The following is a 114,454-nucleotide window of genomic DNA, read 5'->3' on the forward strand; positions in this document are numbered from 1 at the left end:
GGGGAGTGCGTGCCAGACCCCGCGACCCCCGGCAAGATCCGAAAGAGAGGCCCTAGTGCCGATGGCGGGACGTGCTCTTGCGCGGCGGCAGGGTCAGGGTGATTTGTCGGACAAGTTGCTGGAAGCATGCCAGGGACGCGATGGCCGGCAGGGCGGCTCCGGCGATACCGGCGAAGGTTCTCTCGGCCTGGGTTACGCACAGCATCATCGCAACAGAGGAAAAGATGAGAACGACGAACCACGAGTGCAGGGCTCGACGCTGATGCAAGGCAGTGCGCAGGATGGAGAGAGAAGCCACGATCCAGGGGCCATATACGAGAAGCGGCCACCAGGCAATACTTCCGCCCTTCGCGTCGGACGTGATGCGTTGCAGAGGTTCGTAGGCCGCCACGGCACCGAAGACGCTGACCATCGCCACGATGACGGCAAGGAATACGACGATCACAAAGCTGCCGGTCTGCAACCACTTGAATCGAAGTTTGCGGACTTGAGTCTTCCGATGCCCCGCGGAAGAACGTCGGATGGGCGGCAACTGCGCCGTGATCTGTGCCAGATTCTCCAACGGGTCGGTGAAGTCCACGCCGGACGGCGGCTCGCTGCGCGGCGGCGGCACGGTCGTCGCCCGCTCCCCTGCCACGGCATCCTGTAAGAGATAGGCCATCTCCTCGACCGGGTCCCACCCCGTATCAGGGGGTTCCAGAAGGGCCCCCGAGTGCTGGGCGTCGAAGGGACTGCCGTACCAGTCGGCACCCGACCCGAAAGGGTACGTCTCGGGATGCCATTCGCGCTGCGGAAACGAGAGATCCGCGTATTCCTGATTCACAGTGATTCACTCACGTCACATGCGGTCCGTGTGGCAGCCAGAGTCTTCCTGACCGATCCACCGCTGATCGAGTTCCTTCTGGACCGTGTCCAACAGTCTGAGGAACTCGACGAGCAGCGCTTCGGTGACCCGGGTTTCGCCCCGCGCGTCGCCCACGTGCAGCGTGCCGCGGACCTCCAGTGTCGAGTACACCGTACCGGGCATGTAAGCGCATTTCCCCACTGTCGCTTCGCTGGAGGCGGACAGATTGCCCGTCCTCGTTCCGCGGCGAGGCAAGTCGAGGGGAATTGGTTTCGTCATGTCCCGCTAACGGCCCGCCGACTCCTCCAGTTGCGCGGCAAATGAGTGACCGTTGCAGGGTGAACATTGATGAGAGCGTTTTTTAATTTGTGTAATACGCGTCCCGCGCAGCACGTTATGGTTCGAGCCGGTTGTCTTCTAAAAGATCAGTTAGCGGCAACCGGCGCTGGAGCGAGCGGCCTCCCGATGCTCGGCGGCTGTCCGCTCGTCGGGGTCGCCGTGCCGACCATCGCCGTCGTCCGGCGGTTGAGCGGTTCCTCTCGGTTCCGCCGACGACAAGTGCCGGAGCGGTGAGGGCTGTTACCGAGAGGGACGAGCAGCGGGGAAGGGAGCCGGGGAGAAGGCAACCGTCCCGGAATGCCGGCCGCACGTACGAGCAGGCATGCGGCCGGCGGTGGGGCGTCCGGCGCTACCCGCAGTGGTTGTTCGACGGGGCGTTCACCGTGGTGGTGTCGATGTCGTTCGGGCCGGGGCCGGCGGCGCCGAGCAGGATGCGTTCGGGCGTGGCGACGATCGCCACGCCCGAAAGGGTCGCGGGCACGTCGACGAGGTTGAACGTCGACTGGTTCTGGCAGGAGATGAAAGGACCCGCGCGCCATACCTGCGCCATGTCTCTCGTCACTTGAAGGAAGGAGACATTGCGCCAGGTGCCCGTATCCGGGTGAGTGTCATACCGGCGCGCCGATATGACTCCGCGCGCACGAGCCGGCCAGGTCGGACATGGGTCGGCCGGCTTGTGTCGTCCGTGTCACAGTCTTCCGGTCCACGGTGTGAGACCGGCGCAACCGAACTTCTCTCGCGGTCTAACCGGTCGGAAACCGCCCGGCTCGACGGTCGGTCTAGCGTCGTGACGTATGAGGGTGTGGGAGCCGTTACGGCCACTGCTCGGCAGGCTCGGCGCCATCCGCAAGGGTGGTCCGGGCGAAGGCAGTTCGATGCACCGCCGCCGCCGTGGGCGAACGGGCACCGGCCGTCGGCCGGTGCCCGGCTGGGGCAGCATCAGGGGACGGGTGGCGGTGGTCATCACGGTCCCGATCTGCCTGCTCCTGGCGGTGGCCGGTCTCGCCGTCGACAGTCGCGCCGAGGCCCTCGGCGACGCCCGGACGACCCGTGCCGAGGTCGGCCTCAGTCTTCGGGTCCAGGCCCTGGTGCACCAGCTTCAACGTGAACGCGGCCTGACCAACGGCCTGTTGGGCGGCGAGGAGGAGTTCCGCTCGCCCCTGGCCGCCACCCGGGGGCGGGTCGACGCCGCGCTGCGCGGGATGCGCCGTGACAGTGCCGTCGAGAGCGTGATCCGGCGGCACTTGGAGCGTCTCGCCGACATCCGCGCCGCGGCCGACGGGGGCACCGCCGACAGATCGGCGACGCTCACCTTCTATACGACCGCCGTGGACGCCCTCAACGCCGTCGATCCGGTGGCGGAGACCGCGATCCGCGCCGACCGTCGACTGAGCGATGGGCTGGCGGCGTTGAGGGAGCTGGCCGCGGCCAAGGAATCCGTCGCTCTGGAACGCGGACTCCTCAACGGGGTCTTCGCCGAGGGCGCCTTCCACGGCCGCGAGTACCTCGACTTCACCGAGGTACGGGCCACGCGGGTCGCCGCCCTGGCCCGCTTCCGGCAGGTCGCCACCGCACCTCAGCGCGCGGCTCTGGAGCACGCCTTCGGAACCGAGGACGCCGAACGCGCCACCCTCTACGAGGGCCGGGCCGAGGGCGCCGCCGACGGCTCCGTGCTGCGCGCGGACGCGGGCACCTGGTGGGACGCGATGACCGTGCTCGTCGACGATCTGTACGCCGTCCAGCGGTCGGTCGGTGCGGATGTGCGGGACCGGGCCGACCGGCTCAGCCACGACGCCGAGACGGGCCTCGCCGTCTGTCTGGGCGCGGGAACGCTCGTGGCCGCCCTCGTCGCGGGCCTCGCCGCCTTCGCCTCCCGTTCCGTCACCCGCCCCCTCCGCGCGCTCGCCGAGGCCGCCCACGACGTGGCGCGCAACCGGCTGCCCGCGACCGTCGCCCGTATCCAGCAGTCCCCGCCGTCCCCGCCACCCCCACCGGCCCAACCGTCGCTGTCATCCCCACCAGCCCAGCCGTCCCCGCACTCTGCGGCATCTCCGGACCACCCCCTGGAGCTCCTCCCAACGGCGGATGCCCCGGATGCCCCGGACGCCCCCGATGCGCAGCTGCTGGGCGGCGCGGTGGAGATCGCCGAGGTCGCGGCCTCCCTGCACCACGTGGAACGCACCGCCCTGCACCTGGCCGCCCAGCAGGCCGGCCTGCGCCGCAACACCACCGAGTCGCTCGCCAATCTGGGCCGCCGCAACCAGAGCCTCGTGCGGCGTCAGCTCGGCCTCATCACCCGTCTGGAACAGCAGGAACTCGACCCGGACGCCCTCGCCGAGCTGTTCGAGCTCGACCATCTCGCCACCCGTATGCGGCGCAACGCCGAGAGCCTGCTGGTCCTGGCCGGGCAGAATCCGCCGCGGCCCACGGCGGCACCGGCCGACGGCCTGGAGGTCGTCCAGTCCGCGGTCGCCGAGGTGGAGCAGTACCGGCGGGTCCTGATCGCGGCCGTGGAGCCGGTGCGGGTGCGCGGGCACGCCGTCGCCGACGTCGCCCATCTCCTCGCCGAGATCATCGAGAACGGGCTGACGTTCTCGCCGCCGACCGAACCGGTCGAGGTGCACGGCTGGTACGACTCCGAGGACGACGCCTACTGCTTCGCCGTCGTCGACCACGGCGTCGGCATGTCCGAAGCCGACAAGGAACGTGCCCACGCCCGCTTCTCCGGCTCCGGGGAGGAGGCCCTGCTCGCCACGCCGACCCGGTTCCTGGGCCACCTCGTCGTCGGCCGGCTCGCCCACCGGCTCGGCGACGGCACCCGGGTCCACCTCTTCGACACCCCCGGCGGCGGCCTGTCCGCGCTCGTCGTCCTCCCCGCGCGCCTGCTCACCCCCGTGCCGGACCCCTCCGCCGCGCCGCCCCCGCCCGCCCGGCCTGCCGTCTCCTCTCTCCTCAACGGTTTCAGAGCAGGTGTCGCTCGCGCCGAAGCCCGAACCACTCAAGGAGCGTCATCGTGACCACCGCCGTCCAGAGCTTCGGCTGGCTCATCTCGGAGTTCGTACGCACCGCGGACGGCGTCACCGACGCCGTCGCCGTCTCCTCCGACGGCCTGCTCATGGCCGCCTCGGACAGCCTCGACCGGGATCGCGCCGACCATCTCGCCGCCGTCGTCTCCGGCATCACCAGCCTCGCCCAGAACGCGGCGACGGCACACGGCTTCCACGGCATGAAACTCGTCATGATCGAAATGTTCGGGGGCTTCCTCATGGTCGGCCGGGTCCGCGACGGAAGCTGTCTCGGCGTCCTGGCCGCCGAGGGGTGCGACGTCGGCCTGGTCGGCTACGAGATGGCCGTCCTCGCCGACCGCGCGGGCGAACTGCTCACCCCGCAGCTGGTTCACGAACTCCACTCCGCGCCCATAGCGGCGGCGCGATAGCCGACGATCCGACGCCGGCTGCCACGGCCGGGGCCGCTTCCGGGGCGGCCGGGCGCCGGCCGCGCCGCGGCGGGTGGATCCGCGGCTGATCCTGCCCGGGTGCGAGGCCCGCCCGCCTGACACCGGCCGGCCGAGCTGCTCACCCCACGCCTGCCCGACCCCTTCCGCACCCGTCCGGCAGGCATCCACGGGGGATCGCGCGCGGGATCGTGCGCGAGATCGTGCGCTGAATGATCCGGAAGGCCTTCGAAACATTCGTAACCCGCCTCCCTTCCCGATCTCCCATTTGAGAGCGCTCTCACTACTGACCACGGACCTCGCCGCCCCACACGACGCCTCAACTGCGTAAATAGCACCTCCTCAACACCTCGAGCCGACCGAACGTTTCGAAATAGATACCGAAACCGTTGACAGTTGACAGGGGCAGACCAACACTCGCCCCCATCGGCCGCACGAGGACGAGCACGGGGACGAGGAGGAAGCACGCCCATGAACGACGCACCCGCACAGAAGACGCGCCGCAGGCGCGGCCACTTCGGGATACTCAGCCGCTTCAGGCTGCTCATCAGCAGTGTCTGCACGCTGCTGCTGGTCGCCGTGGCGGCGATGGCTCTGCCCGGTACCGCCCACGCCGACACGGTCGTCACCACGAACCAGACCGGTACCGACAACGGCTACTACTACTCGTTCTGGACCGACGCCCCGGGCACGGTCTCCATGAACCTGAGCTCCGGCGGCGGCTACAGCACCACGTGGAGCAACACCGGAAACTTCGTCGCCGGCAAGGGGTGGAGCAACGGCGGGCGCAGGAGCGTGACCTACTCGGGCACCTTCAACCCGTCCGGCAACGCCTACCTGGCCCTCTACGGGTGGACCTCGAATCCCCTGGTGGAGTACTACATCGTCGACAACTGGGGGACCTACCGGCCCACGGGAACGTACAAGGGCACGGTGACCAGCGACGGCGGTACGTACGACATCTACAGGACGACGCGCTACAACGCCCCGTCCGTCGAGGGCACCAAGACCTTCGACCAGTACTGGAGCGTCCGGCAGTCGAAGCGGACGGGTGGCACCATCACCACCGGCAACCACTTCGACGCCTGGGCCAACGCCGGGATGCCCCTCGGCAGCTTCAGCTACTACATGATCATGGCGACCGAGGGCTACCAGAGCAGCGGCAACTCCAACATCACGGTGGGCAGCGCCGGTTCGGGTGGCGGGAGCGGCGGCTGTGCCGCGACCCTGTCCGCCGGTCAGCAGTGGAGCGACCGCTACAACCTCGACGTCGCCGTCACCGGATCCAGCAACTGGACCGTCACCATGAACATCCCCTCCCCCGCCAAGATCCTCTCCACCTGGAACATCAACGCCACCTACCCCAACGCCCAGACACTCACCGCCAAACCCAACGGCAACGGCAACACCTTCGGCGTCACCATCCAGCACAACGGCAACCACACCTGGCCCACCGTCACCTGCACCACCACCTGACCCCGACCGCACCCGCACGCGCGCGTGGCGCGGTGGCCGTGGCCGCCGCGCCACAGCGCTGCGGGCACGCGCACAGCACACGGCGGGCGACCGCGCCTGAGTACGCGTACCCGGGTCGGCTGTGTCTCTCCGCACTGTCGTGGGCGGGGCCCGTTTCCCAGGATGGGGCGGCCACGTCGCGTCGAGAGAGGTGCTTATGGTCCGTGATCTGCAACTGCGCGTCGCCACTGCGGAGGATCTCGAGTAGATCCACGAACTGCGTCACCGGGTGTACGCGCGGGAGTTGGGCCAGCACGCGCCGGATCCGGCCGGACGGCTTCGTGACGGACTGGACGGCGACAACGTCTACCTGGTCGCGGCGCGCGGCACGGCCCGGATCGGCTTCGTCAGCCTGACCCCGCCCTGGGTGGGACGGTACGCGCTGGACAAGTACCTGACCCGTGACGAACTGCCGCTCCTGGACGAAGGCGACGCCTTCGAGGTGCGCATCCTCACCGTCGAGCCGCGTTGGCGCTCCACCGCGGCGGCACCGCTGCTGATGTACGCGGCGCTGCGCTGGATCGCTTCCCGGGGCGGTCGCCGGGTGGTGGCGATGGGGCGCACGGAGCTGCTCGGCATGTACCGGGCCGTCGGCCTGCGCCCGGTCGGCCGTACCGTTCACAGCGGTGCGTTGACGTTCGAGGTGCTGACCGGCGATGTGCCCGAGCTGACGAGGGTCACGACGGACCGTCACGGCGTCGCGCTGGAGCGGCTGAGGTCCGCGGTGGACTGGCGGCTGGACGTGCCGTTCGCTCCCCGGCCGGACGGCTGCGAACACGGCGGTGCCTCGTTCACCGCGATCGGCACGGGCTTCCGGAGCCTGGAGCGGCGCCGGCAGGTGGTCGCGGCCGATGTGCTGGACGCCTGGTTCGCGCCGGCCCCCGGGGTGCGGGCGGCGCTCACGGAGGATCCGGGCTGGGTCGCGCGGACCTCGCCGCCGACCGACGCCGACGGCCTGCTGGCCGAGATCGCCACGGCCCGGGCGCTGCCGGCGGAGACGCTCGCGGTCGGCGCCGGCTCCTCCGACCTGATCTTCAGGGCGTTCGGCCGGTGGCTGACCCCGCAGAGCCGGGTGCTGCTGATGGACCCGGGCTATGGCGAGTACGCCCATGTCACGGAGCGGGTGATCGGCTGCCGGGTGGACCGGTTCCCGTTGCGCCGCGAAGACGGCTGGCGGATCGATCCGGCCCGGCTGTCCGCCGCCGTCGCGTCCGGCCGCTACGACCTGGTGGTGGTCGTCAACCCGAACAACCCGACCGGACGGCACGCGCCGGCCGCCGAACTGCGCTCGGTGATCGCGGCCGCGCCGGACCGGACCCGCTGGTGGATCGACGAGGCGTACCTGGGCTATGTCGACCTGGCCGAGTCGCTCGCCGGTCTCGCCGCGAGCGACCCGCGGGTGGTGGTGTGCACCTCGTTGTCCAAGATGTACGCGCTGTCCGGCATGCGGGCGGCGTATCTGGTGGCCGAGCCGGCCACCGCGGCGCGGCTGCGCCGGTGGACGCCGCCCTGGCCGGTCAGCCTCCCGGCGCAGCTGGCCGCCGTGGCGGCGCTGCGCGACCCCGCGTACTACCGCGACCACTGGCTCCGCACCCACGCGCTGCGCCGGCGGCTGGCCGCCGGCCTCGCGGGGCTGGACGAGACCGTGGTGGTCGACGAGACCGTGGCGAACTTCCTCACCCTGACCCTGCCGGCGGGCGGGCCGAGTGCCGCGCAGGTCGTCGCCGAGTGCCGCCGCCACGACGTGTACCTGCGCGATCTGTCGCCGTTGTCGCCGCGGTACGAGGGGTGCACCGTGCGCATCGCGGTCAAGGACACCGCGGAGAACGCGCGCATCGTGGCCGCGTGCCGGGCCGCCCTGTACCTGCCGCGGCCGGCCGCGGCCGTGCCCGGTCCGACCTCCGCGGACGTGCTCGCCGCCGGATCCGTTCGGTGATCACGGTGGCCTCGCTGGCGCCCTTCCTCGGCGGGGCGCTGGTGCTGGGCGGTGTCGCGGTGGCGGTGTCGCGGCGCCGCGAGCTGATGGTCCGGTGGTGTGCCTGGGCGGTCGGGGTGCCCCTGGTCACCGGTGCGTTCTGGTGGGGCCGCCCGGGCGCCGCGGCCCTCGCCGTCGTGGTCGGGGTGATCGCGGTGCTGGAGTTCGGCGGGCTGATGCGGCTGGGCCGGGCGGACCGGGTGGTGCTGGCCGCGGCCGTCGTGGGCGTGGTGCTGGCCACCTGGCTGACGCCGGGACAGGTGCTCCGGGCGGTCGCGCTCGGGGCCCTCGCGGTGGCCGCCGTGCCGCTCCTGGCCGGTGACGCCGAGCACGGCCTGCGCCGGCTCGGCGCCGGGCTGCTGGGGCTGGCCTGGCTGAGTGCGCTGGCCGCGCTGGTGCCGCTCGGGGCGAGCGCGCTCGCGCTGTTCGTGGCGGTCTCGGTCGCCGACATCGCGGCGTACTTCGCCGGCCGGCGGCTGGGCGGGCCGCGGCTGTCGCCGCTGTCACCGGCCAAGCGGTGGAGCGGGACCCTGGCCGGGGCCGCGGCCGGTCTCGGTGTGCTCGCCGTGCTGTCCGTGCTGAGCTGGCCGACGGCGGTCGCCGTGGCGGTCGGCGGTCCGGCCGGTGACCTGCTCGAATCCATGGTCAAGAGAGGGGCTCAGGTGAAGGACGCGGGACACTGGCTGCCCGGCTCCGGTGGTCTGCTGGACCGGATCGACTCACTGCTCGTCGCGCTGGCGGTCCTGCTGGTCCTGAGCTGAGCCGAGCCGACCCGACCCGCGTCGGCCCCGGGCGCCCGCGGAGCACCGGCACGCCCGTGCCCCGGCGCACCCGGCGAAATTCCGCTGCTGCGGCATCCGCTCGTGTCCTAGCGTTCCCCTCATGAACGCGATCGGCCCCGAGAACCCGCTGACCCCCGACGACGCGCGGGCGTTGCTCGCCCTGCTCCCCGGGCGGGTCGAGATCGAGCCGGGCATGACCGAGCGGGAGCTCGACGGTGTCGAGGAGCGCTGGGGGTTCCGGTTCGCTCCGGAGCACCGGACGCTGCTGGCCGCGGGGCTCCCGACGGGCGACGGCTGGCCCGACTGGCGCGGCCGTGCGCCAAAGGACCTGGCGAAGCAGCTGGCCTGGCCGGTGGACGGCGTGCTGTTCGACGTCGAGCACAACGGCTTCTGGCATCCGGACTGGGATCCGCGGCCGGCGGGCGTCGGGGACGCCCTGGAGGCGGCTCGCGTCCACCTGGCCACGGTCCCGGTGATGGTGCCGGTCCACTTGCACCGGTGTCTGCTCGCCGATCCGGGCCGCACGGGCACTCCGGTGTTGTCGATGTACCAGACGGACATCATTTGTTACGGCACCGATCTCGTCGACTACTTCCACCGCGAGTTCGGGCGACCGGTGCCGGCCGTGCCGGACCACCCGCACGCCGTGATCCCGTTCTGGTCGTACTTCCTGGGGTGAGCCGCCGAAGCCGTCGGCCGGCGCGGGCCACCGAGGCCGCGCGCCGCCGGCAGCCGCCGTCAGCCGCCGCAAGCCGTACGGATCTTGTAGAAGGTGCTCAGGTATCGCGCGTGGTAGGACGCGTTGGCGATGCGGACGATCGTCTCGTCGGCCGAGCGCAGGGACGAGCCGGTCAGGTTGGCGCTGCCGGTGTAGACGCGGGGGGTGAGGTCGCCGTTGTAGTCGCCGTCGATCAGGATCTCCTTGTTGTGCGGGCGGACGTCGATCCCGGGGCCGTTGGGGATACGGCATCGGCGGTGCTGGATGCCGGCGGCGGTCAGCCGGGTGGTGATCGCGGAGTCGGTCTCGGCGTACAGGACGTCGATCCAGCAGCCGTTGGCGCGCAGTTGGGCCAGCTTCTGGGCGACCTGGACGCGTGACCCGAAGAAGCTGTGCATCACGATGCGGATGTCCGTCTGGTGGCGCAGCCCGTCGGCGCCCGTGTACGCGCAGCGGAGCTCGTTCAGCGCGCTGACGATGTTGTCGGTGGCCGGGTTGTAGTACGAGGTGTCACCGCGCGGGAAGAAGAAGGCGCGCTGGGGTGAGCCGGTCGGGGTGGAGGCGTAGGCGAAGTTGTTGCCGCGTACGAGGGTGCGGCCGATGCGGAGCCGCGAGTGGTAGGCGGCGTAACCGTCGTAGACCGCGTTGTCCGTGAAGGTGACGGCGTCGTTGAAGGACTCGACCTTGTACCAGGGAGAGAGGTTCGAGGAGGTCTGGAAGACGACCTTCGAGTAGCTGGTGCCGTCGTCGAAGGGGCCGACCCTGGAGAAGACGAAGAACTTGTTGTGGTTGTACGCCGGTTGGGGCGGGGCGACGGCCAGGCAGCCGCGCTGGACGTCGTCCACGCCGTCGGCGTCCTCGAACCTGTCGTCGCAGACGACGATCCAGGAGCGGGCGCTGTCGTTGGTTCCCAGGCCGGCCTTGAGTGACTGGTAGGGCGCGTTGGGGTACTCGACGCCGTCACCGTTCACATAGGTCGAGTCGTCGACGATGATCCGGACGTCGACGCCACGGCGGTGGGCGGCGAGCAGCGCGTCGGCGACCTCCTGATCGTTGAACTCGAGCATCGCCCCGCGGATCTGTGCCCCCGCGGGGGTCGCGTCGATCAGCTGGACGAGCTGGGTGAAGATCGCCTTCTGCTGTGCCGGTGTGCCCAGCGGGTCGTTGAACACGGGTCCGTTGATGACCGGCTTGGTCAGCGCGGCGGCCTGGCTCGCACCGGCGACGACGAGTGCCGCCACCAGCGTCAGGACGGCGGCGACGGCCGTGATCGGCGCCGTGGGGAGGTACCGGGCGGGATGCGGGCGCACAGTCGAGGGCGTCATCTTCGCTTTCCTGGAAGGGGGCACTTCACGGAGACAGCGGAGATCACTTGCCCGGAAAAGTAGGACAATCATCGGAAACTAGGCGTTTCGGGGGTACGCACTGACCTCAACGAGTGAGGGCACCGGCGAGCCGGACAGGCTGTCAGAACCGCCCCGCGGCACGGGCTTTACGACCCCGCTCCGCCGTCAGGGAAACGGCGGCCAGTCGTCCGGGGCGGACGGTGTCGGCGCGGGGCCCGCCGTCGTCACGCGGCGGTAGGCCGCGCGGGCGTGGAGGAGCCGGGCCAGACCGGTGCCGAGGAGGGTCGCGGCGCACAGACAGGCGAGCCAGAAGGCGTCGCGGTGGACGGCCCACGTGAGGGTGCCGGCGGGCGGGATGGCGAAGCCGTTGAGGAAGAGCCAGCACAGGACGGCCGTGCCGGGCGCCGCGCTGAAGCGGGCGCACAGGCCGAGCAGCGCGGCCAGCAGGGACAGCGCGGCCAGGGCGAGGCCGGGGCGGTCCGTGCCCACGAGGATGTTGTGCGCGGCGACCAGGGTCAGCGCACCGCCGCAGGCGGTGGCCCAGACCAGCGGGGTGGCCACGGGGCGGGGAACGGGACGCGCTCCGCTTCTGAACGCCACCCACTCGATCATGCTCCACGCCTCCTTCCGGTCCTCCCCATGAGCTCGGGGTACCGGCCGCCACGCCGTCGTGGACCCAGGGCATTGTCCCACTCGGGGGTCGGGCCCCACTCCCGTTGCCCGATTCCCGGCGCTGGCTAGGGTGTCAGGGACAGCTGTTCGACGTAATGTCCGATCCGGACATCCGCCGTCCGGCAGCACCGATCCGGCAGAAACCGGAAGCCGGAAGGCAGAAGGCAGAAGCCGGCAGACGACAAACGACAGCAGACGACAGACAGGGGGCAGTCGTGGGCGGTCCGCGCCTGAGCAGTACGCCGTTGCCGGGGATCGGGGTCCGTTACGACCTGACCACGCGGGAGCAGCGCCGGCTGTCGGTCGTCGCGCACCGCGACGGCGCACGGACGCTGAACGCGTACCAGGAGGACGATCCGGACGCCTGCGCCCTGTCGGTGCGGCTGACCTCGGGCGAGGCGGCGGCGCTCATCGACGCGATGATGCCGACGCACCACAGCCCGAACCTCCTGTCCACCACCGAGCTGGGGCTGGTGGCCGAACGCATCGAACTGTCGTCGGTCTCGCACTGGAACGGCCGGCTCCTCGGCGACACCCGCCTGCGCACCGAGACCGGGGTGTCGATCGTGGCGGTGCTGCGCCGCGCCGAGGCCGTCCCCTCGCCGAAGCCGGACTTCCGGCTGGTCGGCGGGGACGTCCTCATCGTGATCGGCACCCGGGAGGGCGTCGACGCGGCCGCCGCGATCCTCGAACGGGACTGACCGGCCGGGGAACACCGGCACCGCACCGGCCTCACACCTGGCGCAGCGGTCTCGCCGGCCAGTCCAGCAGCCGCGCTCCGATCACCGCCGTCTGAAGGGCGTAGCGCTGGGTCGGGTCGGTCGGATCCGTGCCGGTCAGGACGTGGACGCGGTCCAGCCGGTACGTGAGGGCCCGCACGCTGAGGGACAGGCGCCGGGCCGCCGCCGCGGACACACAGCCGCTGTCGAAGTACGCGCCGAGGGTCTCCAGCCAGGGCCGCGCCCCGCCGCGTGCCCCTTCCAGCGGCCCCAGGGTGTTGTGGACGAGGTCCATCAGCGCCTGCCGGTCCCGGGCCAGCACGGGGAAGACCAGCAGGTCGGCGGCGCGCAGCAGTGGCTCGTCGAAGCCCATGCGCTGCGCCACGTCCAGGGCGTTGAGGGCTTCCTCGTAGCTGTGGCCGATTCCGACCGGGCCCGGTCGGGGGCGGCCGATGGCGGCCTGGGCGCGGCCGGCGGCGGCGTAGGCGTGCTTGGCGAAGTGGGTGAGGACGTCGTCCTGGTCCGCGGGGGCGACGCACACCATGCGGCCGTCCTTGGTGGTGAACAGGATGCGGCGGTTCTCGAACCGGGCGAACAGCTCGCTCGCCACCTGCCGGGGCACGGCGTCGGCCTCGTCGTACCGTTCGGGCCCCTCGGCCACGGCGACCGCGTGCGCGCGGGACAGCCGGAGTCCGAACCGTTCGGAGCGGGCGGCGAGCCCGCCCGGGTCGCCGCGGCCGGACAGCAGGTCGTCGATGAACTCCCGGCGGGCGGCCTCCTCTTTGCGGATGACGAGTCGCTGCGCGCGCTCGTAGCCGTCGGCGAAGGCGTCCACGGCCTGTTCCAGGACGGTGAGGACGCTCTCCGGGTCGGCCGTGCGGGGCCGGCCCGCGCGGCCGGCCACGAGATGGGCGCGGACGAGGTCGCGCCAGGCGTGCCCGGCCTCGGCGGCCCGCGCGCCGAGTGCCCGGCGGGACTGGAGCTCGTCGCGGGTCAGCCGGCGGCCGGTGACCGCGGCGTCCGCGAGGATCGTCTGGAAGCCGTCGAGGAACGGAGCGTACGGAGCGTCTCCGGCGGCCGCGCGCGGCCCGGGTGACGCCGCGTCCGTACGCACCGGTCCGCCGTCGTGCTCAGTGGCCGGCATGCACAGCTCCCGTGGTATCGGTGGCGCCGGTGGCTCCCGTGCCTCCGGTCGTCGTCGTACCAGCTGTATCAGCCGTCGCCCCGGCCGTTCCGGTCGCCCTGCCCGCCGCCGCGCCCGCCGCCGCACGCGTGGCGCCGCGCGTCGTGAGCCGTCGGGCCGCCGGTTCCGTCCACCGGGCCGCCGGCGGCCCCACGACGACCAGGATCAGTACGTACGCCGTCGCCAGCGGACCGATGCGCGGTTCGACGCCGACGGCGAGACCGGCGATGACGATGGAGAACTCGCCGCGCGCGACCAGGGTGCCGCCCGCCCGCCAGCGCCCCTTGACGGAGATGCCGGCCCGCCGCGCGGCCCAGTAGCCGGTGGCGATCTTCGTCAGGGTGGTGACGGAGGCCAGCGCGAGCGCCGGGAGCAGGACGGGCGGGATGGCCGCGGGGTCGGTGTGCAGGCCGAAGAAGACGAAGAAGACGGCGGCGAAGAGGTCCCGCAGCGGGGTGAGGAGGCTGCTGGCCCCCTCGGCGACCTCGCCGGACAGGGCGATGCCGACCAGGAACGCGCCCACGGCCGCCGAGACCTGGAGGTGCTGGGCGATCCCGGCGACGAGGAGGGTCAGGCCGAGGACGACGAGCAGCAGCATCTCGGCGTTGTCCGAGGAGACCGCGCGGCTGATCAGCCGGCCGTGGCGCAGGGCGACGTACAGGACGCCGCCGACCGTGCCCAGGGAGATCAGCAGGGTGACCGTGCCGCCCGCCAGGCTCACCCCGGCGAGCAGGGCGGTGAGGATCGGCAGGTAGACGGCCATGGCGAGGTCTTCGAGGACCAGGATGCCGAGGACGACCGGGGTCTCCCGGTTGCCGAGCCTGCGCAGGTCGCCGAGGACCTTGGCTATCACTCCGGAGGAGGAGATCCAGGTGACGCCCGCGAGGGCGACGGCGGCGACCGGGCCCCAGCCGAGCAGCAGGGCCGTCGCGGCGCCGGGGGCGGCGTTGAGCAGGAAGTCGACGGCGCCGGAGGGGTACTGGGTCTTGAGGTTGGTGACGAGTTCGGAGGCGCTGTACTCCAGTCCGAGCAGGAGCAGCAGCAGGATGACACCTATCTCGGCGCCGGTGGCCACGAACTCCTCGCTGGCGCTCAGCGGCAGGATGCCGCCCTGGCCGAAGGCGAGGCCGGCCAGCAGGTACAGGGGTATGGGGGAGAAGCCCACCCGGCCGGCGAGTCGTCCCAGCAGGCCCAGGACGAGAATGATCGCCCCGAGTTCGATGAGCATGGCTGTGGTGTCGTGCACGGGCGTCTGTCCTCCGTGTCGAATCGGTGGCGGCGTCTGTGCCGTTGCGGGTGCCGGCGGTGCGCGGTGCGGCGCGGGTGGTCCTGGTCGGGCCGTCGACGGTCGCGTGCGTGGACGGCGGCGAGTGCCTACCGGCGGTCGCGAACGCGGACGGCGGCGGGCCGTCCGTGTCGTGCGCACGCGGATGCCGTTCGTGCGCCGGTGAGATGCGTACGTCGATGCCGTGCGCGGCACGGGAGTTGCTGACGCACGGGGCGCGCTGGACCGTCGGGCTCGGCCTGTCACCCCGTCAGGAGAGCGGGGGCGAGGGCGAGTTCGTGCGGCGGGCGAACGGTGAAAGGCGAGGAGGGCCGGGGCAGGTCAGCGCGTCGCGCGGTGACTCAGGCCGCGGCGCCGGTATCAGGAACGCCGTCGCGAGCGGCGTTGTCGACGCGTACGCGGATGACTCGACCCATGTCACGCCCCCTCGGCTCACGTCGGTCTCGACTCGGCGACCGGACACCAGGGCCGGGCGCGTGAACGCCCGGCGAAGTGTAAGTGTTTGGTAAAGAGTCTAGCGCATACCGGAGGCCGAAGATCGCCGAAGCCTGCCCCGCGGCGGTCCGCGCAGGTCAGCGGCGAGGCGGCCGCCGCCCGCGCGTCCGGTGCGGGTCGAACAGCTGCGCCGCCATCCCTGCGAGCACCAACCCCGTGGCGATCAGCAGCCCGTCGGCCAGGACCACCCCCGTGATCAGTACGGCGAGGGCGACCGCCAGCGCCCACCAGGCGCCCCTGCGCCGGTACTCACGCGGCGGGGAGGGACGTCCGGCGCGCATGGCCTGGGCGAACCGGGGATCGTCGCGCTCGAACCGTGCCGCGAGAGCGGTCAGTCTCTCGTCGTCGGGCTGGGCCATGACGCTCCTCCCCGGAACACCACACATCACAACGCGCCGCCGCCGTAAGGCCGGTGGGACGGCGAAGGGGTGGTCGGGACGGGGCGGGTCTCCGAAGGCGGCCCTGGAGGCGGTCCTCGAGGCGGTGCTCAAGGCAGTCCTCGAAGGCCCCGGCGCGGGAGACGTGGCGCGGCTGTCTCGACCGGACTTCAGCCTTTCGCCCCTCGGCGTCCTGCGCCATCAGGCTCACCCTGCATTCTTCCTGGTGGCAGGACCCCACAAACACCCGCGCGGCACCCCCACACCGGGCCCACACACAGGGCCGCATGGGTGCTGCCACGGATGGCGGCCGCCCGCGTCACCCACCAGGCTGAACCCTGGAGGCCCGTCACGGTGAGCCCCCGGCCCCGACGGCGGCACGAAGGACGACGATGCCCGACCAGACCCCACCCCAGCCCCAGCCACCGGCCCGACCCCAGCCCCCCACCCGCATCCTCCTCGCCGACGACCACGCCCTCGTACGGCGCGGGGTGCGTCTGATCCTCGACGGGGAACCCGATCTCACGGTCGTCGCGGAGGCCGACGACGGTGCCGAAGCCGTCGCCCAGGCCCGCGCCCTGCGGCCCGACCTGGCGATCCTCGACATCGCGATGCCCCGGCTCACCGGGCTCCAGGCCGCCCGCGAACTCTCCCGCGTCCTGCCGGACCTGCGCATCCTCATCCTGACGATGTACGACAACGAGCAGTACTTCTTCGAGGCGCTCAGCGCCGGTGCCTCCGGCTACGTCCTCAAGTCCGTCGCCGACCGCGACCTGGTCGAGGCCTGCCGGGCCACGATGCGCGGGGAGCCGTTCCTCTACCCCGGCGCGGTCGACGCCCTGATCCGCAACTACCTCGACCGCGTCCGGGACGGCCACGCGCCGCCCGCGCGGACCATCACCGAACGCGAGGAGGAGATCCTCAAACTGGTCGCCGAGGGTCACACCTCGCAGGAGATCGCGGACCTGCTCGTGATCAGCCCCAAGACGGTGGAACGCCACCGCGCCAACCTGTTGCAGAAGCTGGGCATGAAGGACCGTCTGGAACTCACCCGGTACGCGATCCGGGTGGGCCTCATCGAGCCCTGAGCGGGTCGGCGCCCGACGTCGGAACCGGCACCGCCTCGTTCTCGGCGAGCTCCACCGCGCCCGCCCTCGACGCTCCCGCCCGCGCCCGCGCCCCCAGCGCCGTGAGCATCCGCTCCAGCAGATACGCCCGTCCCGCGACCACCGGACCGAGCACGGCGAGCACCAGGACGTAACCGGCGATGAACGGGGCGAGCCGTGGGTCGAGGCCCGCGCTGGTGGCCATCGCGGCCAGGATCAGCGCGAACTCCCCGCGGGCGACCAGGGTGGTGGCGATGTCGGCGGCACGGTCCGGGCCGTAGCCGTACAGCCGGGCGACGAGCAGGCCCGCGACGACGTTCATGACGACGGTGAGGGCGGCCGCCGCGGCGACCGGCCCGGCGACCGCGGCGACGACACCGGGGTCGATGGCGAGCCCGAAGGCGAAGAAGAAGATCGCGGCGAAGGCGTCCCGCAGCGGATGGACGAGTTCGCGGATCCGGGGTCCCGACGGGGTGCCCGCGAGGATCAGCCCGACCATGAAGGCGCCGATGGCGTCGGCCACCCCGAGCATCTCGGAGACTCCGGCGACGAGGACGGCCGCCCCGAGGAAGCTGATCACGAGCAGTTCGTCGTCGCGGACCTGGATCAGACGTCCGACCAGCCGGGTGCCGTAACGGGCGGCGGCGGCCAGCACCAGCAGGAACCCGAAGGCCTTGCCGGCCTGGAGCACGGTGTCGGTCACGCCCGTGGCACCGCCGATGACCGGCTGGAGCGCGGCCAGGTACAGGGCGAGGAAGATGTCCTCCACCACGATGACGCCGAGGATCAGCCGGGTCTCGGGGCGGCCGATCCGGCCCAGGTCGATCAGGATCTTGGTGACGATCGCGGACGACGAGATCCCGAGGACACCGGCCAGCACCAGCGCCTCCCGGGCGCCCCAGCCCAGGGCGAGGCCGAAGCCCAGGCCCGCGCCGACGTTCAGCAGGAGGTAGATGCCGCCCGCGGCCAGCAGCCGGCGGCCGCCGCTGCGGAGGTCGTCGAGGTGGAACTCCAGGCCCAGATAGAAGAGCAGCAGCACCAGTCCGAGCGCGGAGAGCATCTCGAAGTCGTGCGCGTCCTCGACGAGGACGATCCCCGGGGTGTGCGGGCCGAGCAGGATCCCGGCGAGCATGAACAGCGGGATGGTCGGAAGCCCGATCCTGCCCCCCAGCCGGGCGAGGAAGGCGGCGGCGAGAAACGCGCCGCCCATGGCGAGCAGCGTGTCAGCGTGCCCCATGGATCACCGCCCTCGGCTGCGCGTACGGTCGCGGTCGCTTCACATGACGGGCGTGGATACGGGTTCTCCTTCGTCCGTGGGGTGCGTGGGCGTCACCCCACGCTCGCACGGCCGCCGGAGCCGCGGCCATCGGTGCCGGCCCCCATATCCGCAGGTGGCCGACACCCATGGCGCGGTGCGCGGCAAGGGTCAGCCGGTGACCTCGACCTTGCCGTTGTGTGCCGCCGCGCCCGTGGGCCCCTCCCCCGCCCCGCTGTCGCGCCGGGTGACGCCCTTGAGGAGTTCGGCGAGGTCGATGCCGGTGGTGGCGCCGAGGAGTTCCAGGCCCTGGCTGACGTTGTCGGCGACCGCGCGCGGGATCCGGCCCGCCCCGTCGGTGGAGATCACCGTCATCCGCTCGATCGCGCTCAGCGGCTCGGACGCCTTGGCGACCACCTGCGGCAGCACCTCGACGAGCATCTGGAGGACGGCCGCGTCGCCGTACTGGTCGAACGCGTCCGCCTTCTTGCGCATCGCCTCGGCCTCGGCCGCGCCCTTCGCGCCGATCGCCGCCGCCTCGGCCTCGCCCTCCAGCCGGACCGCCTCGGCGATCGCGGCGCGCCGGGACCGCTCGGCCTCACCCTGCCTGAGCCCCTCGACGGCCTCCGCCTCGGCGAGCGCGCTGCGCCGCTGCTTCTCGCCCTCACCCGTGAGCCGGGCCCGCTCGGCCTCCGCCTGGGCGGCCGCGATCTCGGCGAGCCGTTCGGCCTCGGCCTGCTTGACCCGGGCCACCCGGCGGGCCTCGGCCTCCTGTTCGGCCGCGTAGCGCTGGGCGTCGGCGGGCTTGCGGACCTCGGTGTCGAGCTGACGGTCCTTCAGTGCGGCCTGCCGCTCGGCGACCTTCTCCTGCTGGGCGAGGATGTCCTGCTGCCGGGCGGCCTCGGCGAGCGGGCCCGCCGCGTTGGCCTGGGCGGCCGCGGCGTCGGTCTCCGCCTTGATCTCGGACTGGCGGAGGTAGAAGGTGCGCTGGGCGACGGCTATCTCCTCCTCGGCCTTCAGCCGGGCCTGTTCGGCGGCCCGCCGGGCCACGGCCTCGGCGATGTCGGCCTCCTGCTTGGCGCGGGCGGCCTCCGGGCGGCCGAGGTCCTCCAGATAGGAGCCCTCGGTGGTGATGTCCTGGATCTGGAAGGCGTCGAGCACGAGTCCCTGCCCGGACAGGCTGGCCTCGGCCTCCTCGGCGACCTGACCGGCGAACGCGGCCCGGTCGCGGATGACGTCCTCCACCGACATCCGGCCGACGATGGCGCGCAGCGCGCCGGAGAGCACCTCCTGGGTGAAGCCGACGATGCCGTCCTGCTGCATCAGGAACCGCTGGGCGGCGGCGCGGATCGAGTCCTCGGTGCCGCCGACCTTGACGATCGCCACCCCTTCGAGGTGGGCCTTGATCCCGCGCAGGGTGACCGCGCCCCGCACGGCGACCGGGATGTGCCGGGAGGACAGGTCGAGGGTGAACCTCTGCTGCACGAACGGCACGACGAACACCCCGCCGCCGACCACGACCTTCTGGCCGCTGTTGTCGGTGAACACCCGCCCGGTCTCCGGGTCGGTGGCCTTCTTGCCACGCCGCCCGGTGACGATGAACGCCTCGCTCGGCCCGGCCACCTTGTACCGGGTCACGACGACGAGCGCGAGCAGCACGAGGAGGACGAAGGCCCCCGCCACCGCGAGAACGACTGAACTCATGACAGAGCCCCCACATCACGTACGAGAAAGGAAAGGAGAAGGAGGGAGAAGGAGGGAGAAGGCGGGAGGCGCAGCGGCCGGGACTCAGCGGTCCACGGGCCGCACCACGACGGAGGTCGCGGTCGGCGCCGCCTCCACCCAGACCTCGGCCCCCCGGGCGATCGCCACCGCACTGCGCGCCGCGTACTTGACCGGCTGACCGCCGAGCCGGAGCAGCACCTCGCCGAAACCGTCCACCGGGACGTCGGTCACCACGGTGCCCGCGGTGCCCACGAGATCGTCCCCGCGCGGTGTGACGGCGGTCTGGTCACGCATCAGGACACGCGTGAAGCGGTACGTCGCCCAGGCCGTGCCCGCGCCCAGGACGGCACCGGCCCCCGTGGCGGCCGCGGCACCCGCCCCGGCCGCCGCGGTGGCGACGGCCCCGCCGAAGCCGGTCATCGCCACGAACCCGGCGACGACCGGCAGCGACAGCCACCCGTCGAGGGCACCCCCCGGCACACCGTCGGGCGTGCCGCCGAGCACCCCGTCGAGCACCCCGTCGAAGACCAGCGACAGGGCGAGCAGTGCGACCCCCGCGATGCCGATTCCGAGAAACCAGGCCATGCGCACCGTCCCCCCTCGCCCGTCGCCGGTCTTCGCCGGGACGATCCTCGTATGCCAGGGGCATGCGCTTCATTGCCGCGATCCGGCAGTCTTCGCCCGTCCTTCGATGCCGTGTCCGCGCAGGGGTCGGTACAGTGCGCGCACGCACGGGAGGGGGCGCCCATGAAGGTGCTGGAGAACGTTCGGCGGGGTGTACGGCTGGGGACGATCGTGGGGGCGTGGCCCGCCGGGGTCCTCGGGGGGCTGTGCCTGCTGGGGGCGCTGGTCTTTCTGGTCGGGGGGCACGAGGGGACCGCCCGGAAGCTGGGCGCGGCCGGCGTCGTCGCCGCGCTGGGCTCGATGGCGCTCGGTGTGGCGCTGGGCGCCGCCACCGGAGCCGTGCTGGCGGCCGCTCCCCGCGCGGTGCTGAAGCGTCCCCCGCTGCGGGGGCTGCTCGCGGCGCTCACCACCGGGGTGCCTCTCACGGTCCTCGGGGTCGCCGCCCTGACGGAGGGCGAGTACACGCTCGCGAGCTACCCGCCTTCGAGTCACGCCGTCATGTGGTCCGTGCCCCTGGTGGTCGCGCTGGTGATGGCCGCGCACAGCGGGGACATCGCGGGCGTCGCCCCCGGGACGCCTCGGGAGACCGCGCCGCCGACGCCGTAGCCCTGACGGCCGTCGTGTCCTCGCCCCGACCGTCGTCGTGTCCTCGCCCCGTCCGTGCGTCCTTCCGGTCTCGTCACCGTCCGGTCACAGAGGGTCGTCAGGGAGAACCTGCGGGTTCGTCCGCCATGTCTGCCACGACGGGGCGACGAGGGCCGACGCCCCGCGTGATCTGTCCCGGGGGACGCGATGCGATACGGCAACCGACACGGCAACGGATACGGCAACGGTGTGCGCAGGGCCGTGGTGGCGATGACGGCGGCGGTCGCGGTCGCCGCGGGTACGGCCGGGTGCCAACCCGGTACGGAGGAAACGGGCACGGGCACGTCGCCCGGTTCGGGATCGTCGGGTTCGGGGTCGTCGGGTGCCGAATCGGCGGATGCCGGATCCCCGGGCGCCGGATCGCCGGACGCCGGATCGCCGGACGCCGGATCGCCGGACGCCGGATCGTCCGGTGCCGCCGTCACGGACTGTGCGGCCGACGGGCTGGAGGTGTCCGCGCGGCAGGCCGCCGAGCGGCCGCGGGGGACGGGGACCGGGGCGGCCGTCGTCGCGTTCACGAACGTCTCGGGACGGCCCTGCGTCCTCACCGGCCATCCTTCGGTCGCGGGGGCCGGCAACGGTTCTCCGCAGCACAACACCCCCCTGACCGTGACCCGCACCGGATCGGCGGCGCCGGTGACCGTGGCCGCGGGCGGGAAGGCGTGGGTGAAGCTGACGTTCGTCCAGGTGCAGGGTGAGGCGGACGGGTACTGCGAGTCCGGCGCGGATCCGACGGTGTACCCCACGCTGGTGGTCGGCCTGCCGGGGTCGGGTGCGCACCAGGTCGCCCTGGACGACGGCGTGTTCGCCGAGTGCGACGACACCGTGACCGTCACCCCGGTGTCGTCGGCCGAGCCCTCCTGACGCCCGCTCACCCCACCAACGCCCGCGCCTCGCGCCCGGCCACCGCGAGCGTCGCGGTCACCCCGATCGAGGCCAGCGCCATCACCGCCATCGCCACGGCCGGGGAGGTGAGTTGGGCGATCGTGCCCGCCAGCGCCGCGCCCACGCCCTGCATCGTCAGCATGCCGGCCGAGTGCAACCCCAGCGCGTGGCCGCTGAGTTCGGGCGGGGTCAGGGCCATCAGGCGTTCCTGCTGGACCAGGCTCGCGCCGAAACCGACGGAGGCGACGGCCGCGCAGACGGCGGCGACCGGGAGGGCGGGACGCAGGGCGAACACGACGTAGGGCGTGGCCAGGAGGAGCAGGAGAGGGGTGGCCAGACGGCCGCGCAGGACCGGCGGGAGCAGCCGGCCCACGGTCACGTCACCGGCCAGCATGCCCAGCGCCGCGCACGCGAACAGCGTGCCAGCCGCGCCGGGGTCGTAGGACACGAAGAGGGCTTCGCAGCCGACGACCAGCCCGTTGGGCAGCCAGAGGCCCAGGTAGGTGAGGCGGCGGGGGCGGGAGGACCACAGGACGGCGTTCGTGCGCCGGGTCATGGCGGCCGTGGGGCGGCCGGAGGCGCGCGGCGGGCGGACGGTCAGACCCAGCCGGACGACGACGGCGGCGGCCGCGTACAGGAGGGCGGCGAGGAGGAGGACGGAACGTGGGGAGAGGACGGCCACGAGGGCGCCGCCGGCCGCGTAGCCCGTGATCTGGGTGAGGCCGCTCATGATGTTGAACACCGAACGCCCGGTCAGATAGCCGTTCTTGGGCAGGATCTCGTTGAGCAGCCCCCAGCGGACGCCCCCGCCGAGGGATGCGATCAGCCCCTGGAGGAGGACGACCGCGAAGACCGCCGCCACCGGCAGTCCGGGCAGCGCCAGGACTGCCGTGGCGGCGGCGAAGGCGAGCGAGAGGCCCGTCAGTGCGGCTCTCGGGGGCAGCCGGTCGGAGCCCGAGAGGAACACGGTCGCGCCCAGCACCTGGGCGAGCGACGGGCCGAACATGCTCACCGCCGACAGCAGCGGCGAGCCCGTCGCCCGGTGGACGAGGGTGCCGAGGGCGAGGGCGCCGACCGTCTGGGCGGCGGTGTGGGCGGCGGAGGAGAGGAAAAGCGGGGTGAACTCCGGGGTGCGGAAGAGCTGCCGGTAGGTGTGGCTGGTCATGGGCGGAGTCTCGGGCGGGCCCGGCGGCCGTCGATATTGTTTCGCGGGAGCGCGAAACGACGGGCGAGGGGGCGACTGTGGGCTGGTGGCAGGTGAACGCGGACACCCTGGCCGGCAGCCGGTTCGTGCTCTCGCCGCTCGCCGAGACCTTCGCGAGCCTGAAACTGCTGCACGCGGGCGCGGGCACGCACCCCGGTGAGCAGGACTGGCTGCGGACCCACCTGCCCGGCTATCGCGCCCTGCTCGCCGCCGACCCGGTGACCGCGCGGCTGGTGCGGGCCGGGCTCGGCCGGGACTGGATCGCCGACTTCCTCACGCCCACGCCGAGGGACGGGGAGACCTTCGCCGACGGCGTGGCCCGGATCCGGGCGACCCGGCCGGCGGACGCCCGCGCCCATCTGCGGACCTCCCTCGCCGGCCCGCTCCCGGCCGCCCTGGACCGCGACGACCTGCCCGAGCGGGCGGCCGCGCTGCTGGAGTGGGTGTGGGAGACGACCGTACGGCCGTACTGGGAGCGGCGGCGGCGTGTTCTGGAGGCCGATGTCGTGGCGCGGACCGCGCGGGTGAGCCGGGGCGGCTGGGCCGCCGTGCTGGACTCGCTGCGGCCCGGGACGCGCTGGCTCGGCGAGAACCGTTTCCAGGTCAATGCGCACGAATACCCGCCGCGCGAGATATCCGGCGCGGAGCTGGTCTTCGTGCCGGTCACGCCGAGGGCGGGGTGGGTGGCGTGGGAGGAGGGGCAGCGGTACGCCGTCGTGTACCCGTGCGCGGGGGCGCTCGCGGGGGACGACCGGGAGCGGGTGGTGCCGGCCGCCCTGGGCGCGCTGCTGGGGCCGGCGCGGGCCGCCGTGCTCGTGCTGCTGGCCACGCCCCTGAGCACCTCCCAGCTGGTCGCCCTCACCGGGCAGGGGCTCGGCTCGGTGGGCCGGCATCTGCGGGTGCTGCTGGACGCGGGCCTGGTGGAGCGGAGCCGGGCCGGGCGGTCGGTGCTGTACTCCCGGACGGGGGCCGGTGAGGTGCTGGTGGGGGCACAGGAGCCCCGGGGACCGGTGGGGCCAGAGGGGCGGCAGGGGTCCGGGGAGGCAGGGGAGGCAGGCGAAGCGGCGGAATCCGGCCAACCGGAGGAAGCCCCCGGAAGCCGTGGTGTCACCCGGCGGAGCTAGCATCCGGGGCATGACTACTGATTCCGGTACCTCCCCCCTCGACGTCGAGATCGGTGCCCTCAAGGGCGGCTCCGCGGACCTCCCGCAGTACGCGGGTCAGGCCGTCCTGATCGTGAACGTGGCCTCCAAGTGCGGCCTGACCCCGCAGTACACGGGCCTGGAGAAGCTCCAGGAGCAGTACGCCGCCCAGGGCTTCACCGTGCTCGGCGTGCCCTGCAACCAGTTCCTCGGGCAGGAGCCCGGCACCGCCGAGGAGATCGCCGAGTTCTGCTCGGCCACCTACGGCGTGTCCTTCCCGCTGACCGAGAAGGCCGAGGTGAACGGCGACGCCCGGCACCCGCTGTACGAGCGCCTCGTCGGGTTCGCGGACCCGGAGGGCCACACCGGCGACATCCGCTGGAACTTCGAGAAGTTCCTGATCGGCCGCGACGGCACGGTCGTCGCCCGCTTCTCCCCGCAGACCGAGCCGGAGTCCGCCGAGATCGTCGCCGCGATCGAGGCCCAGCTCGCCGGTTGAGTTGACCTTGCCCCTGGGGCAAGGCGGAGCCTCCTCGTCGCCGGGCGGAGCAGACCGCCCGGTGACGGAGGATGGCGTGGTGGACGTACGGGACGACGACGAACTGCTCACGATCGGCGCGTTCGCGGCGCGGGCCCGCCTGTCGGCCAAGGCGCTGCGGCTCTACGACCGGCTGGGCCTGCTGGCGCCGGCCCGCGTCGACGAGGTGAGCGGCTACCGCTACTACCGGGCCGGCCAGGTGGAGCGGGCCCGGCTCGTCGCGCTGCTGCGCCGGCTCGACATGCCGCTCGCCCGGATCGCCGAGGTGCTCGACACTCCGGCCCCCGGTCCGGCGGGCGATGTGCTGGCCGCCTACTGGGCGGATGTCGAGAGCAGGTTCGCCGCCCAGCGCGCGCTCGCCGAGTATCTCCGTGGACGACTGTCGGGGAGGAACTCCGAGATGTACGACACGTTCGAGATCGGCACGGTCGAGGTGCCCGCCCAGGTGATCGTCACCGAGACGCGGCACACCCTCGCGGAAGAGCTGCCCGTCTGGATCCCGGCCGCCCTCGGCCGGCTGGAGGAGGCGGCCGGGGAGTGCGGCGGGATCACCGGAGATCCGTACGTCGTGTACTACGCCGAGGTCTCCATGGAGAGCGACGGCCCCGCCGAGGCTTGCGTCCCGGTGGCCGACGAGGCCGCGGCCCGGGCGTGGGCGGCCGGGCAGGGCCGCGGCCGCGAGGTCCGGGCCCGGGTGGAACCCGCCCGGCTCCTCGCCTTCACCCGGATCACCAAGGCCCAGGTCGCCAACCCCCAGATCCACGCCGCCTACGAGGCCGTGGAGGCCTGGATGCGGCGCGAGGGCTGGGACTACGACGGCCCCTGCCGCGAGATCTACTTCGCCGACTGGGACGCGGCGGGCCCGCAGGACCCGGTGTGCGACGTGGCGTTCCCGGTGAAGCGGGCCCGGTAGGGACCCGCCCCTCCCGGGGGTGTGTCCTGTTCGGGGACGCGCCCTGTCCGGGGAAACGCCGAGCCCCCTCGGCTAGGACGGCGAGCTGGTCGAGGGGGCTCTTGGGGTGGTGCCTGTGCAGTTGTCCCGTGTAAGGGGCCGAGCCGCAGGGAGGTCCCCTAGGCCTTGACCGACGCCACGAAGACGTTCCAGGCGTCGCTGGGGAAGGCCAGGGTCGGGCCGTCGGTGACCTTGGAGTCGCGGACGGCCATCGCCGCCGTGACGGGGGACTTGATCTCGACGCACGCGCCGTTGCCCTGGGAGTAGGAGGACTTGACCCACTCGTTCGCGGCGCCCTGCTGGATTGCCATGTTCGCTCCGGTAGTCAGTTGCTGAGTTGCTGAGTTGCTGTCACCACGCCGTGGCTGGTCTCCGTCTGCACGGCACGGTTTTCGCCAACGTTGTTGCTCGATGGCGTGATCGACGCTACTCGCCAACATCGTGATACGGAGCGACTATTCACCCGACCGGATGGCATATTCCCCAGGGACTTCCCTCTGGACCGGGCGAAGGTGTACCTTGCGGCGCCTCACCTTCCCCAGCCGCTACGCGGTCTCTTCCCGGGCGTATTCCTTCGCCGCTTTCTGGATGAACTCCCGGGTCTGGTCCGCGTTCAGGGCCTGCGCCCGCAGGTGCTCGTACATGACGCTGTACTTCTGCACGTCCTGCGGCTTCTCCAGGTAGAGGTCGCTGGTGACGCCCTCGATGTAGACCACGCTGGAGTCGGCCGCGTCCGGGAACTCCAGGATCGCGTACTGCCCGCTCACGCCCGGGTGCGCGCCCATCGTGAACGGGATCAACTGCACGGTGACGTGCGGCAGCTGGGACATCTCCAGCAGGTACTCCAGCTGCTCGATCATCACCTGCCGGTTGCCGACCTGCCGACGCAGCGCCGCCTCGTCCAGAACGGCCCACAGACGCAAGGGGTTCTCCCCTGTGGAAATACGTTCCTGTCGGCGCAGGCGCACCTGGATCCGCTTCTCGATGTCCTGCGGCGGAGCCTCCGGCAGCGCGCCCGAGATCAGCGCCTCCGCGTACTGGCGGGTCTGGAGCAGACCGGGCACGACCTGCGGGTCGTACACGCGCAGACTCGCCGCGTCCGTCTCCAGGCCGATGTAGACGCTGTACGGGACATCGCCGAAGGCATGCCACCAGCCCTGCTGGCGGGAGTCCTTGGCCATCTCCATCAGCGAGTCGACCATCCGCTGGTCCTCGACCTCGTACACCCCGCACAAATCGCGCACATCGCGCTGGCTGATGCTGCGCCTGCCGTTCTCCAGCCGGCTGATCTTCGACTGGGACACCAGCAGCCGCTCGGCGACCTCTTCGGCGGTCATGCCCTTGAGCTCACGGAGCCGGCGCAGCTCCTGGCCCAGCCGGCGTCGCCTGACGGTGGGATTGACATTGGACGCCACGGGACGCGCACCTCCGGCTGCATGCCTGTATCTGACACTTTGCGTATCTGCTGTTGAGCAGACTGCCACCAAGGTGCTTTCTACCGCTGGAAAACGGTGGATATGCGGCCGGTACACGTCAGTTCGGGTCAGGTACCTCCACAACTCGTCCTGACATGCGTCCGCGCGGGGCGGTGATCTCTCACCGCCCCGCGCGGGCCGCGGCGGCTCCCGAACGGGTCTTGCGGGTCCGGTCGGCGCGTATGTCGTGGGACTGCGGCTCAGTGGGCCACGACACGTGCCATGGGACCGCGGCGCGGCTGCGCCGGAACGCCACGGGCGGGTTCCGGAGCGGGCCTGGCGCCTGGTCCGGCCTGTCGGCCGGCCGGGGCTGCCGGGTTGCGGCGTGGCTGGGCAGCCGCACCGCTCTGGACGTCCATCACCGCGTGCGCGACGAGTCCGCCCATCGGGTCGTGCCTGATCAGGTCCCGCAGCCGGGATCGGGACGATCGTCCCTCGTTCCCCGGATACAGGTGCTTGCCGAGGCCGACCGCGTGCGCCAGTGCGGCGAGCGCCGCGGTCCGCGGGTCCGGCGGAACGCCGGTGCGGATCGCGGAGTCCAGCCGGGCCCTGATCTCCCGGCTGATCTCGGTGTCGGTCGCCTGGTAGCGAGTTGTCGGCAGCACTCCGCACATCTGGCCCGCCACGGCATGCACCATGCCGCACCGCTCCAGATGCGAGAGGTAGGTCTGGCGCAGCCCGAGACGCGGCCCGCCGATCCAGTGGACGGCCCGTACAGGAGCGCCACGCCTTCGCAGCAACTCCAACGCGCAGTCCAGGGTTGGATCTCCAGTCGGCCGTGGGGACACCACGGCGATACGATCCCCGTCAGGGGCTATCCGTCCGGCCAGCGCCAGCTCCACTAGCTGTGCTCCGGCCAGACCGAGGTCGAGCGACTGCGGCTGTGCGGTGGTACCCGTGGTCGGGTCCAGCGCCAGAAGCAAAAGCTCTTCCGGAATTGTTCTGCGGCTCCTGCCCATCCATGCCTCCCCGCGTGGATGAATGACAGGGTGACCCCTCTCACATTGGTCTGTCGAGGGTGCGTGACCTGTTTGTAGTGGAACCAGTAGGTATGTCGTTCTCGTCTACCGCAGGAGCCAAGCCCTCTACACAGGACACTGGTACATCGTTCGGACACGCCGTGAGGCGGGTCCCGGGCGGGCGGTTCACGGTTCGGCAGCACATGCAGCACATGCGAGGAGGCATCGGTGGCGGGCGAGTCCCCCGACAGGTCGAAGCAGCGCGAGTCGTCGGCGGAAGCGACGTCGGGGAGCGCGGGTGCGGTTCCCGATTCGCGAGAACCCCGCGATCCGCGGATCGCGGTGGCGCGGGAGAGCGAGTCGTCGGCTTCGACGTCCCGCGGTGGCGTGGACACGGCGACGCGGGTCTTCTCCGTACGCGAACTGGAGATCGAACGGGACACGGAAGACTCCACCGGGAGCGCCGAGGGCGCCGACGGGGAGACCGAGGGCGCCGAAGCGGCAACCGAGAACACCGAAGCGGCGACCGAGGAGACCGCTGAGGCCGAGGGCACCCCGGGCACCGAGGGGGCCGGGAAGGGCCCTGAGGGCGCCTCTGAGGGCTCCGGGGACGCCGAGAGCGACTCGGACGCCTCGGACGACTCCGAGGGCGGCGACGACCGCCTGCGGGCGGCTGTGGCCCAGTGGGCGTCCTCGGCGGCCGAGCGGGCCGAGCAGGCCGCGAAGAAGCGTTCCGAGACGGACACGGCGGACGACACGGGCGACACCCAGGACTCCGAGGACACCGAGGACACCGAGGACTCCGACGAGCCGGCCGAGGCGGCCGACGCGGGCGAGCCGGCCGACGCGGACGAGCCGGCCGACGAGGCCCCCGAGGTCTCCGACGGCGACACCGACGACACCGACGAGCCCGTCACCGAGCCGGAGGACGAGCGGCCCGAGTCCGAGCCCGTCGCCAAGCCCGTCACCAAGCCCGCGCCGAAGTGGGCCGCGTCCGACGCCGACGAGGCCGGGGCGGAGAACAAGGACGACAACGGCGACAACGGCGACAATGGCGGCAAGGACGGCAACGACGACAAGAAGGAGAAGGAGGACGAGCCCGAGCAGGACGCCCGGGCCGACCGCTCTCCCGTCGACCAGCCCACCGCCGTCTTCAAGGCCCCCCGGCCCAAGCCGGCCGTCGACCAGCCGACCACCATGCTCAAGCTGGGCGGCGCGACCAAGCCCGCGCCGGCCGCGGACAAGGCGAAGGACGAGACCGAGGACAAGGTCGCGGACAAGGCCGCGGCCGACGACGCCCCCAAGCCCGCGCCCAAGCCCGAACGCGAGCCCGAACCCGCGCCCGCCGCCGAGCGCACCAGCAGGTTCGTCGCGCTCAAGCCCCTCGACGAGCCCCGCGCGCCGAAGCCCGCCGCCCCCGCCCCGACGCCCGCGGACGTCACCGCGCACGTCCCCCAGATCGGCCCCGAGCGCACCACTCAGCAGCCGCTGCCGCCGAAACCGCCGCTGGACCTGCTGGCCGAGCTGACGAACACCCCGCCGCCCCCGCCGACCCCGATGCGGACGTTCGGCCGGCGGCTCAAGATCTGGACGCCGCTGGTCCTGCTGCTGATCGTCGCCTTTGCGATCGCGCAGGCCGTGCGCCCGCTGCCGGCGAACGCGCTGGAGCTGACCGCGAAGGACTCCTACACCTTCGAGGGCGGAAAGACGCAGCTGCCCTGGTCGGACGAGGGGCAGGGCTGGATCGACGCCGACGGCGTCGGCACGGTGGACAGCTTCGGCAAGCAGTCGCCCGTCGCCATCGGTTCGGTCGCCAAGACCATGACCTCGTACATCATCCTCAGGGACCACCCGATGAAGGCCGGGGAGGAGGGCCCGGAGATCGAGGTCGACGCGACGGCGGAGAAGGAGGGCGGCTACGACGTCTCCGGCGACGAGTCGACGCTCAACACCGTCAAGGCCGGCGACAAGCTCACCGAGAAGCAGGCCCTGTCGGCCGTCCTGATCCCCTCCGCCAACAACATCGCGCGGCTGCTCGCGCGCTGGGACGCGGGTTCGGAGGAGGCGTTCGTGAAGAAGATGAACGCCACCGCCAAGGAACTGGGGATGACGAACACGACGTACACCGACCCGTCGGGCCTGAAGGAGACCACCGTCTCCACCGCCGAGGACCAGGTGAAGCTGGGCCGTGCGTTCGTGCAGGTTCCGGCCCTGGTCGCCATCTCCAGCGCGGCCAGCTGGACCGACCCTTCCGGCAAGTACTGGAACAACTACAACGAGCTGCCGTATCTGATCGGCGCGATCGGCATCAAGACCGGCAGCACCACCGCGGCCGGCGGCAACCTGCTCTTCGCCTCCCGCAAGAAGGTGAACGGGCAGACGGTGACGCTGGTCGGCGCGGTCCTCGGCCAGCACAAGCAGAAGATCCTCGCCACGGTCAACGCGGTCAGCAAGACCGCGCTGCTCGCCGCCCAGGACGCGCTCACCTCGGCGATGATCGTGAAGAAGGGCGACGTCGTCGGGTACGTGGACGACAAGCTGGGCGGCCGCACCCCGGTCGTCGTCACCAAGGACGTCCCGGCGGTCGGCTGGGCCGGGCTGACGGTGAAGCTGTCCTTCGCCGCCGGCGAGGTCCCGCACACCGCGAAGGCCGGCACCCAGGTGGGCACGCTCACCGTCGGGGACGGCTCCAGCAGCGCGGTCAAGGTGCCGGTGGCGCTCCAGAGCGACCTGGCCGAGCCGGGCTTCTCGGACAAGCTGACACGCATCGGCTGACCACCGGTCGGGTCGACGCCTCTCCCTCACCCCGCCGGGAAGCCGCCCGGCGGGGTGCGTGCTAGCGTCGCGAAACGGGACAGGTCGCCGGCCGCAAGGGCGCAGCCGTGAAGCGGACGCGAACGGAACGCGACCGAGAGCAGAAGACGGGACACGGGGAGTGCCTTCAGGTGGCCACTGCGGAGCCGACACGCGCCGACGACACCGGTCCGGGCCCGGACGCCGGCCCGCGGGCGAGGGTGCCCGCACCGCAGTCCGGGGACCACGACCGCGCTCCCGGCCCCGGCCGCGATGACCCCGTGGTAGACGTCGAGCAGGGCCACGTCCCGGAAGCCGAAGCCACCGCCCCGAAGGGTGAGCCGTCCCGCCTGCGGTCCGCCCTGGACCGGATCGGCGTACCGCTGCGCCGGCATCCGGTGCTCTCCGTGACCGCGCTGTCCGGCCTCCTCCACCTCGTCTGGTTCTTCGCTTTCGCGAACAGCGGTGGCGATCTTGCGGCACAGGACGCGTGGGCCGAGTTCGTCGGCCGGCACCCCGACTCGGCGTACAACCTCGCCTGGTACGGCGGGATGCATCCGGTGTCGTACAGCGTGGTGTCGCCGTATCTGATGTCGGTCCTCGGTGTCCGGACGACGATGATGATCGCCGGGACGCTCTCGGCGGGTCTGCTGACGCTGATCCTGCTGCGCTGCCGGCCCGTGAAGAACCCGGTCGGGCCGGCCCTGGCGGGTGTCTTCGCCCTGCTCTGCAACGCCGCCTCCGGGCGGGTGACCTTCGGCCTGGGCAACATGTTCGCGCTGGCCGCGGTCGCCGTCGTGTTCTGCTGGCCGTACAAGTGGCGCTACAAGCGGTGGGCGAAGGCGCTGTGCGCGGCGCCGCTCGCCGCGCTCGCCACGATGGGCTCGCCGGTGGCGGGGCTGTTCGTGGGCATCGTCGCCGTCGCGCTGTTCCTCCAGAAGCGGCGGCCCGGCGCGTGGGCGCTGGGGCTCGCCCCGACGGCCGTGGTCGCGGTCTCGGCCTGGTTGTTCCCGTTCTCCGGGACCCAGCCGATGTCCTTCGGCTCGGCGTCCCTGCCGCTGCTGTACTCGGCGATCGTGTTCGCGGTCGTCCCGCGCGACTGGAAGACCGTACGGATCACGGCGGCGGTCTACGGGCTCGGCGTGCTCGGGGTGTGGATCGTCAGCTCGCAGATCGGGTCCAACATCACCCGGCTGGCGATGGTGTTCGCGGGGGTCGTGCTGCTGGCCGCGCTGCCGTTCGCGGTGCCCCGCAGCCGCAAGTGGTACCTGATCGTGGTGGCGTTCGCCGGGTTCGTCGGCTGGATCGGCTTCAAGTCGGTCGACGACGTCGTACGGACCACTCCGGCGGCCTCCTGGGCGCGTGAGCTGGCGCCGCTGGTCAACGAGCTCCAGGGCGTCGGCGCGGAGCAGGGCCGAGTCGAGGTCGTACCGGCCCGCTCGCATCGCGAGGCGTCCGCGCTCGCGCCCTACGTCAACCTGGCCCGGGGCTGGAACCGGCAGGCCGACATGGAGCGCAACCCCCTCTTCTACGACGACACCCTCAACTCGGCGAACTACCACGAGTGGCTCCAGCGGTGGGCCGTGCACTTCGTCGTCGTCCCCAAGGACGCGCTGGACGGGGACGGCGGCGAGCGGGAGCGGGAGCTGGTGCAGCGCGGGCTGCCGTATCTGGAGCAGATCTGGGGCGACGCCAACTGGCAGCTGTTCCGGGTGACCGACCCGGCGCCGCTCGCCGAGCCCGACGCGGTCGTGCAGCGCGCCGAGCAGGGCGAGATGACGATCCAGGTGGAGAAGGCGGGCCGGATCATGATCCGTATCCCGTACTCGCCGTGGCTGAGCGTCGTCGACGCGCAGGGCAAGAGCCTGAAGCCTCCGCAGGAGACGGAGGAGTCCAGGCACCGGGCCGACGGCGAGGCGAAGTCGTACGACAACGTCAACGGGTGCCTGTACGAGACGGAGGAGGACGCGGAGGGCGACAAGTGGACGATGCTGCTGGCGCCGGACGCCGGCGTGTACCGGCTCGCCGCGCCCTATCAGCTGCCGCGGGGCACACCCTGTCCGGACGAGTTGAAGTGACCCGGCGCTGACGTCGTCCGCAGATCGGCGACATGGGTGTCCGTGCCCGGCACGGTCGGTATGAAGGGCGCCACCAGCTCCACCCTGCCCAGGCCCGCCTCCCCGACCGCCGTGTCCAGTCCCGTGAAGTGGCCCTCCCAGCACTCCCTGGGGTCCGTCTCCAGGAACCACAGCAGGGTCAGGCGGGTGCCGACGCCCTCGACCTGCTTGACGTAGGTCATGCGGTCGCCGGGGAGGGGGGTGGGGCGGAAGAGGGTGACCAGGGCGGCCGGGGAGCCGGCGATCCGCCGGGGCAGATGGCGGGCGCGCAGCCACTCCAGGAGTTCCGCGCGCTGCTCCGGGGTCTCGGTGTCGATCACCTCCAGCACCAGGCCAGCGTACGGGTGGTCCAGTGCGTGGAAGTCCCTCGGTCCCGCCGCGCCGTCCCGGTAGACGGTCGCCTCGTGGTCCTGGAACGCGGTGAAGACATGGGTCCGGTCCTGGTAGACCCGTGCGTCCCGGTTGAGGCGCTTGTTGATGGCGACGGTCCATCTCATGTGGTCGTCGTAGCGGCCGTCGGTGATCCAGTACGTCGAGAGGTAGCAGCCGGCGGTGACGGGCTGGGCGACGGCCGACTTCTCGGGGTAGCGCAGCAGTTGCAGGTCCCTGGTGGCCACCCAGCGGCGGCCGGCGTACATCCAGGGCATGGCCATCGCGCCGGCGTAGTAGTGGTCGTCCTCGTACCAGCGGTTGTAGGCGTACTCGTGGCCGGGATGCGGCTCGACCATGGTGATCAGCGCGTGGCCCGGACGGACGCCGTAGGGGCCGGTGGCGGCCAGCTCGGCGTACGTCTCGCTGCGGGTCTCCTCGCTCACGGGTGCTCCCCTTCCGTCCTCCTGCTCTCACCCCTACTCTGACGCTCCGTCAGATATGGCGCCAGAGCCGGGAGGTATCCGATGTCACTGCTCGCGGGCAAGACCGTCGTCGTCTCGGGGGTCGGGGCCGGCCTGGGGTACCAGGTCGCCGCGGCGGTCGTGCGGGACGGGGGGAACGCCGTGTTGGGGGCGCGGACCGAGGCGAACCTCGCCAAGAGCGCGGCCGGGATCGATCCGGACGGGGCGCACACGGCGTACCGGGCGACCGACATCAGGGACGAGGAGCAGTGCGCGGCCCTGGCGGGGCTGGCGCGGGAGCGGTTCGGGGGGATCGACGCGGTGATCCATGTGGCCGCCTGGGACTCCTACTTCGGCGGGCTGGCGGACGCGGACTTCGCGACCTGGCAGGCGGTGCTGGACGTGAACCTGCTGGGGACGCTGCGGATGACCCGGGCCTGTCTCGACGGGCTGAGGGGGTGCGGCGGGTCGGTGGTGTTCATCGGGACGCAGTCGGCGGTGGCCGCGCCCTCACAGGTGCGGCAGGCGGCGTACGCGGCGTCGAAGGGGGCGCTGACCAGCGCGATGTACTCGCTGGCGCGGGAGCTGGGGCCTGACCGGATCCGGGTCAACACCGTGCTGCCGGGATGGATGTGGGGGCCGCCGGTGCAGGCGTACGTGCGGTTCACGGCGCAGACCGAGGGGGTACCGGAGGACGAGGTGCTGGGGAGGCTGACGGGACGGATGGCGCTGCCCGATCTGGCCACCGACGGGGATGTGGCGGACGCGGCGGTGTTCCTGGCCTCGGACCGGGCGCGAGCGATCACCGGGCAATCGTTGCTGGTCAACGCCGGGGAGCTGATGCGATGAGTTCACATAGATGAACACAGGACAGCATGCCGAATGATTTTACCTCCCTTTGACCTGACGCTCACTTGTCGTGTTCACACGGCAACACCCACGATGAGCGCCGGGCTGAACCCCTGGGAGGGCGCACATGAACGGTCTCGACTGGGCCGTGCTCATCGGCTACTTCGGCGTGATGGTCGCCATCGGAGTCTGGTCGCACAAACGCGTGGACAACGTCAGCGACTTCTTCACCGCCGGCGGCAAGATGCCCTGGTGGCTGTCCGGCATCTCGCACCACATGTCGGGCTACAGCGCGGTGATGTTCACCGGCTACGCCGGCATCGCCTACACCTACGGCGTGACCTCGTTCATCACCTGGTCCTTCCCCATCGCCCTCGGCATCGCGATCGGCTCGAAACTGTTCGCGCCACGCATCAACCGGCTGCGCTCCCGGCTCCATGTCGCTTCCCCGCTGGAGTACCTGAAGAGCCGCTACGACCTCAAGACCCAGCAGGCGCTCGCCTGGTCCGGGATGCTGCTGAAGATCGTGGACGTGGGCGCCAAGTGGGCCGCGATCGCCACCCTGCTCTCCGTCTTCACCGGCGTCTCGCTCAACCAGGGCATCCTCATCACCGGCGCCATCACCGCCGTCTACTGCACGATCGGCGGCCTGTGGGCGGACGCGCTCACCGAACTCGGGCAGTTCGTCATCCAGTTGCTGGCGGGCGTCGCGATGTTCATCGCGGTCGTGCTGAAGCTGAACGACAAGGGCATCGGCTTCCTCGGCGCCTGGGACGAACCCGCGCTCCAGGGACACGGCAAGCCGCTGGTCGGGCCCTACGGCACGGTCTTCCTGCTGGCGTTCCTGTTCATCAAGCTCTTCGAGTACAACGGCGGCATGCTGAACCAGGCCCAGCGGTACATGGCCACGGCGAGCCCCCGGGAGGCCGAGCGCTCCGCGCGGCTGTCGGCGGTGCTGTGGCTGGTCTGGCCGCTGGTGCTGTTCTTCCCGATGTGGATGTCCCCGCTGCTCGTCGAGTCGCAGAAGCCGGACGGCTCCGACTCCTACGCCCTGATGACCGAACAGCTGCTGCCGCACGGCCTGCTGGGGCTCGTCATCGTCGGCTTCTTCTCGCACACCATGGCGATGTGCTCCTCCGACGCCAACGCCATCGCCGCCGTCTTCACCCGTGACTGCGCACCGGTGATCTCGGCACGGGCCCGGGAGTGGAGCCAGCGCTCGGGCCTGATCGCGGCCCGCGTCGCCACCGTCGTCTTCCTCGGCCTGTCCATGGCGGCGGCCACCCAGGTCAACTCGCCCGCGTTCAAGGACATCATCACCGTCGTCATCAAGTGGGTGGCCGGTCTGATGGGCCCGATGGCGATCCCGATGATGCTGGGCCTGCTGCGCCCGTTCCGCCGCTCGGGGCCGACCGCGGCGCTGACCAGCTGGTCGATGGGTCTGTTCGCCTTCTGGCTGGTGAACTACCCGATCAACTGGAACGTCGACGGCGGGGTCCCGCTCCAGTACCAGGTCTCGGTACCGCTCGCCGTCTCCCTCGTCCTCTACATCCTCATCGGCTTCCTGAAGCCGGAGGACACCCCGGAACGGCTCGCGATCATCGACCGGATCAACGGCGACGGCGACAGCGACGCCACGGGTGCGGCGGCGACCGTCCCGGGCCCGCGGGACGCGGTCCCGGCGAAGGACTGAGAACCTCAGAACCCGGCCGCCCAGAGCCTGTCCGACAGGTCGTGCGGCGTTCTAGCCGGTGCCCCGCGGGTAGCGGGCCAGCCACCCCGGTGACGCTCCGGCAGGGTTGTGCAGGGCCGGGCCCTGGGTCATCTCCATGGCGAAGTCGTCGGCCAGTTCCAGGATCGTCGCACGGCCCTCCAGCTCGGCCAGCCAGGCCGGCGGGAGGGCCGTCTCGCCGTGCAGGGCGCCGAGCAGCCCGCCGGTGACGGCGGCCGTGGGGGCGGAGGGGCCGTCCTGGTTCACCGCGAGCCGCAGCCCGTGCCGGACGTCCTCCGCGACCAGCGCGCAGTACACGGCACCGGCCAGCACACCGGGCGCCGCCCCCTCCCCCACCAGCTCCGCCACCCGGCCGGGCCCGGGCAGCCCCTGCCGTACGGCGCCCAGCGCGTGCTGGAGCGCCTCCGACACGGGTTCGTGGCCGGGCCGGGCCGCCAGCAGCGCGAGCGTGCGCTGCACCGCGCCGTCGAGACTCTCGCCCCGGGCCAGCCCATGCACCGTGACGGCGTACGCGCCCGCCGCGAGCGCGCCCGCGGGGTGGCCGTGGGTCTGCGCCGCGCACTCGACGGCGAGCTGGGCGACCAGTTGCGGTTCCCAGCCGACCAGCAGCCCGAACGGCGCCGAGCGGGCGGTGGCCTCGGGCCCCTGCTCGGCGGGGTTCTTGGGCGCGTCCAGGGTGCCCATGTTCTCGTCGCCGAGCCCGAGCAGCAGGGCCCGCGTCGGGTCGCGGCGGGCGTAAAGCCACTCCTCACGGGCCAGCCAGCCGTCGTCCTTGCGCAGGTCGGGGCCCCAGTCGCGCTGGGTGGCCGCCCATCTCAGATACGCCCGGTGCAGATCGGTCGGCGGATGCCAGGCCCCGGTGTCCCGGCGCACCTGCGCGCGGACCAGCCCGTCCACGGTGAACAGGGTCAGCTGGGTGAGGTGGGTGACGGCGCCGCGCCGCCCGTAGGCGGGGGCGAGGTCGACGACGCCCTCGGGGCCGTGCAGATGCCGGATCTCCTCGATGCCGAGCCGGTCGACGGGCGCCCCGAGGGCGTCGCCGACGGCCGCGGCGAGCAGCGTGCCGCGCACCCGGCTGCGGAAGTCCTGCTGTTCGGTACGGCCCCAGACGGCACCGCCTGTCGCACCCACCAAGTCCTCCCGGGCACCGTCCGTACGTACGACGTCCGTCACTGTAATCGAATGCCGCCCCGTGTCCCCGTTGTCGTCGGGGCGTGGGGTGGAGGGGTGATGGAGACCTGGTGGGGTAAGGAGACCCCCATGACCACCCCCACCACACGTGTCTCCCATTCCTCACGGGTCGTTCCCGTCACCGCGACCCTGCTCACGGCGAGCGTCGCGCTCTACATAGCCCTGGTGGCCTTCGGGAACATCACCGACTTCGGGACCAACCAGCAGTTCGTCCGTCATGTGCTGGCCATGGACACCACCTTCAAGGACGACGACCTGATGTGGCGGGCGGTGACCAGCACCGGGCTCCAGGACGCCGCCTATGTCGCGATCATCGGGTGGGAGACGGTCGCCGCCGTGGTGCTGACCGCCGGTACCTGGTTCTGGGCGCGCCGGGACCACGTCCGCGGGCGCGCCCTGTCCACGTACGGCCTGCTGATGCTGATGCTGCTGTTCGGTGCCGGGTTCATCGCGATCGGCGGGGAGTGGTTCGCGATGTGGCAGTCGGACACCTGGAACGGACTGGACGCGGCGACGCGCGTCCTGGTGTTCAGCGGGATCGTCCTGCTCGTCAACCATCTGCCGTTCGGGCGGACCGCGGACGAGCCCGCCCCCTGATCGGCGGCAGCGGCTCGACGGCGACCGCCCGACGGCGCCTACTCGACGACGCGGACCTTCGTCCCCAGGTCCCCGAAGGCCCACAGCGCCGACCCGTCCGCCTTCGGCATGCGGATCCCGCCCGTCCGGGCGCCGGACGCCGCCGGGGGCGGCGAGGAGCCGTCGACCGCGTTGGAGAAGGCGATGTTCACTCCGGAGACGACCGAGAAGTAGATGATGTGCTCGATCTCGACCCCGTCGGACCCGGTCGTCGCGTCCTTGCGCACGGAGATCGTGTACGTGCCGGGCACCGGCTCGACGGTGCCCGGCCAGACCGTGAACGTCCGGCGGGAGGTGTCGTCGGCGTCGACCAGCCAGACGCGGTGGGACGACAGGTCGTAGACGATCCGGCGGCCCGTGCCCGACGCCGCCGGCACGCCGGTCTTCGCCGGGGTGGCCGAGGGCTTCGGCTTCGGCGACGACTCGGCGCCGGGCGCCGGTGACGCCGACGCGCTCGGCCGGACCGCCGACGCCGTGGGGTGCGGGCCCTGATCGGCCTTCACCGTCAGCACGGCGACCGCGGCGACCGCGCCCGCCGTCAGACCGGTGACCCAGACCCATGAGGGAAGCCGTCGGGCAGCCACGGGCACGCATCTCCTCAGCTACATGTCCTCATCCAACAGAGGTCGGATCATCGTACTCACTCCAGCACGGGCAGAAGTTCCGGCAGATGCCCGTCCGAGGCCAGCGCCGCCCGCTGCCGCTCCTCGGAGACCTCGCCGTACAGGGTCGTCCGCGGCTTCGCCGGCCGGCCCGCCGCCTCGGCCACCGCGATCAGATCCTTGACGGACTTGTAGGAGCCGTACGAGGAACCCGCCATCCGGGAGATGGTCTCCTCCATCAGCGTGCCGCCCAGATCGTTCGCGCCGGAGCGGAGCATCTCGGCCGCGCCCTCCGCGCCCAGCTTCACCCAGCTGGTCTGGATGTTCGGGATGTGCGGGTGGAGCAGCAGCCGGGCCATCGCCGTCACCGCGCGGTTGTCACGCGGGGACGGGCCGGGACGGGCGATGCCCGCCAGGTACACCGGGGCGTTCGTGTGGATGAAGGGCAGCGTCACGAACTCCGTGAAGCCGCCGGTCTCCTGCTGGACACGGGACAGGGTGCGCAGGTGGCCGAGCCAGTGCCGGGGCTGGTCCACATGCCCGTACATCATGGTCGAGCTGGACCGGATGCCCACCTCGTGCGCGGTGGTGATCACCTCGATCCAGGTCGCCGTCGGCAGCTTGCCCTTGGTCAGGACCCAGCGGACCTCGTCGTCGAGGATCTCGGCGGCGGTGCCCGGCATCGAGTCCAGGCCCGCCTCCTTGGCGGCCGTCAGCCACTCGCGGATCGACAGGCCGGTGCGGGTGGCGCCGTTGACCACCTCCATGGGGGAGAAGGCGTGCACATGCATGCCGGGGACCCTGGTCTTCACCGCCTTCGCTATGTCGAAGTACGCCGTGCCGGGCAGGTCCGGGTGGATGCCGCCCTGCATGCAGACCTCGACCGCGCCCACGTCCCAGGCCTGCTGGGCGCGGTCCGCGACCTGGTCGAGGGAGAGGGTGTAGGCGTCGGCGTCGGTGCGGCGCTGGGCGAACGCGCAGAAACGGCAGCCCGTGTAGCAGACGTTGGTGAAGTTGATGTTCCGGGTGACGATGTACGTGACGTCGTCGCCGACCGCCGCGCGGCGCACGTCGTCCGCGATCCGGGTGAGCGCGTCCAGCGCCGGGCCGTCGGCGTGCAGCAGGGCGAGGGCCTCGGCGTCGGTGAGCCGGGTGGGGTCGTCCGCCGCGGTCGCCAGGGCCTGGCGTACGTCGGTGTCGATGCGCTCCGGCACCATGCCGGGGGCGGCGGCCTCGCGCAGGGCGCCCCAGTCGCCGTAGACCTCGTCGAAGTCGTCGCGGCGGTCGGACGTACGGCCGTCGGTGTCGATGGTGTGGTGCAGATCGGTCCGGCCGGAGGGGACGAAGACCTCCTCCGGCTCCTGCCACGGGTGGCCCTCGACCACGGCGTCCGGCACGGCCAGTCCCGTCTCCGGGTCGGCGAGCGCGCGCACGTGCGGAAGGAGCCGGGGGTCCAGCCAGGGCTCGCCGCGGCGGACGAACTCCGGGTACACGCAGAGCCGTTCCCGCAAGGTGAAGCCGGCCGCGCGGGACCGTTCGGTCAGCTCCTCGATCTGCGGCCAGGGGCGCTCGGGGTTGACGTGGTCGATGGTGAGCGGGGAGACCCCGCCCCAGTCGTCGATGCCGGCGCCGATCAGCCGCTCGTACTCGCTGTCGACCAGGTTGGGCGGTGCCTGGAGGTTGGCGGAGGGGCCCAGGATGTGCCGGGCGACGGCGATCGCGGCGACCAGTTCGTCCAGTTCCGCGTCCGGCATGCCGCGCATCGCGGTGTCCGGCTTGGCGCGGAAGTTCTGGATGATCAGCTCCTGCACGCCGTGGTAGGCGCGGGAGATCTTGCGCAGCGCGAACAGCGACTCCGCGCGCTCCTCGTACGTCTCGCCGATACCGATCAGGATCCCGGAGGTGAAGGGGACCGAGGAGCGGCCGGCGTCCTCCAGGACCCGCAGCCGTACGGCGGGCTCCTTGTCCGGGGAGCCGTGGTGCGGGCCGCCGGGCTCGGACCACAGCCGGGTGGCGGTCGTCTCCAGCATCATGCCCATGCTGGGCGCGACGGGCTTGAGCCGCTGGAAGTCGGTCCACGACATGACACCCGGGTTGAGGTGGGGCAGCAGGCCCGTCTCCTCCAGGATCCTGATGGAGATGGCGCGGACGTAGGCGATCGTGTCGTCGTAGCCGTGCGCGTCCAGCCACTCCCTGGCCTCCGGCCAGCGGTCCTCGGGCTTGTCGCCGAGGGTGATCAGGGCTTCCTTGCAGCCGAGTGCGGCGCCCTTGCGGGCGACGTCCAGTACTTCGTCCGGCGACATGAACATCCCGTGCCCGGCCCGCCGCAGCTTCCCGGGGACGGTGACGAAGGTGCAGTAGTGGCATTTGTCCCGGCAGAGCCGGGTCAGGGGGATGAACACGCTCTTCGAGTAGGTGATGACTCCGGGCCGTCCGGCCGCCGCCAGGCCCGCGTCCCGGACCCGGGCGGCCGACGCGGCGAGGTCGTCGAGGGCCTCGCCGCGTGCCTGGAGCAGGACGGCCGCCTCGCCGACGTCGAGGGCGACGCCGTCGCGGGCGCGTTTGAGGGCGCGACGCATGGAGTTCTCGGTCGGGCCGGTGGCGACGGGGCGCTCGGTGGGGCCGGTTCCGGAGGTCTCGGAAGTCGTCATTCCTTGAGCATACGTTCGGGCAGGTCAGAGACGATGGGGGCGCCCGATTCGTCCCTCACCGGCGGTCGTTACACGGTGTCACTGGCTCCGGTGACATGGGCGCTGTACTCGTCGAGAAGCCTCAGCACCTCCGTCTCACCGGCCGGCGGCAGTTGGAGCACGACCTCCTCGATACCGAGGTCCGCGTAGTGGGCGAGCTTGCCCGCGGACGGCAGGACCGCGTACGGCACGACCTGGAGCGCGGACGGCTCACGGCCGGCTTCGGCCCACGCGGTGCGCAGCGCCGGCACGGTCTGCGACAGCCCGCGCCCGCCGATCGGCAGCCAGCCGTCGGCGTACTCGCAGATGTGGGAGAACAGCTTGGGGCCGGCCGCGCCGCCGATCAGGGTGCGGGGGCCGACGACCGGGCCGCGCGGCTTCTGCGCCGGCTTGGGGTGGGCGTGGCTGGCCCGTACGCGCGCGTACGGGCCGTCGTAGGGGGTGGGTTCGTCGCTCCACAGGGCGCGCATCAGCCCCATCCGGTCGCGGACCGATTCCCGCCGCTCGCGCCACGCGACACCGTGGTCGGCGGCCTCCTCCACGTTCCAGCCGTAGCCCAGGCCGAGGGTGAACCGTCCGCCGGACAGATGGTCCAGGGTCGCGATCTGCTTGGCCAGGTCGATCGGGTCGTGCTGTGCCACGAGGGTGATGCCGGTGCCGAGGCCCAGCGCCCGGGTGACGGCGGCGGCCTGACCGAGCGCGACGAACGGGTCGAGGGTCCGGCCGTACTCGCGCGGCAGGTCGCCGCCGGCCGGGTAGGGGGTGGTCCGTTCGACGGGGATGTGCGTGTGCTCGGGGAGGTAGAGCCCGGCGAAGCCGCGCTGCTCCAGCTCACGGGCGAGGCGGGTGGGGGTGATCGTCTCGTCGGTGAGGAAGATGGTGACGGCGATGCGCATGGGCGGCCTTTCGTCGCGTACGGCTTTCCTTCCAAGGAAGTTCACACTCCGGACCCCGTCGCGGTCCACGCCGGGCCGGGAGACTGCCGGGCATGTGTGACGACACCCATGACATCGGACGACGCGCACTGTTCGTGACGGGCTCCGCCGCCGCGCTTACGTTGGGGAGCGTGAGCTTCTCCTCGGCCGCGACGGGCCCGGCGCCGGGGTCCCGCGAGAGCAGGACCGTCCGCGGCACCCTGCCCACCGGATCGCCGGACTTCGTGTACGTACCCGTGGCCGTCCCGCCGGGCGTGCGGGAACTGCGGGTCGCCTACGCCTACGACCGCCCGCCCGTCCCGGCCGGCACACCGGGCAACGCGCTCGACATCGGCGTCTTCGACGAACGCGGCACCGAACTGGGCGGGGAGGGCTTCCGGGGCTGGTCGGGAGGCGCCCGCACGGAGTTCTTCCTGCGGGCCGACGAGGCGACGCCGGGCTATGTCGCCGGCCCCGTGCGGGAGGGCACCTGGCACCTCGCCCTCGGCCCGTACACGGTGGCACCGCAGGGCCTGACGTACGAGATCACCGTCACCCTGACCTACGGCGAGCCCGGCGCCGCCGTCCCGCCGGTGTACCCGCCCGAGCGTGCGGCCGGCCGGGGCCGGGCCTGGTACCGGGGGGACTGCCACCTCCACTCCTGGTACTCCGACGGCCGCCGCACCCCGGCGGAGATCGGCGCCCTCGCCCGGGCGGCGGGCCTGGACTTCCTCAACACCTCGGAGCACAACACGCACGCGGGGCACGGGGCGTGGGCGGAGGTGGCGGGCGACGACCTGCTGGTCCTGCTGGGCGAGGAGATCACGACGAGAACCGGCCATGTGCTGGCCGTCGGCACGGACCCCGGGACCTTCGTCGACTGGCGCTACCGCGCCCGGGACAACCGCTTCGGCCGTTTCGCCCGCCGGATCCGCCGCGCCGGCGGCCTGGTGGTACCGGCGCACCCGCACGCCACCTGCATCGGCTGTGGCTGGAGGTTCGGCTTCGGGGAGGCGGACGCGGTCGAGGTGTGGAACGGCCCCTACACGCCCGACGACGAGGTGGCCCTGGCGGACTGGGACGCGATGCTGGCGGCGGGGGCGCGGGAGGGACGGCGGGACTGGATCCCGGCGATGGGAAGCAGCGACGCCCACCGGGATCCCGACGTGGTCGGCCTGCCGCAGACGGTGGTGTGGGCGCGGGACCTGACCCGGGAGGCGGTCCAGGAGGGCATCGGGTCGGGACGGTCGTACGTCGCGGAGTCCCGGCACGTGACGTTGGCCTTCTCCGCGACGGGCGGCCGGGGCGGGCACGCCGGCATCGGCGAACGCCTGGAGGTGGACCGGGACGCCCCGGTGACGGTACGTCTGGAGGTGACCGGCGCACCCCGCTGCACGGTGCGCCTCGTCACGGACCAGGGCGTGCTGCTCACCAGCGGCCCGCTGCCCGGCTCGGGCGAGGGCGTCGTGGAATGGCGTACGACGCCCGCGTACGCCGCGTACGTCCGGGCGGAGGTCCGCCACGAGGCGACGGCGCCGCCGCTGCCGGGAGCCCTGGCGGCCTTCACGAACCCGGTCTTCCTTGGCCGTTGAGGACGGACGGGGGCCGGCCCGGGGCGGTCGGTGTGATCATGTCCGTATGTCACACGAGCGAGGAGTGCGTCGGTGAGGCTGGTACGCGACCGGGGGTTCGGCGAGGTGGATCTCACCGCTTCGGCGGACGAACTCGGTGCCCTGGCACGGTCGGTGGCCGAGGGCGAGGGGCTGCTCGGGTGCGCGTCCCCGGCGGGCGCCGACGAGCCGGCCGGGGTCGAGGCGCTGGCGGGGGTCGAGGTGCGGAAGTCCCCGGGCCCCGGCGTCCACATCCGCCTGGACCGCGCGCGGCAGATCCTCGTGATCAGCGGTGACGCAGCATCCAGGGGCGTGCTCGCGGACAACCTGCGGGACATGGCCGAGGCCGAGGACGGCGGCCATCTGCACGTCGACCACTTCCCCGACCACCCCTACCTCGCCGAGGGGTCGGTACCGCTGGTGGTCAACAGCCCGCACGGCGGCATGCCCGCCCGATGACCTCCACCGGGTCCCCCGGTCGCCTCAGCCGCGGGTCCGCTGGCGCACTTCCATGATCGTCGCGACCGAGCGGAGCCAGCGTGCGGCCGTGTCGCCCGCCTCCGGACCCGGGGCCACGGACGCCGCCGCCTCGAGCCACTCCCGGACGAGCGCCGCCGCCGGGGGGCGGGGCAGGGGCTCGGGCAGGGCCGCCGCGTGCGCCGGACCGCCCGCGCGAACCGTGTCCGCCAGGTACGCCACCGAGCGCGGCTCGGTGCCGGCCCGGTCCAGCAGGACCGCCGCGCCCACCGCGCCGTCGCCGAAGAGGGACGTGCGCAGGGGGCCGGGGGCGGCGGTGAGGCCGTAGCGGAGGAGGGCGGCGATGTCGAGACCGGCCAGTTCGTCGTCGGTACGCGGAGTGGTGTCCATGCCTCAGCCCACCGTGACCTTGTAGGTGATCCGCTCCGGCTCGGTCGGGGTGAGGCCGGAACCGGTCGGCGCGGGCTGCGGGGTGCCGTTCCCGGTGTCGCAGCTGCTGGTGAGCGTGCAGTGCAGCAGCACGATCTCGGTGCTGCCCTTGCCCGTGGCCTCGAAGGTGAAGGTGAGGCTGCCGCTCGCGCCCGGCATCACCTCGCCGTCGGAGTCCGTGTCGGTCTGCCGGTCCCGGCCCTCGGCGCGGACCACGGAGGTGTCCGGCCCGGGGTCGACCAGGTACCAGTGCGAGCGGGTGGAGGCGTTCTCGCCGTCCATGGTGAGGGTGAAGCGTTCACCCACGCTCGCCGTGACGGTGGTGTCCCCGGTGGGATGGCCGGTGGGTTCGTCGTCGCCGGATCCGCACCCGGCCGCCAGCGTCAGCAGCGCGGCCGCGCCGAACGCGCCGAACGTCCTACTCCGGGACATAGACCTGGTACGCATTGTTGAGTTCACCGTTCGAAGCCTTGCCCATGTTGCCGTTGATGAAGTCGTCCTCGCTGACCCACGTGGTCGTGCCCCAGGGGTTGTAGATCTGGAGCTTGTCGCCGTCCTGACCGATGATCATCATCGCGTGGGCGCCCTTGTCGTCGGAGACGTCGACCGGGACCGGCTTGCCCTCGGCGACCGCCTTCTCGACGTCGTCGAGGACGGCCCTGCGGTCGTCGGCGCTGTCGAGGTCGTGGCGGCGGTAGTCGTCGCCGGTGACGCTGCCGAGGGTGGAGTCGGCGATGCGCTCCTGCCCCTCCTGGCCCATCCCGGTCCAGTTGTCGCCGCCCTCGCCCTCCAGGTGCAGCCGGTGCTGTTCGGCGACCAGGCGCTGTTTGAACGCCGCGGCGTCGTCCTCCTGTCCGCTGGGGCCACCGGTCAGGTCGAGGGCGTAGAGCGGGTCGAGCATGGCGCGGGCGTTGACGGTGGAGGAGGCCACGCAGGTGCCCTCGGCGCCGTTGCCGCCCTGGACCCACAGCTGGTTGTGGAATTGGACGTAGTCCTTGTTGTTGCTGGAGCCGTCCTGGGCGAGGCCCTCGTCGTCCATGCTGTCCTCGGCGGTGACCACCGGGGTCAGGTGCCGGCGCAGCCACTCGGGGTCCTTGCCCGCGATCTTGCCCTGGAAGTCCTCGATCTCCTTGACGCTGTGGCCGGCGGCCAGCGCCTTCATCAGGTAGGCCCGCTCCTCGGGGCTGCCCGCCTGCGCCAGCATGCGTTCCATCGACGCCTCGTCGGCGTTGTTCAGCCGGTCCATGCGCTGTCCGGCGCGTGCCAGGTCGCTGGCGCTGAGGATCTCGTTCAGCTCGGTGGGGGTGTTCGCGGCGCCGGTGTCGGCGAGCATCAGCTTGTCGACGGCGGTCAGTTCGCTGGTGTCCATCTTTCCGGCGCGCGCCTCGGCCGCCCACTTGTCGAGGTCACGGACCGCGACACGGACGGCGTCCTCGGCGCAGACGGCGGCGCCGTGCATCTGCTCGACACCGTCGGCGGCGACGGAGCGGGCGGCGAGCCGCGTGGCCTCCTCGCCGTCGTCCTCGTGCCAGTCGTCGAAGAAGCCGTCCCGGCCGCCGAGGGTGGTCTTCGCCTGCCGCATCTTCGCTCGGCCGTCGGCGTCCCGCTTGTGCGCGTCGGCGAGCGCGTCGGCCAGCGTCAGCAGCACCGTCGCGCCGCCCGCGAAGGCCTCGCCCATCTGGAGGACGGCCCGGTTGGCTGCGGACACCACGTCCGACGCGAGCACGCTGGTGTCGCCGACCCAGGCCTCGGGCAGGCCCTTGCGGGCCACCCGCTCCACGCGGTCGTACACCTCGCCGACGTCGTCGACCTGGTCGCGGTAGCGCTTGCCCAGCGACTCCAGTGTCCCCGGGTCACCCTTCGGGGCGTCCACCGAGAGCGCGCTGTCGATCATGTCCAGCAGGTCGTTCTTGCTGCCGGCCCCGGGGATCTTCTCGCAGAGCCCCGCCAGCCAGGCACGCCGGCCCGCCGGGGAGTCCACGGGTCGCAGAAAACCCGTCATCGCCTTGTTCCGCCCCGTCCTCTTGTCCTGTTCCTCTCCCGGCCGGTGCTCAGTAGCTCGACAGGACCGAGGGGCGCTCGGCCTTCGCCGGCATCGTGCTCATCCGGCCCTCGCCGACGGCGATGCTGTTCACGCCGGTCTCCACCAGGCCGTCGCTGCCGGTGTAGGCGCCCTTCGCGAGGTGCACCTTCTGGGCGAGTTCGTGCAGCGCCGACTCCAGGGTGCGGGCCTCCGCCTCCCAGGCGGCGATGAACGCGTTGACGGCCGTCGCGGCGTCGGTGCCGCCGAGGGTGTCCGAGGTGTAGCAGGTCGCCGCCGCGACGGCCGTGCGGACCTTCCCCATGTCGTCGCCGGCGCCGTAGAGCTCCTTGGCCTGGCCGGACATGCCGGATTTCTTGATCTTGTAGCCGTCCGATGAGGCCATCGACTTTCCCCCGTATGTCTGTCGTCGATCTCGACCGGGGAGGCTAACACGCCAACAAGGGCCCCACATGGCCGGATCACACACCTCGCACAGACTTCGCACACGGCGGGCGGCCGCCGTCGGGGCTCCCCAGGGGCTCCCTAGGGGGTCGCCAGGTCCGCGACCACCGCCGCGTGGTCCGACGGCCAGACCCCGTCCACGGGTCCGTGTCCGGCCCGCCGTACCGCCCGCACATGGCCCTCGCCCACCGGTCCGGGCGGCCCCACATGGATGTAGTCGATACGGGCGGGAGGCTCCAGGAGGCGGGCGGCGTAAGGGTTTTCGGGCGTCCAGGTGACGAAGGGGGCGGCCGGGTCGGCGTACTCCCAGGCGTCGCGGAAGACCAGGCCGGGTACGGCCGACGGGGTCTTGCAGCCGCCGAACAGCCGGATCTCGTCGGAGTCCGGACGGGCGTTGAAGTCGCCGGTGACGACCGCCGGGAACGGGGTGCCACCGCGGCGGTCGGCCACGAACTCCGCGAGTGCGGTGACCTGTTCGCGGCGGACGGCGACGGCACCGAGCGCGGAGGTGAGGTGGGTGGTGAAGAACGGGACGTCGTACGCCGGGGCGGCCAGCCGGGCGTAGAGCGCGAGGCGGCCGTCGGCGAGGTCGGCGGGGGCGGGCAGCAGCAGCGTCTCCTGCTCGGTCACCGGCCAGCGGCTGAGGACGGCGTTGCCGATGTCGACGGGGCCGTCGGCGGCGTCCGGGAGCCGACGGCGCCAGCGTTCGGGGGCCGGGGAGGGCGACCAGGCCCAGTGCAGACCGAGTTCGCCGGCGAGCCACCCGGCGAGGTTCTCCCCGCCGGCCGCCCACACCTCCTGGAGGCCGACCACGTCGGGCCGCAGCTCGCGCAGGACCGACAGGATCGCCTTCTGCCGGGCCTCCCACGGGCCGAAGCGCCACCAAAGGTTCCAGGTCACCACTCGCACGCCCAGCCACCCGCCCTCGTCGCACCGGTGTCGGGGACCATTGAAGCAACAGTGCCTCGCGCGAAGGAGCCCCACGGACGATGTCCCGGCCGCCCACCGACCTCCGCTTCCGCGCGACGACCGCCTTCCAGCGGTACGTCGCCAACCCGCTCCTGCGCCGCCTGCCGTTCCACACGGTCCTGGAGACCACCGGCCGCGTCTCGGGCCTGCCCCGGCGCACCCCACTGGGCGGCCGCCGGGTCGGCGACACCTTCTGGCTGGTCTCCGAGTTCGGCGAGCGGTCCCAGTACGTCCGGAACATCCTGGCCGACCCCCGGGTGCGGGTCCGTCTGCGCGGCCGCTGGTACACGGGCACGGCCCACCCGCTCCCCGACGACGACCCGGTCGCCCGTCTGCGCACCCTCCCCCGCGTCAACAGCACGGGCGTACGGGCCCTGGGCACGAACCTGCTGACGATACGGGTGGACCTGGACGGCGACGGGGCCTGACACGGGGTGCCGCGCCAGGCCCGTGAACGAGGCGCCGAGGTGCCGAGATGTCGTGGTGGACGGCTTGTCAGCCCGGCCAGACGATCGCCTGCACCTCGCTGTACGCGTGCAGGGCGTAGGAGCCGACGTCCCGGCCGACGCCGCTCCTCTTGAAGCCGCCGAAGGGGGCTTCCATGTTGCGGGCGACGGTGTTGACGCCGACTCCGCCGGCCCGCAGGCGACGGGCGGTGCGGAAGGCGCGGGCGACGTCGCCGGACCAGACGTAGTCGATGAGGCCGTAGTCGCTGTCGTTGGCGAGGGCGACGCCCTCGTCCTCGTCGTCGAAGGGGACCACCGTCACCACCGGGCCGAAGATCTCCTCCCGGGCGACGCGCATGTCGTTGGTGCAGTCGGCGAGGAGCGTGGGGGCGACGTAGAAACCCCGCTCCGGCGACGGGCGTTCGCCGCCCGCGACCACCACCGCGCCTTCCTTGCGGCCGAGTTCGACGTAGGACTCCACCCGGTCCCGGTGCGCGGCGGAGATGACCGGCCCGACGACGGTGTCCGGCCCGCGCGGATCGCCGACCTTCAACCGGCGTGCGTAGGAGGCCAGTTGGTCGACCAGGCGCTCGTACACCCCGCGCTGGGCCAGCACCCGGGTGGGCGCGGTGCAGATCTGGCCGCTGTAGAAGGAGAAAGTGGTGCCGATGCCCGCCACCGCCGACGCGAGGTCCGCGTCGTCGAAGACGACCGCCGCCCCCTTCCCGCCCAGCTCCATCAGCTGGCGTTTCATGCCCCGCCCGCACACCTCGGCGATGCGCTGCCCGACGGCCGTCGAGCCCGTGAAGCTCACCATGTCCACGTCCGGTGAGTCCACGGCCGCCTCGCCGACCTCCACGGCCCGCCCGGAGACGACGTTCACCACGCCGCGCGGCACGCCCGCCGCCTGGAGCGCCTCCGCCATCCGGTAGACGGAGAGGGGGTCCTGCGGGGCCGGCTTCACGACCACCGTGTTGCCCATGGCGAGCGCGGGGGCGATCTTCCCGGCGGGGTTCGCCCAGGGGTTGTTGTACGAGGTGATGCAGGTGACGACCCCGACGGGCTGACGGACGGCCAGCGCGCCCATCACCCCGGCCCTGCCCATCGGCCCGGCCTCGTTGATCTGCGGCGGGATCGCCCACTCGGCCGGCTCCACCCGCGCGTACCGCCGGAAGCGGGCCGCGCCCACCCCGACCTGCATCGCGCGCGCGGTCCCGGTCGTCGCCCCGGTCTCGGCGCGGGCGAGTGCCGCGTACGGCTCCAGCTGCCCGCGGATGAGGTCCGCGGCCCGGCCGAGCACCGCCGCCCGCTCCTCCGGGGGCGTGCGCGACCACGGCCCGAAGGCCTCGCGGGCCGCGGCGCAGGCCTCACGCACCTGGTCCGGCGAGGCCTCCGGTGCCTGTCCGACGGTCTCCTCGGTCGCCGGGTCGGTGACCGCGTAGTGGCCGCGGTCCGGCTCGACCCACGCCCCACCGACGAACAGCCGCTGCCCGTCATCCGTTCGGGAGCTCACCGGGTGCTCACCGTCCTGGTGTCCCGGCCGGAGCGCAGGACGCGCCCCGGGACCGCGCCGGTCACCACGTCGTCGCGGATCGCCGCCACCCCGTTGACCCAGACCGCGCGCACCCCGATCGCCCGGGAGTCCAGCCGCGGACTGTCACCCGGCAGGTCGTGCACCAGGGTGGCCTTGTCCGCGTCGATCCGCTCCGGGTCGAACAGGACGAGGTCGGCATGGAAGCCCTCCTGGATCCGGCCCCGCTCCCGCAGTCCGAAGAGCCGTGCCGGATCGTCGGTCAGCATCTTCACCGCCTGCTCCAGCCCGACCAGCTTCCGGCCGCGCAGACAGTCCCCGAGGAACCGGGTGGTGTACGGGGCTCCGCACATGCGGTCCAGGTGGGCGCCGGCGTCGGAGCCGCCGAGCAGGACGTCCTCGTGACCCCAGGTCTCCGCGCGCAGCGCCCAGGAGGCGGGGTCGTTGTCGGTGGGCATGGGCCACAGCACCGTGCGGAGGTCGTCCTCGGCGCAGATCTCCACCAGGCAGGTGAAGGGGTCCAGGCCGCGTTCGGCGGCGATGTCGCGGACGACCCGCCCGGTGAGCCCCTCGTTGGCCGCGCTGTAGGTGTCGCCGATGACGTACCGCCCGAAGTTGGTGAGCCGCCGGAAGACGCCGGCCTCCTTCGAGGCGGCCCGGCGGAGCATCTCGGCGCGCACCCGCGCGTCCCGCAGCCGTGCGATCCGTTCGGGGACGGGCAGTGCGAGGATCTCGCCCCAGCCCGGGATCAGGTTCAGCGCGCAGAACGTGCCCAGGGACATGTTCATCGGCGTGAGGATCGGCATGGTCAGCGCCACGACCCGGCCGCCCGCCTTGCGGGCCCGCTCGCTCGCCGTCAGCTGCCGCGGCACCCGCTCCGGTACGGCCGCGTCGACCGTGAGGACGTTCCAGTTCAGGGGGCGTCCGGCGGCCGCGCTCATCTCCACGAACAGATCGATCTCGGCATCGCTGAACTGGTCCAGGCAGCCGGCGACGATCGCCTCGATCTGGGTGCCCTCGTGCTCCCCGACGGCCCGGGACAGGGCGATCAGCTCCTTCGGCCGGGCGTGCCGGGAGGCGACCGGCCGGCCGTCGCCGTCGGAGTGGGTGGACGACTGGGTGGTGGAGAACCCCCAGGCGCCCGCGTCCATCGCCTCGTGCAGCAGCCGGACGATCTCGGCGAGCTGCTTCGAGGTGGGCTGCCCGCCGACCGCGTCCGGGCCCATCACGTACCGCCGCAGCGCGCAGTGTCCGACCATGAAGCCCGCGTTGACGGCGATCCGTCCTTCGAGGGCGTCCAGGTACTCGCCGAAGGAGCTCCAGCTCCAGGGCGCCCCCTCCTCCAGGGCGACCAGGGACATGCCCTCCACCTTGGACATCATGCGGCGGGTGTAGTCGGCGTCCTGGGGGCGGTCCGGGTGGAGCGGCGCGAGGGTGAACCCGCAGTTCCCGCCCGCGACCGTGGTCACCCCGTGGTTCAGGGACGGGGTGGCGTACGGGTCCCAGAAGAGCTGGGCGTCGTAGTGGGTGTGCGGGTCGACGAAACCGGGGGCGAGGACGAGCCCGGCGGCGTCCTCGGCGGTGCGGGATTCCTCGTGGATCGTCCCGACGACGGCGATACGGCCGTCCCGGATGCCGACGTCGGCGACGAAGGCGGGCACCCCGGTCCCGTCGACGACGGTCGCACCCTTGATGACGTGATCGAGCATGGGTCCCCTCCTCGAGGTGCGTGGAGCCTGACTGCCCGGGGGCGCGGGGCTGTATCGACATGCGGCTCCGCCGCGTGAGCGCGACCAGCCACAGCACACCCGCGCCCGCCGGCGGTGATCACACGGCAGCCCGGAACCGCGACGTCCGGTGGACCGGATCCGTGTCGATCTTCGGAATCACGTGCTCCCCGATCAGCCGGATCGTCTGGAGGGTCTCCTCCTTCGGCACCCCCACGGGCAGTCCGAACGACAGCTGGTCCGCCCCCGCCTGTTCCCACCGCTTGCACTGCCGCAGCACCTCGTCCGGGTCCCCGCAGATCAGCAGTTCCTCCTCCACCAGGAGTTCGACGAACTCCGGGGTGTACTCGGGCAGCGTCTCCGGCCAGACGGGGAAGCCCTCGGGCCGCGGGAAGGTGTCGTGGTAGCGGAACACCAGGGACGGCAGATAGTGCAGCCCGCCGTTCACGGCGATCCGGATCGCCTCGTCGTGCGTGGGCGCGCAGATCGCCGTCGTCGTCACCATCACGTTGTCGTTGACGAAGTCCCCGATCGGCTCCGCGTTCACGATCGCCGTCTTGTACTGCTCGAGGACCCATTCCATGTCGGCGACCTTCTGGATGCTGAAGCCCAGCACCCCGAGGCCCTTGCGCGCCGCCATCGCGTACGACGGCGGCGACCCGGCGGCGTACCACATCGCCGGGTGCGACTTCCCGTACGGCTTGGGCAGGATCTTGCGCGGCGGGAGCTGCCAGTGCTTGCCCTGGAAGCCGGGGTACTCGTCCTGCGTCCACATCTTGGGGAACTCGGCGATCGTCTCCTCCCAGATCTCCTTCGTGTAGTTCATGTCGGTGATGCCCGGGAGGAAGCCGAGGATCTCGTGGGAGCCGGCGCCGCGCCCGCTGCCGAACTCGAAGCGGTTGGCGCTGAGGTGGTCGAGCATGGCGACCTTCTCGGCCACCTTCACCGGGTGGTTGACCTGGGCGAGCGGGTTGAAGATGCCCGAGCCCAGGTGGATGCGTTCCGTCGCGTGTGCCAGGTAGCCCAGGAACACGTCGTTGGCGGAGAGGTGGGAGTACTCCTCCAGGAAGTGGTGCTCGGACGCCCAGGCGTACTTGAAGCCCGACCTGTCCGCCTGGATGACGTACTCGGTCTCCTCCATCAGCGCCTTGTGCTCGGCGAGCGGATCGGTCTCGGCACGTTTGCCCACGTATCCCTGCACGAAGAGCCCGAATTCCACGGCGGTTCACCGTCCCCAGTCCTGGATCACGATTTACTGACGGTCCGTCAGATTCGGCGGATGTCGCCGACTCTGGCACCGGGTCCATGGATGGTCAAGAGATGACGGGCGGTCAGATGACGGAGACTCCCGCGAGCCAGCCCCCGTCGATCACGAACGGCTGCCCGGTGATGTACGAGGAGTCGTCCGAGGTGAGGAAGAGCGCGAGCCGGGCCACCTCCTGCGGCCTGCCGATCCGGCCGAGCGGCACGAGCTTGCGGTAGAGCGAGTCCAGGGCCCGGCCGGTCTCCTCCGGGTCGGCGTCCGGGTCCAGCAGCGCCGGATTGGACATCGCGGTGTCGATGGCGCCGGGGCACACCGCGTTGACCCGGATCCGGCGGGGCGCCAGCTCCAGCGCGGCGACCCGGGTGAGGCCGAGGACGGCGTGCTTGCTCGCGGCGTACGCGCCCACGGCCGCCATCCCGGTGAGCCCGGTGTAGGAGGCGGTGTTGACGATCGTGCCGCCGTCGGCCAGCTCCGGCGCGACGGTCCTGATCCCCAGGAAGCAGCCGACCTGGTTGACCTGGACGACCTGCATGAACTCGTCGAGCGGGGTGTCGACGAGGGCGTTGAAGCGCAGGATGCCGGCGTTGTTGACGAGCCCGTCGAGCCGGCCGTACGCCTGCTTGGCGGAGCGTACGGCGGCGGCCCACTGCTCCTCGCGGCCGACGTCGAGATGGACGTAGAGCGCGCCGATCTCCTCGGCGAGGGCGGCGCCCGGGTCGTCCAGAACGTCGGCGACCACGACCTCGGCGCCCTCCGCCCGGAACAGCCGCGCCTCCTGCTCCCCCTGACCGCGCGCGGCGCCGGTGATGAGCACGACCCGTCCGTCGAGCTGGCCCATGCGGACCCCCTTCACATCGGTGGGGTGAGCATCGTACCGCCGTATCTGACGATGCGTCAGATACGGGCTCCGGGTGGGCCGTCAGACGGTTTCGCGTATCAGGGGCCCCACCTCGGCGCCGAACGCGCCGATCTGATCGGTGAGTTCGGTACGGCTCCGGCTGCGGAACCGGACCTGGATCTGGTCCACGCCCATCGCGCGGTAGGCGCGCAGGGACTCGGCGAGGGCCTCCGGCGGCCCGCTGAGCGTGCGGCGGCCGACCTCCCAGGCGGGCGTGCCGACGTACAGCGGCTCGGTGATGGCGCCGACGGTGAGGGGGTCCGTGACCCCGGCGGCCTCGCGCAGCCGCCGGATCCGCTCGATCTGCGCGGGCAGCCGGTCCCTCGGGTCGCCCTGGGGCAGCCAGCCGTCGCCCTTGAGCGCGGCCCGGCGGACGGCCGCGGGCGAGGACCCGCCGACCCACAGCGGGACCCGGGACTGGACCGGCCGGGGCCGCTGCCCGAGCCCCTCGAAGTCGAAGCGTTTCCCGTGGTGGGCCGGGAACTCCTCCGGCCCGAGGGCGGCCCGCAGCGCGTCGATCGTCTCGTCGAGGACGGCCCCCCGCTGCTCGAAGTCGACCCCGAGCGCCTCGAACTCCTCCCGTACGTGCCCGGCGCCCACGCCGAGGATCAGCCGGCCGCCCGAGAGCGCGTCCAGGGTGGCGTACTGCTTGGCGGTGACGAGGGGGTGGCGCAGGCCGACCACCGCGACGTGCGCGAGCAGCCGGACCCGCTCGGTCACGGCGGCGAGATGGGCGAGGGTGGCCACGGGGTCGTACCAGACCGTGCTCATCGCGTCGGCGAGCCGGTGCGGGATCGCCACGTGGTCGCAGACGGCGAGGTAGGCGAACCCGGCCCGGTCGGCGGCCCGCGCGATCTCGACGAGATCGGCCGGCCCGGCGGCGGCCTCCCAGGGCTCGGCGTAGAGCGTGGACTGGGACTGGACCGGGAGCTGGATGCCGTGCACGAGGCTCACCGCGGGCTCCACAGGCCGTCCGGGTTCAGCCCCAGCAGGTCGATCGCGTTGCCCCGGACGATCCGTTCGACCACGTCCGGCTCCAGGTGGCCCATCTGGGCCTCGCCGACCTCGCGGGACTTCGGCCAGGTGGAGTCCGAGTGCGGGTAGTCGGTCTCGTAGAGGACGTTGCCGAGGCCGATCGAGTCCAGGTTCCTGAGCCCGAAGGCGTCGTCGAAGAAACAGCCGTAGACATGGCCGGCGAAGGTCTCGGACGGGGGCCGGTGGACCTTGTCGGCGACGCCGCCCCAGCCTCGGTTCTCCTCCCAGACGACGTCGGCGCGCTCCAGGATGTACGGGATCCAGCCGATCTGGCCCTCCGCGTACATCACCTTCAGGTTCGGGAAGCGCTCGAACTTGCCGCTCATCAGCCAGTCGACCATCGAGAAGCAGCAGTTGGCGAAGGTGATCGTGGAGCCGACGGCGGGCGGGGCGTCGGCGGACGTGGAGGGCATACGGCTGCTGGAGCCGATGTGCATGGCGACGACCGTGCCGGTCTCGTCGCAGGCGGCGAGGAAGGGGTCCCAGTAGTCGGTGTGGACCGAGGGCAGGCCGAGGTGCGGGGGTATCTCGGAGAAGGCGACGGCGCGGACGCCGCGGGCGGCGTTGCGCCGGACCTCGGCCGCCGCCAGCTCGGCGTCCCAGAGGGGGATCAGGGTGAGCGGGATCAGCCGGCCGCGCGCCTGCGGGCCGCACCACTCCTCCACCATCCAGTCGTTGTAGGCGCGCACGCAGAGCAGACCCAGCTCGTGGTCGGCGGCCTCGGTGAAGGTCTGGCCGCAGAAGCGGGGGAAGGTGGGGAAGCAGACGGCGGACTGGACGTGGTTGACGTCCATGTCGGCGAGGCGGGACGGCACGTCGTAGGAGCCCGGCCGCATCTGCTCGTAGGTGATGACCTCCAGCTTGATCTCGTCGCGGCTGAAGCCGACGGCGGTGTCCAGGCGGGTGAGGGGACGGTGCAGGTCCTCGTAGATCCACCAGTCGCCGATCGGACCGTCGTCGCCCGGCTCGCCCATCACGGGCTTGAACCGGCCACCGAGGAACGTCATCTCCTTCAGCGGGGCACGGACGATCCTGGGGCCGGTGTCGAGGTACCTCTTCGGCAGCCGGTCCTGCCAGACGGTCGGGGGTTCGACGGTGTGGTCGTCGACGGAGATGATCGGAGGAAGGGGCGTCGGGGTCGTCGCTGTGGTCTCCATGGGGGCACGGTAGCGCCGATCTGACGGATCGTCAGCTACTGCGCGGAGGGCGGGCGTGATCGTCTCCGCGGTGATGTGGGCCCCCCGTTTGTGAGAGGCCTGTGGACACCCGTGCGCCTCAGGTGAACCGCGCGCGTCCCGGCCGCGTCCCGTACCTCGGGAAGCTGACGGTTCCGGCATGGACAGGGCAAACTGACCTAGGGCCTGTCCGGCGGATCGAGTCGGAGGGAAGCAGCGGTGCCTGATCGGCGCACGTGAGCGGGGCCTGGTGCGTCCGACTGCAAGGCGGAGGAGGGCGTCGACGCGGAGCGTCGGCAACCGACGACAACGCCGCAGGCGGGCGTGCCGGGCCCCGCGTCTCCGGCACGATCCGCCGGACAGGCCCTAGTAGTGCAGATGCCTTAAGGGGAGCCCTCTTGATGGACGACCGTGTAGGACACGGCGGCCCGCGTGTGCCGGAGCAGAGACGTCCCGGCCCCTCCGCGGAACCGGCGGCGCTCCGCTTCGATGTGCTCGGGCCGGTGCGGGCACGGCGCGGCGAGGAGCAGCTGGCCACCGGTTCCCCCCAGCAACGCGCGCTGCTGTCCGCCCTGTTGCTGCGCGAGGGCCGGACGGCGACGGCCGCCGAGCTGATCGACGCCCTGTGGGGCGAGGAACCGCCCTCCCAGGCGCTGGCGGCGGTACGGACGTACGCCTCCCGGCTGCGGAAGGTGCTGGACCCGGGCGTCCTGGTGAGCGAGTCCGGCGGGTACGCGGTCCGGGGGCTGGGCGAGGGCGCCCTGGATCTGACGGTGGCCCAGGAGTGGGCCGCCCAGGCGGAGAAGGCGAGGGGCGCCGGCGACCTGACGCTGGCCCGGGACGTGCTGAACCGCGCCCTCGGCCTGTGGGACGGCGAGACGCTGGCCGGTGTGCCCGGCCCCTACGCGGAGGCCCAGCGGGTCCGGCTGGAGGAGTGGCGGCTGGGGCTTCTGGAGTCCCGCCTGGACATGGACCTGGAGCAGGGCTGCCACGCGGAGGCCGTCTCCGAACTGACCGCGCTGACGGCCGCGTACCCGCTGCGCGAGCGGTTCCGCGAGCTGCTGATGCTGGCCCTGTACCGGGGCGGCCGGCAGGCGGAGGCGCTGGCGGTGTACGCCGACACCCGGCGGCTGCTGGCGGAGGAACTGGGGGTGGATCCGCGCGCGGGGCTCCGGGAGTTGCAGCGCCGCATCCTCCAGGCCGACCCGGAGCTCGCGGAGCCCTCGGCTCCGGCTGCGGAGCCGGCGGCGGCCGCGGTGCGGCCCGCCCAGCTCCCGGCGAACGTCCCCGACTTCACCGGCCGGTCCTCGTCCGTGAAGGAGCTGAGCGAGGTACTGGCGGGTGCCACCGAGGGCGGAGCCGGCACCGGCGGCGGACGGGTGATGGCGGTGTCGGCGCTCGCCGGGATCGGCGGTGTCGGGAAGACGACACTGGCCGTCCACGTGGCGCACCGGGCCCGCCCGGCCTTCCCCGACGGGCAGCTGTACGTCGACCTCCAGGGCGCCGGGGCGCGGGCGGCCGACCCGGAGACCGTGCTGGGCTCCTTCCTGCGGGCGCTCGGCACGGCGGACTCGGCCATCCCCGACTCCCTGGAGGACCGGGCGGCCCTGTACCGCTCGGTGCTGGACGGGCGGCGGGTCCTGGTCCTGCTGGACAACGCCAAGGACGCGGCCCAGGTACGGCCGCTGCTGCCGGGCACGGAGGGGTGCGCGGCGCTGGTCACCTCACGGGTGCGGATGGTGGACCTGGCGGGCGCGCACCTCGTCGACCTGGACGTGATGTCCCCGGACGAGGCGATCGCGCTCTTCACCAGGATCGTCGGCGAGGAACGGGTCGCCTCCGAGCGGAAGGCCGCGCTGGACGTGGTGGCGGCCTGCGGTTTCCTTCCGCTGGCGATCCGTATCGCGGCCTCCCGACTGGCGGCGCGCAGGACCTGGACCGTCTCCGTCCTCGCCGCCAAGCTGGCGGACGAGCGGCGCCGGCTGGACGAACTCCAGGCGGGCGACCTGGCGGTGAAGGCGACGTTCGAACTCGGTTACGGCGCCCTGGAGCCCGCCCAGGCCCGCGCGTTCCGGCTGCTGGGCCTGGCGGACGGCCCGGACATCTCCCTGACGGCGGCCGCGGCGGTCCTGGACCTGCCGGCGGAGGACACCGAGGACATCCTGGAGTCCCTCGTGGACACCTCGCTCCTGGAGTCGGCGGCCCCCGGCCGCTACCGCTTCCACGACCTCGTCCGGCTCTACGCCCGCGCCTGCGCGGAACGCGACGAGTGGCCTCCGGCGGAACGCGACGCGGCACTCTCCCGCCTCCTGGACTTCTATCTGTCGACGGCGGCGGGGGTGTACGCGATCGAACGGCCCGGTGACCGCACGGTCGTCCACCTGGAGCCCACGTCGTATCGGGGTCTCTCCTTCGGCGAGCGGACGGAGGCCCTCGATTGGCTCTTCGCGGAGGCTCAGTGCCTCCTGGCGTGCGCACGGCAGCAGCAGACGGGCAGCGGGCTGCGTCGTGCCGTCGACCTCCTCTGGGCCGCCAAGGACCTGGCGGAGTCAGGAGCGAACGCGAAGCAGTACGAGCGGGCGGCGCTCGCCCTGAGAGACCTTGCCCGCAACTGCGGTGATCGACGTACCGAAGGACGGGCCCGGACCGCCCTGTCCAACGTCCACCTCGCCGCCGGGCGTTACCCGGAGGCGGACGAGGAGGCCGCGTGTGCCATCGGGCTCGCCACCGAGGCCGCGGATCCGACACCGATCAGCTGGGCTTCCACGGATCGCGGCATCATCGCCCTCAACCAGGGGCGGTACGAAGAGGCCGAGCGGCTTCTGACCACCGCGAGGGACGGATACCGCGCCGACGGCAACCGGCCGGGCGAGGCCAGCGCCCTGTGCAACCTCGCGCAGCTGTACCAGCGCATCGATCGCACCGACACCGCGGTCTCGCTCGCGCGACAGGGCGTCGAAATCTTCGAGCAACTCGGTCTCACCCTGCGCCTGGCGAACGGACGCTACTCCCTGGGCGTGGCGCTCACCCGTGCCGGACACCTCCGGGAAGGCCTTGAGCAGCTCACGGACGCGCTGACGATCTTCGGCAACAACCGGCAGCGGCTGTGGGAAGGAACGACGCAATTCCGCATAGCGCAACTGCACTTGGCCGCCCATCGCCCCGCCCGGGCCGCGCAGCACGCGGAACAGTCCCTTGCCATCGGGGTCATCGGCGGCGATCTCATCCGGGGCAGCGTGCTGAACACCCTGGGCAAGAGCCTTCACGCACTCGGCCAGTCGGACCGGTCACGGGCCTGCTGGCAGGAGGCCCTGGTTCTCCTGGAGCGGTCGGGAGCGCCGGAAGCCGCCGAGGTGCGCCGCCTGTTGGCGCCGCTGGACGCGGCCTGAGCCCGCGGTCGGCCACGTTCATCGAACGTTTATGACCCGCTGGCATGCTCCACTCCACGGTCCGTCGCGTCGGGGGGCATGCGGGCCGTACGAGCCCACTGGGGGGTGGGCTCCACCACATGTCTCTGACCGGCGATACTCGGGGGAATCGCCGGTCAGGGGCGCCTGGTCCACTTTGAACATCACTCCCAGGGGGAGCGTGAACATGAGCAGCACCGAGAAGCAGACGACCGACATCACCACGATGGAGAACCACTCGCCTGTGCCGCCGGTCCTCACCGAACCGACAACGCAGGAGACCCGGACGGCCACGCCGGCGACCGGGGACGAGATCATCACTCTCGAGAACCACTCGCCCGCTCCGCCCGTCCTGGGTCTGGACGGCAAGTAGGCCTTTCACCGGGCAGGGACCGGCCGCGACGCCTCGGAGGGGGAGCCGTCGCGGCCGGAACATGTACGAAGGCCGCCCCGGCGCAGTGAGCGCCGGAGCGGCCTTCGCCGTGTCGGGGAGGAATCAGTCCGTGCCGAATTCCATCGCCGCCCGGTCCAGCAGGGCGTCGTCCTCGTCGACCTCGCCGCGGGAGGCGATGGCCTCGGCGCCGCCCTCGGGCATCTCCGGCATGGTGCCGATGAGGCCGGTCGCGGCCGCCTGGGCCGCGCCGATGACGGGGCTGCCGGTGCCGATCAGGCCGAGGCCGGCGTACTGCTCCAGCTTGGCGCGCGAGTCGGCGATGTCGAGGTTGCGCATGGTGAGCTGGCCGATCCGGTCCAGCGGGCCGAACGCGGAGTCCTCGGTGCGCTCCATCGACAGCTTGTCCGGGTGGTAGCTGAACGCGGGGCCCGTGGTGTCGAGGATCGAGTAGTCCTCGCCGCGCCGCAGCCGCAGGGTGACCTCGCCGGTGATGGCGGCGCCGACCCAGCGCTGGAGCGACTCGCGGATCATCAGGGCCTGCGGGTCCAGCCAGCGGCCCTCGTACATGAGGCGGCCCAGGCGCCGGCCCTCGTTGTGGTACTGGGCGAGGGTGTCCTCGTTGTGGATCGCGTTGACGAGGCGCTCGTAGGCCGCGTGCAGCAGGGCCATGCCGGGCGCCTCGTAGATGCCGCGGCTCTTGGCCTCGATGATCCGGTTCTCGATCTGGTCGGACATGCCGAGGCCGTGGCGGCCTCCGATGGCGTTGGCCTCCATGACCAGGTCGACGGGGGAGGCGAACTCCTTGCCGTTGATCGACACGGGGCGGCCCTGCTCGAAGCCGATCGTCACGTCCTCGGCGGCGATCTCGACCGAGGGGTCCCAGAACCGGACGCCCATGATCGGCTCGACGGTCTCGACGCCGGTGTCGAGGTGCTCCAGCGTCTTGGCCTCGTGGGTGGCGCCCCAGATGTTGGCGTCGGTGGAGTACGCCTTCTCCGTGCTGTCCCGGTAGGGCAGCTCATGGGCGAGCAGCCACTCCGACATCTCCTTGCGGCCGCCCAGCTCGGTCACGAAGTCCGCGTCCAGCCAGGGCTTGTAGATCCGCAGGTGCGGGTTGGCGAGCAGACCGTAGCGGTAGAACCGCTCGATGTCGTTGCCCTTGAAGGTCGAGCCGTCGCCCCAGATCTGGACGTCGTCCTCGAGCATGGCCCGGACCAGCAGGGTGCCGGTGACGGCGCGGCCGAGCGGGGTGGTGTTGAAGTACGCCCGCCCGCCCGAGCGGATGTGGAACGCGCCGCAGGTGAGCGCGGCCAGGCCCTCTTCGACCAGTGCCGCGCGGCAGTCGACCAGGCGCGCGATCTCGGCACCGTAGGTCTTCGCGCGACCGGGCACGGAGGCGATGTCGGGCTCGTCGTACTGGCCGATGTCGGCGGTGTACGTGCACGGGATGGCGCCCTTGTCGCGCATCCACGCGACCGCGACCGAGGTGTCGAGGCCGCCGGAGAAGGCGATGCCGACGCGTTCCCCCGTGGGAAGGGAGGTGAGGACCTTGGACATAGGAAGAGTATGCACCACAATGCATGATCATGCAAAGCCTGTGCCGCGGAGCTCTCCCTTCACCACCTTCCCACTCGCGTTCCTCGGCAGCTCGCCCAGGAACTCCACCGCCCGCGGCACCTTGTAGTTCGCCATTTCGCGCCGCGCCCAGGCGATCAGATCGTCCGCGGTGAGCACCGAGCCGCCCCGCCGCACCACGTACGCCTTGCCCACCTCGCCGAGCCGGGCGTCCGGGACGCCGACGACGGCGACGTCCATGACGTCGGGGTGCAGGCCGAGCAGCTGCTCTATCTCCGCCGGGTAGGCGTTGAAGCCGCCGACGATGTACATGTCCTTGATCCGGTCGGTGATCCGCAGATTGCCCGCGCCGTCCAGCACCCCGACGTCGCCGGTGCGCAGCCAGCCGTCCGCCGTGCGTACCTCGGCCGTGGCCGCCTCGTCCTCGTAGTAGCCGCGCATCACGTTGAAGCCGCGGACCAGCACCTCGCCGGGCTCGCCGGGGGGCGCCGCCACCCGCACCTCGACCCCGGGGATCGCGCGGCCCGAGGTGTGCGCGATCACCGACGGGTCGTCGCCGCGCCGGCACATCGTGACGATGCCGCTCGCCTCCGAGAGGCCGTACGCCGTGAGGACCGTGGCCACGCCCAGCTCGCCGCGCAGCCGCTCGACGAGCCGCAGCGGGACGACGGCCGCGCCGGTCACCACCAGCCGCAGTGCCGACAGGTCGTGGGCGTCGCGCGAGGCGTGGTCGAGGAGGGACTGGTGCAGGGTCGGCGGGCCGGGCAGCACGGACACCCGTTCCGCCGCCAGGTTCGCCAGGACCGTGTCCACGTTGAACACCGGCTGCGGGATCATCGTCGCGCCCCGCATCAGACAGGCGATCACGCCGGCCTTGTAGCCGAAGGTGTGGAAGAAGGGGTTCACGATCAGATAGCGGTCCCCCCGCTCCAGGCCCGCCAGATCGCTCCAGATCTCGTAGCCCCGCAGGGTCTGCGCGTGGGTGATCACCGCACCCTTGGGCCGGCCCGTCGTGCCGGAGGTGAAGACGATGTCCGACGGCCAGTCCGCGCGGACCTCGTCCGCCCGCGCCCGGACCTCCGCCCCGCCCACGCCCTCCCCGCTCGCCAGGAAGTCCTTCCAGGTGCGGAAGTCCGCGGGGGCGTCGTCGGAGAGGACGACCACCTGCTCCAGCGCCGGCAGCCCGGGCAGCGGGCCGCCGGCCCCCACGGCGCCCTCCCCGGCCGCCCGCCGCAGCGAGGCCACGTACGACGTGCCGAGGAAGGTGCCGGTCACGAAGAGCAGCCCGGCCCCGCTGCGGCGCAGCACGTCCGCGGCCTCCGTCCCCTTGAACCGGGTGTTGAGCGGCACCAGCACCGCGCCCGCCGAGACCGCGCCGAGCGCCGCGACCATCCAGTCCAGCGAGTTCGGCGCCCAGATGCCCACCCGGTCGCCGGGCACGACCCCGTTCGCCAGGCACGCGGCCGCCGCGCGCTCGACGCGGGCGCCGAGTTCGGCGTACGAGATCCTCGTGCGGCCCTCCACCACCGCCTCGGTGTCCGCGTACCGCGTCGCGGCCCAGCGGACCAGACCCGGGATGCTCTCCCACTCCATCTCTGCGCCCACCGCACGCCTCCCACCACGACGAACCCAGGAGCTGACTACCCGTCAGATTAGCGGTAGCCTGACGACCTGTCAGCTCGCTCGTCCGTCTCGGAGGTGTGCGCACGGTGACCGAAGGACCAGGCATCAAGGACGCCACCGCGATCGTCGGAATCGGCCAGACCGCCTTCGCCCGCCACCTTCCCGAGGACGAGCGGACACTCGCCTGCCGGGCCGTCCTCGCCGCCCTCGACGACGCCGGGATCGCGCCCGGCGAGGTGGACGCGCTCGCCTCCTACACGATGGAGGAGACCGACGAGGTGGAGCTGGCCAAGGCCGTCGGCTTCGGGGACCTCACCTTCTTCAGCAAGGTCGGCTTCGGGGGCGGCGGTTCCTGCGCGACCGTGGCCCACCTGGCCGGCGCGATCGCCGCCGGGCAGGCCACGGTGGGGGTCGCCTGGCGGTCCCGCAAGCGCGGCAGCGGCCCCCGCCCGTGGACGAACACCTCCGTCCAGCTCCCCACCCCGGCCCAGTGGACCCGCCCCTTCGGCCTGCTGCGGCCCGCCGACGAGATAGCCATGCTGGCCCGCCGCTACCTCCACGAGTACGGCGCCACCCGCGACCACCTCTTCAACGTCGCCCTCGCCTGCCGCAACCGGGCCAACCAGAACCCGGCCGCGATCATGTACGAACGCCCGCTCACCCGCGAGATGTACATGACCTCCCGCTGGATCAGCGAGCCGCTCTGCCTCTACGACAACTGCCTGGAGACGGACGGCGCGCTGGCCTGCGTGATCGTCTCCCGTGAACGCGCCCGCGACTGCCGCCACCGGCCCGTGTACGTGCACTCCGCCGCCCAGGGACTGCCCGCCCAGCACCACGGCATGGTCAACTACTGGAACGACGACCCCCTCACCGGACCGGCCTGGGCGGCGGCCCGGCACCTGTGGAAGCACGCCGACCTCACCCCCTCGGACGTCGACGTCGCCCAGATCTACGACGCGTTCACCCCGCTCGTGCCGCTCTCCCTGGAGGGCTACGGCTTCTGCGGCCGGGGCGAGGGCGGTGCCTTCACCGAGGGCGGCGCCCTGGAGATCGGCGGCCGACTGCCGGTGAACACCGGCGGCGGCGGGCTCAGCGAGGCCTACGTCCACGGCTTCAACCTGATCAACGAAGGCGTCAAGCAGCTGCGCGGCACCAGCACCGCCCAGGTGCCGGGCGCCGCCACCTGCCTCGTCACCGCCGGCGAAGGCGTCCCCACCTCCGCCCTGCTGCTGAGGAGCTGACCCGTGCTGACCCCCGTCACCGACGCCGACGGCGCCCCCTTCTGGCGGTACGCCGCCCAGGGCGAACTCCGCGTCCAGACCTGCTCCGACTGCGAGGAGCCCCGCTTCCCGCCCCGCCCCTGCTGCCCGCGCTGCCGGTCCTTCGCCATCGAGTGGCGGCGGACCTCGGGCCGGGGCCGGATCTGGTCCTACGTCGTCCCGCACCCGCCTCTGCTCCCCGACTACGCCGCCCAGGCGCCGTACAACGTGATCGTCGTGGAACTCGCCGACGCGCCCCGGATCCGGCTCGTGGGGAACCTGGTCAGTCACGCGGGCGCCCGGCTCGACTCCCTCCCGGCCGACCGGATCCGGATCGGCGCCCGCGTCCAGGCCGTCTTCACCGAGGACGGGCTGCCGCAGTGGGTCCTGGAGCGGCCGTGAGCGTGCGTCTGGACACCGACAAGGACACCGGCGTCGCCGTCGTCACCCTCGACCGGCCCGCCCGGCTCAACGCCGTCGACCTCGCCATGGCCGGTGAACTGCGGGAGATCTGGCGGGCGTTGCGCTTCGACGACACCGCACGGGCGATCGTGCTCACCGGGGCGGGCGGGCGGGCCTTCAGCACCGGACTGGACCGGGACGCCGTGGTCCCGCAGCCCGGGTCCCCGTACATGCAGGACGATCCGCTGCTCACCGTCGGACCGAAGGCGAACGACCTCTGGAAGCCGGTCGTCGCCGCCGTGGAGGGGATGGCCTGCGGGGGCGCCTTCTACCTGCTCGGGGAGTGCGAGTTCGTCGTCGCCGGCACCGGGGCCGTGTTCTTCGACCCGCACACCACCTACGGCATGGTCAGCGCGTACGAGTCGGTGCTGATGGCCCAGCGGATGCCGTACGGGGAGGTCGCCCGGATGATGCTCATGGGCACCGCCGAGCGGATCTCGGCCCGGCGGGCGTACGAGATCGGACTGGTCTCCGAACTCACCGAGGCGGGCGGCGCGGTGACCGCCGCCACCGCCTGCGCGGCCGTCGTCGCCGGGTACCCGCCCACGGGCGTCCAGGGCACCGTACGGGCCCTGTGGGCGGCGAAGGAGGCGGCGCGGGCGGCGGCCTACGCCCAGGCGCCGCATCTCATCGCGCTCGGCAACCTGCCCACGGCGGAACAGGCGCGGCTGTTCACCGGACGCCCGGCGAACGAACCCCGGATCCGCTAGGGGGTGTCTCGCCGATCAGGCCGGATCAGGGAGCGGGGTCCGGTGCCGTGCATCGCAAGGCGGAGGAGGGCGTCATGGCGGAGCCATGGCAACCGACGACAACGCCGCGAGGCGCGGTGCCGGACCCCGCGAGCCCGGCATGATCGGCGAGACATCCCCTAGGACCGGTGGTCACGCGGATTTGGCCACCGGCTCCACTTCGCAGTGGTCCACCTTCGCCGCGTCGGCCGGGTCCAGGTTCACCTGCACCATCGTCCAGTCCCGGGCGGCCACCTTCACCTTCATGGTCCGCTCCTCGACGAAGTCGCCGCTCGCGTCCACGAAGTCGACGTGGAGAAGGAAGACGCCTTCCGTGTCGTTGTAGTTGCTGACGTAGAGCCGGGCGTTCGGGACGTCCGCCGTGGCGCACCGCTCCAGCCTGATGTCGGCGACATCCGTACGCGCGGGCGTCTGCGCGACGGAACCGCCCCCGCCGGTGTCGGTGGTGTCGATGGTGGCGTCGAGGCCGTAGTCGTGGTCACGCGAGGCCGACGGGCCGCTGCTCGACGGGCCGCCGCCCGACGACGAGCCGTCGTGGTCCTGGCCGGAGCTGCTGCACCCGCCGTCGTCGCCACTGTCGTGCCCACGGCTCTTGCCCGTGGAGAAGCCGGTCAGTGCCAGGACCACCAGCACCGACACCGCCGCGAACCTGAGTCTGTTCCCCCGTCGATCCATGACCGTCACCCTAGGCAACGCCTGTCACGGCCATGTCACCACCTGGCCACCGGGCCGCCCCGGGCGTAGCGTCGGGGGTGAGGGTGGCCGTGAGGCCGCTCCCCGTAGTGACGGCCGCCGTCTGGATCCCCTTCCGTGCACCCGGCACGACGGCCGTCCCGGATCGGCGCGGGGTCAGGCGGTGCGCGCCGTGCCCGTGCCCTTCTCCGCGTCCAGCGCGTACACGCAGCGGTCCTTGCTGCACGCGTACACGACGCCGTCACGGACCACCGGGGAGCCGGTGATCTCGCCGCCGGTCGCCAGCTTCCAGCGCAGCCGGCCGTCGTCGGCCTTGAGGGTGTAGAGCAGGTGGTCCGAGGAACCGAAGTGGATACGGCCCTCCGCGACCGCCGGGGCGCCCACGATGTCGCCGCCCGCCTGGAAGCGCCACTTGGGCGTGCCCGTGACCGCGTCCAGGGTGTACAGGCCCTTGCCGCTGCCGACGTGGACATGGCCCGCCGCCACCAGCACCGGGTCGATGGAGGCCCGCGCCTCGGTCGCGATCCGCCAGCGGTCGCGGCCGTCGACGGCGTCGAGGGCGTACACCGTGCCGAGGTAGTCGGCCAGGTACACGCCGCCGCCGGTCACCGCGGGGCCCGGGACGAACGCCGGCGGGGACAGGAAGACCGCCGGGGCCTCGAAGTGCCAGCGCACCATGCCGCTCGCCACGTCCACGGCGAGCACCCGGGTGCCGGCCGAGAGATAGACGTAACCGTCGGGGGCGGGCGTGACACGGACCGGGACGCCACCGCAGGACGCCGCGTCGCCGATGGGGTACGCCCAGCGCTCCTCACCCGTTCGGGCGTCCAGGGCTCTGAGCCGGGCGTCCTGCCAGACGTAGACCGTGCCGTCGTGCAGCGCGGGACCCGCCTCGGGGGACTCGAAGTCGGTCTGGCAGCCGGAGATCTCCCACAGCTTCTGGCCGCTGGAGGCCTCCCAGGCCTGGACCCCGCCACCGCGCGTGCCGGTGATGACCGTGCCCCGCTCGGCCTTGAGGGAGTACACCCAGGCGTCCGTCTGGAGGCGCCACAGATCGGCGCCCTCACGGGCCTCCAGGGCGAAGAGCGTGGGGCCGTCGGAGGCGTGCACCCGGCCGTCGGCGACCGCCATCGACCAGGCCACGTCCCGCGTCTTGAAGCGGCGCCGGCCGGTGGCCACGTCCAGGGCGTGCACCTCGAAGGAGGTGACGTAGACGAGGTCGCCCGCGACCGCCGGGGTCCCCCACACGTCGTTGGACATGCGGAAGCGCCACGGACGCCAGCCCGCCGGGGTCTCCGGGGGGCCGCTCTGCGTGGCCGGGAGGGCGGTGTTGACGCCGTTGGCGCCCTGGCCGATCCGGGTCCAGGAGGCGACCAGGCCGGGCTCGGGCACGGGGGCCTTCACGGCGGCGGTGGCGCGTACGTCGGCGACGCGCGGGCCGGGCCCGATCGGCACGGCCGCGCCGACCAGCCGGACGGGACCGGTGTCGGGGGCACCGACCACGGCGGGCGCGGGCACCGGCGGGGACGGGACGACCGGGTCGTGGGACGGCGGGGGCGGTACGGCCGGGCGGGCCATGCCCACTCCGCCGCCTCCGCCGCCGCTGCGCGGGCTCACGGGGGCCGGCTTGACCGGCCTCAGGCCGCCGCGGCGGGTCTCGATGAGGGTGACGGCCTTCTCGGGCAGCCACGCCGACGCCGTACCGCTGTCGTCGGAGCCGGAGCCGAAGAGATGGGGGGCGAGCTGGGCCTGGAGGTCGGCCGGGTTGGGGCGGCCCGTCGCCTCCATCTGCATACAGGACTCGATGAGCGGCCGCAGCTCGTCCGGCAGGCCCTCCAGGTCAGGGCCCTCGCGCAGCAGCATGAAGACCGTCTCGACCGGGTTGGCGCCGTGGAACGGCGGATGGCCGGTGGCGGCGAAGACGAGCATCGAGCCGAGCGAGAAGACATCGCTGGCGCCGGTGACGCTCCGGGAGTCCTTGGCCTGTTCGGGGGACATGTAGGCGGGCGTGCCGACAGCCACGTTCGTCATCGTCAAACGTGTGTTCGAGACGCCGGACGCGATACCGAAGTCGATCACCCGGGGGCCGTCCTCGACGACGAGGACGTTCGACGGCTTGAGGTCACGGTGGACGAGCCCGGCGCCGTGGATCGACTGGAGCGCCTCCGCGACACCCGCCGCCAGCCAGCGCACCGCCTGGGCCGGCATCGGCCCGCACTCGTTCACTATTTCTTCGAGGGAGGGCGCGGGCACATAGGCCGTGGCCAGCCAGGGCACCGCGGCACGCGGATCGGCGTCGACGACCGCGGCCGTGTAGAAGCCGGAGACCGCCCGGGCCGCCTCCACCTCGCGCGTGAAGCGCACACGGAAGAGCTGGTCCTCGGCCAGCTCGGTGCGGACCGTCTTGATCGCCACGCGCCGTCCGGACGCCGAGCGTGCCAGATAGACCAGCCCCATGCCGCCGGCACCCAGCCGTCCCAGCACCTCGAACGGCCCGATCCGCCGCGGATCGTGCTGCGTCAGCTGATCCACCACTTGCCTGCCACCTCCCCGTACGAGCCCTGTCACCCACTTGTGTACACGGGCCCCGTGCAGCGTCTCACCACCGCACCGCCATGGCGGCACGCACCCCGATTCTTCCTGGCCGGGCGGCCGGTTGCGAACCCGGGGGCAATCGGGGTGTCTCATTTCATATGCGGGCAATCGTGTACGTCACGCACACCGATCAGCGCTGGAGCAGCGCGAACGACGCCCCCTGATTGTCCGTGACGACGGCCACCGTGCCGTACGAGGCGTCGAACGGACCCGCCTGGACCCGCCCGCCGAGCCGGGTCACCGCCCCGACGGCCGCCTCGCAGTCCTGCACCCCGAAGTGGACGAGGAAGTGCGGCGGCATGACGTCCGCGAAGACGTCCCCGACGGGCGCCCGGCCGAAGTCGGGCTCGGCCCCGGGCCCGAAGAGGGCCTCGTGGAAGAGATGGCCGTAGAAGGTGTTGGCGGCCTCGGTGTCCCGGGCGTACAGCTGCGCCCAGGCGAAGGTGCCGGGGGTGTGGCGGATGCCGAAGCCGGAGTGTCCGCCGGGGGGCGGGCCCGCCTGCCAGAGGCCGAAGACGGCCCCCTCGGGGTCGGCGGCGAGGGCGGCGGTGCCCAGGCCGTCCACCGGGAACGGGGCCATCACCACCTGCCCGCCGGCCGCCCGGATCCGCCGGGTGGTGGCCGCCGCGTCCGGGGTGGCGAAGTACACCGTCCAGACGGTGGGCATCCGGCCGTCCGTCTTGTGGGCGAGCGCGGCCACGACCGCCCCGTCCAGCCGGGCCCACACCGAGGACGCGGTGGCGTCCTCGAAGGTCCACCCGAAGAGCTCACCGTAGAACCGCCTGCCCGCGTCCACGTCGGGGAGTTGCGCGTCCACCCAGCAGGGGACGCCCTCGGGGTATCCCGCCGGGTAACCCCCTGTGTACACCGATGCCCTGTTTTCGGCCATGCAGCCAAACTAACGGCGGTTCACGCAGCCCGCAGACCAGGCACACCCGTCTCCGCACCCCCGCGCACCCCATTTGCAGTCGGCCGAATCGCGCTCCGATCACCCCTCGGTAAGCTGACGGCATGACAGGACAAGTGCGTACCGTCGACGGCCGCGTGGCCGGTCGGCGCGGGCAGGCGACGCGGCAGAAGCTGCTGGACTGCCTCAGCGAGATGCTCAGCTCTTCTCCGTACCGCGACGTCAAGGTCATCGACGTCGCCCGGAAGGCGGGCACTTCGCCCGCGACCTTCTACCAGTACTTCCCGGACGTCGAGGGCGCCGTCCTGGAGATCGCCGAGCAAATGGCCGCCGAGGGCGCCGGGTTGACCGAGGTACTGGAAGGCCGGTCCTGGGTCGGCAAGGCCGGCTGGCAGACGGCACAGGAACTCGTCGACGGGTTCCTGGAGTTCTGGAAGAGGAACGACGCGATCCTTCGCGTGGTCGACCTCGGCGCGGCCGAGGGCGACAAGCGCTTCTACAAGCTCCGTATGAAGATCCTGAACTCGGTGAACAACTCCCTGGTGGACGCGGTCACCGAGCTCCAGGCCAAGGGCAGGGTCGACAAGGACGTGAACCCGGCCGCGATCGCCGGTTCGCTCGTCGCGATGCTCGCGGCCGTCGCCTCGCACCAGAAGGGCTTCCAGACGTGGGGCGTCAAGCAGGCTGAACTGAAGCCGAACCTGGCGCTGTTGGTGCACCTGGGCATCACCGGCAAGAAGCCGACGAAGTAGCCCGCACACCCGCACACCCCTTTGCTCCCACGCTCAAGTCCTGTCTGGCAGGCGGCGGTTCACCTTCGGGTGGCCGCCGCCTGCCGCGCTGTGCGGGCAACGGACCGAGACGGGAAGGCCGTCGGGCCGGATGACGCCCGGACGGGAAGGCGCCCGGACGGGGAGGGGCCCGGACGGGGAGGGGCCCGGACGGGGAGGGGCTCAGGCGGGCAGCGGGCGGTCCTTGACCACGTGCTTCATCACCAGCGTGGACGTCAGCCGTTGCACCCCGGGCAGGGTCGCGAGCCGCTCGTCGTACAGCCGCTGGAAGGCCGCGAGGTCGGCGGTGGCCACCCGCAGCAGATAGTCGGGCTCCCCGAACAGCCGCTGGGCGTCCAGAACGTGCTCCACCTCACCGACCGCCCGCTCGAACTCGACGACCGTGTCCCGGTCCTCCTGCCGCATGGACACGAAGACCAGCGCCTCGAAGGCCAGCCCGACGGCCGTCGGCTCCACCACCGCCCGGTAGCCGCTGATCGCCCCGGACCGCTCCAGCTCGCGCAGCCGGCGGTGGCACGGCGAGACGCTGAGGCGCACCCGCGCGGCCAGCTCGGTCACGGTCAGCCGCCCGTCCTGCTGAAGTTCGGCAAGAATCTTCCGGTCCACGTCGTCCATGAGGCAGATCTTCCCTCAGTATTCCCCGTTTCGGGAAAACATCGGGAACACTTTTGGCCACATCACGCCTAATGTCACCATCATGGACTCCGGAACCCTCCTCTCCTTCCTCGCCGTCGACCTGCTGCTGGTCTGCATACCGGGCGCCGACTGGGCGTATGTGATCTCCGCCGGGCTGCGCGGCCGCTCGGTGGGCGCCGCGGTGGCCGGACTGGTGAGCGGCTACGCCCTGCACACGGCGCTCGCGACGGCGGGCCTCGCGGTTCTGGTGGCCGGTTCCCCGGCCCTCCTGACCGTGCTGACGGTGGCGGGCGCGGCGTACCTGGTGTGGCTGGGGTGGAGCGTGCTGCGGCGGCCGGGGGTGCCGGGGGCGGGCGAGGCGGTCACGGCGGGCGGGGTACGGGTCTTCCTGCGGGGCGCCACGATCAGTGGCCTGAACCCGAAGGGGCTGCTCCTCTACCTCTCCGTCCTGCCGCAGTTCCTGGCATCGGGAGAGGGACACCTGCCCATCGCCGCCCAGACGGCCGCCCTCGGGCTGCTGCACATGGCGTGCTGCGCGGCCGTCTACCTCACGGTGGGCGTCCTGGCCCGCGCCCTCCTGGGCGCCCGCCCGGCGGCGGCCCGCGCGGTGACCCGGACCTCCGGCGCGGCGATGCTGGGCATCGGGGCGTTTCTGCTGATCCAGCGGGCGTTCTAGAAAGGCCCCGGGCCGGCCGAGGCCCGCCTCAAGGACACGGCCTCATCCGCGGGAGATCCGGAACAGCCGTATCTCCCGTTCCACCCGCGCCTGGTACGTGGCGTACGGCGGCCAGAACGCGAGCAGTTCCTTCCATACGGCCCCCCGCTCCTCCCCCGTCAGCAGCCGGGCCGTCACCGGGATGTCGGCACCCTTCCAGTTGATCTCGGCGGCGGGGTGGGCGAGCAGGTTCGCGGTCCAGGCCGGGTGCCCCGTACGGCCGAAGTTGGAGCCGACGAGGATCCAGCCGTGACCGTCGGACTCGGGCATGCAGGCCAGCGGTGTCCGCCGCGGCAGCCCGCTTCGCGCTCCGGTCGAGGTGAGGATCACCCCCGGCAGCATCTGGGCGCTGAGCAGCACCTTTCCCCGGGTGAGCCGGTGCACGGCCCGGTCGAGCGCGGGAACGACGTGCGGGGCGACCTTCGCGAAGGTCCGGGTCGAGGAGATCTTCTGCACCACGCGGACGCCGATCACACCGCCACCTCCGTACGCTCGAAGAGTCCGGCCTCGTCGGCCGCGTGGGCGCGCAGCCGGTGGACCGGCCCGAACAGCAGCTCGTCGCCCGCGGCCCGCTTGAAGTACAGGTGGGCCTCGTGCTCCCAGGTGAAGCCGATGCCGCCGTGCAGCTGGACCGCCTCCCCGGCGGCGGTCCGCAGCGCCTCCAGTGCCTGGGCGAGCGCCAGCCCGCCGGCCCGCTCGCCGCGGCCGGCCGCCCAGGCGGCGTAGTAGGCGGCGGACCGGGCCGCCTGCACCGTCACGTACACATCGGCCAGCCGGTGCTGGACGGCCTGGAAGGACCCGATGGCCCGTCCGAACTGCTCCCGCCGCCCGACGTACTCCACGGTCCGCTCCAGCGCCCGCCCGGCGGCCCCGACGGCCTCGCAGGCGAGCACGGCGGCGGCACGGTCCCCGGTCCGGGACAGCGCGCCGGCGACGTCCGCGTCCTCGTTCCCCAGCAGCTCGGCGGCCACCTGCCGGAGCTGGACGCGCCCCTGCGGCCGGGTGGGGTCGAGGGCGGTCTGCCGCTGCCGGACGAGCCCCGGGGCGTCCGGCCGGACCAGGAACAGCAGCGCCCGCGACCGTACGAACCCGCCGGTGTGGGCGGCGACGACCAGCAGGGCGGCGCTGTGCCCGTCGAGCACCTGCGCGGCCTCCCCGTACAGCTGCCAGCCGTCCCCGGCGCGGCGGGCCTGGACCCCGCCGGCCCGGCCGCCCCCGGCCCAGTCGCCGTCGTTCGCGCCGCCGAGGGCGAGGGCGGTGGTCAGGTGCGGTGCCGGGACGGCGAGGGCGGCGGTCAGGCGGCCCTCGGCGATACGCGGCAGCAGGTCGGCGCGCTGGGCGTCGGTGCCGAGGGCGAGGATCAGCGGCGCGGCGAGGACGGACGTCGCGAGGAACGGGGAGGGGGCGAGCGCCCGGCCGGTCTCCTCGGCGGCGAGGGCGAGGTCGGTGACCGGGCAGCCGATCCCGCCGTACGTCTCCGGGAGGGCGAGCCCGGGGAGGCCGAGCCGGTCGGCGAGGGCGGTCCACAGGGCGGGGTCGTGCCCGGCGGGGGTGTCCAGGGCGGCCCGCAGCTCCTCGGGGCCGCAGCGTTTGTGGAGCAGTTCCCGCAGCGTGCGGCGGATCTCGTCCTGCTCGGCGGTGAAACTGGGGTCCATGGCGGGCACACTCCCTCCGGATCTGACGGTCCGTCATATTAGGCCGGACGAACGGGAATGCCCAGGCGTACGGCACCTGCCGCCCTCCCCGTATCTGATGTAGCGTCAGATTCATGGCTCGAGGGAACCCTGGGAACCGCAAGGTGGCCGTGGTCGGCGTGGCCCTCTCCGACTGCGGCCGCGTGGCCGACACCACCCCGTACGCCCTGCACGCCCAGGCGGCCCGCCGCGCGCTGGCGGACGCGGGCCTGGACCGGTCGCTGGTGGACGGTTTCGCCTCCGCCGGCCTCGGCACCCTGGCCCCCGTCGAGGTGGCCGACTACCTGGGCCTGCGCCCCACCTGGGTGGACTCCACCTCGGTCGGCGGCTCGACCTGGGAGGTCATGGCGGCGCACGCGGCCGACGCGATCGCGGCCGGCCACGCGAACGCCGTCCTGCTGGTCTACGGCTCCACGGCCCGCGCGGACATCCGGGCGGGCCGGCGCACGGGCACGTTCGCCTTCGGCGGGCGCGGCCCGCTCCAGTTCGAGGTGCCCTACGGCCACACACTGGTCGCCAAGTACGCGATGGCCGCCCGCCGCCACATGCTCCGGTTCGGCACGACCATCGAGCAGTTGGCGGAGGTGGCGGTCCAGGCCAGGGCGAACGCGGCCCTCAACCCGGAGGCGATGTTCCGCGACCCGGTGACGGTGGACGACGTCCTGTCCGGCCCGATGATCGCCGACCCGTTCACGAAGCTCCACTGCTGCATCCGCTCGGACGGCGGCGCGGCGGTCCTGCTGGCGGCCGAGGAGTACGTACGGGACTGCCGTACGGCCCCCGTCTGGATCCTCGGCACCGGCGAGCACGTCTCGCACGCGAGCATGTCGGAGTGGGAGGACTTCACGGTGTCCCCGGCGGCGGTCGGCGGGCGGTCGGCGTTCGCGCGGGCCGGGGTGCGGCCGGACGAGATGGACTTCGCGGAGATCTACGACGCGTTCACCTACATGACGCTGGTGACCCTGGAGGACCTGGGCTTCTGCGCGAAGGGCGAAGGCGGGGCGTTCGTGGAGAAGGGGCGGCTCCGGGTGGCGGGCGGCGAGCTGCCGGTCAACACGGACGGGGGCGGCCTCTCGGCCCAGCACCCCGGGATGCGGGGCCTGTTCCTGCTGGTGGAGGCGGTACGGCAACTGCGCGGCGAGGCGGGGGAACGGCAGGTGCGGCGCGCGGACGGCGGGTTGCCGCGCCTGGGGGTGGCGTCCGGGACCGGCGGGTGGTTCTGCTCGTCGGGGACGGTGGTGCTGGGGCGGGAGTGACGGACGCGAGAGGTGGTCGGCGGGAAAAAGTGATCGCCGGCCGGAGGACGGCAACCTTTTCGCGTCCGGCGACGACCGACGAGTCCGAAGCTTTGCCGGACGTGCTCCGCCGAACCGCGTAAGGATTCCTCCGTGCCCTCCTCCTCGCACCGCCGCGCCCGCCCCGAGCGGCGCACCGCCCGTACCCCGGTCGTCGCCGTGGTGGCCGTGGCCGCCGTGGCGCTCGTCGTGTCCCTGGTGGTGGCCCTGCGCCCCGACGGCGGCACGGGCGACGGCCCGGACAAGGTCGCGCCGGTGGCCGGGGCGGGCGCGAGCGGGTCGCCGACGGCGGCAGCGGCGTCACCGTCCCCGAAGCCGTCGGCGTCCCGGAAGCCGAGCCCGACGGCCGAGGCGAGCACGACCCCCTCGGCGACCCCGACCACGCCGTCGGCCCGTCCCTCCGCGAGGAGCACACCGCAGGCGGCGGCCGCGGGCGCACTGGCCGGCCGTATCCGCCCCGGCACCACCTACCGGGGCGTGGCCACCTCCTACGACCTCGGCGACGGCGACGGCGCCTGCTCCTTCGGCCCGACCGCCGACGTGATGACCGCGGCGATGAACACCGCGGACTACGAGACGTCGAAGGCGTGCGGGGCGTACGTGCTGGTCCGGGCGGGCGGCAAGTCCCTCACGGTCCGCATCACGAACGAGTGCCCGGCGCCCTGCCAGGCTGGCCAACTGGACCTCGGCCGCCAGGCGTTCGCCAAGCTGGCCCCGCTCTCGGCGGGCCGGATCGCGATCAGCTGGAGCCTGCTGAGCCCGGCGACGTCCGACACGGTCTCGATCCGCTACAAGACGGGCTCCACCCGGTACTGGTGCGGTATCCAGGCGATCGGCCACCGCAACCCGCTGGCCCGCCTGGAGGTCCGCACGAGCGCCGGCGCGTGGATCGGCCTCCCGCGCGCGGAGTACAACTACTTCCTCTCCGAGCAGGGCACCGGCTGCGGGGGCACGATCAGGCTGACGGACATCTACGGGGAGCGGCTGACGGTGTCCGGGCTCCCGGTACGGGCGGAAGCGGTGCAGGGGACGGGCGTGCAGTTCGCCCGGCACTGATCGCGGTCGCCCGGCGCCGACGGCCGGTGGCCCGGCACCGCCCCGCGCCGGACACTCGGGATACTCCTGTCATGGCTACGGATCTTCATGAGCTGCTGAGGTCGCTGCGGGTGTGGGCCCCGGAGGCGACGGAGTTGCGCCCCTTCGACCCGGCGTCGGCGCCCGGGACCCCGCTGGCCCTCTTCACGGAGTGGTTCGCGGAGGCGGTGGCGGCGGGCGAGCGCGAGCCGCACACCATGACGCTGGCGACGACGGACGAGGACGGCCTCCCGGACGCCCGGATCGTGATGCTGCACGGCGCGGACGCGGACGGCTGGTCCTTCGGGACCCACGCCACGAGCCGCAAGGGCCGCCAGCTCGCCGCCCGCCGGTACGCGGCCCTCACCTTCTACTGGCCGGCGCTGGGCCGCCAGGTCCGTGTCCGCGGCCCGGTCGCCGTCGCGCCCGCCCGAGCGGCCCAGGCCGATCTGCACGCCCGCTCGACGGGCGCCCTGGCCGCGGCGCTGACCGGCCGCCAGAGCGAGCCCCTGACCTCGCTGGAGGAACTGGCGCACACCTCGGAGGCGGCCTGGCGGCACGCCCAGGAGAACCCCACGGCGGAGTCCGAGACCTGGACCCTGTACCACCTGCACCCGGACGAGGCGGAGTTCTTCCAGGGGGACCCGCAACGCCGTCACGTGCGACTGAGCTACCGCCGGCAGGAGGACGGCTGGACGCGCGGGCTGCTGTGGCCGTAGGCCACCGACAGGGCGCCGGGCACGGGGGCGTGCGGCGCGGGTACGGCCGTTCGGCCCTTCCCGGTTGCCGCCCCGTTACCGGACTTCTGTGATGATTCAGGGCATTTACGCCCCGGCGACGCATCCCACGGGGGTATCAGTGACATTCCGTCGATGGTGCGCGGGCCTGGCCGCGACAGCCGGACTCGCCGGCTCCCTTCTCGTCGGGCGACTGGGTCGTCGGCGTCCGGCAGCGGGACGTACGCACGGTGCTGGAGCGCTTCCCCGACGAGGACGGGGCGTGCCGCCGCCTGTACGCCCTGCCGACCGCCGAGGGACCGCCGTCCGTGCCGCTCACCCCCGAGGAGGCCGGACGGCTCCTGGGCCGGCCGGCCCGGCACGAGGGCGGCTGCCCGCCGCCCTGACCGGCCGGCGCACGGGCCCGGCCCCGCGTGCCGGTCAGGTCCCGGCGCGCTGATAGGCGCGGGCGCCCGCCCGCGGCAGCACCGCCCACATCCGGGTGCCGCCACCGGGTTCACGGTCTCCCCCGATGCCCCACTCCCCCCGGCAGGCCCGTACGACCTCGTCCAGCAGGCGCAGGGACACCCTCCGGTTGAGGACGCAGATGGCGCCCAGGCGGGAGGGGGTGTGCCGGGGGTGGCCGTCGTGGACGGCGACCCGAAGGGCGCTGTCCCGGTAGCGCAGCGACACGTACATCTCCTTCGTGAGCGACAGCCGGTAGGCGGAGGTGGTCAGTTCGCTCACCACCTGGACGACCGGCTCGGTCACCTCGGCCAGGCCGTGCGCCCCGAGGATCGTCCGGCTCACCGCCCGGGCGACACCGGGACTTCGGGGGCCCGCCGGCAGCGTGAAGCCGTAGCAGAGGTCCTCGGGACGGGCGGGCGCGAACGGGGTGTCGACCGGGGCGGAGGTCGGCGACAGGCAGGACATGGCGTCGAGGCGCACGGCAACTCCCTTGGCTCATGGGGGTGTTCCTCCCGAAAGAAGAAGCCGCCCGCCCTGACGTGATGCGCTTCCCCGCAAGCCTGTGACACCCCTGTGGTCGACCCGTGACCGACGGCGCGCCGGGGACCTCGACGCAGGGATCGTCCCGGCGAACGGCAGCGGCTTCAGGGGCGATCCGTGGCGCGCGGATGCCCGGTGCCTGCGAAGGTGATCCAGCAGGTGTCGCGGGACGTGTCCAGGAGGTACCAGACGCGACCGCCGCCGGTCACTTCGATCTGCCACTGCCCACAGATCCGCCCCCGGTACGTACCGTGCGCCAGGCTGCCCTTGAGGCGGTGGTGCCGGGGCGTCTCGCCGGCGGTCCGGGGTCCGTGCGCATGACGGTCCAGGCCCGGTAGGTGTTCTCGCGTGCCTGCTGAGCCAGGTTGTCCCAGCCCTTCGCCGCGGCCGCGTCCGCGAACCGGACCTCCCACTGGCCTTCCGGTACCGGCGGTGCGGCGCGGTCTCCTCGGCCGGCGCTCACACGGCCTCCCGTGGGTCCAGGGCCGGGCCGTAGTCCTCGGTGTGGTGACGGGTCAGTGCGGCCAGCAGGTCGGGGTCGGAGTGGACCTCGGCCGTGTGCTGCCAGGCGATGAGCAGCTGGGCGACGGACGCGCTGTTGCCCACGGAATCCGCCGCCCGCATGGTGTCGACCAGTTCGACGGCGAAGGCGTGGACGTCGGCTTCGGGCAGGAAGCGGACCCAGGGAAACGCATCCGGCAGTATGTCCAGGAGAAGGTCCGTGCTGCCGGGCTCCCGGCGGGCCAGTGCGGCCAGCATCCGCGTCGCGGCCGAGACCACGGTCCGGTCCTGCTCGGCCCGGGTGGCGGTCGTGAGGACGAGATCCTCCCCGTCCCTGCGGTGCAGCAGCAACCGGTGCGACTCCTTGAGCCGGGCAAGGGTCTGTTTGTTCTTGTTCACCAGCTCGGAGAAGTTCACGGCGGAGGCATTCTCGTGGGCCATGACTTCGAAAGTACTTCGAAAGTCCTGCCTCCGCCACGGTTCACCTCCGGGCTCACCCGAAAGAGGATGCCGGCTCCGGGTCCGTCGACAGGCGCCCGTGCAGGTGTACGTCGCGGAAGGCGTCCTGTCGTCCCGCCTCCCACATCGCGCCGCGCAGGGTTCCCTCCGGCCGGAAGCCGCACCGTTCCGCGATCCGGCAGGACGCCTCGTGGCCGAGGGCATGGCCCAGTTCGAGGCGGTGCAGGCCGACCTCGGTGAAGGCCCAGCGGGCCGCGAGCAGCAGGGAGCGGGTGGCCACGTGGCGGCCGCGGGCCTCGGGGAGGACCCAGTAGCCGACCCGGGCGACGCTCATGACCCGGTCGATCGCGTGGACGCCGATCTGTCCGAGGACCGTGCCGTCGGCGGCGTCCGTGACACAGAAGGTCATGCCGACACCGGTGGCCACGTCGGCGGCCCTGACCTCCAGGGCAGCCCGGGCGCCCGCGCTGTCGGCGATCGTCCGCAGCGGGGTGTTCCAGCGCCGGAACTCCTCGTCGACGTGCCCGCGCAGCCAGGCGTCCACGTCGGCGGGGGACTCGGGGTCCCAGAGGCGCAAGCGCAGGCCGTGGCCGTGGGGACCGGGGGCGAGAGGGAGGGGGCGCGGCTCGCGGATGTCGGTCATCCGGCCATTGAACACCCCGCGTCTTTCACGCCGCCCGCCGCCCGGCGCGCGGCTCAGGCGGGCCGGAACACCGGCACCCCGTCCCGGAACGCCACCTCCAGCTCCATGCCCGTCCGCAGCAGCCCGTCCTCGTCCTCGCCCGCCTCCACCACCTCGGTCGCCATGCGCGGCCCCTCCGCGAGGTCGACCATGGCGGCGACGTACGGCGTCCGTGCCCCGAAGGGCGGCAGGTCGTTCCTGTGCACCACGGACCAGGTGTAGAGCGTGGCCCGGCCACTGGCGTCCTCCCAGGTCACGGCCTCGCTCCAGCAGTACGGGCAGAACTCCCGGGGGTAGTGGTGGGCCCGCCCGCAGTCCCCGCAGCGCCGGATCAGCAGCCGGCCCTCGGCCGCCGCGTCCCAGTACGTGCGGGTGAAGGCATCGACCTCGGGGACGTCGTACCGCGCCTCCCCCATCGTCACCACCGGTCCTCACCCATCGTCACCACCGGTCCTCGCTCATCAGAACCACCCCAGCACACTGTCCACCGACCACGTCTGCCACGCCATCCCGCCGAGTCCCACCGCCGAGATCAGCGCCATCATCCCGTTCTGCCCCTGCTCGGCCCAGTCATGGATCATGAGGACGAGGTAGATCAGGTTGAGGAGGAGCCCGGCGGCCAGGGCGATCGGGGTGAGGAAGCCGAGCACCAGTCCGAGGCCGAGGGCGAGTTCCGCGTAGACGACGACGTACGCCATCACGCGCGGCCGCGGCTGGACGATCGCCGTGAAGCCCGAACGGACCGCGTTCCAGCGGTGTTTGGCGGCGACGTCCGCCGCCCAGGCGATGCCGGAGCCCTCGAACCAGCTCTTCTTCTCCTTGTGCCGCCAGCTCTCCAGCCACCACAGCCCGAGCCCGATCCGCAGGACGGCCAGCCATTCCGCACCGGTGAGCCAGATCGCATCCATGAATCTGACGGTACGTCAGATCACCGCCGCCGGGAAGCCCATGTATTTCCGATGAGAGAAACCTGTGCGCCCGCGGTGAATCTGTGGGTCCTCCATGAATGGCGCCAGATTGTTGGCAATTTTGTTCGCACTCCCGCTAGGTTCACAGACGCAACCCGACAGCAGCGAGGGAGTGGAACCGTGAAGCACAGGGCAGTCAAGCGCAGGTCGGTCGTCTTGGGCATCGGTGCCACCGCCGGCGTCGCCGCGGTGGGCGGCATCGCCCTGAGCGCGCAGGCGTCCGACGGCACGTCGTCCTCGTCCTCCGCCACGGGGTCCCTGGTCTTCGACCCGGACGCCTACACCGAGCTCACCACCACCGTCACGGACACCGCCGGCGACGACCACGAGGTGACCTACCACTTCTGGAAGGCGATCACCTACGTCGCCGCCCCGGTGGACGAGAAGTACCAGAGCCTGAACGTCAGCGTCCCGGTCGAGATCGACGGCACCGCCGTCGACGCGAGCGACGCACCGATCCTGTTCGCGAACTCCGTCGGCGGCTACATGCCGTCCTCGGTGGCCGACGCCACCGGCATCGGCGCCGGGGGCGGCGGCATGACCGGCGGCGGCGCCCCCGGCGGCGCGCCCACCGGCTCCGCGTCCGCCACCGCCACCGCCTCCGCGTCCGCCAGTGCCTCCGCCGCCCCCAACGCCAACGCGAACACCAACGCCACCGGCGGCGCCCTGAGCAGCAACCAGCTGCTCGCCCTCGCCGCCGGGTACGTCGTCGTCGAGCCCGGCGCCCGCGGCCGCACGCTCACGAACTCCGCCGGCGAGTACTACGGTGTCGCGCCCGCCGCGATCGTCGACCTCAAGGCCGCCGTACGGTACGTACGCGCCAACAAGGGCCGGATCCCGGGCGACACCGACCGGATCGTCTCCGCCGGCACCAGCGCCGGCGGCGCCCTGTCCTCGCTGCTCGGCGCTTCCGGCGACAGCCCGCTCTACGACACGTACCTCGAGGAGCTGGGCGCCGCCGACGCCTCCGACGCGATCTTCGCGACCGGCGCCTGGTGCCCGATCACCGACCTGGAGCACGCCGACGGCGCCTACGAGTGGAACTGGGGCGCCAACGCCCTCGGCACCGGCGAGCAGGTCGACCAGGCGGTGTCGAAGACGCTGCGGTCGCAGTTCGCGGAGTACCAGGCCTCGCTGAAGGTCAAGGGCCTCGGCGGCTTCGGCACGCTGACCGCCCGCAACTACGACGCGTACCTGGTCGAGCGGTACCTGGAGCCGTCCGCCACCACGTATCTCGCGGCCCTCTCCGACGCCGACCGCGCGACCTACCTCGCCGCCAACACCTTCATCACCTGGAAGAACGACCGGGCGTCGTTCTCCTGGGACGACTTCCTCACCCACGTCGGAGCCCGCAAGAAGACCGTTCCGGCCTTCGACGCCTTCGACCTGTCGACCGGCGAGAACAACCTCTTCGGCAAGGGCACCACCCAGGCCCGTCACTTCACGGCGTACGGCCTGAAGAACGACACCACCGGGGTCACCGCCAAGCGTCTGGCCGCCGACATCCCCGAGGTGCTGCGGCTGATGAACCCGATGCACTTCCTGGTCGACAAGCCCAACCCGGGCCGTACCAAGCACTGGTGGATCCGGCTCGGCACGAACGACTCGGACACCTCGCACACGGTCTCCGCCAACATCGCCGCCGCCGCGCACACCCTCGGCGACGACGTGAACCACCTCTACTACTGGGACCAGGGGCACGGCGCCAACACCGACCCGGGCGACTTCATCACGTGGATCGCGAAGGTGACGGGACACAAGAGCCGCAAGAGGTGAGACCGGCCTCCACCGGAACACCGTCCCCCGCCGCGACCGCGGGGGACCCTGAACGCGGCGGCGTCCGTTTCCCGTCATAGCTACCGACGCCGTCCGCCCGCGACGCCTGGCCCAAGCGCACCTGGACCAGGCGTCGCGGTGTCTCCGCACCCGCCCCGGCGCGCCGTTTCTCCACGACCAGGTGAGGTACGTCACCGGTCCCACCCACCTCTCCCCCAAGCGTGATCGATCCGCAACCAATTCCGGTCTTGACCGAGACCCATCAATCGCGCGCGTGATTACGCTCGCGCTCATGGAAGACTCCGCACCGTCCGCGCCCGCCCCCGAGCCCGTCGCGATCACCGCCGCGAACCCCGCCGACCGCCCGGTCTACGTCATCGGCGGCGGCCCCGGCGGACTCGCCACCGCGCACGCCCTGCGCGCCCGGGGGATACGCGCCGTCGTGGTGGAGAAGGCCGACCGGGTCGGCGCGTCCTGGAGCCGCCACTACGACCGGCTGCATCTGCACACCACCCGGCGGCTGTCCGCCCTCCCGGGGCTGAAGATGCCGCGCCGGTTCGGCCGCTGGGTGACACGTGACGACATGGTGCGGTACCTGGAGAAGTACGCCGAGGCCCAGGAGCTGGAGATCGTCACCGGCGTCGAGGTCTCCCGGATCGAGCGCACCGAGGACGGCACCGGCTGGCTGCTGCACGCCAGCGGCGGCCGTGAACTGACCGGTTCGGCGGTCGTCGTCGCCACCGGCTACAACCACACCCCGTACCTGCCCGGCTGGCCGGGCCGCGAGACGTTCGCCGGCGACCTCACGCACGCCGCCGCCTACCGCAACGGCAAGCCCTACGCCGGCCGGGACGTGCTGGTCGTCGGTCTCGGCAACACCGGCGCGGAGATAGCCGTCGACCTGGTGGAGAGCGGCGCCGAGCGGGTCCGGCTCGCGGTGCGCACGGTCCCGCACATCGTCCGCCGCTCGACCGCCGGCTGGCCCGCCCAGTACAGCGGCATCCTCGTCCGGCGCCTGCCGGTCGGCCTCGTCGACCGGATCTGCCGGGTCATGGCGCTGAGCCTGCCCGACCTCTCCGCGCACGGCCTGCCGCGCCCCGACACCGGCCTCTACACCCGCGCGAGACAGGGCGCGATCCCGGTGCAGGACGTCGGTCTGATCGACGCCGTGCGCAAGGGCAGGGTCGAGATCGTGGCCGCCGTGGAGGGCTTCGAGGACGGCGGAAAGGTGGTCCTCGCGGACGGCACCCGGATCTCGCCGGACGCCGTGGTCGCCGCCACCGGGTACGTCCGCGCGCTGGAGACCCTGGTCGGCCACCTCGACGTGCTCGACGAACGCGGCCTCCCGCTCGCGCACGGCCCGCGCGCGCCCCGGAACGCGCCCGGCCTGTACTTCACCGGTTTCACCACCCCGATCAGCGGCACGCTGCGCGAGCTGGTGATCGACGCGGGGCGGATCGCGAACGCCGTGCGCCGCCAACTCCCGTAACCGCAAACCTTCTTACGCGTGCGTCAGATGTGACGAGAGCGTTGTCCCGTGCCCCGGCGCGGAGCAAGAATGTGAGCCCTGTTCACCTTTCCAGCTCCGCCCCCTCTCTACGGAGGCCGCACGTGGCAAGTGAAAGACAGCTCTCCCGCCGCTCCCTGCTCGGCCGCACCGCCGCCGTGGCCGCCGGTGCCGGCGCCCTCACCGCGACCGCCGCCGGTACGGCGTCCGCGGCCACCCGGGACGTGGACGTCGCGATCGTCGGCGCCGGCCTGGCCGGTCTCACCGCGGCCCGCGACCTGGTGGCGGCCGGGCGGACGGTCGCCGTCCTGGAGGCCCGCGACCGGGTCGGCGGGCGAGTGGTCAACCTGCCGCTGGCGGGCGGCGGCGTCACCGAGGGCGGCGGCGAGTTCATCGGCCCCACCCAGACCCGTATCAAGGCGCTCGCCGACTCCCTCGGCGTGGACACCTTCGCCACCTACAACACCGGCAAGAACCTCCTCTACAAGGACGGCAAGAAGACCCCGTACGCCACCGACGGGCTGCTCGGCTCGGTCCCGCCCGTCGACGTGGCCGGGCTCGCCAACGCGGCGATCGTGCAGGCCTCGCTGGACGACATGGCCAAGCAGGTGCCGGTCGACGCGCCGTGGACCGCCGCGAAGGCGCAGGAGTGGGACCGGCAGACCTTCGAGACCTGGCTGCGCGCCAACGCCGTGGTGCCGTCCGCCAAGTTCCTCATGGACGTGGCCTGCACGTCGATCTTCTCGGCCGAGCCGCGCGAACTCTCCCTGCTGTTCGTGCTGTTCTACATCGCCGCCGCCGGCGACGAATCGACCCCGGGCACCCTGGAACGCCTGACCGAGACCGCGAACGGCGCCCAGGAGCTGCGGTTCGTCGGCGGCTCCCAGCTGGTGCCGGTCAAGCTCGCCGCCACGCTCGGCGACCGGGTGGTCCTGAACGCGCCGGTGCGCACGATCACCCGGTCCGGCGGCGGGTACACCGTGACGGCGGACGGCGTCACCGTCACCGCCCGGCGGGTCGTCGTCGCCGTACCCCCGCCACTGGCGGCCCGGATCGTGTACGACCCGCTCCTGCCGGCTGCCCGCGACCAGCTCACCCAGCGGCTGCCGATGGCCTCGGTCGGCAAGGCGATCGCGATCTACGACACGCCCTTCTGGCGGGCCGACGGCCTGAACGGCCAGGTCGTGAGCGACACCGGGGTGGTCAGCTCCACCTTCGACAACTCCCCGCCGGACGCCTCCTACGGCGCGCTGATGGGCTTCATCGAGGCGGACAAGGCGCGGGAGCTGGACGCGGCGAGCGAGGCGGAGGTCAGGGCGGCCGTCCTGAAGGACTACGTGACGTACTTCGGCGAGAAAGCCGCCTCCCCCACCTCGTTCGTCCTGCAACGCTGGAACAACGAGCGCTACACCCGGGGCGGCCCGGTCTCCATCGCCGCGCCGGGCGTCCTGACCCAGTACGGCCCCGCCCTGCGCGCGCCCGTCGGCGGCCTCCACTGGGCGGGGACGGAGACGTCCGTCCACTGGATGGGCTTCATGGACGGGGCGGTGCGCTCGGGCGAGCGGGTGGCGAAGGAGGTACTGGCGGCGCTGTAGGCGCGGCGGGCATCCCTCTCGCCGGGTCCGTCCCTTTCTGTGTGCACACCCATTCCTGACACACCGTCAGGTCTGTAACCTGACAGAGCGTCAGTTACTCGGCAGTCACACAGGAGCGGGCGGACCGATGCTTGGATCAACCCACGGCACCCTCACCACCGGCTCCCGCCGGGCCCGGGTCATCGCGTGCGGCGAGCAGCCCGGACCGGCCGTGCACGGGCGGCCGGCCGACTCGGACGACCTCGACGTCAGCGGCCGGCCGCTGTACGCGGACGTCCCCGATCTGGACCGGTTCTTCCGGCCCGAGTCGGTCGCGGTCGTCGGCGCCTCGGACGCCGAAGGACGCCCCAACACCGGTGTCACCCGTCAACTGGTGCGCTGGGCCGAGCGGGTGGGGGCACGGCTGCATCCCGTGCACCCCACCCGCGAGTCGGTCTTCGGCCTCACCTGCGCCCCGTCCGTGGCCGACCTGCCGGAGCAGGTCGACCTCGCGGTCCTGCTGGTGGCCGACCCGTTGCCGGTGATCGAGCAGCTCGCCGAGGCGAAGGTGAGGTTCGCCGTCGTCTTCGCCTCCGGCTTCGCGGAGACGGGCGAGGCCGGCGCCGCCGCGCAGGCCCGCCTCGCGGCGGCGGTGAAGCGCTCCGGGATACGGCTGCTCGGCCCCAACACCAACCTCAACGCCTTCGAGCACTTCCGCGACGACCTCGACGGGCCGTCGATCGCACTGATCACCCAGTCCGGCCACCAGGGCCGCCCGGTCTTCGCCCTCCAGGAACTCGGCATCCGCCTCTCCCACTGGGCACCGACCGGCAACGAGGCCGATCTGGAGACCGCCGACTTCCTCTCCTACTTCGCCGAACGCCCCGAGGTCGGCGCCATCGCCGCCTATGTCGAGGGCCTCAAGGACGGCCGCGCCTTCCTGCTCGCCGCCGACCGGGCCGCCCGGCGCGGGGTGCCGGTGGTCGCGGTCAAGGTGGGCCGCACCGAGACCGGCGCCCGCACCGCCGCCTCCCACACCGGCAAACTGACCGGCGCGGACGAGGTGGTGGACGCCGCGATGCGCCAGTACGGCGTGATCCGCGTCGACGGCCTCGACGAACTCCAGGACACGGCGGCCCTGCTGGCCCGTGCCCGGCCGCCGCGGGCCGACGGGGTCGTCGTCTACTCGATCTCGGGCGGCACCGGCGCCCACGCCGCCGACCTCGCGACCACGGCGGGCCTGCGGCTGCCGACGCTCTCCCCCACCCGCCAGGCCGAGCTGCACCAGTGGATCCCGGAGTACCTGAACGTGGCCAACCCGGTGGACAACGGCGGTCACCCGGTGGGCGACTGGCGCGGCCGGAAGATCATCGACGCGATCCTGGACGACCCCGAGGTGGGCGTCCTGATCTGCCCGATCACCGGCCCCTTCCCGCCGCTCAGCGACCGGCTCGTCCAGGACCTGGTGGACGCGGCCGAGCACACGGACAAGCTGGTGTGCGTGGTCTGGGGCTCCCCCGTGGGCACGGAACCGGCGTACCGCGAGGTCCTCCTCGGCTCCTCCCGGGTGGCCACCTTCCGCACCCTCGCCAACTGCATCACGGCGGTCCGCGCCCACCTCGACCACCACCGCTTCGCCGCCGCCTACCGCTCCCCCTTCGACCAGGCCCCGCGCGTGCTGTCCCCGTCCTTCCGCAAGTCACGGATGCTGATGCGGCCGGGCCAGCAGCTCAGCGAGCACGCGGCGAAACAGCTGCTGCGGGCGTACGGCATCCGGGTCCCGCGCGAACAGCTGGTCACCAGCGCCGCGGCGGCCGTCCGGGCGGCGGGGCTGGTCGGCTATCCGGTGGTGATGAAGGCGTCCGGCGCGCAGATCGCCCACAAGACCGAGCTGGGCCTGGTGAAGATCGGCCTGACCTCGGCCAGCCAGGTCCGCGACGCCTACCGCGAGCTGACCGACATCGCCCGCTACGAGGGCGTCGCCCTGGACGGCGTCCTGGTGTGCCAGATGGTCGAGCGGGGCGTGGAGATGTTCGTCGGCGTCACCCACGACGACCTGTTCGGGCCGACGGTGACGGTCGGGCTCGGCGGGGTCCTGGTGGAGGTCCTGCGGGACGCCGCCGTACGCGTCCCGCCGTTCGGCGAGGACCAGGCCCGCGCGATGCTCGCCGAACTGCGCGGCCGGGCCCTGCTGGACGGCGTCCGGGGCCGCCCGCCGGCCGACCTGGACGCCCTCGTCGAGGTGATCCTGCGGGTCCAGCGCATGGCGCTGGAACTCGGCGACGACCTCGCCGAACTCGACATCAACCCGCTGATGGTGCTGCCCTCGGGGCAGGGGGCGGTGGCACTGGACGCGCTGGCGGTGTGCCGTTGAGGATCTCGGGATGGACGAGGTCGAGCGGGCACGGATCACGGCGTACACCGAGGCGGTGGGCCGCGGGGACACGGACGAGGTGCGGGCGCTGATCGCGGCGGGGGCGGCGGATCCGGACGAACGGATCGGCGACTACGCCGACCTGACGCCGCTGACGCTGGCGGCGGGCTGGGGTCACCTCGCCGTCGTCGAGGCGCTGCTCGATCTGGGCGCCGATCCGAGCCTCCCCAACCGGTTCGGCCCGTTCCCCCTGCTGGAGGCGGCGATCACGGGCCACACCGAGGTCGTGGACCTGCTGCTGGACCGCGGGGCGGACCCGGCGGCGCGGTTCAAGGAGAGGACCGCCCTGGACTGGACGCGCGCCGCCGGCAAGGAGGACATGGCCCGACACCTGCACGCCCGCGGCGCCCGACCGGCCCAACCGGCCCAACCGGCGCATGCGTCCCGACCGGCTCGACCGGCCCAACCGGCCCAACCGGCGCAACCGGCCCATGCGGCCCAACCGGCCCAACCGGCCCATGCGGCCCAACCGGCCTGCGCGTCCCAACCGGCCCATGCGGCCCGCGCGGCCCGACCGGATCAGACCAACCAGACGGAGCGAGCCGATGCCCGACGCCCGGACACCCGACCAACGGACACCCGACCAACGGACAGCCGACCAGCGGACAGCCGACGCCCGGACGCCCCACGACCGGACGCCCGCCCCGTGGATCCTCACCACGACTGACGACCACGTCACCCACCTCACCCTCAACCGCCCGGAGGCCCTCAACGCCCTCGCCCCCGGGCAGCGCGACGAGCTGATCGGGCTGCTCGCCGCCGCCTCCGCCGACCCGGACGTACGGGCGGTGGTCCTCACCGGGACGGGCCGGGGCTTCTGCGCGGGCGCGGATCTGCGGGGCGGGGCGCCGGCGGGCGAACGGGTCGCGGGCGACGTGGCCCGCACCCTCCGCCTCGGCGCCCAGCGCCTGGTCGCCGCGGTCCTCGACTGCGAGAAGCCGGTGATCGCCGCCGTGAACGGCACGGCGGCCGGCCTCGGCGCGCATCTCGCCCTCGCCTGCGATCTGGTCCTGGCGGCCGAATCGGCCCGTTTCATCGAGGTGTTCGTCCGCCGCGGCCTCGTCCCGGACGGCGGCGGCGCCTATCTCCTCCCCCGGCTGATCGGCCCGCAGCGCGCCAAGGAGCTGATGTTCTTCGGCGACGCGCTCACCGCGGCGGACGCCGAACGCCTGGGCCTGGTCAACCGTGTCGTCCCGGACGACGACCTGCCCAAGACGGCCCGCGAGTGGGCCGCCCGCCTCGCCGCCGGCCCCACCCGCGCCCTCGCCCTCACCAAGCAGCTGGTCAACGCCTCCCTCGACACCGACCGCACCACCGCCTTCGCCGCGGAGGCCGCCGCCCAGGAGATCAACATGACGACGGCGGACGCCCACGAGGGCGTGACGAGCTTCGTGGAACGGCGGGGCGCCGCGTTCAGGGGCCGCTGAGCCCCTGACCGGTCCGCTCCACCCCTTCCGATCTGACGAACCGTCAGCTTCAATGGAAGGCGTGATGGGACATGCGGGGATGGCGGCAGCCGCCGTCCGATATCTGCGGGCAGAGCCGGTCGAGGCGCTGCCCCGACCCGAACTGCGCTGCGTCCGGGACGACGAGCGCGCGCCGGTGGACCAGGCCGAATTCCGGCGCGTCCTGGGGGCCTTCGCCTCGGGCGTCACCGTCGTCACGGCCCCCGCCGCCGAGGGCGAGCAGGGCCCGGCCGGCTTCGCCTGCCAGTCCTTCTCCTCCCTCTCCCTCGACCCGCCCCTGGTCGCCTTCATGGTGGGCCGTACGTCGACGACCTGGCCGCGCATCGCCCGCGCGGGCGTCTTCTGCGTCAACGTCCTCGGCGCGGGCCAGGCCGCCCTGTGCCGGGCCTTCGCGGCGCGCGGCGCCGACAAGTTCGCCGGCGTCCCGCACACCCCCGCCCCCGTCTCCGGCGCCCCCCGTCTCACCGGCGCCCTCGCCTGGATCGACTGCACGATCCACGCGGTCCACACGGGCGGCGACCACCTCATCGTGGTGGGCCGGGTGGACGCCCTGGGCGCCACGGACGACGACGAGCCGCCACTGCTGTTCCACAAGGGGCGGTTCCTCTGACCTCCTAGGCGGGCTGCGCCAGGAGCATCGGGGCCGTCGGGCGGCGTCGGATCACCAGGGCCATCAGGGCCGCCGCCGCGCACAGTGCGCCCGCGGCGTACCAGACCACGTCGTAGGAGCCGAAGGCGTCCCGGGCGACGCCGCCGAGGAAGGCGACGAGGGCGGCGCCCACCTGGTGGGAGGCGAGGACCCAGCCGAAGACGATGGCGCTGTCCTCGCCGTACTGCTCGCGGCACAGGGCCAGGGTGGGCGGGACGGTGGCGACCCAGTCGAGGCCGTAGAAGACGATGAAGAAGATCATCGGCGGGTGGACCGTGGACGCCAGCAGCATGGGGAGGAAGAGGAGCGAGACGCCGCGCAGGGCGTAGTACACCGCCAGCAGCCGGCGCGGTTCGAAGCGGTCGGTGAACCAGCCGGAGGCGATCGTGCCGACGACGTCGAACACCCCGATGACCGCGAGCAGCGAGGCCGCCGCCGTGACCGGCATGCCGTGGTCGTGCGCGGCCGGCACGAAGTGCGTCTGGACCAGGCCGTTGGTCGACGCGCCGCAGATCGCGAAGGTCCCGGCGAGCAGCCAGAACGGGCCGGTGCCCATCGCCTTCAGCAGCACCGAGATCGTGCGCCGCGCGGCACCCGTCACCGGCGGCGGCTTCTCGACGAACTCCGGCGCCCCGTACGGCTCGAGGCCCACGTCCGCCGGGTGGTCGCGCAGCAGCAGCCAGACGAAGGGGACGACGGCGAGGGCGGCCAGCGCGACGGTGACGGCGGCCGGACGCCAGTCGTGGCGGGTGACCATCCAGGACAGCAGCGGCAGGAAGATCAGCTGGCCGGAGGCGGAGGCCGCGGTGAGGATGCCGCTCACCAGGCCCCGGCGCTCGGTGAACCAGCGGTTGGTGACCGTCGCGGCGAAGGCGAGCGCCATCGAGCCGGAGCCGAGGCCGACCAGCAGCCCCCAGCAGAGCAGCAGCTGCCAGGCCGCCGTCATCCACACCGTCAGACCGGAGCCGACCGCGATCACGGTCAGAGCGACCGCGACCACCCGCCGGATGCCGAATCGGTCCATCAGCGCGGCCGCGAACGGCGCGGTGAGCCCGTACAGCGCGAGGTTGATGGAGACGGCCGCGCCGACCGTGCCGCGCGACCAGCCGAACTCCTGGTGCAGCGGGTCGATGAGCAGGCCGGGGAGGGAGCGGAAGGCGGCCGCGCCGATGATCGTGACGAAGGTGACGGCGGCGACGAACCACGCGCGGTGGATGCGGGTGGGCTTCTTCCGGACCTTCGCCCCGGCCGCGGCGGGTGCTTCGCTTGTCTGGTTCACGCCATAAAGAGTCCGATACCGGCCCCGGCCCAACGAGTGGCCCGAAGGACAGCATTCGTTAGGATCGGGCCATGCGCCAGGAATCCGGCTTCCGCCCGCACCGCGTCGTCGTCTTCGCCCTCGACGGCCTGCTCCCCTTCGAGCTGGGCATCCCGCACCGCATCTTCGGCCGCCCCAGGGACGCCGAGGGCCGGCCGCTGTACGAGGTCGTGACCTGCTCGGTCCGCCCACCGGGACCGGTCCGCACGGACGCCGACTTCGCCGTCATGGTCGAGCACGGCCCCGAGGCGCTCGCCACCGCCGACACGGTGATCGTCCCCGCCTCCTACGAACTCGGCCCGGTCTTCGAGCAGGGCGTGCTCACCGAGGAACTCGCCGCCGCCCTGGCCCACATCCGCCCGGGCACCCGCCTCGCCTCCATCTGCACCGGCGTCTACGTGCTGGCCGCCGCCGGCTTCCTCGACGGCCGCCCGGCGACCACCCACTGGGCCGAGGCCGACCACATGCAGCGGCTCTTCCCGCGCGTCAAGGTCGACCCGGACGTCCTGTTCGTCGACGACGGCGACGTGCTGACCTCGGCCGGTGTCGCCGCCGGCATCGACCTGTGCCTGCACATCCTGCGCCGCGACCACGGCACCGCCGTCGCCAACCACGTCGCCCGCTACACGGTCGTACCGCCGCACCGGGACGGCGGGCAGGCGCAGTACATCGCCCGTCCGGTGCCCGACCCGCAGCAGTCCACCACGACCTCCGCGCGCGCGTGGGCGCTGGGCCGGCTGCACGAGCCGATCCAGCTGCGGGACATGGCCGGGCAGGAGTCCATGTCCGTACGCACCTTCACCCGCCGCTTCCGCGAGGAGGTCGGCGTCAGCCCCGGCCAGTGGCTCACCCAGCAGCGGGTGGAACGGGCCCGGCACCTGCTGGAGTCCACCGGCCTCTCCGTCGACCAGATCGCCCAGGACGCCGGCTTCGGCACCGCCCAGTCCATGCGCCAGCACCTCCAGGCGGCGCTGGGCGTGACCCCGACGGCGTACCGGCGGACGTTCCGCGCCGAGAGCGGTGACGTCAGAACGTGAGGACGCCGCGCGCCACCCGCCCCGCCTCCGCGTCCGCCGCCGCCTTCTCGAAGTCCTCCACCGGGTAGGTCTGGGTGACGAGTTCGTCCAGCAGCAGCCGGCCCTCCCGGTACAGGTCGGCGTAGAGCGCGATGTCCCGCTGGGGGCGGGAGGCGCCGTAGCGGCAGCCCAGGATCGACTTGTCCAGGAACAGCGAGGACACGAGGAAGGACGCCTCGGCCGTCGCGGCCGGCACCCCGAGCAGCACCGCCTGCCCGTGCCGGTCGAGCAGATCGACCGCCGCGCGGATCAGCTCCACCCGCCCCACGCACTCGAAGACATGGTCCGCGCCCGTCGGCAGGACCTCCCGCACCCCGTCCACCGAGGTCAGGAAGTGGGTGGCCCCGAACCGCCGGGCCACCGCCTCCTTCGCCGGGTTGCTGTCCACGGCGACGATCCGCAGCGCCCCCGCGATCCGCGCGCCCTGGAGCACATTGAGCCCGATCCCGCCCGTCCCGATGACGACGACGCTCTCCCCGAATCCCACCCGGGCCCGGTTGAGCACGGCACCGACCCCGGTCAGCACCCCGCAGCCGATCAGCGCGGCGGACGTCAGCGGGATGTCCTCGGGTATCCGCACCGCCTGCACGGCCCGGACGACCGTCCGCTCGGCGAAGGCGGAGTTGGACGCGAACTGGTACACCGGCCGCCCCGCGCGCGTGAACGGCTTCCCCGGGCGCCCGATGGCCTGCCGGCACATCGTCGGCCGCCCCCGGTCGCACTCCGCGCAGGTGCCGCAGCTGGCGAGCGTGGACAGCGCCACATGGTCGCCGGGCACGACATGGGTGACCCCGGCCCCGACGGCCTCCACCACCCCGGCGCCCTCGTGCCCGAGGACCACCGGCGCGGGGAACGGGATCGTCCCGTCGATCACCGACAGGTCGCTGTGGCACAGCCCGGCCGCCGAGACCGCCACGAGCACCTCGCCGGGCCCCGGATCACGGACCTGGAGATCGTCGACGACCTCGGCCCGCTTCCCGTCGAACAGCACGCCTCGCATCACGCCACCACTCCCCTGTCACCTGGGCTGTCTGGGCAGGCCGAGCACGCGCTCGGCGATGATCGTGCGCTGGATCTGGTCCGAGCCGCCGTAGATCGTGTCGGCCCGGGAGAACAGGAACAGCTGCTGCGCCTCGTCGAGTCCGTACGGCTCCGCGGGCGACCAGTCCGCCGGGCCGGCCCCCGCCCTCGCCCCCCGCACCTGGACGGCGGCCTCGCCGAGCCGCTGGTGCCAGCCGGCCCACAGCAGCTTGGCGACGCTGGGCGCGCCCGGACCACCGGAACCGCCCAGCGTCCGCAGCGCGTTCCACCGCATGGTCCGCAGCTCGGCCCACAACCGCACGAGCCGGGCGCGGATCACCGGATCGTCGGCCGCCCCCGTCTCGACGGCCGTGCGGACCACGCGCCCCAGCTCCTCGGCGAACCCGATCTGCTGAGCGAGCGTCGACACCCCGCGCTCGAAGCCGAGCAGGCTCATCGCGACCCGCCAGCCGTCGCCCTCGGCGCCGACGACCTGCTCGGCGCGCGCCCCGTCGAAGAACACCTCGTTGAAGTCGCTCGTCCCGGTCAGCTGCCGGATCGGCCGCACCTCGATCCGGCCCGGCTGGTCCATCGGCACGAGAAGGAAGCTCAGCCCGCGGTGGCGCGTCGACCCCGTCTCCGTACGGGCGAGCACGAAACACCAGTCGGCCTCGTGGGCGAGGGAGGTCCAGATCTTCTGGCCGGTGACCCGGTACCCCTCGGCCGTCCGCTCCGCCCGGGTGCGCACACCCGCCAGATCCGATCCCGCGCCGGGTTCGCTGTAGCCCTGGCACCACAGCTCCGTCCCCGCGGCGACCGGCGGCAGGAACCGTGCCTTCTGCTCCGCCGTGCCATGGGCGAGGAGGGTGGGCGCGAGCAGCTTCTCCCCGATGTGCCCGGACCGGGGCGGGGCGCCCGAGCGGGCGTACTCCTCGGCCCAGGCGACCTGTTGGGTGAGGGTGGCGGTCCGGTTGCCGTACCCCCCCTCCCCCCACCCCAGCCCGATCCACCCCGCGTCCCCGAGCGTGCGCTCCCAGCCACGCCGATCGGAGACCCCCGGCACATGCTCCCGAAGCCAGGCACGCACCTCGGTACGAAAGTCGTCGTCGGCCGGATCAAACCCGAAGTCCACGTCGACCTCCTCGAGAGACGCCGGCGCCAACTCCCCCAGGGGCGCGGGGAACTGCGCGACGAGCCACGACACACCCGCACCCGCACCCGCCGTCGAACAGGAACTCACCCATTGGGCCGCGCCCCCTCCGCCGCGGCCCGCCGCATCTCCTCCAACCGCTCCAGCATCGGCATCGGATCCACCCCCACCGACCCCGGCAGCACCTCCGCGATCCGCGAGGGCGTCCAGGAACCACCCTCCGCGTACACGGCCCGCAGCTCCCGAGGCTGTGCCCACACAGCGATCTTCGCACCGGCGACCGTGTAGACCTGCCCGGTTATCCCCAGCTCCCGCGAGCGGTCCGACAAGAGGAAAGTCACCATCGCGGCGACATCCTCCGGCTCCCCGATCTCCGCGAGCTCCATCGGCACCCCGGCCGACATCCGCGTCCGCGCGACCGGCGCCACCGCGTTCGCGGTCACCCCGTACCTGTGCAGACCCAGCGCGGCGCTCCGCACCAGCGAGATGATCCCGCCCTTCGCCGCGCTGTAGTTGGCCTGCGAGACGGATCCCTGATGGTTTCCGCTGGTGAACCCGATCAGCGTCCCGGAGCCCTGCCCGCGCATGACCGCGGAGGCCGCCCGGAACACCGTGAACGTGCCCTTCAGGTGGGTGGCGACGACCGGGTCCCACTCCTGCTCGGTCATGTTGAACAGCATTCGCTCGCGCAGGATCCCGGCGACGCACACCACCCCGTCGAGCCGCCCGTACGCCTCCACGGCGGCGTCCACGACCCGTTGGCCGCCCGCCATGGTGGAGATGTCGTCCGCGACGGCCACGGCCTCTCCGCCGGCCGCCTCGATCTCCTTGACGACGCCCTCGGCGACTTCGCTCGTGGGGGAACCCCCGTCCACCGCCACGCCGTAGTCGTTGACGACGACCCGCGCGCCCTCGGCCGCCGCCGCCAGCGCGACCGCCCGCCCGATGCCGCGCCCCGCGCCGGTGACGGCGACGGTCTTGCCTGCCAAGAAGTTCGCCACGCCTCTCCCCTTCCAGCAGTTTCTGACGGACGGTTAGATGCACCCCGGACCGTATCTGACGGTCCGTTAGATTCTATGACCCGCCGGACGGGCGAGGACAAGCCCCGGGGAGGCACCGGATGGCACTGCCGGACGAGTTCCACGACATCGCCAAGCGCGTCAGCAACTGGGGGCGCTGGGGCGCCGACGACGAGATCGGCACCCTCAACCTGATCACCGACGAGGTCGTGCGCCGGGCGGCCGGGGAGGTGCGTACGGGGCGACGCGTCCCGCTGGCCCTCCCGCTGCGGGAGGACGGCGTGCAGACCGGGATGATCCCGGGACGGGTCAACCCGCTGCACGCGATGGTGCAGATCAACCAGGAGATCTTCGGACCGGGCACGGTGGCGTGCAGCGACGACGCCGTGACGATGGGCCTCCAGGCGGCCACCCACTGGGACGCGCTGACCCATGTCTCGCACTCCGGGAAGCTCTACAACGGCCGCCCGGCCTCCTCCATCACCCCGCACGGCGGCGCGGAGTTCGGCGGCATCGACAAGGCGCGGCACATCGTCTCGCGCGGGGTCCTCCTGGACGTGGCACGTGCGCGTGGCGTCGACCGGCTGGCCGGCGGGCACGCGGTCACCCCCGAGGACCTGGACGCGGCGGAGGAACTGGCCGGCACACGCGTGCGCGCCGGGGACATCGTGCTCGTCAGGACCGGGCAGATCCAGCTCTACCTGGCCGGCGACAAGCACGGGTACGGCTACCCCTCGCCCGGACTCTCGATCCGTACGCCGGAGTGGTTCCACGCGCGCGACGTGGCCGCCGTGGCCAACGACACGCTCACGTTCGAGATCTTCCCGCCGGAGATCGAGAACCTGTGGCTGCCGGTGCACGCGCTCGACCTGGTGGAGATGGGGATGATCCAGGGCCAGAACTGGAATCTCGAAGAGTTGTCCACAGCCTGTGGACAAGCGGGCCGCCACAGCTTCCTGCTGTCGGCGATGCCCGAGCCGTTCGTCGGCGGCACGGGAACTCCGGTGGCCCCCGTGGCCGTTCTCTGAATCCCCGCGACCGACGGCCGCCCTCCTGGGGCCCGTCCCGCATACGTTGGATGGCGGCGCGCCGCTGCCCGCCCCGAGCACGGCACCGCGCGCCGCCATCCCACTCCGGCGTACCCGCCCCGATTCCCCTCCGGCCCTGAGGGAGTCGACGCCGAATCACGACCCGCGCTCGACAAGGGCCTCCGTCACCGAGGCCCTCGCCGTCCCCTCACGGCGAATCGCTGCCACAAGCGTGATCAAACGGACACGTCGCGTCAACACCTGAAAGAGGATTTATTGCTTATGTCCGATTCATCACGGGCGCGCACGGAAGCACATCCGGGCGCATCCCGACCACTCCCGACCGAACCGACAGCGCTTTCTGCAACGGTGCACCGCGACGCGACGGCGCGCGACCTCGACACACACCCCTCTCGGGGCCCAGCCCTCACAGCGCGGAGCCTCCCGGCATACGGCGCCCGGCCGCCCCGACGGACGGCGCCCGACCTCCCCGGCAGGGCACGGCACTCAACGCCCGGCCACCTCGGCAGGCACGACGCTCGGCCGGCACGGCGCTCGGCAGGCACGGCGCTCGGGAGGCACGACGCTCGGCAGGCACGGCGCTCGGCGCGGGGCCTGCCTGCCCGGCGCGCACGGAGCCCGTCGCACGGCCTCCCCGGCGCAGACCCGCGCCCGCGCCCCGCCGCCCGTCACACCACCTCGAAGGCAAACCCCTCGTAGGTCGGCGTCCGGTACACCGCGCTCCCGTGGTCGGCCGTCTCCTCACAGGGCCGCGCGCACCGGTCCAGTTCGCACCAGATCCGCTTGCCGCCTCCCTCGACGCTCCAGCCCCAGCGGTCCGCGAGGCCGTCGACGAGGGCGAGACCCCGGCCGTTGGTGGCCTCGTCGCCCGCACAGCGGGGCACGGGGGCCCGCTCGCTGCTGTCGGCCACCTCGAGGCGGACGGTGGCCTCCCCGTCGCCGCCGGGGCCCGGCAGGGACAGCCGCAGCACGGCCGGACGCCCGGTGTGCACCACGGCGTTGGTGACCAGTTCGGAGACGAGCAGGATGAGGGTCTCGGCGAGCGGCTCGTCGACCCCTATCCCGGCCCCGGCGAGGCGCGAACGGGCCCACCTCCGGGCGCGCCCCACCTCAGCGGGGTCGGGCCGGATCTCCAGCTGCACTTGAAGCACCTGCACCGCTCACACCATCCGAACCGGCGGACACATGGCCGTGCGCCACGCAAGCCACGCTAGCCGCGTGCGCACCATGACGACGAGAGCCACGATCGTAGCCATTTTCTGCATGGCCAGAACAACAGCCAGAGGCAGGGTGACGGAACGTGAATCCCTTACGAGACAGCTTGGTTGACGTACAGTCACCTCAACAAGCGCTTCGGGCATATTCCAGCGCGAAGGAGTACTCGTGCGGCATACTGTGCGACGCTCGCCCAAGGGAGTCGAACAGACGGGGTCCAGACGCCCGTCCGCCCTGCGAGTGACGGCGCGCACCGCCGGATCCGGCACCGCCCCAGGGGCACCGCCGGCATGGCTCGTCCTCGGAACCACTCGCATCCCACAGAAGGTACCGGAGCACCCCGCCGACTCCGGGCCGTGACGGGTCACGCATCGGACACAACCCGATATCGACGTTCCACATCAACGCTCCGTGATTCCGGTATGCCACAATCCGCGACACCCGTACGGCTGTCCGGGCCGCTCGTCGGCCGTCCCCGCCGAGCGGCCGGCCCCCGGCCCGCCGGTGACCGGCCGGGGCCCGCTAGCGGCCCGCCCCGGACAGCAGCTCCCGCGCGAGCAGTTCCTCGCTCTCGGCCCCGCCACCCGCACGGCGGGCGCGCACCCAGGCCCGTTTCAGCAGGAGATGGACGTCCGCCTCCCAGGTGAACCCCATGCCGCCGTGCACCTGGAGACAGTCCCGGGCGCCCCGTACGGCGGCGTCGTCGGCGAGGAGGCGGGCGGCCGCGATGTCGGCCGGGTCGGCGGTGACGGCGGCCGCGTAGACCGCCGCGCGGGCCACCTCGACCCGCGCCAGGAGTTCCGCGCACAGGTGCTTGACGGCCTGGAAGGCCCCGATCGGCTGCCCGAACTGCTGCCGGGTCCGCGCGTGTTGCACGGCCAGCTCGCACGCGCGCGTGGCCGTGCCGAGCTGCTCGGCGGCGGTGAGCAGGACGGCCACGGGGTCCGGGGTGTCCGACGCGGGCACCCGGTGCAGTGGCGTCAGCGGGTCCACCGACCGCAGCGGCACGGCGTCCACGGCGTCCCCGAGCACGACGTCGGCCGCCGCCCGCCACTCCAGCAGCCCGCCGCCGTCGGCGGCCGCCACGACCGTCTCCCCCTCGGCCGCGCCGGGCACGTTCCCGGCCGCGAGGTGGGTGGCCACCAGCGGCCCCGGCAACAGGGCCCGGCCCGCCTCCTCGAACATCAACACCGCCTCGGGCAGCCCGAGTCCGACCCCGCCCGCCGTCTCCGGCAGCCGCAGCGCGAAGAACCCGGCCGTGCCCAGCTCCCGCCAGAGCGCCCGGTCGAGCCCCGGCCGCTCCACGGCCGCCCGCAGCGCCTCCCGGCCGAACCGCCGGGCGAGCAGCTCGCGCACCCCGCTCCGCAACGCCCGCTGGTCGTCGGTCAATTGAAAACGCACGTCACCACCCCTTTCGCCGGCCGCCCGGACCGCACGGCCCCCGACATGGCCCGTCACCGCCCCTTCGGCAGCCCCAGGATCCGTTCCGCCACGATGTTCCGCTGGATCTGGGAGGTACCGGCCGCGATGGTGTACGACAGCGAGGAGAGCCGGTCGAGCACCCAGGGGCGGTCGAGGTCGAGGGCCTCGTCGCCCAGGACGTCGGCGGCGGTGTCGTACAGCTCCTGACGCGCGTGCGAGTACCTGAGTTTGAAGACCGAACCCCCGACGCCGGGCACCCCGCCGGCCGAGGCCTCGCTCACGTTCCACTGCGTGAGCCGCCACAGGGCGCGGAACTCGGCGTCCAGCAGGCCGAGCCGCCGCCGGAGCGCCGGATCGTCCCAGCGGCCGTTGCGCCGTGCCTCGCGGGCCAGTTCGCCGAGCACGCGGCGGCAGGCGACGACCTCCCCCACGAACGCCGTGCCGCGCTCGAAGGAGAGCGTCACCATGGTCACGCGCCAGCCGTCGTTCTCGTCCCCCACCCGGTGGGCGACCGGCACCCGCACCTCGTCGAGGAACACCTCGGCGAACTCGGCGGACCCGGCGAGCGTCCGCAGCGGCCGCACGGTCACCCCGGGCGCGTCCATCCGCATGGCCAGCCAGGTGATGCCCCGGTGCTTGGCGGCCGTCGGGTCGGTGCGCACGAGCAGCTCGCACCAGTCGGCGACCTCGGCGTGCGAGGTCCAGATCTTGGATCCGCTCACCACGTAGTCGTCGCCGTCGCGCCACGCGCGTGTGCGCAGCGACGCGAGGTCGGAGCCGGCGTCCGGCTCGCTGAACCCCTGGCACCACACCTCCTCGCCGCGCAGGATCGGCGGCAGCCAGCGGGCCCGCTGTCCGGCGCTGCCCTCGGCGGCGATGGTCGGGCCCGCGTGCAGCAGCCCGACGAAGTTGGCGCCCACGTAGGGCGCGCCGGCCCGCTCGGTCTCCTCCAGGAAGATCAGCCGTACGGTGGGGGCGGCCGCCCAGTGCACGTCGGCGTACCCGGCGTCGTACAGCGTCCGCTGCCAGCCGAGGTCGTGGGCGCGGCGGCCCGGCCAGTCGTCCGGGGACGGCTTCGGCGGGAGGGTGGGCAGTACCTTGCCCAGCCACTCCCGCAGCCGCGCGCGGAACTCGGCGTCCTCGGGGGTGTCCGCGAGGTCCATTAGCCGGCCGTCACCGGTCGAGGTCCAGGTCCAGCATGCGGATGGCGTTGCCCCGCATCAGCTTGTAGACCGTCTCGTCGTCGAGGCCCTTGACGTGGTCGAGGGCGACCTCCTTGGTGTGCGGGAAGGTCGAGTCGACGTGCGGGTAGTCGGTCTCGAAGGTCGCGTTGTCCCGCCCGACGACGTCCAGCGAGGCGACCCCGTGCTTGTCGCGGAAGAAGCAGCAGTACATCTGCCGGTAGTAGTACGTCGACGGCGGCTCGGGGATCAGGTCGCGGACGCCGCCCCACGCGCGGTGCTCCTCCCACACGTCGTCGGCGCGCTCCAGGGCGTACGGGATCCAGCCCATCTGGCCCTCGGAGTAGGCGAGTTTCAGCCGCGGGAAGCGCACCAGGACCCCGCTGAAGAGGTAGTCCATCATCGAGGCCATGGCGTTGTTGAAGGACAGGGACGCCTGGACGGCGGGGGGCGCGTCGGGGGAGGCGGCGGGCATCTGGGACGACGAGCCGATGTGCATGTTGACGACCGTCCCGGTCTCCTCGCACACCGCGAAGAACGGATCCCAGTGGCCGGAGTGGATGGACGGCAGCCCGAGGTGGGTCGGGATCTCGGAGAAGGTCACCGCGCGCACCCCGCGGGCCGCGTTGCGCCGGATCTCGGCGACCGCCAGGCCGATGTCCCACAGCGGGATCAGGCAGAGCGGGATGAGCCGTCCGCCGCTGTCCCCGCACCACTCCTCGACCATCCAGTCGTTGTAGGCGCGCACACAGGCCAGTGCGACCTCCTTGTCGTGCGCCTCGGCGAAGGTCTGCCCGCAGAAGCGGGGGAAGGACGGGAAGCACAGGGAGGCCTCGACGTGGTTGAGGTCCATGTCCGCGAGGCGCGCCTTGGGGTCCCAGCAGCCGCGCCGCATCTCCTGCCGGGTGATGCCCTCCAGGGTCATCTCGTCCCGGTCGAAGCCGACGGCGGCGATGTTGCGCTTGTACGGGAACTTCAGGTCCTCGTAGATCCACCAGTCGGTGGGGGTGCCGTCGGGGTCCATGCTGATCTGGTACTTCCCGGCGACGTAGGCCAGCTCCCCGATCCCGGCGGTGAGCGGCTGCGGCCCGCGGTCCCGGTACTTCTGGGGCAGCCAGGTCGCGAAGAGGTGCGCGGGCTCGATCACGTGGTCGTCGACGCTGATGATGCGGGGCAGTTCCGTCATGTGTCCCCTCCGGCCTGATGTCCGTCTCCGGCGGCCATCGAATCTGATGGTCCGTCAGATAACGCTCTCAGGGAAGGCTAGTCCCGGGACTATGGACCGACAAGGCGACCGGCCCTACGCTCTGCCCACCATCTGACTGTCCGTCAGCTACCGGCAGGGGGCCGCCGTGAACCAGACCGCCCACGAGCTGAGCGCGTCCCGCACCCTCTGGGACCTCCTCGCCCGCCGCGCCGCCCTCACCCCCGACGGCCCGGTCCTCCTCCAGGACGACCGGGTCCTGACCTTCGGCGGCCTCCAGGACCGCGCCGAGCGGGTCGCGGCCGGGCTGTACGGCATGGGCGTACGTCCCGGCACGGTCGTCGCCTGGCAGCTGCCCACCCGCCTGGAGACGGCCGTGCTCTCCTTCGCGCTGGCCCGCCTGGGCGCCGTCCAGTCCCCGGTCATCCCCTTCTACCGGGACCGCGAGGTCGGCTTCGCGCTGCGCGAGTCCAGGGCGGAGTTCTTCGCGGTGCCGGGCGTCTGGCGGGGCTTCGACCACGGCGAGATGGCCCGCAGGCTCGGCGCCAAGGGCGTCTTCGAGGCGTACGACGACCTCCCCGAGGGCGATCCGCGCGTGCTGCCCGCGCCGCCCGCCGAGGGCACCTCGGTCCGCTGGATCTACTGGACCTCGGGCACCACCTCGGACCCCAAGGGCGTGCTGCACACCGACCGTTCCCTGATCGCGGGCGGCTCGTGCCTCGCCCACGCGCTCCGGCTGACCGCCGAGGACGTGGGTTCGATGGCGTTCCCGTACGCCCATATCGCCGGCCCCGACTACACCGTGATGCTGCTGCTGTACGGCTTCCCGGCGGTGATGTTCGAGCAGTTCGCTCTGCCGGACGCGCTGGACGGGTACCGGCGGCACGGGGTGACCGTGGCGGGCGGGTCCACGGCGTTCTACTCGATGTTCCTCACCGAGCAGCGCCGGCGGCCGGGCGTCCCGGTGATCCCCTCGCTGCGGCTGCTGGCCGGCGGCGGGGCGCCGAAGCCGCCCGAGGTGTACCACGCCGTGGTCCGCGAGATGGGCGTGCAGCTCACCCACGGATACGGCATGACCGAGGTGCCGATGATCACCATGGGGGCGCCCGACGACACCGCCGAGAACCTCGCGACGACGGAGGGGCGGCCGCCGGAGGGCATGGAGATACGCATCGCCGGGGACGGGGAGGTACGGCTGCGCGGGGAGGCCGTGTGCCAGGGGTACCTGGATCCGGCGCAGACCGCGGAGGCCTTCGACGACGACGGGTTCCTGCGCACGGGGGACCTCGGGCGGCTGACCGGCTCGGGGCACCTCGTGCTCACCGGACGCCTGAAGGACGTGATCATCCGCAAGGGCGAGAACGTCTCGGCGAAGGAGATCGAGGACCTGCTGGCCGCCCACCCGGACGTCGGGGACGTCGCGGTGATCGGGCTGCCGGACGCCGAGCGCGGGGAGCGGGTGTGCGCGGTGGTGGAACAGCCGGCAGGGGCGGGTGAGCTGACCCTGGAGGCGGTGACGGCGTATCTGCGCGCACAGGGGCTCTCCCCGCACAAGCTGCCCGAGCGGCTGGAAGTGGTCGACGCCCTGCCCCGCAACGAGACGCTCCGCAAGATCCTGAAGTACAAGCTGCGCGAGCGCTTCTCGGCGGCGTAGGAAGCGGCTACTCGGGGACCGTGAAATAGCGGGCGAACGCCGGGACGATCTCCGCCTCGCCGACCTTGCCGTCCGCGTCGGTGTCGAGCGCGGCGGCGCTCGCGCGGGCCAGCTCCGCCGGGACGCCCAGGGTGATCAGCACCCGCACGGTGTCCTCGATCGTGGCCCGGCCGTCGCCGTCCGGGTCGGCGACGACCAGAGCGGCGTGCAGGAAGGGGCGGGCGATCTCGGCGAACCGGTCCGGGTTGTCGCGCAGCCGCTTGACCGCGCCGTTCACGAACTCGTCCCGGGTGATGCGCTGGTCGCCGTCCCGGTCCGCGATGCCGGCCATGCCCTGCCAGAACGCCTCGGCGCCCGCGTACAGCGCCTGTCCCTTGTCCGACCGGGCGGCCGTGCCGAACTCGGCGAGCAGGGCCTTGGCGGCGCCGCCGAAGTCCTCGCGGTCGATGTAGCCGTTGCCGTCCTGGTCGAAGGTGGCGAACCGGCCGGCGATCCTGCGTTCGTACTCGCTGCTGACCATGTCTCTCGCGCCGCCTCACGTCATCACGTCGGGTTGTCTGCGGGGTGCTTCCCGGGGTGTCTCCCGGCTGGGAGCGTACGACGTCGGCGTCTCCGGGGCAGCGGGAAGGTGACGGCTGTGCCAAGACCGGGGAGATTTCGGGACACCGTCGTGGCCGGGCGGCGGATGTGGTCGACTGTCGCCCGTGGAGGCGGTCGCGGCGAGTGTCATAGCGGTGGTGGGAACCCTGCTGGGTGCGGGAGTGACCCACCGGTTCCAGTTACGGGCGGTCGCGCGGGGCGAGCGGTTCCTGCGCGACGAGAAGCTGCGCCAGGAGCGCATGGACGCGTACTGCGGGTACGCGGGCGCGCTCGTGAACTACCGGCGTGCGCTGGTCCACCGCTGGTTCCGCGAGCAGGAGGGGGCGCCGGCCGAGGAGCTGGCGGAGAAGCAGCTCCAGGGGTACGCGCTGCGCTCGGTGGCCCAGGAGGCGCTGTTCCGGGTGCAGATGCTGTCGCCGGACGAGGAACTCGTGGCGCAGGCCTGGCAGGCGTTCCGGGAGATCGAGCAGATCCACAAGACGGCCGACCGCACCGTGCTGAACGAGCGCCGGGACAGCACCCAGGCACTGATCACCCGTTTCGTGACCGACGCCAAGGGCACGCTGGGCTGAGCCCGCCCCTCACGCCGACAGGGGTTGCGTCCCCTCCTCGTCCACCGCCTCCGCCAGGTCGCCGTACACGTCGAAGAGCCGCCGCACGCCCAGCGCGCCCAGGACGCGGTTGACGTGCGAGTCCTCGGCGGCCCCGCGCGCCGGCAGGATCAGCCTGAGGCGTCCCCGGCAGGAGCGGATCAGACGGCGGGCGGCGATCAGGACGCCGACGCCGCTGGAGTCGCAGAAGTACACCTCGGAGAGGTCCAGGACGAGATCGTGACGGCCCTCGGCCACCTCGTCGTGGACCCGCTGTCGCAACACCGGCGACGTCACCAGGTCCAGTTCGCCCGACACATGGAGCACGGCCCATCCGCCCCGCTCGCCGCCGGTCACTTTGAAGGCCACCACCACGCCCTTCGCTCGCCGTAAACGGAAGCTGTCCCTTCGCTTCCTTGCAGCGCGGCTGCCCAGCCGCGCTGCCCCGAAACACGGGGGCAAAAACAGAAACCATGAGAAAGAGGCTTGTTTCAATCACTTCCAGTCCTGTTCGATCCTTCTCAGTCGGAGTCGATCAGGTCTGATCGCGAGAAGGGCGGGTAGAAGCGGGCCGGGCACCACCACGAGCGGCCCGGGACGACGGCCATACCACCCCGCGCCCGACGGGGGGCGCGCATTGCCACAAAGGGGCGTGCGTTGTCGGACGTGCCGACTACATTCGAGGTGACGGTGGACGCACGCTGGACACAGGCACGAGCGCAGGCACGGGCACGGGTGAGGGGGCCGCATGGCGAAGAAGGACGCACCGCCCCGCTGGGACCGCAAGATGCAGCAGCGGCTCGCACGCGGTGAGGCGGCCGCCCTCGGTGAGCTGTACGACCGGTTCGCTTCACTCGTGCACGGCCTCGCCCACCGCGTGCTCGGAGACGAACGGGCGGCCGACGGCATCACCCGCGAGGTCTTCGCCCACGTCTGGGAACACCCCGACGCCTACGACCCCCAGCAGGGCCCCCTGCGCTCCTGGGTCGCCACCCTGACCCACCGCCTCGCCGTACAGCGGCTGCGCGCCACCGAGACGGCCGCGCTGGCCGAGGGCGGCCCGGGCTCCACCGAGGAACTGGAACGAAAAGTGCGCCACGCCTCGGTCGCCGCCCGCGCCGACTACATCGTCCACGCCATGCCCGCCCCGCTGCGCGCCGCACTGGAACTGGCCTACTTCCAGCGCCGCGACTACCGCCAGGCCGCCGCCGACCTCGGCGTCACCGAGGACGAGGCCCGCCGCCGGCTCCGCCTTGGCCTCCAACTGCTCTCCACGGCCCACGACACCGCACCCCCGGGAGCCCCGCCCGGCTACGGAGGTGCGGCGTGAACGGCACGGACGGCTTCGAGTCCTACGACGGCGACGGCGAGGAGGACGACGGCGGCACGGGCGCGAACACCGGCGCGAACGCAGGCGGAAGCGCCGGCGCGCGCGACGGCATCGGCGGCGCCCCCGCGCCCCGTATCCCGCTCCCCCGCGCCTCCGTCGAGGACACCGGACTGCCGCTGCCCGCGCTGGAGAACCTCACCGTGCCCGCACCCCTGCGCCTGGAGCACCCGGTCCTGAAGGCTCTGCTGGGCGCGTGGGCGCTCGCGGCGTGCTCGGCCGAGGAGACGGCCGCCGTCGAGGAGCACCTCGGGGACTGCGGCGCCTGCGCCGACGAGGCACGCCGGCTGCGGGAGGCGGTCGGCCTGTTGCAACGCCCGGAGAGCCTCGACCTCGACCCCGGTCTGCGCACCCGCGTCCTGGAGAACTGCCTGGACCGGCGCCCGCCGCGCATCCCGGTCCCGGCCTGGGCCGCGTCGTACGACGCCGAGACCGCGCGGCTGGACGCCCTGCTCCAGGACTTCGGCGACGCCGAGTGGCATGCGCCGGTACGGCTGCGCTGGTACCGGGGCGAGGCCTCACGGAGCCGCAGGACCACCGTCGCCGGAGTCATCGCCCATCTCCTCGCGGTGGACGGCATGGTCGCCGTCGCCCTCGGACTGGACGACCCGCTGGGCCCCGGCGACCCCGACAAGAGGGACGACACCCGCACGCCCGCCGAGCGCACGGAGGCGTACTGGGAGGCCGCGCACTTCCCGCACACCCGTTCCGTGCGCGGCCCCTGGCGCGAACAGACCCACGCCCTGGTGCGGACGGTCTCCTTCACCGGCGGCGGCCCCGGCACCATGCCGGTGTCGTACGGCCCGTTCGACCTGCCGCTGCGGGACGCGATGCTGGACCGCGCCTTCGAGTGCTGGGTGCACGCCGAGGACATCGCGATCGCGGTCGACTACCCCTACGCACCGCCCGCGCCACGCCATCTGCACGGCATGATCGACCTCGCCGCGCGTCTGCTGCCGCAGGCGCTCGCGACCCGGCGCCGCGCGGGGCTGGCCGCGCCGGCCCCCAGCCGCCATCTGGTGACCGCGGGGCAGCCCGGCCGCAGCCTCCGGCTGGAGATCGAGGGCGAGGGCGGCGGCCAGTGGCTGATCCCGCTCGACTCACCGGGCGCGGTGGGCTCCGCCGACCACGAGGTGGCCCACGTGGCCCTGGACGACGTGGAGTTCTGCCGTCTGGCAGCGGGCCATGTCCCTCCGGAGGAGGCGGCGGCCGGCCAGCTGGGAGACAGGGAAGCGATCAGGGACGTGCTGTTCGCTGCCGCGAGCTTGAGCCGTATGTAGCCGACGTAGGGACTGGTCGCGGTGCGCCGGCGGGTGCGGGTGGTGGGGGTTGTTCGCGCGGTTCCCCGCGCCCCTGGAAAGTCACGCCGACTCCAAAGGGGCGCGGGGAACCGCGCGACCGGCCACCGAACCATCCGCAGCCGCCCCGCAGCAGAACCCGGCAACCGCTCAGGCGAAAACGACCGTCCGGCGCCCGTTGAGAAGAATCCTCCGCTCCGCGTGCCACTTCACGGCCCGCGCCAGCGCCTGGCACTCCACGTCCCGCCCGATCGCGACGAGCTGGTCCGGCGTGACGCCGTGACCCACCCGCTCGACCTCCTGCTCGATGATCGGCCCCTCGTCGAGGTCGGCGGTGACGTAGTGCGCCGTCGCCCCGATCAGCTTCACACCCCGCGCATGCGCCTGGTGGTACGGCTTCGCGCCCTTGAAGCTCGGCAGGAACGAGTGGTGGATGTTGATGATCCGCCCGCTGAGCTGCTTGCACAGGTCGTCCGAGAGCACCTGCATGTACCGGGCGAGGACGACCAGTTCGACCTGCTGCTCCCGCACGATCTCGAGCAGCTTCGCCTCGGCCTCCGCCTTCGTCTCCTTCGTCACCGGAATGTGGTGGAAGGGGACGTCGTACGAGCCCGCCAGCTCGGCGAAGTCGGTGTGGTTGGACACCACCGCCGCGATCTCCACCGGCAGCGCGCCGATGCTCGTGCGGAACAGCAGGTCGTTCAGGCAGTGGCCGAACTTGCTGACCAGCAGGACGATGCGCATCTTCTCGTCGGCCCGGTTGATCTGCCAGTCCATGTGGAAGGAGTCACCGATCGCCGCGAAGCTCGCCCGCAGCTTGTCCACGGTCACCGGCGCGTCCGCGGAGAAGTGGACGCGCATGAAGAACAGACCCGTGTCGTGGTCGCCGAACTGCTGGCTGTCCTCGATGTTGCAGCCGGTCATGAAGAGATAGCTCGACACGGCGTGCACGATGCCCTGTTTGTCCGGGCTGGAGAGCGTGAGGACGTACTGGTCGGCGGGGGTCGCCGCGGCTCGGGCGGACTGCTCGTTCATGCAGCACAGGGTCTCACGGCCGTACCGGCGCGAGGCGGCTCCGTCCGCTACGCGGACCTGGTCATGATCCGCAGGACTTCCAGGGTGCGCGGCGGCGCGTCCGGGTCGTCGCCGTCGGCCACGGCCATCCGCACATGCGCGTCCCGGGCCGCCCGCACGGCCTCCGGCCAGCCCTGGTTCTCGACGTAGGCGGCGACGGCGGCGTCGGGCCCGACCTGGTGCATGATCCGCAGCACCCGCAGCACGGCGGTGTCCACGAGGGCCGCCTCCTGCGAGTCGCGGAAGATCGTGCCGACGTACTTCTCGGCGGACCAGTTGTCGAGCCAGGTGTCCTCGACCAGGCGGTACACGGCGTCGGTGACGTCCCCGTACCCGTCGACGCCGGCCAGCCAGACGTTCTGCTGGAACACCGGGTCGGAGAGCATGTGCAGCGCGGAGCGCACATTGCTGCGCCAGCGCCACCACGGCATGTCGTTGAGTGGCATGCCGCCCATGGTGGAGGAGCGACGGCCGCGACGGGAAGAGTTCTCCGAACCTTGCACGGTCATCGATCGTACGTTTCCTCGTCACGGGGGCCTCACCGGCCCCGGTAATTCACCTTGCCGTCACCCCACGTTGAGCAAAGGTCACTCCCAGGTTAGCGATGTGACGGAATCGTGCGTGTCCATGACCGGCAGGCGACGAATGTTCCGTGGAAGCACCTTCCTCCCCAGGTCCCTCCGCTTCACCAGGTCCGGCAGAGCCACCGCCCTCACGGCGGGCGCCCTGGCCGCCTGTGCGTCGCTCACCGCCGGATGCGGGGTCGTCCCCGGCACCACGGGGGGTACCGGGGACGACCCGATCGTCGTGATGACCTGGGCACCCGAGGGCACGGCCGCCACCAACATGCCCGGCATGCCGGCCTTCGCCCGCGCCTACGCCCGCTGGATCAACTCCCAGGGCGGCATCAACGGCCATAAGCTCACCGTCCTGACCTGCAACGACCACAACGACACGGTGGACGCCGCGGCCTGCGCCCGGCGCGCGGTGAAGGAGAACGCCGTCGCGGTCGTCGGCTCCTACAGCCAGCACTCCGACGCGTTCTTCCCGCACCTGGAGGGCGCCGGCATCCCCTACATAGGCGGCTACGGCGTCACCAACGCCGAGTTCACCAGCCCCCTGTCCTACCCCGTCAACGGCGGACAGCCCGCCCTGCTGGCCGGCCTCGGCAAGGAGCTCGCGGCCGAGTGCGGTCCCGTCGCCCTGGTCCGCCCGGACACCCTCGCGGGCGACGCGCTGCCGCCCATGCTCAACGCCGGACTGAAGGCGGGCGGCCACGACGGCGCCCGGGACCAGCTGGCCGCGGAGGACGCCACCGAGTACTCCGCGCAGGCCGAACAGGCCCTGGGCACGGCGACCGGCACCGCCGCCTCGGACGGCACCGAGAAGGGCTGCGTGGTGCCCGCCCTCGGCGACCGCACCAGCACCTTCATGGACTCCTTCCGGCGCACCCGCACCGACTACCCCGACGTGCGCACCGGCAGTGTCCTGGGCAGCGTCGACCAGACCGTCATCGACGCCACCGGCGGCGGTTCGGGGCCGTACGAGGGGGCGTACGTCACCGGCTGGTACCCGGTGACGAGCGACAAGCGCTGGGCCGCGATGAAGAAGGTCATCAGCGAGGCGGCCTTCTCGGACACCCGGATCGATCCCGGCGACACCGGCGTCCAGACCACCTGGGTCGCCTACACCGTGCTGCGGCAGGCCGTGGAGTCCCTGGGCGACGGACCGGTCACCGCCACCAGTGTGCGGAGCGCCCTGGACGACGGGAAGATCGACACGGGCGGGCTGACGCCGACCCTGCACTGGCAGTTCTCCGGCCGGCTCGCCTCCATCGGCTTCCCGCGCCTGGCCAACGCCGAGGTGACCCTCCAGACCGTCCGGCAGGGCCGGCTGGTGGCCGCCGGCCAGAGCTTCGTGGACACGACGAAGACGCTGGAGTCGGCCGACCTCGGCTGACCCCGGCCCCGGCGCCGTCGGGGCGCCGGGGCCGGGCCGGCCGTCACAGCTGGGTGGGCTGGCGCTGGGTCAGGCCGTAGGTGTTCGCGATCGCGTTCCACAGCTTGGCCGCCTCGGCCTTCTGCGTGGAGGCGGTGCCGCTGGCCCGGTTTCCCTGCTGGGTCTCGGGCGTGGTGCGGGCCGTGCCCCTCTTGCAGCTCTTCTTCCGGTTGCCGGCGACCTCGTCGGCCCAGGCCGCGTAGTGGTTGTCGGCGGCCGCGGACGCCTGCCACGCCTTGGTGAGCGCGGTGGTCAGCGCGTCGTGCTCCGGGAGCTTGTCGACGGACAGTCCGGCCAGCTTCGTCACCAGGTCGGTGCGCTGGGTGCCCGCGTCCCGCAGGTCCGATGCGGCCTGGGAGAGATTGGTGCACGCCTTCACGTCCGCCACCGCCGCGATCACCGAGGCCCGGCTGCTGCCGCTGTCCGCGAGCAGCTTGTCCAGCGCGACCGCCTGCTCCTTCGCCGGGTCGGCGCCCGCCGAGGCGGACCCCTCGGTCGCGGGCGCCGACGCGGCGACGTTCTTGCTGTCGTCGTCGCCGCCGTCCCCGCCTCCGCCGGCGAGCATCGCGCCCGCGCCGATCCCGACGACCGCGAGGGCCACACCGATCGCCGCGAACATCGGAAGCCGCGAGCCGGTACGGCCGCCCCGGCCGCGGCGCTCGTCCTCGTCGTCGCGGGTGACGGACGGGATGAAGGTGGGCTGCGGGGCGCGCGCCGCGGCGGGACCGGCGCCGTAGCCCTGGCCCTGGTCCGGGATGCGCGGCAGCTGCTGGGTGGAGCCGGCCGGGCCGTCGCCGCCCGGCCCGTCACGGAAGAGGCTCTCGAACCCGGCGGGCGGCTGCGGGCCCCCGCCCGGCGCCGGGTAGGACTGCGCGGGCACGGGCGGGATGTACTGCGTGGCGTCCGCGTCGGAGGGGGACGCGCCCGGCATCGGCCCCTGGCCGTGCTGGGGACCGCCCAGGTAGCGCGTCGACTCGGCCGGGTTCTCGGGCGGCAGCGCGCCCGGCCCGACCGGCGGGATGTACTGCGTCGCGCCCTCGTCGCCACCGGGCGCGGCGGGGACGGGCGGCAGGTACTGGGTCCGGCCGTCGTCGACCGGGGCCGCCGGGACCGGCGGTATGTACTGGGTGGCGCCCTCGTCCGCGGGCGGCAGCGGCCCACCGCCCACACCCTGGCCGTACGACGGTGTCTGCGCACCCTGGCCGTACGACGGGTCGTACGACGGGGCCGGGCCGCCCTGGGCGTACGTCGGGGCGGCCGGGGCCGGCGCGCCCTCCGGCGGGAGCGGGCCCGCGCCCCAGGCGTCCGGCTGCGGGGTGCCCCACTGCTGGTCCGCCGGGAGAGGCCAGGACTGGCCCGGCTGCTGGGCGGGCGGCTCCTGCTGCTGCTCGGGCCCCCAGGACTGACCCCAGGTCTGGCCGCCGGCCGGCGACTGCCGGCCGTAGTCCTGCTGTCCGTACTGCGCCGACCCGTACGCCCCGGAGGGGTCGGCCGGCTGCGATCCGTGCGAGGTCAGCCCCGGAATCAGGGGTTCACCACCGTCGGAGGGCAGCACGATGCCTTCGCGCGCGGGCCGCGCCGAGGGCTCCTCGCCCTGTCCACTCTGCGTCACCGGGACTCCTACGAATGGGGGACCTACGGAATCGTCGGCTCACGCTACCGGGTCCCCGGAACCCCGTGCCACGCAGCTCAGGACGTGATCTCCCTCCCAGTGACGTCCGTAACACAACCGGAGCGCCGCCGACGCCATCCGTGGCCTCCCGTACGGGAACCGTGCGTTCCCCGTCCGTTCACGCGGCGGCGCCCCGGCCGTTCACGCCGCGGCCTGGAGGTCCAGCCGCGCCCCGAACTCCCTTACCACCGGCTCCTCCCGGTACGGCTCCAGCCGCTGCTGGAGGTCCTCCAGGTACTCCGCGCCCCGGTTGGAGCGGAGTGTTCCGAGCAGCTCGACCGCCTTCAGGCCGGTGTGGCAGGCCTGTTCGACCTCCCGCTGCTGCACCTGCGCGGTGGCGAGCAGCACATAGCCGATCGCGCGCCTGCGGGCTCGGCTCTCCGGGAGCCCGGCCAGGGACTGCTCGGCGCACCGGGCGGCCGCCTCCGCCTGGCCGAGGTCGCGGTGGCAGTGCGCCAACTCGTCGGCCAGATAGGCCTCGTCGAAGTGCGCGATCCACGCCGGGTCGTCGCCGACGGACGGATCGGCCGCCTCCAGCGCGGACACCGCCCGCCCGGACGCGAGCTGGGTCGCCCGTACGTCGCCCGTCAGCGCGTGGCCGCGCGCCTCCGCGGCGAAGAACATCGCCTCCGCGCGCGGGGTGACCCGCCCGCGTGCGCCCTCCTGGGCGGCGCGCGCCAACTGGGAGATCTCCCGGGGGTTCCCGAGCTGCGCGGCGAGGTGGCTCATGGAGGCGGCGAGCACGTATCCGCCGTAGCCGCGGTCGCCCGCCGCCTGGGCGAGGCGCAGGGCCTGGATGTAGTAGCGCTGGGCCAGGCCCGGTTGGCCGGTGTCGACGGCCATGTACCCGGCCAGTTCCGTCAACCGGGCGACGGCGGCGAAGAGTTCCCGGCCCACCGACTCCCGGTAGGAGCCGGCCAGCAGCCCCGAGACAACACTGTTGAGGTAGTGCACGACGACCGGGCGGACGTGCCCGCTGCCGTACTGGTGGTCGAGGTCGACCAGCGCCTGGGTCATCGCCTTCACGGCGGCCACGTCGGACAGGCCCACCCGCGGTCCCGCCGAGCGCGCCACCTGGGCGTCGGGCGACGAGATCAGCCAGTCGCGGCTGGGCTCGACCAGCGCCGACGCGGCGACGGAGGAGCCGGTGAGGAAGTCGCGGCGGCCCACGTCGCTGCGCCACAGCTCGCAGACCTGCTCGATGGCCCCCAGCACCGTCGGCGAGAACTGGAGACCGACGCCGGAGGCGAGGTTCTTGCCGTTGGCCATGCCGATCTCGTCGATCGTGACCGTGCGGCCGAGCTTGCGGCCCAGGGCCTCGGCGATGATCGCCGGAGCGCGTCCGCGCGGCTGCTGTCCGCGCAGCCAGCGGGCCACGGACGTCTTGTCGTAGCGCAGGTCGAGTCCGTGCTCGGCACCGCACATGTTGACCCTGCGGGCGAGCCCGGCGTTCGAGCACCCCGCCTCCTGGATGAGCGCCTGCAACCGTTCGTTCGGCTGCCGCGCGACGAGAGGCCTTGCGGCCATGGGCACTACCCCCTGTGGAGTTCCGCACCGAAATTTCCGGCCGAGAAGATCAATGCCCCACGGACATAGGGAAAATGCGAGGCATGAGAGGATTGCCGAGTATTTCCTGGTTACCGGCGGAAGCCCGCCCCCCACTCGTGACTACCCGCTCCCCGCGCCCGTTCCTCCCGCGCGCCCCCACCCGTGCACCCATGCGCCCCGGACGCCGAAGCGATGCTCCTCCTCCGGGTGAACGGGCGGGCGTAACCCCTGGTGACCGCTAGAGTTGTGTTCATCGTGGAAGAGACCATCGCGGGCGCCGATGCCGCTCAAATCCCGAAGCAGCGCGGGGAATCGCTGCTCGAGACCGCCGTTCGTTACGCCGAGGAACGTCATTGGGACGTGTTTCCCGGCACCTGGCTGGAGGCCGTCGACGGGGTGCAGCGATGCTCCTGCGAGGAGACCTCGTGCGGTGCGCCGGGTGCGCACCCCGCGCGCCCCGACTGGGCGACCCAGGCGACCGGCAGCGCGACCGTCGCCCGCCGGATGTGGCAGAAACAGCCCACCGCCTCGATCCTGCTGCCGACGGGGCGGACGTTCGACGCGATCTCCGTTCCGGAGACGGCCGGTTTCCTCGCGCTCGCGCGCATGGAGCGGATGGAGCTGACGCTCGGGCCGGTGACGCTGACGCCGGACCGGCGGATGCATTTCTTCGTGCTGCCGGGGGCGTCGGCCAAGGTGCCGGAGCTGGTGCGCAAGCTCGGCTGGTCCCTTTCCGCCCTCGACCTCGTG

105 protein-coding genes (1 of these 105 cut by a window edge) are annotated in these 114,454 nt (G+C 72.5%); 47 read left to right on the plus strand and 58 right to left on the minus strand.

Features of this window, described 5'->3' with window-relative positions; all coding sequences use genetic code 11:
• Positions 1-52 precede the first annotated feature (52 nt).
• The 3 genes from IE275_RS22980 to IE275_RS22990 all read right to left on the minus strand — a co-directional run bounded on the left by IE275_RS22980 (position 53) and on the right by IE275_RS22990 (position 1,733).
• Positions 53-823 carry a DUF2637 domain-containing protein gene (locus tag IE275_RS22980; RefSeq protein ID WP_229870461.1) on the minus strand — a complete coding sequence of 257 codons (771 nt, stop codon included), beginning with the start codon at positions 821-823 and terminating at the stop codon, positions 53-55.
• A gap of 15 nt (positions 824-838) precedes the next feature.
• Positions 839-1,027 (minus strand): hypothetical protein, encoded by a 189-nt coding sequence (locus IE275_RS22985; RefSeq protein ID WP_189713256.1) that lies wholly within the window; start codon positions 1,025-1,027, stop codon positions 839-841.
• A 505-nt stretch (positions 1,028-1,532) separates the two neighbouring features.
• Complete coding sequence (locus tag IE275_RS22990; protein ID WP_189713257.1) at positions 1,533-1,733, minus strand: hypothetical protein; 201 nt, start codon at positions 1,731-1,733, stop codon at positions 1,533-1,535.
• 400 nt (positions 1,734-2,133) lie between these two features.
• Here IE275_RS22990 and IE275_RS22995 point away from each other — a divergent pair, with 400 nt between their 5' ends.
• From IE275_RS22995 to IE275_RS23020, 6 genes are all read left to right on the plus strand, one after another.
• Positions 2,134-4,200, plus strand: coding sequence for a sensor histidine kinase (locus IE275_RS22995; RefSeq protein ID WP_229870464.1), 2,067 nt, complete (start codon positions 2,134-2,136; stop codon positions 4,198-4,200).
• Positions 4,197-4,619 carry a roadblock/LC7 domain-containing protein gene (locus IE275_RS23000; RefSeq protein WP_189713259.1) on the plus strand — a complete coding sequence of 141 codons (423 nt, stop codon included), beginning with the start codon at positions 4,197-4,199 and terminating at the stop codon, positions 4,617-4,619. Before IE275_RS22995 ends, IE275_RS23000 begins: the two co-directional genes overlap by 4 nt.
• Positions 4,620-5,108: 489 nt before the next feature.
• Positions 5,109-6,113, plus strand: a complete 1,005-nt coding sequence (gene xynA / locus IE275_RS23005; protein ID WP_229870465.1) for an endo-1,4-beta-xylanase XynA — start codon at positions 5,109-5,111, stop codon at positions 6,111-6,113.
• 247 nt (positions 6,114-6,360) lie between these two features.
• Positions 6,361-8,088 carry a histidinol-phosphate aminotransferase family protein gene (locus IE275_RS23010; protein ID WP_308435685.1) on the plus strand — a complete coding sequence of 576 codons (1,728 nt, stop codon included), beginning with the start codon at positions 6,361-6,363 and terminating at the stop codon, positions 8,086-8,088.
• Complete coding sequence (locus IE275_RS23015; protein WP_189713260.1) at positions 8,085-8,888, plus strand: phosphatidate cytidylyltransferase; 804 nt, start codon at positions 8,085-8,087, stop codon at positions 8,886-8,888. The genes IE275_RS23010 and IE275_RS23015 overlap by 4 nt, the downstream gene beginning before the upstream one ends.
• A gap of 121 nt (positions 8,889-9,009) precedes the next feature.
• Entirely contained in the window at positions 9,010-9,588 is a 579-nt protein-coding gene (locus IE275_RS23020; protein ID WP_189713261.1) for a hypothetical protein, read from the plus strand.
• Positions 9,589-9,647: 59 nt separating this feature from the next.
• Here IE275_RS23020 and IE275_RS23025 read toward each other — a convergent pair whose 3' ends face one another.
• Both IE275_RS23025 and IE275_RS23030 read right to left on the minus strand, forming a co-directional pair.
• The gene (locus IE275_RS23025) at positions 9,648-10,952 is read right to left on the minus strand and encodes a phospholipase D-like domain-containing protein (RefSeq protein ID WP_189713262.1); all 1,305 of its coding nucleotides are present in this window, start codon (positions 10,950-10,952) and stop codon (positions 9,648-9,650) included.
• Positions 10,953-11,138: 186 nt separating this feature from the next.
• The gene (locus IE275_RS23030; RefSeq protein WP_189713263.1) at positions 11,139-11,585 is read right to left on the minus strand and encodes a hypothetical protein; all 447 of its coding nucleotides are present in this window, start codon (positions 11,583-11,585) and stop codon (positions 11,139-11,141) included.
• Positions 11,586-11,860: 275 nt separating this feature from the next.
• Here IE275_RS23030 and IE275_RS23035 point away from each other — a divergent pair, with 275 nt between their 5' ends.
• Complete coding sequence (locus IE275_RS23035) at positions 11,861-12,346, plus strand: cation:proton antiporter regulatory subunit (protein WP_229870467.1); 486 nt, start codon at positions 11,861-11,863, stop codon at positions 12,344-12,346.
• Between the two features lie 31 nt (positions 12,347-12,377).
• Here IE275_RS23035 and IE275_RS23040 read toward each other — a convergent pair whose 3' ends face one another.
• The 3 genes from IE275_RS23040 to IE275_RS23050 all read right to left on the minus strand — a co-directional run bounded on the left by IE275_RS23040 (position 12,378) and on the right by IE275_RS23050 (position 15,686).
• Entirely contained in the window at positions 12,378-13,508 is a 1,131-nt protein-coding gene (locus tag IE275_RS23040) for a PucR family transcriptional regulator (protein ID WP_189713265.1), read from the minus strand.
• Positions 13,495-14,793, minus strand: a complete 1,299-nt coding sequence (locus tag IE275_RS23045) for a cation:proton antiporter (RefSeq protein ID WP_189713266.1) — start codon at positions 14,791-14,793, stop codon at positions 13,495-13,497. The genes IE275_RS23040 and IE275_RS23045 overlap by 14 nt, the downstream gene beginning before the upstream one ends.
• 611 nt (positions 14,794-15,404) lie before the next feature.
• Positions 15,405-15,686: a DUF3040 domain-containing protein gene (locus tag IE275_RS23050; RefSeq protein WP_189713267.1), complete on the minus strand. Its 282-nt coding sequence runs from the start codon at positions 15,684-15,686 to the stop codon at positions 15,405-15,407.
• Positions 15,687-16,096: 410 nt separating this feature from the next.
• On the opposite strand from IE275_RS23050, the gene IE275_RS23055 reads away from it, so the two are divergent.
• Entirely contained in the window at positions 16,097-16,792 is a 696-nt protein-coding gene (locus IE275_RS23055; RefSeq protein WP_189713268.1) for a response regulator, read from the plus strand.
• Here IE275_RS23055 and IE275_RS23060 read toward each other — a convergent pair.
• The 3 genes from IE275_RS23060 to IE275_RS23070 form a co-directional block, all read right to left on the minus strand.
• Complete coding sequence (locus IE275_RS23060; RefSeq protein ID WP_189713269.1) at positions 16,779-18,047, minus strand: cation:proton antiporter; 1,269 nt, start codon at positions 18,045-18,047, stop codon at positions 16,779-16,781. The two genes, IE275_RS23055 and IE275_RS23060, sit on opposite strands and share 14 nt — an antisense overlap.
• A gap of 189 nt (positions 18,048-18,236) precedes the next feature.
• The gene (locus IE275_RS23065) at positions 18,237-19,769 is read right to left on the minus strand and encodes an SPFH domain-containing protein (RefSeq protein ID WP_189713270.1); all 1,533 of its coding nucleotides are present in this window, start codon (positions 19,767-19,769) and stop codon (positions 18,237-18,239) included.
• Between the two features lie 84 nt (positions 19,770-19,853).
• Positions 19,854-20,375, minus strand: a complete 522-nt coding sequence (locus IE275_RS23070; protein ID WP_189713271.1) for an NfeD C-terminal domain-containing protein — start codon at positions 20,373-20,375, stop codon at positions 19,854-19,856.
• A gap of 162 nt (positions 20,376-20,537) precedes the next feature.
• Between IE275_RS23070 and IE275_RS23075 the strand changes: the two genes are divergently transcribed.
• Together IE275_RS23075 and IE275_RS23080 are read left to right on the plus strand one after the other, a co-directional pair.
• Complete coding sequence (locus IE275_RS23075) at positions 20,538-21,020, plus strand: hypothetical protein (RefSeq protein ID WP_189713272.1); 483 nt, start codon at positions 20,538-20,540, stop codon at positions 21,018-21,020.
• 186 nt (positions 21,021-21,206) lie between these two features.
• Entirely contained in the window at positions 21,207-21,923 is a 717-nt protein-coding gene (locus tag IE275_RS23080) for a DUF4232 domain-containing protein (RefSeq protein WP_229870468.1), read from the plus strand.
• A gap of 7 nt (positions 21,924-21,930) precedes the next feature.
• Here IE275_RS23080 and IE275_RS23085 read toward each other — a convergent pair whose 3' ends face one another.
• Positions 21,931-23,109, minus strand: a complete 1,179-nt coding sequence (locus tag IE275_RS23085) for an MFS transporter (protein ID WP_189713273.1) — start codon at positions 23,107-23,109, stop codon at positions 21,931-21,933.
• Positions 23,110-23,186: 77 nt separating this feature from the next.
• Between IE275_RS23085 and IE275_RS23090 the strand changes: the two genes are divergently transcribed.
• The 3 genes from IE275_RS23090 to IE275_RS23100 all read left to right on the plus strand — a co-directional run bounded on the left by IE275_RS23090 (position 23,187) and on the right by IE275_RS23100 (position 25,741).
• Positions 23,187-24,272, plus strand: coding sequence for an ArsR/SmtB family transcription factor (locus IE275_RS23090; RefSeq protein WP_189713274.1), 1,086 nt, complete (start codon positions 23,187-23,189; stop codon positions 24,270-24,272).
• Between the two features lie 10 nt (positions 24,273-24,282).
• On the plus strand, positions 24,283-24,789 hold the full coding sequence (locus IE275_RS23095; RefSeq protein WP_189713275.1) for a glutathione peroxidase: 507 nt from the start codon (positions 24,283-24,285) through the stop codon (positions 24,787-24,789).
• 61 nt (positions 24,790-24,850) lie between these two features.
• On the plus strand, positions 24,851-25,741 hold the full coding sequence (locus IE275_RS23100; RefSeq protein WP_189713276.1) for a MerR family transcriptional regulator: 891 nt from the start codon (positions 24,851-24,853) through the stop codon (positions 25,739-25,741).
• Positions 25,742-25,899: 158 nt separating this feature from the next.
• Here the strand turns inward: IE275_RS23100 and IE275_RS23105 are convergent, their stop codons facing one another.
• From IE275_RS23105 to IE275_RS23115, 3 genes are all read right to left on the minus strand, one after another.
• Positions 25,900-26,091: a DUF397 domain-containing protein gene (locus IE275_RS23105; protein ID WP_189713277.1), complete on the minus strand. Its 192-nt coding sequence runs from the start codon at positions 26,089-26,091 to the stop codon at positions 25,900-25,902.
• 234 nt (positions 26,092-26,325) lie between these two features.
• Positions 26,326-27,195 carry a helix-turn-helix domain-containing protein gene (locus IE275_RS23110; RefSeq protein ID WP_189713278.1) on the minus strand — a complete coding sequence of 290 codons (870 nt, stop codon included), beginning with the start codon at positions 27,193-27,195 and terminating at the stop codon, positions 26,326-26,328.
• A gap of 260 nt (positions 27,196-27,455) precedes the next feature.
• The gene (locus IE275_RS23115) at positions 27,456-28,214 is read right to left on the minus strand and encodes a GOLPH3/VPS74 family protein (protein WP_189713279.1); all 759 of its coding nucleotides are present in this window, start codon (positions 28,212-28,214) and stop codon (positions 27,456-27,458) included.
• A 387-nt stretch (positions 28,215-28,601) separates the two neighbouring features.
• Here IE275_RS23115 and IE275_RS23120 point away from each other — a divergent pair, with 387 nt between their 5' ends.
• A complete protein-coding gene (locus tag IE275_RS23120) occupies positions 28,602-30,989 on the plus strand; it encodes a D-alanyl-D-alanine carboxypeptidase (protein ID WP_373299277.1) in 2,388 nt (795 codons plus the stop codon).
• Positions 30,990-31,159: 170 nt separating this feature from the next.
• A complete protein-coding gene (locus IE275_RS23125) occupies positions 31,160-33,085 on the plus strand; it encodes a DUF8823 domain-containing protein (RefSeq protein ID WP_189713281.1) in 1,926 nt (641 codons plus the stop codon).
• On the opposite strand, the gene IE275_RS23130 is transcribed toward IE275_RS23125, so the two are convergent.
• Positions 33,043-33,939, minus strand: a complete 897-nt coding sequence (locus IE275_RS23130) for a hypothetical protein (protein ID WP_189713282.1) — start codon at positions 33,937-33,939, stop codon at positions 33,043-33,045. The genes IE275_RS23125 and IE275_RS23130 overlap by 43 nt on opposite strands.
• A gap of 81 nt (positions 33,940-34,020) precedes the next feature.
• Here IE275_RS23130 and IE275_RS23135 point away from each other — a divergent pair, with 81 nt between their 5' ends.
• Both IE275_RS23135 and IE275_RS23140 read left to right on the plus strand, forming a co-directional pair.
• Entirely contained in the window at positions 34,021-34,806 is a 786-nt protein-coding gene (locus IE275_RS23135; protein WP_189713283.1) for an SDR family oxidoreductase, read from the plus strand.
• Positions 34,807-34,933: 127 nt separating this feature from the next.
• Positions 34,934-36,499, plus strand: coding sequence for a sodium:solute symporter family protein (locus IE275_RS23140; RefSeq protein ID WP_189713284.1), 1,566 nt, complete (start codon positions 34,934-34,936; stop codon positions 36,497-36,499).
• Positions 36,500-36,550: 51 nt separating this feature from the next.
• Here the strand turns inward: IE275_RS23140 and IE275_RS23145 are convergent, their stop codons facing one another.
• Positions 36,551-37,669: an ADP-ribosylglycohydrolase family protein gene (locus IE275_RS23145; protein WP_189713285.1), complete on the minus strand. Its 1,119-nt coding sequence runs from the start codon at positions 37,667-37,669 to the stop codon at positions 36,551-36,553.
• Positions 37,670-37,798: 129 nt separating this feature from the next.
• On the opposite strand from IE275_RS23145, the gene IE275_RS23150 reads away from it, so the two are divergent.
• A complete protein-coding gene (locus IE275_RS23150; protein WP_189713286.1) occupies positions 37,799-38,326 on the plus strand; it encodes a DUF2165 domain-containing protein in 528 nt (175 codons plus the stop codon).
• Positions 38,327-38,364: 38 nt separating this feature from the next.
• Here IE275_RS23150 and IE275_RS23155 read toward each other — a convergent pair whose 3' ends face one another.
• The 3 genes from IE275_RS23155 to IE275_RS23165 all read right to left on the minus strand — a co-directional run bounded on the left by IE275_RS23155 (position 38,365) and on the right by IE275_RS23165 (position 42,553).
• A complete protein-coding gene (locus tag IE275_RS23155; protein ID WP_189713287.1) occupies positions 38,365-38,955 on the minus strand; it encodes a L,D-transpeptidase in 591 nt (196 codons plus the stop codon).
• A gap of 50 nt (positions 38,956-39,005) precedes the next feature.
• Entirely contained in the window at positions 39,006-41,618 is a 2,613-nt protein-coding gene (locus IE275_RS23160; RefSeq protein WP_189713288.1) for a bifunctional FO biosynthesis protein CofGH, read from the minus strand.
• Positions 41,619-41,686: 68 nt separating this feature from the next.
• Positions 41,687-42,553, minus strand: a complete 867-nt coding sequence (locus IE275_RS23165) for an LLM class F420-dependent oxidoreductase (protein WP_189713289.1) — start codon at positions 42,551-42,553, stop codon at positions 41,687-41,689.
• A gap of 92 nt (positions 42,554-42,645) precedes the next feature.
• Here IE275_RS23165 and IE275_RS23170 point away from each other — a divergent pair, with 92 nt between their 5' ends.
• Positions 42,646-44,163, plus strand: a complete 1,518-nt coding sequence (locus tag IE275_RS23170; RefSeq protein WP_189713290.1) for a CehA/McbA family metallohydrolase — start codon at positions 42,646-42,648, stop codon at positions 44,161-44,163.
• 72 nt (positions 44,164-44,235) lie between these two features.
• Entirely contained in the window at positions 44,236-44,640 is a 405-nt protein-coding gene (locus tag IE275_RS23175) for an Imm32 family immunity protein (protein ID WP_189713291.1), read from the plus strand.
• A gap of 24 nt (positions 44,641-44,664) precedes the next feature.
• Here the strand turns inward: IE275_RS23175 and IE275_RS23180 are convergent, their stop codons facing one another.
• The 5 genes from IE275_RS23180 to IE275_RS23200 all read right to left on the minus strand — a co-directional run bounded on the left by IE275_RS23180 (position 44,665) and on the right by IE275_RS23200 (position 48,481).
• On the minus strand, positions 44,665-45,048 hold the full coding sequence (locus IE275_RS23180; protein WP_189713292.1) for a hypothetical protein: 384 nt from the start codon (positions 45,046-45,048) through the stop codon (positions 44,665-44,667).
• Positions 45,049-45,051: 3 nt separating this feature from the next.
• The gene (locus IE275_RS23185; protein WP_189713293.1) at positions 45,052-45,519 is read right to left on the minus strand and encodes a protease inhibitor I42 family protein; all 468 of its coding nucleotides are present in this window, start codon (positions 45,517-45,519) and stop codon (positions 45,052-45,054) included.
• The gene (locus tag IE275_RS23190) at positions 45,506-47,068 is read right to left on the minus strand and encodes a cysteine peptidase family C39 domain-containing protein (protein WP_229870469.1); all 1,563 of its coding nucleotides are present in this window, start codon (positions 47,066-47,068) and stop codon (positions 45,506-45,508) included. Before IE275_RS23190 ends, IE275_RS23185 begins: the two co-directional genes overlap by 14 nt.
• A 70-nt stretch (positions 47,069-47,138) precedes the next feature.
• On the minus strand, positions 47,139-47,513 hold the full coding sequence (locus IE275_RS23195) for a hypothetical protein (protein ID WP_189713295.1): 375 nt from the start codon (positions 47,511-47,513) through the stop codon (positions 47,139-47,141).
• 140 nt (positions 47,514-47,653) lie between these two features.
• Complete coding sequence (locus IE275_RS23200) at positions 47,654-48,481, minus strand: endonuclease/exonuclease/phosphatase family protein (protein WP_189713296.1); 828 nt, start codon at positions 48,479-48,481, stop codon at positions 47,654-47,656.
• 80 nt (positions 48,482-48,561) lie between these two features.
• On the opposite strand from IE275_RS23200, the gene IE275_RS23205 reads away from it, so the two are divergent.
• Positions 48,562-48,969, plus strand: coding sequence for a nitroreductase/quinone reductase family protein (locus IE275_RS23205; RefSeq protein WP_189713297.1), 408 nt, complete (start codon positions 48,562-48,564; stop codon positions 48,967-48,969).
• A 67-nt stretch (positions 48,970-49,036) separates the two neighbouring features.
• Here IE275_RS23205 and IE275_RS23210 read toward each other — a convergent pair whose 3' ends face one another.
• The 6 genes from IE275_RS23210 to IE275_RS23235 all read right to left on the minus strand — a co-directional run bounded on the left by IE275_RS23210 (position 49,037) and on the right by IE275_RS23235 (position 56,599).
• A complete protein-coding gene (locus IE275_RS23210) occupies positions 49,037-50,500 on the minus strand; it encodes an aldehyde dehydrogenase family protein (RefSeq protein WP_189713298.1) in 1,464 nt (487 codons plus the stop codon).
• Positions 50,497-52,326, minus strand: a complete 1,830-nt coding sequence (locus tag IE275_RS23215; protein ID WP_268255284.1) for an N-acyl-D-amino-acid deacylase family protein — start codon at positions 52,324-52,326, stop codon at positions 50,497-50,499. Before IE275_RS23215 ends, IE275_RS23210 begins: the two co-directional genes overlap by 4 nt.
• 19 nt (positions 52,327-52,345) lie before the next feature.
• A complete protein-coding gene (locus IE275_RS23220; RefSeq protein ID WP_189713300.1) occupies positions 52,346-53,464 on the minus strand; it encodes an LLM class flavin-dependent oxidoreductase in 1,119 nt (372 codons plus the stop codon).
• Positions 53,465-53,576: 112 nt separating this feature from the next.
• Positions 53,577-54,347 carry an SDR family NAD(P)-dependent oxidoreductase gene (locus tag IE275_RS23225; protein ID WP_189713301.1) on the minus strand — a complete coding sequence of 257 codons (771 nt, stop codon included), beginning with the start codon at positions 54,345-54,347 and terminating at the stop codon, positions 53,577-53,579.
• An 81-nt stretch (positions 54,348-54,428) separates the two neighbouring features.
• Positions 54,429-55,361 (minus strand): LLM class F420-dependent oxidoreductase, encoded by a 933-nt coding sequence (locus tag IE275_RS23230; RefSeq protein WP_229870472.1) that lies wholly within the window; start codon positions 55,359-55,361, stop codon positions 54,429-54,431.
• Entirely contained in the window at positions 55,358-56,599 is a 1,242-nt protein-coding gene (locus IE275_RS23235) for an amidohydrolase family protein (RefSeq protein ID WP_189713303.1), read from the minus strand. The genes IE275_RS23230 and IE275_RS23235 overlap by 4 nt, the downstream gene beginning before the upstream one ends.
• Positions 56,600-57,018: 419 nt before the next feature.
• Between IE275_RS23235 and afsR the strand changes: the two genes are divergently transcribed.
• Both afsR and IE275_RS23245 read left to right on the plus strand, forming a co-directional pair.
• On the plus strand, positions 57,019-60,006 hold the full coding sequence (gene afsR, locus IE275_RS23240; RefSeq protein WP_189713304.1) for an SARP-family global regulator AfsR: 2,988 nt from the start codon (positions 57,019-57,021) through the stop codon (positions 60,004-60,006).
• A 205-nt stretch (positions 60,007-60,211) separates the two neighbouring features.
• Positions 60,212-60,397 carry a hypothetical protein gene (locus tag IE275_RS23245; protein ID WP_189713305.1) on the plus strand — a complete coding sequence of 62 codons (186 nt, stop codon included), beginning with the start codon at positions 60,212-60,214 and terminating at the stop codon, positions 60,395-60,397.
• 123 nt (positions 60,398-60,520) lie between these two features.
• On the opposite strand, the gene argG is transcribed toward IE275_RS23245, so the two are convergent.
• Together argG and IE275_RS23255 are read right to left on the minus strand one after the other, a co-directional pair.
• A complete protein-coding gene (gene argG / locus IE275_RS23250) occupies positions 60,521-61,975 on the minus strand; it encodes an argininosuccinate synthase (protein ID WP_189713306.1) in 1,455 nt (484 codons plus the stop codon).
• A gap of 27 nt (positions 61,976-62,002) precedes the next feature.
• Entirely contained in the window at positions 62,003-63,586 is a 1,584-nt protein-coding gene (locus IE275_RS23255) for a FadD3 family acyl-CoA ligase (protein ID WP_189713469.1), read from the minus strand.
• Positions 63,587-63,702: 116 nt separating this feature from the next.
• Between IE275_RS23255 and IE275_RS23260 the strand changes: the two genes are divergently transcribed.
• Genes IE275_RS23260 through IE275_RS23270 form a run of 3 tightly spaced genes read left to right on the plus strand, consistent with a single transcriptional unit; the run spans position 63,703 to position 66,050 of the window.
• Positions 63,703-64,860, plus strand: a complete 1,158-nt coding sequence (locus tag IE275_RS23260; protein ID WP_189713307.1) for a lipid-transfer protein — start codon at positions 63,703-63,705, stop codon at positions 64,858-64,860.
• A gap of 3 nt (positions 64,861-64,863) precedes the next feature.
• Positions 64,864-65,280: a Zn-ribbon domain-containing OB-fold protein gene (locus IE275_RS23265; protein ID WP_189713308.1), complete on the plus strand. Its 417-nt coding sequence runs from the start codon at positions 64,864-64,866 to the stop codon at positions 65,278-65,280.
• Positions 65,277-66,050: an enoyl-CoA hydratase/isomerase family protein gene (locus IE275_RS23270; protein ID WP_189713309.1), complete on the plus strand. Its 774-nt coding sequence runs from the start codon at positions 65,277-65,279 to the stop codon at positions 66,048-66,050. The genes IE275_RS23265 and IE275_RS23270 overlap by 4 nt, the downstream gene beginning before the upstream one ends.
• 171 nt (positions 66,051-66,221) lie before the next feature.
• Here IE275_RS23270 and IE275_RS23275 read toward each other — a convergent pair whose 3' ends face one another.
• From IE275_RS23275 to kbpA, 3 genes are all read right to left on the minus strand, one after another.
• On the minus strand, positions 66,222-66,764 hold the full coding sequence (locus tag IE275_RS23275) for a hypothetical protein (protein ID WP_189713310.1): 543 nt from the start codon (positions 66,762-66,764) through the stop codon (positions 66,222-66,224).
• Positions 66,765-66,938: 174 nt separating this feature from the next.
• On the minus strand, positions 66,939-69,317 hold the full coding sequence (gene afsK / locus IE275_RS23280; protein WP_189713311.1) for a protein serine/threonine kinase AfsK: 2,379 nt from the start codon (positions 69,315-69,317) through the stop codon (positions 66,939-66,941).
• A gap of 190 nt (positions 69,318-69,507) precedes the next feature.
• Complete coding sequence (kbpA, locus tag IE275_RS23285; RefSeq protein ID WP_189713312.1) at positions 69,508-70,266, minus strand: AfsK-binding protein KbpA; 759 nt, start codon at positions 70,264-70,266, stop codon at positions 69,508-69,510.
• A gap of 134 nt (positions 70,267-70,400) precedes the next feature.
• On the opposite strand from kbpA, the gene IE275_RS23290 reads away from it, so the two are divergent.
• A complete protein-coding gene (locus IE275_RS23290) occupies positions 70,401-71,036 on the plus strand; it encodes a TetR family transcriptional regulator (protein ID WP_189713470.1) in 636 nt (211 codons plus the stop codon).
• Positions 71,037-71,237: 201 nt separating this feature from the next.
• Here IE275_RS23290 and IE275_RS23295 read toward each other — a convergent pair whose 3' ends face one another.
• On the minus strand, positions 71,238-71,690 hold the full coding sequence (locus tag IE275_RS23295) for an Lrp/AsnC family transcriptional regulator (RefSeq protein ID WP_189713313.1): 453 nt from the start codon (positions 71,688-71,690) through the stop codon (positions 71,238-71,240).
• A gap of 82 nt (positions 71,691-71,772) precedes the next feature.
• Between IE275_RS23295 and IE275_RS23300 the strand changes: the two genes are divergently transcribed.
• Positions 71,773-72,387, plus strand: coding sequence for a LysE family translocator (locus IE275_RS23300; RefSeq protein WP_189713314.1), 615 nt, complete (start codon positions 71,773-71,775; stop codon positions 72,385-72,387).
• A 42-nt stretch (positions 72,388-72,429) separates the two neighbouring features.
• Here the strand turns inward: IE275_RS23300 and IE275_RS23305 are convergent, their stop codons facing one another.
• Positions 72,430-72,900: a nitroreductase family deazaflavin-dependent oxidoreductase gene (locus IE275_RS23305; protein ID WP_189713315.1), complete on the minus strand. Its 471-nt coding sequence runs from the start codon at positions 72,898-72,900 to the stop codon at positions 72,430-72,432.
• Positions 72,897-74,081, minus strand: a complete 1,185-nt coding sequence (locus IE275_RS23310; RefSeq protein WP_189713316.1) for an acyl-CoA dehydrogenase family protein — start codon at positions 74,079-74,081, stop codon at positions 72,897-72,899. The genes IE275_RS23305 and IE275_RS23310 overlap by 4 nt, the downstream gene beginning before the upstream one ends.
• Before the next feature lie 113 nt (positions 74,082-74,194).
• Here IE275_RS23310 and IE275_RS23315 point away from each other — a divergent pair, with 113 nt between their 5' ends.
• The 4 genes from IE275_RS23315 (at position 74,195) to IE275_RS23330 (ending at position 77,612) form a co-directional block, all read left to right on the plus strand.
• Complete coding sequence (locus IE275_RS23315; protein ID WP_189713317.1) at positions 74,195-75,376, plus strand: thiolase C-terminal domain-containing protein; 1,182 nt, start codon at positions 74,195-74,197, stop codon at positions 75,374-75,376.
• Between the two features lie 132 nt (positions 75,377-75,508).
• Positions 75,509-76,471 carry an expansin EXLX1 family cellulose-binding protein gene (locus IE275_RS23320; protein WP_189713318.1) on the plus strand — a complete coding sequence of 321 codons (963 nt, stop codon included), beginning with the start codon at positions 75,509-75,511 and terminating at the stop codon, positions 76,469-76,471.
• Between the two features lie 71 nt (positions 76,472-76,542).
• Positions 76,543-77,208 (plus strand): pyridoxine/pyridoxamine 5'-phosphate oxidase, encoded by a 666-nt coding sequence (locus IE275_RS23325; protein WP_189713319.1) that lies wholly within the window; start codon positions 76,543-76,545, stop codon positions 77,206-77,208.
• A 248-nt stretch (positions 77,209-77,456) separates the two neighbouring features.
• Positions 77,457-77,612 carry a hypothetical protein gene (locus tag IE275_RS23330; RefSeq protein ID WP_189713320.1) on the plus strand — a complete coding sequence of 52 codons (156 nt, stop codon included), beginning with the start codon at positions 77,457-77,459 and terminating at the stop codon, positions 77,610-77,612.
• A gap of 34 nt (positions 77,613-77,646) precedes the next feature.
• Here the strand turns inward: IE275_RS23330 and IE275_RS23335 are convergent, their stop codons facing one another.
• From IE275_RS23335 to IE275_RS23355, 5 genes are all read right to left on the minus strand, one after another.
• On the minus strand, positions 77,647-78,153 hold the full coding sequence (locus IE275_RS23335; RefSeq protein ID WP_229870474.1) for an ATP-binding protein: 507 nt from the start codon (positions 78,151-78,153) through the stop codon (positions 77,647-77,649).
• A 519-nt stretch (positions 78,154-78,672) separates the two neighbouring features.
• Positions 78,673-79,155: a hypothetical protein gene (locus IE275_RS23340; protein WP_189713321.1), complete on the minus strand. Its 483-nt coding sequence runs from the start codon at positions 79,153-79,155 to the stop codon at positions 78,673-78,675.
• A 52-nt stretch (positions 79,156-79,207) separates the two neighbouring features.
• Positions 79,208-79,816 (minus strand): GNAT family N-acetyltransferase, encoded by a 609-nt coding sequence (locus tag IE275_RS23345; RefSeq protein WP_189713322.1) that lies wholly within the window; start codon positions 79,814-79,816, stop codon positions 79,208-79,210.
• Between the two features lie 53 nt (positions 79,817-79,869).
• On the minus strand, positions 79,870-80,271 hold the full coding sequence (locus tag IE275_RS23350; protein ID WP_189713472.1) for a Zn-ribbon domain-containing OB-fold protein: 402 nt from the start codon (positions 80,269-80,271) through the stop codon (positions 79,870-79,872).
• Between the two features lie 45 nt (positions 80,272-80,316).
• Positions 80,317-80,763 (minus strand): DoxX family membrane protein, encoded by a 447-nt coding sequence (locus IE275_RS23355; protein WP_189713323.1) that lies wholly within the window; start codon positions 80,761-80,763, stop codon positions 80,317-80,319.
• 180 nt (positions 80,764-80,943) lie between these two features.
• Here IE275_RS23355 and IE275_RS23360 point away from each other — a divergent pair, with 180 nt between their 5' ends.
• From IE275_RS23360 to IE275_RS23385, 7 genes are all read left to right on the plus strand, one after another.
• Positions 80,944-82,599 (plus strand): subtype B tannase, encoded by a 1,656-nt coding sequence (locus IE275_RS23360; protein ID WP_229870476.1) that lies wholly within the window; start codon positions 80,944-80,946, stop codon positions 82,597-82,599.
• 292 nt (positions 82,600-82,891) lie between these two features.
• Positions 82,892-84,088, plus strand: a complete 1,197-nt coding sequence (locus IE275_RS23365; RefSeq protein WP_189713324.1) for a flavin-containing monooxygenase — start codon at positions 82,892-82,894, stop codon at positions 84,086-84,088.
• 122 nt (positions 84,089-84,210) lie between these two features.
• Positions 84,211-85,701, plus strand: coding sequence for a flavin monoamine oxidase family protein (locus tag IE275_RS23370; RefSeq protein WP_189713325.1), 1,491 nt, complete (start codon positions 84,211-84,213; stop codon positions 85,699-85,701).
• A gap of 127 nt (positions 85,702-85,828) precedes the next feature.
• Complete coding sequence (locus tag IE275_RS23375; RefSeq protein WP_189713326.1) at positions 85,829-88,054, plus strand: acetate--CoA ligase family protein; 2,226 nt, start codon at positions 85,829-85,831, stop codon at positions 88,052-88,054.
• Between the two features lie 10 nt (positions 88,055-88,064).
• Positions 88,065-88,781 carry an ankyrin repeat domain-containing protein gene (locus IE275_RS47090; RefSeq protein WP_308435682.1) on the plus strand — a complete coding sequence of 239 codons (717 nt, stop codon included), beginning with the start codon at positions 88,065-88,067 and terminating at the stop codon, positions 88,779-88,781.
• Entirely contained in the window at positions 88,765-89,541 is a 777-nt protein-coding gene (locus tag IE275_RS23380; protein WP_308435686.1) for an enoyl-CoA hydratase/isomerase family protein, read from the plus strand. The genes IE275_RS47090 and IE275_RS23380 overlap by 17 nt, the downstream gene beginning before the upstream one ends.
• Positions 89,542-89,605: 64 nt before the next feature.
• Positions 89,606-90,190, plus strand: coding sequence for a flavin reductase family protein (locus tag IE275_RS23385; RefSeq protein ID WP_229870478.1), 585 nt, complete (start codon positions 89,606-89,608; stop codon positions 90,188-90,190).
• Between the two features lie 4 nt (positions 90,191-90,194).
• Here IE275_RS23385 and IE275_RS23390 read toward each other — a convergent pair whose 3' ends face one another.
• Complete coding sequence (locus IE275_RS23390; protein WP_189713328.1) at positions 90,195-91,508, minus strand: MFS transporter; 1,314 nt, start codon at positions 91,506-91,508, stop codon at positions 90,195-90,197.
• A gap of 71 nt (positions 91,509-91,579) precedes the next feature.
• On the opposite strand from IE275_RS23390, the gene IE275_RS23395 reads away from it, so the two are divergent.
• Complete coding sequence (locus IE275_RS23395; protein ID WP_189713329.1) at positions 91,580-92,584, plus strand: GlxA family transcriptional regulator; 1,005 nt, start codon at positions 91,580-91,582, stop codon at positions 92,582-92,584.
• On the opposite strand, the gene IE275_RS23400 is transcribed toward IE275_RS23395, so the two are convergent.
• From IE275_RS23400 to IE275_RS23410, 3 genes are all read right to left on the minus strand, one after another.
• Positions 92,574-93,623 (minus strand): Zn-dependent alcohol dehydrogenase, encoded by a 1,050-nt coding sequence (locus IE275_RS23400; protein ID WP_189713475.1) that lies wholly within the window; start codon positions 93,621-93,623, stop codon positions 92,574-92,576. The two genes, IE275_RS23395 and IE275_RS23400, sit on opposite strands and share 11 nt — an antisense overlap.
• Positions 93,624-93,641: 18 nt before the next feature.
• Positions 93,642-94,775 carry an acyl-CoA dehydrogenase family protein gene (locus tag IE275_RS23405; protein WP_189713330.1) on the minus strand — a complete coding sequence of 378 codons (1,134 nt, stop codon included), beginning with the start codon at positions 94,773-94,775 and terminating at the stop codon, positions 93,642-93,644.
• A gap of 104 nt (positions 94,776-94,879) precedes the next feature.
• A complete protein-coding gene (locus tag IE275_RS23410; RefSeq protein WP_189713331.1) occupies positions 94,880-95,794 on the minus strand; it encodes an SDR family oxidoreductase in 915 nt (304 codons plus the stop codon).
• A 119-nt stretch (positions 95,795-95,913) separates the two neighbouring features.
• On the opposite strand from IE275_RS23410, the gene IE275_RS23415 reads away from it, so the two are divergent.
• The gene (locus tag IE275_RS23415) at positions 95,914-96,840 is read left to right on the plus strand and encodes a cyclase family protein (protein ID WP_189713332.1); all 927 of its coding nucleotides are present in this window, start codon (positions 95,914-95,916) and stop codon (positions 96,838-96,840) included.
• Positions 96,841-97,529: 689 nt separating this feature from the next.
• Here IE275_RS23415 and IE275_RS23420 read toward each other — a convergent pair.
• The 4 genes from IE275_RS23420 to IE275_RS23435 all read right to left on the minus strand — a co-directional run bounded on the left by IE275_RS23420 (position 97,530) and on the right by IE275_RS23435 (position 101,865).
• Positions 97,530-98,003 (minus strand): ATP-binding protein, encoded by a 474-nt coding sequence (locus IE275_RS23420; RefSeq protein WP_189713476.1) that lies wholly within the window; start codon positions 98,001-98,003, stop codon positions 97,530-97,532.
• Positions 98,004-98,598: 595 nt separating this feature from the next.
• On the minus strand, positions 98,599-99,477 hold the full coding sequence (locus tag IE275_RS23425) for an acyl-CoA dehydrogenase family protein (RefSeq protein WP_189713333.1): 879 nt from the start codon (positions 99,475-99,477) through the stop codon (positions 98,599-98,601).
• Positions 99,478-99,530: 53 nt separating this feature from the next.
• Entirely contained in the window at positions 99,531-100,661 is a 1,131-nt protein-coding gene (locus tag IE275_RS23430; RefSeq protein ID WP_189713334.1) for an acyl-CoA dehydrogenase family protein, read from the minus strand.
• A gap of 10 nt (positions 100,662-100,671) precedes the next feature.
• Positions 100,672-101,865: an amidohydrolase family protein gene (locus IE275_RS23435; RefSeq protein WP_189713335.1), complete on the minus strand. Its 1,194-nt coding sequence runs from the start codon at positions 101,863-101,865 to the stop codon at positions 100,672-100,674.
• A gap of 166 nt (positions 101,866-102,031) precedes the next feature.
• Between IE275_RS23435 and IE275_RS23440 the strand changes: the two genes are divergently transcribed.
• Positions 102,032-103,537, plus strand: a complete 1,506-nt coding sequence (locus tag IE275_RS23440) for a class I adenylate-forming enzyme family protein (protein ID WP_189713336.1) — start codon at positions 102,032-102,034, stop codon at positions 103,535-103,537.
• 7 nt (positions 103,538-103,544) lie between these two features.
• On the opposite strand, the gene IE275_RS23445 is transcribed toward IE275_RS23440, so the two are convergent.
• Positions 103,545-104,057, minus strand: coding sequence for an EF-hand domain-containing protein (locus IE275_RS23445; protein WP_189713337.1), 513 nt, complete (start codon positions 104,055-104,057; stop codon positions 103,545-103,547).
• A gap of 217 nt (positions 104,058-104,274) precedes the next feature.
• Here IE275_RS23445 and kilB point away from each other — a divergent pair, with 217 nt between their 5' ends.
• Positions 104,275-104,709 carry a plasmid transfer protein KilB gene (kilB, locus tag IE275_RS23450; protein WP_308435683.1) on the plus strand — a complete coding sequence of 145 codons (435 nt, stop codon included), beginning with the start codon at positions 104,275-104,277 and terminating at the stop codon, positions 104,707-104,709.
• Positions 104,710-104,718: 9 nt separating this feature from the next.
• Here kilB and IE275_RS23455 read toward each other — a convergent pair whose 3' ends face one another.
• Positions 104,719-105,102: an STAS domain-containing protein gene (locus IE275_RS23455; protein WP_189713339.1), complete on the minus strand. Its 384-nt coding sequence runs from the start codon at positions 105,100-105,102 to the stop codon at positions 104,719-104,721.
• Positions 105,103-105,475: 373 nt separating this feature from the next.
• Between IE275_RS23455 and IE275_RS23460 the strand changes: the two genes are divergently transcribed.
• Positions 105,476-106,057 (plus strand): sigma-70 family RNA polymerase sigma factor, encoded by a 582-nt coding sequence (locus tag IE275_RS23460; RefSeq protein WP_189713340.1) that lies wholly within the window; start codon positions 105,476-105,478, stop codon positions 106,055-106,057.
• The gene (locus tag IE275_RS23465; RefSeq protein WP_189713341.1) at positions 106,054-107,394 is read left to right on the plus strand and encodes a zf-HC2 domain-containing protein; all 1,341 of its coding nucleotides are present in this window, start codon (positions 106,054-106,056) and stop codon (positions 107,392-107,394) included. Before IE275_RS23460 ends, IE275_RS23465 begins: the two co-directional genes overlap by 4 nt.
• Before the next feature lie 168 nt (positions 107,395-107,562).
• On the opposite strand, the gene purU is transcribed toward IE275_RS23465, so the two are convergent.
• Both purU and IE275_RS23475 read right to left on the minus strand, forming a co-directional pair.
• Positions 107,563-108,447: a formyltetrahydrofolate deformylase gene (gene purU / locus IE275_RS23470; RefSeq protein WP_189713342.1), complete on the minus strand. Its 885-nt coding sequence runs from the start codon at positions 108,445-108,447 to the stop codon at positions 107,563-107,565.
• A 47-nt stretch (positions 108,448-108,494) separates the two neighbouring features.
• The gene (locus tag IE275_RS23475) at positions 108,495-108,995 is read right to left on the minus strand and encodes an SCO4402 family protein (protein ID WP_189713343.1); all 501 of its coding nucleotides are present in this window, start codon (positions 108,993-108,995) and stop codon (positions 108,495-108,497) included.
• 118 nt (positions 108,996-109,113) lie between these two features.
• Between IE275_RS23475 and IE275_RS23480 the strand changes: the two genes are divergently transcribed.
• Positions 109,114-110,445 (plus strand): ABC transporter substrate-binding protein, encoded by a 1,332-nt coding sequence (locus tag IE275_RS23480; protein WP_189713344.1) that lies wholly within the window; start codon positions 109,114-109,116, stop codon positions 110,443-110,445.
• Between the two features lie 43 nt (positions 110,446-110,488).
• Here the strand turns inward: IE275_RS23480 and IE275_RS23485 are convergent, their stop codons facing one another.
• Both IE275_RS23485 and IE275_RS23490 read right to left on the minus strand, forming a co-directional pair.
• Positions 110,489-112,096: a hypothetical protein gene (locus IE275_RS23485; protein WP_189713345.1), complete on the minus strand. Its 1,608-nt coding sequence runs from the start codon at positions 112,094-112,096 to the stop codon at positions 110,489-110,491.
• 201 nt (positions 112,097-112,297) lie between these two features.
• A complete protein-coding gene (locus IE275_RS23490; RefSeq protein ID WP_189713346.1) occupies positions 112,298-113,683 on the minus strand; it encodes an NsdA family TPR-like regulatory protein in 1,386 nt (461 codons plus the stop codon).
• Between the two features lie 267 nt (positions 113,684-113,950).
• Here IE275_RS23490 and IE275_RS23495 point away from each other — a divergent pair, with 267 nt between their 5' ends.
• Positions 113,951-114,454, plus strand: the 5' portion of a protein-coding gene (locus IE275_RS23495; RefSeq protein WP_189713347.1) for a bifunctional DNA primase/polymerase. Its footprint extends 159 nt past the window's final position; 504 of the gene's 663 nt are visible here — the first part of the coding sequence; the start codon lies at positions 113,951-113,953; the stop codon falls past the right edge of the window.

This window comes from Streptomyces phaeofaciens (assembly GCF_014648915.1).
Taxonomy (GTDB): domain Bacteria; phylum Actinomycetota; class Actinomycetes; order Streptomycetales; family Streptomycetaceae; genus Streptomyces; species Streptomyces phaeofaciens.

Excerpts from the sequence above, each read along its gene's own strand:
- IE275_RS22985 (WP_189713256.1), bottom strand. The coding sequence starts at position 1,027 with ATGCCCGGTACGGTGTACTCGACACTGGAGGTCCGCGGCACGCTGCAC.
- IE275_RS22990 (WP_189713257.1), bottom strand. The coding sequence starts at position 1,733 with ATGGCGCAGGTATGGCGCGCGGGTCCTTTCATCTCCTGCCAGAACCAG.
- xynA (WP_229870465.1), top strand. The coding sequence starts at position 5,109 with ATGAACGACGCACCCGCACAGAAGACGCGCCGCAGGCGCGGCCACTTC.
- IE275_RS23020 (WP_189713261.1), top strand. The coding sequence starts at position 9,010 with ATGAACGCGATCGGCCCCGAGAACCCGCTGACCCCCGACGACGCGCGG.
- IE275_RS23025 (WP_189713262.1), bottom strand. The coding sequence starts at position 10,952 with ATGACGCCCTCGACTGTGCGCCCGCATCCCGCCCGGTACCTCCCCACG.
- IE275_RS23030 (WP_189713263.1), bottom strand. The coding sequence starts at position 11,585 with ATGATCGAGTGGGTGGCGTTCAGAAGCGGAGCGCGTCCCGTTCCCCGC.
- IE275_RS23040 (WP_189713265.1), bottom strand. The coding sequence starts at position 13,508 with ATGCCGGCCACTGAGCACGACGGCGGACCGGTGCGTACGGACGCGGCG.
- IE275_RS23050 (WP_189713267.1), bottom strand. The coding sequence starts at position 15,686 with ATGGCCCAGCCCGACGACGAGAGACTGACCGCTCTCGCGGCACGGTTC.
- IE275_RS23055 (WP_189713268.1), top strand. The coding sequence starts at position 16,097 with ATGCCCGACCAGACCCCACCCCAGCCCCAGCCACCGGCCCGACCCCAG.
- IE275_RS23060 (WP_189713269.1), bottom strand. The coding sequence starts at position 18,047 with ATGGGGCACGCTGACACGCTGCTCGCCATGGGCGGCGCGTTTCTCGCC.
- IE275_RS23065 (WP_189713270.1), bottom strand. The coding sequence starts at position 19,769 with ATGAGTTCAGTCGTTCTCGCGGTGGCGGGGGCCTTCGTCCTCCTCGTG.
- IE275_RS23070 (WP_189713271.1), bottom strand. The coding sequence starts at position 20,375 with ATGGCCTGGTTTCTCGGAATCGGCATCGCGGGGGTCGCACTGCTCGCC.
- IE275_RS23075 (WP_189713272.1), top strand. The coding sequence starts at position 20,538 with ATGAAGGTGCTGGAGAACGTTCGGCGGGGTGTACGGCTGGGGACGATC.
- IE275_RS23080 (WP_229870468.1), top strand. The coding sequence starts at position 21,207 with ATGCGATACGGCAACCGACACGGCAACGGATACGGCAACGGTGTGCGC.
- IE275_RS23085 (WP_189713273.1), bottom strand. The coding sequence starts at position 23,109 with ATGACCAGCCACACCTACCGGCAGCTCTTCCGCACCCCGGAGTTCACC.
- IE275_RS23095 (WP_189713275.1), top strand. The coding sequence starts at position 24,283 with ATGACTACTGATTCCGGTACCTCCCCCCTCGACGTCGAGATCGGTGCC.
- IE275_RS23105 (WP_189713277.1), bottom strand. The coding sequence starts at position 26,091 with ATGGCAATCCAGCAGGGCGCCGCGAACGAGTGGGTCAAGTCCTCCTAC.
- IE275_RS23115 (WP_189713279.1), bottom strand. The coding sequence starts at position 28,214 with ATGGGCAGGAGCCGCAGAACAATTCCGGAAGAGCTTTTGCTTCTGGCG.
- IE275_RS23135 (WP_189713283.1), top strand. The coding sequence starts at position 34,021 with ATGTCACTGCTCGCGGGCAAGACCGTCGTCGTCTCGGGGGTCGGGGCC.
- IE275_RS23140 (WP_189713284.1), top strand. The coding sequence starts at position 34,934 with ATGAACGGTCTCGACTGGGCCGTGCTCATCGGCTACTTCGGCGTGATG.
- IE275_RS23150 (WP_189713286.1), top strand. The coding sequence starts at position 37,799 with ATGACCACCCCCACCACACGTGTCTCCCATTCCTCACGGGTCGTTCCC.
- IE275_RS23160 (WP_189713288.1), bottom strand. The coding sequence starts at position 41,618 with ATGACGACTTCCGAGACCTCCGGAACCGGCCCCACCGAGCGCCCCGTC.
- IE275_RS23165 (WP_189713289.1), bottom strand. The coding sequence starts at position 42,553 with ATGCGCATCGCCGTCACCATCTTCCTCACCGACGAGACGATCACCCCC.
- IE275_RS23170 (WP_189713290.1), top strand. The coding sequence starts at position 42,646 with ATGTGTGACGACACCCATGACATCGGACGACGCGCACTGTTCGTGACG.
- IE275_RS23180 (WP_189713292.1), bottom strand. The coding sequence starts at position 45,048 with ATGGACACCACTCCGCGTACCGACGACGAACTGGCCGGTCTCGACATC.
- IE275_RS23185 (WP_189713293.1), bottom strand. The coding sequence starts at position 45,519 with ATGTCCCGGAGTAGGACGTTCGGCGCGTTCGGCGCGGCCGCGCTGCTG.
- IE275_RS23195 (WP_189713295.1), bottom strand. The coding sequence starts at position 47,513 with ATGGCCTCATCGGACGGCTACAAGATCAAGAAATCCGGCATGTCCGGC.
- IE275_RS23205 (WP_189713297.1), top strand. The coding sequence starts at position 48,562 with ATGTCCCGGCCGCCCACCGACCTCCGCTTCCGCGCGACGACCGCCTTC.
- IE275_RS23225 (WP_189713301.1), bottom strand. The coding sequence starts at position 54,347 with ATGGGCCAGCTCGACGGACGGGTCGTGCTCATCACCGGCGCCGCGCGC.
- IE275_RS23235 (WP_189713303.1), bottom strand. The coding sequence starts at position 56,599 with ATGGAGACCACAGCGACGACCCCGACGCCCCTTCCTCCGATCATCTCC.
- afsR (WP_189713304.1), top strand. The coding sequence starts at position 57,019 with ATGGACGACCGTGTAGGACACGGCGGCCCGCGTGTGCCGGAGCAGAGA.
- IE275_RS23245 (WP_189713305.1), top strand. The coding sequence starts at position 60,212 with ATGAGCAGCACCGAGAAGCAGACGACCGACATCACCACGATGGAGAAC.
- argG (WP_189713306.1), bottom strand. The coding sequence starts at position 61,975 with ATGTCCAAGGTCCTCACCTCCCTTCCCACGGGGGAACGCGTCGGCATC.
- IE275_RS23255 (WP_189713469.1), bottom strand. The coding sequence starts at position 63,586 with ATGGAGTGGGAGAGCATCCCGGGTCTGGTCCGCTGGGCCGCGACGCGG.
- IE275_RS23275 (WP_189713310.1), bottom strand. The coding sequence starts at position 66,764 with ATGGATCGACGGGGGAACAGACTCAGGTTCGCGGCGGTGTCGGTGCTG.
- kbpA (WP_189713312.1), bottom strand. The coding sequence starts at position 70,266 with ATGGCCGAAAACAGGGCATCGGTGTACACAGGGGGTTACCCGGCGGGA.
- IE275_RS23295 (WP_189713313.1), bottom strand. The coding sequence starts at position 71,690 with ATGGACGACGTGGACCGGAAGATTCTTGCCGAACTTCAGCAGGACGGG.
- IE275_RS23300 (WP_189713314.1), top strand. The coding sequence starts at position 71,773 with ATGGACTCCGGAACCCTCCTCTCCTTCCTCGCCGTCGACCTGCTGCTG.
- IE275_RS23310 (WP_189713316.1), bottom strand. The coding sequence starts at position 74,081 with ATGGACCCCAGTTTCACCGCCGAGCAGGACGAGATCCGCCGCACGCTG.
- IE275_RS23315 (WP_189713317.1), top strand. The coding sequence starts at position 74,195 with ATGGCTCGAGGGAACCCTGGGAACCGCAAGGTGGCCGTGGTCGGCGTG.
- IE275_RS23325 (WP_189713319.1), top strand. The coding sequence starts at position 76,543 with ATGGCTACGGATCTTCATGAGCTGCTGAGGTCGCTGCGGGTGTGGGCC.
- IE275_RS23340 (WP_189713321.1), bottom strand. The coding sequence starts at position 79,155 with ATGGCCCACGAGAATGCCTCCGCCGTGAACTTCTCCGAGCTGGTGAAC.
- IE275_RS23345 (WP_189713322.1), bottom strand. The coding sequence starts at position 79,816 with ATGACCGACATCCGCGAGCCGCGCCCCCTCCCTCTCGCCCCCGGTCCC.
- IE275_RS23350 (WP_189713472.1), bottom strand. The coding sequence starts at position 80,271 with ATGGGGGAGGCGCGGTACGACGTCCCCGAGGTCGATGCCTTCACCCGC.
- IE275_RS23355 (WP_189713323.1), bottom strand. The coding sequence starts at position 80,763 with ATGGATGCGATCTGGCTCACCGGTGCGGAATGGCTGGCCGTCCTGCGG.
- IE275_RS23365 (WP_189713324.1), top strand. The coding sequence starts at position 82,892 with ATGGAAGACTCCGCACCGTCCGCGCCCGCCCCCGAGCCCGTCGCGATC.
- IE275_RS23375 (WP_189713326.1), top strand. The coding sequence starts at position 85,829 with ATGCTTGGATCAACCCACGGCACCCTCACCACCGGCTCCCGCCGGGCC.
- IE275_RS47090 (WP_308435682.1), top strand. The coding sequence starts at position 88,065 with ATGGACGAGGTCGAGCGGGCACGGATCACGGCGTACACCGAGGCGGTG.
- IE275_RS23385 (WP_229870478.1), top strand. The coding sequence starts at position 89,606 with ATGGGACATGCGGGGATGGCGGCAGCCGCCGTCCGATATCTGCGGGCA.
- IE275_RS23395 (WP_189713329.1), top strand. The coding sequence starts at position 91,580 with ATGCGCCAGGAATCCGGCTTCCGCCCGCACCGCGTCGTCGTCTTCGCC.
- IE275_RS23400 (WP_189713475.1), bottom strand. The coding sequence starts at position 93,623 with ATGCGAGGCGTGCTGTTCGACGGGAAGCGGGCCGAGGTCGTCGACGAT.
- IE275_RS23415 (WP_189713332.1), top strand. The coding sequence starts at position 95,914 with ATGGCACTGCCGGACGAGTTCCACGACATCGCCAAGCGCGTCAGCAAC.
- IE275_RS23430 (WP_189713334.1), bottom strand. The coding sequence starts at position 100,661 with ATGGACCTCGCGGACACCCCCGAGGACGCCGAGTTCCGCGCGCGGCTG.
- IE275_RS23435 (WP_189713335.1), bottom strand. The coding sequence starts at position 101,865 with ATGACGGAACTGCCCCGCATCATCAGCGTCGACGACCACGTGATCGAG.
- IE275_RS23445 (WP_189713337.1), bottom strand. The coding sequence starts at position 104,057 with ATGGTCAGCAGCGAGTACGAACGCAGGATCGCCGGCCGGTTCGCCACC.
- IE275_RS23460 (WP_189713340.1), top strand. The coding sequence starts at position 105,476 with ATGGCGAAGAAGGACGCACCGCCCCGCTGGGACCGCAAGATGCAGCAG.
- purU (WP_189713342.1), bottom strand. The coding sequence starts at position 108,447 with ATGAACGAGCAGTCCGCCCGAGCCGCGGCGACCCCCGCCGACCAGTAC.
- IE275_RS23475 (WP_189713343.1), bottom strand. The coding sequence starts at position 108,995 with ATGACCGTGCAAGGTTCGGAGAACTCTTCCCGTCGCGGCCGTCGCTCC.
- IE275_RS23480 (WP_189713344.1), top strand. The coding sequence starts at position 109,114 with ATGACCGGCAGGCGACGAATGTTCCGTGGAAGCACCTTCCTCCCCAGG.
- IE275_RS23490 (WP_189713346.1), bottom strand. The coding sequence starts at position 113,683 with ATGGCCGCAAGGCCTCTCGTCGCGCGGCAGCCGAACGAACGGTTGCAG.